The organism is Kocuria carniphila (assembly GCF_004136555.1).
Classification (GTDB): Bacteria; Actinomycetota; Actinomycetes; order Actinomycetales; family Micrococcaceae; genus Kocuria; species Kocuria carniphila.
In genome coordinates this window covers 1-115,343 of the sequence record NZ_NOIT01000010.1, presented here as the reverse complement: position 1 = coordinate 115,343, position 115,343 = coordinate 1, and the positions used below count along the sequence as shown (strand labels likewise).

Annotated in this window: 108 protein-coding genes, 3 tRNA genes, 1 other RNA gene, 1 pseudogene and 1 riboswitch; of the genes and pseudogenes, 73 read left to right on the top strand and 40 right to left on the bottom strand. The window is 63.6% G+C overall.

The features are described from left to right. Positions 1–174 precede the first annotated feature (174 nt). Entirely contained in the window at positions 175–1,197 is a 1,023-nt protein-coding gene (locus EWV37_RS08915; RefSeq protein WP_238663182.1) for an NAD(P)-dependent alcohol dehydrogenase, read from the bottom strand. Between the two features lie 127 nt (positions 1,198–1,324). Between EWV37_RS08915 and EWV37_RS08910 the strand changes: the two genes are divergently transcribed. Next, positions 1,325–1,999, top strand: coding sequence for a TetR/AcrR family transcriptional regulator (locus tag EWV37_RS08910; protein ID WP_129701114.1), 675 nt, complete (start codon positions 1,325–1,327; stop codon positions 1,997–1,999). Positions 2,000–2,055: 56 nt separating this feature from the next. Here EWV37_RS08910 and EWV37_RS08905 read toward each other — a convergent pair whose 3' ends face one another. Then, a complete protein-coding gene (locus EWV37_RS08905; RefSeq protein WP_129701185.1) occupies positions 2,056–4,116 on the bottom strand; it encodes an excinuclease ABC subunit UvrA in 2,061 nt (686 codons plus the stop codon). Between the two features lie 734 nt (positions 4,117–4,850). Here EWV37_RS08905 and EWV37_RS08900 point away from each other — a divergent pair. The 4 genes from EWV37_RS08900 to EWV37_RS08885 all read left to right on the top strand — a co-directional run bounded on the left by EWV37_RS08900 (position 4,851) and on the right by EWV37_RS08885 (position 8,369). Beyond that, entirely contained in the window at positions 4,851–5,342 is a 492-nt protein-coding gene (locus tag EWV37_RS08900; RefSeq protein ID WP_129701112.1) for a GNAT family N-acetyltransferase, read from the top strand. 92 nt (positions 5,343–5,434) lie between these two features. Beyond that, the gene (locus EWV37_RS08895; protein WP_129701110.1) at positions 5,435–6,484 is read left to right on the top strand and encodes an NAD(P)-dependent alcohol dehydrogenase; all 1,050 of its coding nucleotides are present in this window, start codon (positions 5,435–5,437) and stop codon (positions 6,482–6,484) included. A 155-nt stretch (positions 6,485–6,639) separates the two neighbouring features. Next, on the top strand, positions 6,640–7,116 hold the full coding sequence (locus EWV37_RS08890; RefSeq protein ID WP_129701108.1) for a hypothetical protein: 477 nt from the start codon (positions 6,640–6,642) through the stop codon (positions 7,114–7,116). 197 nt (positions 7,117–7,313) lie between these two features. Continuing rightward, positions 7,314–8,369 carry a zinc-dependent alcohol dehydrogenase family protein gene (locus tag EWV37_RS08885; protein WP_129701106.1) on the top strand — a complete coding sequence of 352 codons (1,056 nt, stop codon included), beginning with the start codon at positions 7,314–7,316 and terminating at the stop codon, positions 8,367–8,369. A gap of 74 nt (positions 8,370–8,443) precedes the next feature. Here the strand turns inward: EWV37_RS08885 and EWV37_RS08880 are convergent, their stop codons facing one another. From EWV37_RS08880 to EWV37_RS15490, 7 genes are all read right to left on the bottom strand, one after another. After that, positions 8,444–8,812, bottom strand: coding sequence for a cation:proton antiporter (locus EWV37_RS08880; RefSeq protein ID WP_129701104.1), 369 nt, complete (start codon positions 8,810–8,812; stop codon positions 8,444–8,446). Then, a complete protein-coding gene (locus tag EWV37_RS08875; RefSeq protein WP_129701102.1) occupies positions 8,812–9,069 on the bottom strand; it encodes an MrpF/PhaF family protein in 258 nt (85 codons plus the stop codon). The genes EWV37_RS08880 and EWV37_RS08875 overlap by 1 nt, the downstream gene beginning before the upstream one ends. After that, positions 9,066–9,467: a Na+/H+ antiporter subunit E gene (locus EWV37_RS08870; protein WP_129701100.1), complete on the bottom strand. Its 402-nt coding sequence runs from the start codon at positions 9,465–9,467 to the stop codon at positions 9,066–9,068. Before EWV37_RS08870 ends, EWV37_RS08875 begins: the two co-directional genes overlap by 4 nt. After that, positions 9,464–11,185: a monovalent cation/H+ antiporter subunit D family protein gene (locus EWV37_RS08865; protein WP_129701098.1), complete on the bottom strand. Its 1,722-nt coding sequence runs from the start codon at positions 11,183–11,185 to the stop codon at positions 9,464–9,466. The genes EWV37_RS08870 and EWV37_RS08865 overlap by 4 nt, the downstream gene beginning before the upstream one ends. Then, positions 11,182–11,508: a sodium:proton antiporter gene (locus EWV37_RS08860; RefSeq protein ID WP_129701096.1), complete on the bottom strand. Its 327-nt coding sequence runs from the start codon at positions 11,506–11,508 to the stop codon at positions 11,182–11,184. The genes EWV37_RS08865 and EWV37_RS08860 overlap by 4 nt, the downstream gene beginning before the upstream one ends. Next, positions 11,505–14,459, bottom strand: coding sequence for a DUF4040 family protein (locus EWV37_RS08855; protein WP_129701094.1), 2,955 nt, complete (start codon positions 14,457–14,459; stop codon positions 11,505–11,507). The genes EWV37_RS08860 and EWV37_RS08855 overlap by 4 nt, the downstream gene beginning before the upstream one ends. 77 nt (positions 14,460–14,536) lie before the next feature. After that, positions 14,537–14,689, bottom strand: coding sequence for a hypothetical protein (locus tag EWV37_RS15490; RefSeq protein ID WP_165189337.1), 153 nt, complete (start codon positions 14,687–14,689; stop codon positions 14,537–14,539). Between the two features lie 89 nt (positions 14,690–14,778). Between EWV37_RS15490 and EWV37_RS08850 the strand changes: the two genes are divergently transcribed. Continuing rightward, positions 14,779–15,810, top strand: coding sequence for an LLM class flavin-dependent oxidoreductase (locus tag EWV37_RS08850; RefSeq protein WP_129701092.1), 1,032 nt, complete (start codon positions 14,779–14,781; stop codon positions 15,808–15,810). After that, entirely contained in the window at positions 15,807–16,892 is a 1,086-nt protein-coding gene (locus tag EWV37_RS08845; RefSeq protein ID WP_129701090.1) for an FAD-dependent oxidoreductase, read from the top strand. Before EWV37_RS08850 ends, EWV37_RS08845 begins: the two co-directional genes overlap by 4 nt. A gap of 55 nt (positions 16,893–16,947) precedes the next feature. Here EWV37_RS08845 and EWV37_RS08840 read toward each other — a convergent pair whose 3' ends face one another. Beyond that, positions 16,948–18,408 (bottom strand): anion permease, encoded by a 1,461-nt coding sequence (locus EWV37_RS08840; protein WP_238663181.1) that lies wholly within the window; start codon positions 18,406–18,408, stop codon positions 16,948–16,950. Positions 18,409–19,734: 1,326 nt separating this feature from the next. Between EWV37_RS08840 and EWV37_RS08835 the strand changes: the two genes are divergently transcribed. After that, complete coding sequence (locus EWV37_RS08835; protein ID WP_238663180.1) at positions 19,735–20,778, top strand: CobW family GTP-binding protein; 1,044 nt, start codon at positions 19,735–19,737, stop codon at positions 20,776–20,778. A 12-nt stretch (positions 20,779–20,790) separates the two neighbouring features. Here EWV37_RS08835 and EWV37_RS08830 read toward each other — a convergent pair whose 3' ends face one another. After that, the gene (locus EWV37_RS08830) at positions 20,791–21,480 is read right to left on the bottom strand and encodes a potassium channel family protein (protein ID WP_095798367.1); all 690 of its coding nucleotides are present in this window, start codon (positions 21,478–21,480) and stop codon (positions 20,791–20,793) included. A 26-nt stretch (positions 21,481–21,506) separates the two neighbouring features. Further along, complete coding sequence (locus tag EWV37_RS08825; RefSeq protein ID WP_338032819.1) at positions 21,507–22,868, bottom strand: TrkH family potassium uptake protein; 1,362 nt, start codon at positions 22,866–22,868, stop codon at positions 21,507–21,509. A gap of 39 nt (positions 22,869–22,907) precedes the next feature. On the opposite strand from EWV37_RS08825, the gene gcvH reads away from it, so the two are divergent. From gcvH to EWV37_RS08800, 5 genes are all read left to right on the top strand, one after another. Then, entirely contained in the window at positions 22,908–23,294 is a 387-nt protein-coding gene (gene gcvH, locus EWV37_RS08820) for a glycine cleavage system protein GcvH (RefSeq protein WP_095798369.1), read from the top strand. 31 nt (positions 23,295–23,325) lie between these two features. Next, the gene (locus EWV37_RS08815; protein WP_129701088.1) at positions 23,326–23,769 is read left to right on the top strand and encodes an FHA domain-containing protein; all 444 of its coding nucleotides are present in this window, start codon (positions 23,326–23,328) and stop codon (positions 23,767–23,769) included. 8 nt (positions 23,770–23,777) lie between these two features. Further along, complete coding sequence (ftsR, locus tag EWV37_RS08810) at positions 23,778–24,542, top strand: transcriptional regulator FtsR (protein ID WP_095798371.1); 765 nt, start codon at positions 23,778–23,780, stop codon at positions 24,540–24,542. Beyond that, a complete protein-coding gene (locus EWV37_RS08805; protein ID WP_371514755.1) occupies positions 24,543–25,058 on the top strand; it encodes a bifunctional nuclease family protein in 516 nt (171 codons plus the stop codon). 229 nt (positions 25,059–25,287) lie between these two features. Continuing rightward, positions 25,288–25,830 carry a MerR family transcriptional regulator gene (locus EWV37_RS08800; RefSeq protein WP_238663186.1) on the top strand — a complete coding sequence of 181 codons (543 nt, stop codon included), beginning with the start codon at positions 25,288–25,290 and terminating at the stop codon, positions 25,828–25,830. 131 nt (positions 25,831–25,961) lie between these two features. Here the strand turns inward: EWV37_RS08800 and EWV37_RS08795 are convergent, their stop codons facing one another. Next, positions 25,962–26,693 carry a dienelactone hydrolase family protein gene (locus EWV37_RS08795; RefSeq protein WP_129701084.1) on the bottom strand — a complete coding sequence of 244 codons (732 nt, stop codon included), beginning with the start codon at positions 26,691–26,693 and terminating at the stop codon, positions 25,962–25,964. A gap of 56 nt (positions 26,694–26,749) precedes the next feature. After that, positions 26,750–27,541 carry a ParA family protein gene (locus EWV37_RS08790; RefSeq protein WP_095798374.1) on the bottom strand — a complete coding sequence of 264 codons (792 nt, stop codon included), beginning with the start codon at positions 27,539–27,541 and terminating at the stop codon, positions 26,750–26,752. A gap of 220 nt (positions 27,542–27,761) precedes the next feature. On the opposite strand from EWV37_RS08790, the gene EWV37_RS08785 reads away from it, so the two are divergent. Continuing rightward, positions 27,762–31,211 (top strand): pyruvate carboxylase, encoded by a 3,450-nt coding sequence (locus tag EWV37_RS08785; RefSeq protein WP_129701082.1) that lies wholly within the window; start codon positions 27,762–27,764, stop codon positions 31,209–31,211. A gap of 34 nt (positions 31,212–31,245) precedes the next feature. Beyond that, complete coding sequence (locus tag EWV37_RS08780) at positions 31,246–32,664, top strand: mycothione reductase (protein WP_095798376.1); 1,419 nt, start codon at positions 31,246–31,248, stop codon at positions 32,662–32,664. A gap of 161 nt (positions 32,665–32,825) precedes the next feature. Here the strand turns inward: EWV37_RS08780 and EWV37_RS08775 are convergent, their stop codons facing one another. The 3 genes from EWV37_RS08775 to EWV37_RS08765 all read right to left on the bottom strand — a co-directional run bounded on the left by EWV37_RS08775 (position 32,826) and on the right by EWV37_RS08765 (position 35,960). Beyond that, the gene (locus tag EWV37_RS08775) at positions 32,826–34,634 is read right to left on the bottom strand and encodes an AMP-dependent synthetase/ligase (protein ID WP_129701080.1); all 1,809 of its coding nucleotides are present in this window, start codon (positions 34,632–34,634) and stop codon (positions 32,826–32,828) included. 100 nt (positions 34,635–34,734) lie between these two features. Continuing rightward, on the bottom strand, positions 34,735–35,157 hold the full coding sequence (locus EWV37_RS08770; protein ID WP_129701078.1) for a hypothetical protein: 423 nt from the start codon (positions 35,155–35,157) through the stop codon (positions 34,735–34,737). After that, positions 35,154–35,960: an alpha/beta hydrolase gene (locus tag EWV37_RS08765; protein WP_095798379.1), complete on the bottom strand. Its 807-nt coding sequence runs from the start codon at positions 35,958–35,960 to the stop codon at positions 35,154–35,156. The genes EWV37_RS08770 and EWV37_RS08765 overlap by 4 nt, the downstream gene beginning before the upstream one ends. A gap of 142 nt (positions 35,961–36,102) precedes the next feature. On the opposite strand from EWV37_RS08765, the gene EWV37_RS08760 reads away from it, so the two are divergent. Together EWV37_RS08760 and EWV37_RS08755 are read left to right on the top strand one after the other, a co-directional pair. Further along, a complete protein-coding gene (locus EWV37_RS08760; RefSeq protein WP_095798380.1) occupies positions 36,103–36,957 on the top strand; it encodes a lysophospholipid acyltransferase family protein in 855 nt (284 codons plus the stop codon). A gap of 45 nt (positions 36,958–37,002) precedes the next feature. Continuing rightward, complete coding sequence (locus tag EWV37_RS08755) at positions 37,003–38,361, top strand: class II 3-deoxy-7-phosphoheptulonate synthase (RefSeq protein WP_095798381.1); 1,359 nt, start codon at positions 37,003–37,005, stop codon at positions 38,359–38,361. Between the two features lie 90 nt (positions 38,362–38,451). Here the strand turns inward: EWV37_RS08755 and pknB are convergent, their stop codons facing one another. Together pknB and EWV37_RS08745 are read right to left on the bottom strand one after the other, a co-directional pair. Beyond that, positions 38,452–40,287: a Stk1 family PASTA domain-containing Ser/Thr kinase gene (gene pknB / locus EWV37_RS08750; RefSeq protein ID WP_238663179.1), complete on the bottom strand. Its 1,836-nt coding sequence runs from the start codon at positions 40,285–40,287 to the stop codon at positions 38,452–38,454. Next, positions 40,280–41,419 (bottom strand): LysM peptidoglycan-binding domain-containing protein, encoded by a 1,140-nt coding sequence (locus EWV37_RS08745; RefSeq protein ID WP_129701074.1) that lies wholly within the window; start codon positions 41,417–41,419, stop codon positions 40,280–40,282. The genes pknB and EWV37_RS08745 overlap by 8 nt, the downstream gene beginning before the upstream one ends. Positions 41,420–41,554: 135 nt before the next feature. Here EWV37_RS08745 and EWV37_RS08740 point away from each other — a divergent pair, with 135 nt between their 5' ends. Next, a complete protein-coding gene (locus EWV37_RS08740) occupies positions 41,555–41,947 on the top strand; it encodes an Rv2175c family DNA-binding protein (protein ID WP_129701178.1) in 393 nt (130 codons plus the stop codon). A 2-nt stretch (positions 41,948–41,949) separates the two neighbouring features. On the opposite strand, the gene EWV37_RS08735 is transcribed toward EWV37_RS08740, so the two are convergent. After that, the gene (locus EWV37_RS08735) at positions 41,950–43,062 is read right to left on the bottom strand and encodes a polyprenyl synthetase family protein (RefSeq protein ID WP_129701072.1); all 1,113 of its coding nucleotides are present in this window, start codon (positions 43,060–43,062) and stop codon (positions 41,950–41,952) included. Positions 43,063–43,292: 230 nt separating this feature from the next. Between EWV37_RS08735 and dinB the strand changes: the two genes are divergently transcribed. The 27 genes from dinB to EWV37_RS08600 all read left to right on the top strand — a co-directional run bounded on the left by dinB (position 43,293) and on the right by EWV37_RS08600 (position 74,425). Beyond that, positions 43,293–44,558, top strand: a complete 1,266-nt coding sequence (gene dinB / locus EWV37_RS08730) for a DNA polymerase IV (RefSeq protein WP_238663178.1) — start codon at positions 43,293–43,295, stop codon at positions 44,556–44,558. 50 nt (positions 44,559–44,608) lie between these two features. Continuing rightward, complete coding sequence (locus EWV37_RS08725; protein ID WP_129701068.1) at positions 44,609–44,995, top strand: DUF3040 domain-containing protein; 387 nt, start codon at positions 44,609–44,611, stop codon at positions 44,993–44,995. A gap of 223 nt (positions 44,996–45,218) precedes the next feature. Then, a complete protein-coding gene (gene mraZ / locus EWV37_RS08720; RefSeq protein WP_129701066.1) occupies positions 45,219–45,650 on the top strand; it encodes a division/cell wall cluster transcriptional repressor MraZ in 432 nt (143 codons plus the stop codon). Positions 45,651–45,852: 202 nt separating this feature from the next. Further along, on the top strand, positions 45,853–46,836 hold the full coding sequence (gene rsmH, locus EWV37_RS08715; RefSeq protein WP_129701064.1) for a 16S rRNA (cytosine(1402)-N(4))-methyltransferase RsmH: 984 nt from the start codon (positions 45,853–45,855) through the stop codon (positions 46,834–46,836). After that, a complete protein-coding gene (gene ftsL / locus EWV37_RS08710) occupies positions 46,833–47,459 on the top strand; it encodes a cell division protein FtsL (RefSeq protein ID WP_238663177.1) in 627 nt (208 codons plus the stop codon). The genes rsmH and ftsL overlap by 4 nt, the downstream gene beginning before the upstream one ends. A gap of 89 nt (positions 47,460–47,548) precedes the next feature. After that, positions 47,549–49,402, top strand: coding sequence for a peptidoglycan D,D-transpeptidase FtsI family protein (locus EWV37_RS08705; RefSeq protein WP_095798390.1), 1,854 nt, complete (start codon positions 47,549–47,551; stop codon positions 49,400–49,402). 84 nt (positions 49,403–49,486) lie between these two features. Beyond that, positions 49,487–51,145, top strand: a complete 1,659-nt coding sequence (locus tag EWV37_RS08700) for a UDP-N-acetylmuramoyl-L-alanyl-D-glutamate--2,6-diaminopimelate ligase (RefSeq protein WP_129701062.1) — start codon at positions 49,487–49,489, stop codon at positions 51,143–51,145. Beyond that, a complete protein-coding gene (locus EWV37_RS08695; RefSeq protein ID WP_095798392.1) occupies positions 51,142–52,653 on the top strand; it encodes a UDP-N-acetylmuramoyl-tripeptide--D-alanyl-D-alanine ligase in 1,512 nt (503 codons plus the stop codon). Before EWV37_RS08700 ends, EWV37_RS08695 begins: the two co-directional genes overlap by 4 nt. After that, positions 52,650–53,783, top strand: a complete 1,134-nt coding sequence (mraY, locus tag EWV37_RS08690; RefSeq protein ID WP_095798393.1) for a phospho-N-acetylmuramoyl-pentapeptide-transferase — start codon at positions 52,650–52,652, stop codon at positions 53,781–53,783. Before EWV37_RS08695 ends, mraY begins: the two co-directional genes overlap by 4 nt. Further along, positions 53,780–55,318, top strand: coding sequence for a UDP-N-acetylmuramoyl-L-alanine--D-glutamate ligase (gene murD / locus EWV37_RS08685; RefSeq protein WP_095798394.1), 1,539 nt, complete (start codon positions 53,780–53,782; stop codon positions 55,316–55,318). Before mraY ends, murD begins: the two co-directional genes overlap by 4 nt. Beyond that, complete coding sequence (gene ftsW / locus EWV37_RS08680) at positions 55,318–56,745, top strand: putative lipid II flippase FtsW (protein ID WP_129701060.1); 1,428 nt, start codon at positions 55,318–55,320, stop codon at positions 56,743–56,745. The genes murD and ftsW overlap by 1 nt, the downstream gene beginning before the upstream one ends. Then, entirely contained in the window at positions 56,735–57,859 is a 1,125-nt protein-coding gene (gene murG / locus EWV37_RS08675; protein ID WP_129701174.1) for an undecaprenyldiphospho-muramoylpentapeptide beta-N-acetylglucosaminyltransferase, read from the top strand. The genes ftsW and murG overlap by 11 nt, the downstream gene beginning before the upstream one ends. Before the next feature lie 53 nt (positions 57,860–57,912). Then, positions 57,913–59,322 (top strand): UDP-N-acetylmuramate--L-alanine ligase, encoded by a 1,410-nt coding sequence (murC, locus tag EWV37_RS08670; RefSeq protein ID WP_129701058.1) that lies wholly within the window; start codon positions 57,913–57,915, stop codon positions 59,320–59,322. Beyond that, positions 59,322–60,347, top strand: coding sequence for a cell division protein FtsQ/DivIB (locus tag EWV37_RS08665; RefSeq protein WP_129701056.1), 1,026 nt, complete (start codon positions 59,322–59,324; stop codon positions 60,345–60,347). The genes murC and EWV37_RS08665 overlap by 1 nt, the downstream gene beginning before the upstream one ends. Before the next feature lie 255 nt (positions 60,348–60,602). Continuing rightward, entirely contained in the window at positions 60,603–61,850 is a 1,248-nt protein-coding gene (ftsZ, locus tag EWV37_RS08660) for a cell division protein FtsZ (RefSeq protein WP_016995772.1), read from the top strand. A gap of 108 nt (positions 61,851–61,958) precedes the next feature. Beyond that, on the top strand, positions 61,959–62,735 hold the full coding sequence (locus tag EWV37_RS08655; RefSeq protein WP_129701054.1) for a purine nucleoside phosphorylase YfiH/LACC1 family protein: 777 nt from the start codon (positions 61,959–61,961) through the stop codon (positions 62,733–62,735). Between the two features lie 17 nt (positions 62,736–62,752). Then, complete coding sequence (locus tag EWV37_RS08650; protein ID WP_129701172.1) at positions 62,753–63,559, top strand: YggS family pyridoxal phosphate-dependent enzyme; 807 nt, start codon at positions 62,753–62,755, stop codon at positions 63,557–63,559. A 63-nt stretch (positions 63,560–63,622) separates the two neighbouring features. Further along, entirely contained in the window at positions 63,623–64,147 is a 525-nt protein-coding gene (locus EWV37_RS08645) for a cell division protein SepF (RefSeq protein ID WP_095798400.1), read from the top strand. A gap of 2 nt (positions 64,148–64,149) precedes the next feature. Next, on the top strand, positions 64,150–64,446 hold the full coding sequence (locus EWV37_RS08640) for a YggT family protein (RefSeq protein ID WP_129701052.1): 297 nt from the start codon (positions 64,150–64,152) through the stop codon (positions 64,444–64,446). 120 nt (positions 64,447–64,566) lie between these two features. After that, a complete protein-coding gene (locus tag EWV37_RS08635; RefSeq protein ID WP_129701050.1) occupies positions 64,567–65,265 on the top strand; it encodes a DivIVA domain-containing protein in 699 nt (232 codons plus the stop codon). A gap of 6 nt (positions 65,266–65,271) precedes the next feature. After that, positions 65,272–65,874, top strand: a complete 603-nt coding sequence (gene lspA / locus EWV37_RS08630; RefSeq protein WP_165189334.1) for a signal peptidase II — start codon at positions 65,272–65,274, stop codon at positions 65,872–65,874. Continuing rightward, positions 65,867–66,844, top strand: a complete 978-nt coding sequence (locus tag EWV37_RS08625; RefSeq protein ID WP_129701048.1) for an RluA family pseudouridine synthase — start codon at positions 65,867–65,869, stop codon at positions 66,842–66,844. Before lspA ends, EWV37_RS08625 begins: the two co-directional genes overlap by 8 nt. Positions 66,845–67,049: 205 nt before the next feature. Next, entirely contained in the window at positions 67,050–70,544 is a 3,495-nt protein-coding gene (dnaE, locus tag EWV37_RS08620; protein WP_238663185.1) for a DNA polymerase III subunit alpha, read from the top strand. 96 nt (positions 70,545–70,640) lie between these two features. Beyond that, complete coding sequence (gene hisD, locus EWV37_RS08615; protein ID WP_095798405.1) at positions 70,641–72,020, top strand: histidinol dehydrogenase; 1,380 nt, start codon at positions 70,641–70,643, stop codon at positions 72,018–72,020. A gap of 3 nt (positions 72,021–72,023) precedes the next feature. Then, the gene (gene nrdR, locus EWV37_RS08610) at positions 72,024–72,689 is read left to right on the top strand and encodes a transcriptional regulator NrdR (protein ID WP_095798406.1); all 666 of its coding nucleotides are present in this window, start codon (positions 72,024–72,026) and stop codon (positions 72,687–72,689) included. Between the two features lie 70 nt (positions 72,690–72,759). Beyond that, a complete protein-coding gene (locus EWV37_RS08605; RefSeq protein ID WP_095798407.1) occupies positions 72,760–73,332 on the top strand; it encodes a hypothetical protein in 573 nt (190 codons plus the stop codon). A gap of 70 nt (positions 73,333–73,402) precedes the next feature. After that, a complete protein-coding gene (locus tag EWV37_RS08600; protein WP_095798408.1) occupies positions 73,403–74,425 on the top strand; it encodes a zinc-dependent alcohol dehydrogenase family protein in 1,023 nt (340 codons plus the stop codon). Positions 74,426–74,429: 4 nt separating this feature from the next. Here EWV37_RS08600 and EWV37_RS08595 read toward each other — a convergent pair whose 3' ends face one another. Then, a complete protein-coding gene (locus EWV37_RS08595; protein ID WP_238663176.1) occupies positions 74,430–75,122 on the bottom strand; it encodes a histidine phosphatase family protein in 693 nt (230 codons plus the stop codon). Between the two features lie 208 nt (positions 75,123–75,330). Here EWV37_RS08595 and EWV37_RS08590 point away from each other — a divergent pair, with 208 nt between their 5' ends. Continuing rightward, positions 75,331–75,786 (top strand): ester cyclase, encoded by a 456-nt coding sequence (locus EWV37_RS08590; RefSeq protein ID WP_129701044.1) that lies wholly within the window; start codon positions 75,331–75,333, stop codon positions 75,784–75,786. 144 nt (positions 75,787–75,930) lie between these two features. On the opposite strand, the gene EWV37_RS08585 is transcribed toward EWV37_RS08590, so the two are convergent. Further along, positions 75,931–76,003: transfer RNA gene (locus EWV37_RS08585), tRNA-Val, on the bottom strand. A gap of 125 nt (positions 76,004–76,128) precedes the next feature. After that, positions 76,129–76,338: a hypothetical protein gene (locus EWV37_RS08580; RefSeq protein ID WP_095798410.1), complete on the bottom strand. Its 210-nt coding sequence runs from the start codon at positions 76,336–76,338 to the stop codon at positions 76,129–76,131. 283 nt (positions 76,339–76,621) lie between these two features. Here EWV37_RS08580 and EWV37_RS15485 point away from each other — a divergent pair. Together EWV37_RS15485 and gndA are read left to right on the top strand one after the other, a co-directional pair. Further along, positions 76,622–76,692, top strand: a tRNA-OTHER gene (locus EWV37_RS15485). Positions 76,693–76,800: 108 nt separating this feature from the next. Continuing rightward, positions 76,801–78,258 carry an NADP-dependent phosphogluconate dehydrogenase gene (gene gndA / locus EWV37_RS08575; RefSeq protein ID WP_095798411.1) on the top strand — a complete coding sequence of 486 codons (1,458 nt, stop codon included), beginning with the start codon at positions 76,801–76,803 and terminating at the stop codon, positions 78,256–78,258. Between the two features lie 92 nt (positions 78,259–78,350). Here the strand turns inward: gndA and epsC are convergent, their stop codons facing one another. From epsC to msrA, 3 genes are all read right to left on the bottom strand, one after another. Next, positions 78,351–78,935: a serine O-acetyltransferase EpsC gene (epsC, locus tag EWV37_RS08570; protein ID WP_095798412.1), complete on the bottom strand. Its 585-nt coding sequence runs from the start codon at positions 78,933–78,935 to the stop codon at positions 78,351–78,353. Positions 78,936–79,169: 234 nt separating this feature from the next. Continuing rightward, a complete protein-coding gene (cysK, locus tag EWV37_RS08565; protein ID WP_095798413.1) occupies positions 79,170–80,105 on the bottom strand; it encodes a cysteine synthase A in 936 nt (311 codons plus the stop codon). An 86-nt stretch (positions 80,106–80,191) separates the two neighbouring features. Continuing rightward, complete coding sequence (gene msrA / locus EWV37_RS08560; RefSeq protein WP_129701041.1) at positions 80,192–80,731, bottom strand: peptide-methionine (S)-S-oxide reductase MsrA; 540 nt, start codon at positions 80,729–80,731, stop codon at positions 80,192–80,194. A 70-nt stretch (positions 80,732–80,801) separates the two neighbouring features. Here msrA and EWV37_RS08555 point away from each other — a divergent pair, with 70 nt between their 5' ends. The 4 genes from EWV37_RS08555 to EWV37_RS08540 all read left to right on the top strand — a co-directional run bounded on the left by EWV37_RS08555 (position 80,802) and on the right by EWV37_RS08540 (position 83,680). Continuing rightward, positions 80,802–81,725, top strand: coding sequence for a Nif3-like dinuclear metal center hexameric protein (locus EWV37_RS08555; protein ID WP_193554311.1), 924 nt, complete (start codon positions 80,802–80,804; stop codon positions 81,723–81,725). Continuing rightward, positions 81,722–82,450: a zinc ribbon domain-containing protein gene (locus EWV37_RS08550; RefSeq protein ID WP_129701039.1), complete on the top strand. Its 729-nt coding sequence runs from the start codon at positions 81,722–81,724 to the stop codon at positions 82,448–82,450. The genes EWV37_RS08555 and EWV37_RS08550 overlap by 4 nt, the downstream gene beginning before the upstream one ends. Positions 82,451–82,509: 59 nt before the next feature. Continuing rightward, positions 82,510–82,884, top strand: an RNA gene (gene rnpB / locus EWV37_RS08545) — RNase P RNA component class A. 13 nt (positions 82,885–82,897) lie between these two features. Further along, the gene (locus EWV37_RS08540; RefSeq protein WP_129701037.1) at positions 82,898–83,680 is read left to right on the top strand and encodes a YaaA family protein; all 783 of its coding nucleotides are present in this window, start codon (positions 82,898–82,900) and stop codon (positions 83,678–83,680) included. Positions 83,681–83,761: 81 nt separating this feature from the next. Here EWV37_RS08540 and def read toward each other — a convergent pair whose 3' ends face one another. Next, positions 83,762–84,331, bottom strand: coding sequence for a peptide deformylase (gene def, locus EWV37_RS08535; RefSeq protein ID WP_095798417.1), 570 nt, complete (start codon positions 84,329–84,331; stop codon positions 83,762–83,764). Between the two features lie 206 nt (positions 84,332–84,537). On the opposite strand from def, the gene EWV37_RS08530 reads away from it, so the two are divergent. The 10 genes from EWV37_RS08530 (at position 84,538) to EWV37_RS08485 (ending at position 93,442) form a co-directional block, all read left to right on the top strand. Further along, entirely contained in the window at positions 84,538–85,599 is a 1,062-nt protein-coding gene (locus tag EWV37_RS08530) for a glycosyltransferase (protein WP_095798418.1), read from the top strand. Then, positions 85,596–86,657, top strand: coding sequence for a glycosyltransferase family 4 protein (locus tag EWV37_RS08525; protein ID WP_095798419.1), 1,062 nt, complete (start codon positions 85,596–85,598; stop codon positions 86,655–86,657). The genes EWV37_RS08530 and EWV37_RS08525 overlap by 4 nt, the downstream gene beginning before the upstream one ends. Before the next feature lie 140 nt (positions 86,658–86,797). Continuing rightward, a complete protein-coding gene (locus tag EWV37_RS08520) occupies positions 86,798–87,670 on the top strand; it encodes a glycosyltransferase (RefSeq protein ID WP_238663175.1) in 873 nt (290 codons plus the stop codon). Beyond that, a complete protein-coding gene (locus EWV37_RS08515; RefSeq protein ID WP_095798421.1) occupies positions 87,655–88,488 on the top strand; it encodes a glycosyltransferase family 2 protein in 834 nt (277 codons plus the stop codon). The genes EWV37_RS08520 and EWV37_RS08515 overlap by 16 nt, the downstream gene beginning before the upstream one ends. A gap of 34 nt (positions 88,489–88,522) precedes the next feature. Beyond that, on the top strand, positions 88,523–89,161 hold the full coding sequence (locus EWV37_RS08510; RefSeq protein WP_095798422.1) for a response regulator transcription factor: 639 nt from the start codon (positions 88,523–88,525) through the stop codon (positions 89,159–89,161). 52 nt (positions 89,162–89,213) lie between these two features. Further along, positions 89,214–90,119, top strand: coding sequence for an SDR family oxidoreductase (locus EWV37_RS08505; protein WP_129701033.1), 906 nt, complete (start codon positions 89,214–89,216; stop codon positions 90,117–90,119). 137 nt (positions 90,120–90,256) lie between these two features. Beyond that, positions 90,257–91,249 carry a PQQ-dependent sugar dehydrogenase gene (locus tag EWV37_RS08500; protein WP_238663174.1) on the top strand — a complete coding sequence of 331 codons (993 nt, stop codon included), beginning with the start codon at positions 90,257–90,259 and terminating at the stop codon, positions 91,247–91,249. A gap of 2 nt (positions 91,250–91,251) precedes the next feature. After that, positions 91,252–92,520, top strand: coding sequence for an APC family permease (locus EWV37_RS08495; RefSeq protein WP_129701029.1), 1,269 nt, complete (start codon positions 91,252–91,254; stop codon positions 92,518–92,520). Positions 92,521–92,675: 155 nt separating this feature from the next. Beyond that, positions 92,676–92,742: riboswitch (guanidine-III (ykkC-III) riboswitch) on the top strand. A 12-nt stretch (positions 92,743–92,754) separates the two neighbouring features. Then, positions 92,755–93,069: a DMT family transporter gene (locus EWV37_RS08490; protein ID WP_129701027.1), complete on the top strand. Its 315-nt coding sequence runs from the start codon at positions 92,755–92,757 to the stop codon at positions 93,067–93,069. Position 93,070: 1 nt separating this feature from the next. Further along, positions 93,071–93,442 (top strand): DMT family transporter, encoded by a 372-nt coding sequence (locus EWV37_RS08485; RefSeq protein ID WP_129701025.1) that lies wholly within the window; start codon positions 93,071–93,073, stop codon positions 93,440–93,442. Positions 93,443–93,511: 69 nt separating this feature from the next. Here the strand turns inward: EWV37_RS08485 and EWV37_RS08480 are convergent, their stop codons facing one another. After that, positions 93,512–94,450: an SDR family NAD(P)-dependent oxidoreductase gene (locus EWV37_RS08480; protein WP_129701023.1), complete on the bottom strand. Its 939-nt coding sequence runs from the start codon at positions 94,448–94,450 to the stop codon at positions 93,512–93,514. Positions 94,451–94,553: 103 nt separating this feature from the next. On the opposite strand from EWV37_RS08480, the gene EWV37_RS08475 reads away from it, so the two are divergent. Beyond that, positions 94,554–95,738, top strand: a complete 1,185-nt coding sequence (locus tag EWV37_RS08475) for a zinc-dependent alcohol dehydrogenase (RefSeq protein ID WP_129701021.1) — start codon at positions 94,554–94,556, stop codon at positions 95,736–95,738. Positions 95,739–95,744: 6 nt separating this feature from the next. Here the strand turns inward: EWV37_RS08475 and EWV37_RS08470 are convergent, their stop codons facing one another. Next, the gene (locus EWV37_RS08470; RefSeq protein WP_095798429.1) at positions 95,745–96,173 is read right to left on the bottom strand and encodes a VOC family protein; all 429 of its coding nucleotides are present in this window, start codon (positions 96,171–96,173) and stop codon (positions 95,745–95,747) included. Between the two features lie 117 nt (positions 96,174–96,290). After that, positions 96,291–96,941, bottom strand: coding sequence for a hypothetical protein (locus tag EWV37_RS08465; RefSeq protein ID WP_165189331.1), 651 nt, complete (start codon positions 96,939–96,941; stop codon positions 96,291–96,293). Between EWV37_RS08465 and EWV37_RS15480 the strand changes: the two genes are divergently transcribed. Beyond that, positions 96,940–97,095, top strand: a complete 156-nt coding sequence (locus tag EWV37_RS15480; RefSeq protein WP_165189328.1) for a hypothetical protein — start codon at positions 96,940–96,942, stop codon at positions 97,093–97,095. The two genes, EWV37_RS08465 and EWV37_RS15480, sit on opposite strands and share 2 nt — an antisense overlap. A 137-nt stretch (positions 97,096–97,232) precedes the next feature. Here the strand turns inward: EWV37_RS15480 and EWV37_RS08460 are convergent, their stop codons facing one another. Continuing rightward, positions 97,233–97,598 (bottom strand): DoxX family protein, encoded by a 366-nt coding sequence (locus EWV37_RS08460; protein ID WP_259916490.1) that lies wholly within the window; start codon positions 97,596–97,598, stop codon positions 97,233–97,235. 121 nt (positions 97,599–97,719) lie between these two features. Beyond that, a complete protein-coding gene (locus tag EWV37_RS08455; RefSeq protein ID WP_129701015.1) occupies positions 97,720–98,307 on the bottom strand; it encodes a hypothetical protein in 588 nt (195 codons plus the stop codon). Positions 98,308–98,419: 112 nt separating this feature from the next. Between EWV37_RS08455 and EWV37_RS08450 the strand changes: the two genes are divergently transcribed. The 6 genes and pseudogenes from EWV37_RS08450 (at position 98,420) to EWV37_RS08425 (ending at position 103,289) form a co-directional block, all read left to right on the top strand. Beyond that, positions 98,420–98,998, top strand: coding sequence for a TetR/AcrR family transcriptional regulator (locus tag EWV37_RS08450; RefSeq protein WP_095798435.1), 579 nt, complete (start codon positions 98,420–98,422; stop codon positions 98,996–98,998). Next, positions 98,941–99,648, top strand: a complete 708-nt coding sequence (locus EWV37_RS08445) for a hypothetical protein (RefSeq protein ID WP_129701013.1) — start codon at positions 98,941–98,943, stop codon at positions 99,646–99,648. The genes EWV37_RS08450 and EWV37_RS08445 overlap by 58 nt, the downstream gene beginning before the upstream one ends. Before the next feature lie 11 nt (positions 99,649–99,659). Then, positions 99,660–100,988: pseudogene (locus EWV37_RS08440) on the top strand (ABC1 kinase family protein); the annotation flags it as partial. Positions 100,989–101,060: 72 nt separating this feature from the next. Then, positions 101,061–101,366: a membrane protein insertion efficiency factor YidD gene (gene yidD / locus EWV37_RS08435; RefSeq protein WP_031272760.1), complete on the top strand. Its 306-nt coding sequence runs from the start codon at positions 101,061–101,063 to the stop codon at positions 101,364–101,366. A gap of 262 nt (positions 101,367–101,628) precedes the next feature. Next, the gene (locus EWV37_RS08430; RefSeq protein WP_238663173.1) at positions 101,629–101,976 is read left to right on the top strand and encodes a YciI family protein; all 348 of its coding nucleotides are present in this window, start codon (positions 101,629–101,631) and stop codon (positions 101,974–101,976) included. A gap of 23 nt (positions 101,977–101,999) precedes the next feature. After that, positions 102,000–103,289: an RNA polymerase sigma factor gene (locus tag EWV37_RS08425; protein ID WP_129701010.1), complete on the top strand. Its 1,290-nt coding sequence runs from the start codon at positions 102,000–102,002 to the stop codon at positions 103,287–103,289. 160 nt (positions 103,290–103,449) lie between these two features. Here EWV37_RS08425 and EWV37_RS08420 read toward each other — a convergent pair. Together EWV37_RS08420 and orn are read right to left on the bottom strand one after the other, a co-directional pair. Continuing rightward, positions 103,450–103,522: transfer RNA gene (locus EWV37_RS08420), tRNA-His, on the bottom strand. Positions 103,523–103,627: 105 nt separating this feature from the next. Then, a complete protein-coding gene (gene orn, locus EWV37_RS08415) occupies positions 103,628–104,254 on the bottom strand; it encodes an oligoribonuclease (protein WP_238663165.1) in 627 nt (208 codons plus the stop codon). Positions 104,255–104,416: 162 nt separating this feature from the next. On the opposite strand from orn, the gene mptB reads away from it, so the two are divergent. Next, positions 104,417–105,991: a polyprenol phosphomannose-dependent alpha 1,6 mannosyltransferase MptB gene (mptB, locus tag EWV37_RS08410; protein WP_238663164.1), complete on the top strand. Its 1,575-nt coding sequence runs from the start codon at positions 104,417–104,419 to the stop codon at positions 105,989–105,991. Positions 105,992–106,198: 207 nt separating this feature from the next. On the opposite strand, the gene glnA is transcribed toward mptB, so the two are convergent. Continuing rightward, complete coding sequence (gene glnA, locus EWV37_RS08405) at positions 106,199–107,623, bottom strand: type I glutamate--ammonia ligase (protein ID WP_095798441.1); 1,425 nt, start codon at positions 107,621–107,623, stop codon at positions 106,199–106,201. A gap of 258 nt (positions 107,624–107,881) precedes the next feature. Between glnA and EWV37_RS08400 the strand changes: the two genes are divergently transcribed. Continuing rightward, positions 107,882–108,328 carry an RDD family protein gene (locus EWV37_RS08400; protein WP_095798442.1) on the top strand — a complete coding sequence of 149 codons (447 nt, stop codon included), beginning with the start codon at positions 107,882–107,884 and terminating at the stop codon, positions 108,326–108,328. A 36-nt stretch (positions 108,329–108,364) separates the two neighbouring features. Here the strand turns inward: EWV37_RS08400 and EWV37_RS08395 are convergent, their stop codons facing one another. From EWV37_RS08395 to lipB, 3 genes are all read right to left on the bottom strand, one after another. After that, positions 108,365–109,114: a DUF4191 domain-containing protein gene (locus EWV37_RS08395; protein WP_095798443.1), complete on the bottom strand. Its 750-nt coding sequence runs from the start codon at positions 109,112–109,114 to the stop codon at positions 108,365–108,367. A 141-nt stretch (positions 109,115–109,255) separates the two neighbouring features. Further along, complete coding sequence (gene lipA / locus EWV37_RS08390; RefSeq protein WP_095798444.1) at positions 109,256–110,263, bottom strand: lipoyl synthase; 1,008 nt, start codon at positions 110,261–110,263, stop codon at positions 109,256–109,258. A gap of 69 nt (positions 110,264–110,332) precedes the next feature. Continuing rightward, the gene (gene lipB, locus EWV37_RS08385; protein WP_095798445.1) at positions 110,333–111,034 is read right to left on the bottom strand and encodes a lipoyl(octanoyl) transferase LipB; all 702 of its coding nucleotides are present in this window, start codon (positions 111,032–111,034) and stop codon (positions 110,333–110,335) included. Between the two features lie 75 nt (positions 111,035–111,109). Between lipB and EWV37_RS08380 the strand changes: the two genes are divergently transcribed. Then, a complete protein-coding gene (locus tag EWV37_RS08380) occupies positions 111,110–112,834 on the top strand; it encodes a protein kinase domain-containing protein (RefSeq protein WP_129701008.1) in 1,725 nt (574 codons plus the stop codon). Between the two features lie 148 nt (positions 112,835–112,982). On the opposite strand, the gene EWV37_RS08375 is transcribed toward EWV37_RS08380, so the two are convergent. Further along, a complete protein-coding gene (locus EWV37_RS08375; protein WP_129701006.1) occupies positions 112,983–113,333 on the bottom strand; it encodes a hypothetical protein in 351 nt (116 codons plus the stop codon). 123 nt (positions 113,334–113,456) lie between these two features. Beyond that, positions 113,457–115,343, bottom strand: a 1,887-nt coding sequence (gene sucB / locus EWV37_RS08370; protein WP_274543004.1) for a 2-oxoglutarate dehydrogenase, E2 component, dihydrolipoamide succinyltransferase, incomplete at its 5' end; no start/stop codon positions are given.

Sequence of the window (115,343 nt, the reverse complement as noted above, 5' to 3'; positions counted from 1 at the left end):
GGGTTCGGCTAGTACGAACATCTCGTGTCCACCGTGGTGCAGAGTCGGCGCGCTCCGACCCAAACTGACATGGCCAAGACCAATGTTCTGCAGCAGCGTACCGATCACGGAGGTTTTGGGCGCGTTACTCTGCAATTCGGCCGTCTCGTTGACTGCCATGGCGCGGGGATCAGTTCACAGCGTGGTGACGGTGATGGCGACTTTGCCGAAGACTTTTCCGGACTCTAGGTAGCGCATGGCGGCCGGCACCTGTTCCAGCGTGAAGGTGCGGTCAATGTGGGGAGTGACCGCCCCGTCCTCGAGGAACTGGGTAAGGCGCTGCAGGTCGCTGGCTCGCTCCTTGCTGGCGAGCATGGTCAGCCGCTGAGTGACGAAGCGTGAGACTAGAGGTGCCCGCAGCGAGCGGCCGAAGCCACCAGTGACTTGGCCGCCTTCCTCGCCGCCCACCACAACGAGGGTCCCCGCGGGTGTCAGAGCGCGACGCAGTCGTTTTAGAGGTAGGTTGCCCCCGATGTCCAGGACCAGGTCGTACGTGGTGGTTCCGTCGGTGAACTCGTCCCGGGTGTAGTCGGCGACGTGGTCGGCCCCGAGTGCCCTGAGCCTGTCGAGCTTGCCGGTGCTACATACACCCGTGACCTCGGCACCGAACGCCTTGGCCAACTGCACCGCAAAGCTGCCGACTCCGCCGGAGGCGCCGATGATCAGGACCCGCTGTCCGGACTGCACATTCCCGGCGTCAGTGAGGGCTTGTAAAGCGGTGCCGGCGGAGATCGGGACGACCGCCGCCTGCTCGTACGTCAAGTTCTTCGGCTTGGGCGCAAGCTTGTCCTCACGCGCCGCGGCGTAGTCCGCGAACGAGCCCCGGCTCATCCCGTACACCTCGTCACCCAGCGCAAACCGGGTCACAGCTGAGCCTACGGCGGCCACGGTGCCTGCGACGTCGATGCCTGGAACGGCGTTCTTTGGTTGACTGAACCCGAATCCAATCACCCGCAGCAGATACGGGCGACCGGCCATCATGTGCCAGGTGCCTCGGTCTAGGCCGGCAGCGTGGGCCCGGATCAAAACCTCGTTCTCCGCGATGGTGGGCACGAGCGTTTTCCTGTGTCGAAAGATATCAGCGGTGCCGTAGCCCTCTTGAACGATGGCGTGCATGGTGCCGCGATTGAGGTGGGTGTGCCCGGTTTGAGCCGTCATGGTGTGCCGTTCCGAAGATGGCGTTGCGCTGCGAGAGTTGTCGCGTCGCTTTCGTACTATGTATGTTGACGTTACCATACATAGTACGAAAGCGGAATGGCACCAAGGGACATAGGGGTGTAAAGCGATGACTGAGGTGAAGCGGACGGGTCAGCACGTCCGGTCGCGATTGAGCCGGGCGCGGGTGCTGCAGACCGCGGTTGCCGTGGCCGACCAGGGGGGCATCGGAGCATTGACCATCCGCACACTCGCTCAAGAGCTTGGGGTCAAACCCATGTCGGTCTACTACTACGTCTTGAACAAGGAAGCGATTCTCGACGGGATTGTCGATAACGTGTTCAGCGAAATAGTGTTGCCCAGGGTTGGCGCTGACTGGCGCGCGGAGATGCGCCGCCGTGCACACTCGGTACGCACCGTGCTCGGGCGGCATAGCTGGGCCATTGGCCTGCTGGAGTCCCGTCCTAGACCAGGCCCCGCGACACTTCGCCACCACGACGCCGTTCTCGGCACCCTGCGCTCGGCCGGGTTTTCCCGCGAGATGACCGCCCACGCCTACGCCTTGATCGACAGCTTCAGCTACGGGTTCGCGCTGCAAGAGGCGAGCTTGCCGTTCGAGGCCCAGCACATCGTCGCCGATGGCTCCGAACCGGACGCCACGTTGTTTACCGACGACCAGTACCCGCACATGGCCGCAATGGTTTCCGAGCACTACGTGCAGCCTGGCTACCGTTTCAGTGATGAGTTCGACTTCGGGCTGAACCTCATACTGGATGCCCTCGATGCAACGCTGTCCGTGGACTGACCTGGTGGTATGGGTGTTTCAGCTCGACCATGCTCCACCGAAAGGTCATGAATCCGTCAGCTGCGGATAGACACCTGCGCACGGCGCGCGAGATAAACCCCCGTGCGGCTGTTCTCCCGGGACGCCAGTTCGGCTGGGGTCCCGGAGGCCACCACGGAGCCACCTGCTGAACCGGCACCCGGACCCATATCGACAATCCAGTCGACGACACTGAGTGTACGCAGATCGTGGTCAGCGATGACCACGGTGTTGCCTGCATCGGCGAGCAGCTGGAGTTGAGCGATCAGGAGATCGGCATCGGCAGGATGGAGTCCGGTCGTTGGCTCATCGAGGATGTAGAGGCTGTGACCGCGCCATGAGCGGTGCAGTTCGGAGACGAGCTTGATTCGCTGGGCCTCACCGCCGGACAAAGTCGGTGCGCTCTGACCCAAACTGACATAGCCCAGGCCGATGTTCTGCAGCAAAGTGAGGATGGCAGACGCCTTGGGCACGTCGCTCAAGAAGTCGGCTGCCTCGTCTACGGTCATGGCGAGCACATCCGCAATCGAATGGTCGCGGTAGGTGACTTCGAGGGTCTCGGGGTTGTACCGCTTGCCGTGGCAATCCGGACATGGCGCAGTTTCCGTGGGCATGAACAGCAACTCGATGCTGACCTCGCCATCGCCCAGGCACGTCGGGCACCGCCCCTCCGGCTGATTGAAGGAGAAGCGACCCACGCCGAAGCCACGCTCCTTAGCATCGGGCTGCGCGGCGTAAAGCTTGCGAACGCCGTCGAAAAGCCCGGTGTAGGTTGCGAGGGTCGAGCGGGACGTCCGCCCGATCGGACGTTGGTCGACCTCGATTACGCGGTCGACGGCGTCCAATCCAGTCGTGGACGCGGTCTCCAGTTGCTCGCTGCCCAGGTCCCACACGGGAGCGCCGTTGACGAGCTCTTCGGCGATCTCGACAGAATCAGGATTGCGCTCTTCATCCGCTTTGACGTCGGTGGCATTGAGCTGGGCGCGAGCGGCGTCGGCGAGTGCCGTGAGAACGGTGGTCTTACCCGAACCGGAGACCCCGCTGATCGCGGTGAACGCGTGCAGTGGCAAGCGGATGTCAACGCCGGAGAGGTTGTGCCCCGTGACGCCGTGCAGTTCGATCCAGTCGTTGAGCGCGCGTGGAGCGACCGGCCCCGGGGGCTGCGGAGCGGAGGGACCGAGATAGCGTGCGGTGGCCGATTCCTCGACATCGGCAAGTCCAACTGACGGGCCGTTGTAGAGCACGCGTCCGCCGTAGCGGCCCGCGCCCGGACCGAGGTCCACGATCCAGTCCGCGGTGCGAATAATCTGCGCGTTGTGTTCGACCACGAAAACCGTGTTGCCGTCGTCCTTGAGCCGCTTCAGCGCACCGAGGAGCAGTTCGAGATCGGAGGGATGGAGTCCGGCAGAGGGCTCGTCGAGCACGTAGAGGACCCCGAAGAGTCCGCTGCGCAGCTGGGTGGCCAGGTGCAGTCGCTTGAGCTCACCACTTGAGAGCGTCGACGTCGGTCGCGCGGTTTCGAGGTAACCAAGCCCGATGTCGATCATGGTCGCAATGTGGTCCTGGAGGACGTCGATGAGCGCAAGAGCAGCTTGTCTGCGCTCGACGGAGAGCTCGTCGGTAGCCGGGTGCGTGCGAGCGGCGTCGAGGAACGAGGCGAGGTCGGCGAGGGGGAGGCGAGCGGCGTCGGCGATGTCCATGTCGGCGATCGTGACCGCCAGAGCTTCCGGATTGAGGCGCTTGCCGTGGCAGGTGGGGCAGAGCTGGTCGGTCATGAACGACGCGGCCTTCGCGCGCATTCGGGCCGACGGGGAATCTGCGAAGGTGTGCTCGACCCACCGTTTGGGGCTCATGTACGTGCCGTTGTACCGATCACCAATGCGGACGGTGGGTTGCTCGTCGGTGGTGAGCACCCACTCGCGCGTATCGGCGGGAAGTGACTCGAAGGGGACGTCGATGTCGATGCCGAGGACGCGGAGGATCCGGCGGTTGTTCTTGCCGCCGAAGGCGCCCGGCCAGGCGACGATGGCGCCGTCGTCGATGCTCAGCGAGGGGTCTCCGACGAGTTTGTCGATGTCCACTAGGAGGAGACGCCCCATGCCGGAGCAGGTGCGGCAGGCGCCGACGGCGGTGTTGGGGGAGAAGCTGTCCGAATCCAGGGGAGCGGCGTCGCGCGGGAAGGTGCCCGCGAGATCGGCGGGACGGTAGCCCTCGGGATAGGTACCCGAACGCGAGAAAAGCATGCGAAGGACGTTCGAAATCCGGGACACGGTGCCGACCGACGAGCGGGTGCTCCCGGCATGCTGCTGGCGCAGCGCCACAGCCGGTGGGAGCCCGCTGATGAGCCGGACGTGCGGAGCGGAACCTTGGTCGATGAGCCTGCGCGCGTAGGGCGAGACCGACTCGAGGTAGCGCTGGCGGGAGTGCGAGTAGATGGTGCCGAACGCGAGCGAGGATTTTCCCGATCCGGAGATTCCGGTGAACGCGACCACGGTGTCGCGGGGGATGTCGACATCGAGCGAATCCAGGTTATGTTCGCGGGCACCGCGTACGGCGATATGTCCGGGAACTACATCGCTCGATTCCAACTGTCCTCCTAGGGTTTCGTGTCTTCGGCCAACTCTCCGGGCAGAAGTGACACTAAGGTGTCCCTACTAAACTACGGGCTATGGGCTAAATAACCGAAGCAACCACATCCCCCCAGCAGAACACGGCGAAAGCCGACATCAAAGTACAACCCGCTGCGCTCTCAGACCTGGACCGAGCCGCGAAGGTTCTTGCGGATGCTTTTTCCAAGGATGCTTACGCGACCGGGCTATTGCCTTCCGGCGACGTGACGAGCCAGCTGTACAAGATTTTTAAGGTCCAGCTCAAGCACACCTTTAAGTACGGAGGGCACGTGTGGCTGGCGATCGACTCGTCAAACGGTGAATTGCTGGGCGTCTCCGAGTGGGGAGCACCGGGAACGAACCCGGGGTTCTTTTCGCAGGCTCCGGAATTGCCCGCCTACCTCAGTATCTTCCGCTCACGCATGCTGGACGCTGCCATCACCGATAAAAACGCTGACAAGCACCGCCCGCTCGTGCCCCACTGGTACCTGAAGGCCATTGGCACCACGGAACGTGCCCGAGGCCGCGGCGCTGGATCCGCGCTGATCCGGCACCGGCTGGCGGACGCGGATGCCACCGGGACACCCGCCTATCTCGAGTCCTCTTCCGAGACCAACATGTCGTACTACGAGAAGTTCGGGTTCGTGGAGCGCAGCCGGATTCCTAGCCGCGGCACCGTGGAGACCATCGGCATGTGGCGGCCTGCCCAGCGCTGAAAATCCGCGGCATACCGGCGCACAAGGTGTGTTCATTTACCCGTGCGTAACGAGCTGCCGATAACATTGTTCTTATACCGAAGGGAGCAGTGATGAAGGCAGTTGTCGTCGAATCGTTCAAGAAATTCCCCGTTCTCAAAGAGATGGAGAAGCCCACTCCGGGCCCTGGGGAGGTGCTCCTGAAGATCGCTGGCGCGGGTGCCTGCCACTCCGATGTCGCGATCTTCAACGACTTCGAATCCGATCCCAACGGTGGTCTCATGGAGCCGCCGTTCATCCTCGGTCACGAGAACTCCGGCTGGGTTGAAGAAGTCGGTCCCGGCGTCACCGGATTCAACAAAGGCGACGCGTACCTCTGCTACGGCCCCATCGGCTGTGGCCACTGCCCGCCGTGCACGCGCGGCCAGGACACCTATTGCGAGAACCCGCAGGAGGTCGGCTTCATGGCCAACGGCATCGGCCGCGACGGCGGCATGGCCGAATACATGGTCGCCCCCGCACGCAACTTGGTTCCGCTCGGTGACGACGTCGATCCCGTCGCCGCCGCGCCCCTCGCCGACGCCGGCCTCACCCCGTACCACGCCATCAAGCGCGTCCTCCCATACCTCGACAAGGGCGGCAGCACCGCGCTGGTCATCGGCCTGGGCGGTTTGGGCCTGGTGGGCGTGCAGATCCTCAAGGCACTCACCGGCGCCACGGTCATCGCCACGGACATGAAGCCCGAAGCCATGGCCGAGGCCGAGAAGTTCGGTGCCATCACCGTTCCCGGTGGCGAAGGCCAGGCCGCCAAGATCCGCGAACTCACGGGTGGTCGCGGCGTCGATGCCGTATTCGACTTCGTCGGTGCCGGCCCCACCATCGCACTCGGTGCCGCGACCGTTGCACAGCGAGGTTCACTGACCGTTGTGGGCATCGCAGGCGGCGAGTTCGCGTGGAACTTCTTCGCCGTGCCGTACGAGGTCAATTTCTCCTCCACCTACTGGGGCACCATCGAGGAGCTCCACGAGGTGGTCGCCATGTACCGCGCCGGCCAGATCGTCCCGGCCGTTGAGAAGTACACGCTCGACGAGGCGCTCAAGGCGTACGAAAAGCTGCGTGACGGCACGCTGTCCGCACGCGCCGTCGTCGCCCCGCACGCCTGATAGCACCCCAAGGAAAGCCCGCGATCGCCACCGATCGCGGGCTTTCGTCCTGCCGTAAAATTCGACGACGACGCCGCTCTCACCCTTTCGTAGGGTGGCACCTGACGCGCGGGTTCCGTAACGTGGTGGGAAACGATAGGAAGGTGGCTTATTTCATGACCAGTAAGACGATAGAGACGTACCTGCAGGACCATCATGCGGGTTCCGCTGCTGGACTGGACGCATTCCGACGCGTTGCCGAAGGCCACAGTGACCGCGAGGTCAGAGCGAAGGTCGGGCGGATTGCCTACGACATCGCCGAGGATCAGCGCTCCCTCGAAGGGATTATGACCGCTTTCGGTATTAAGGCCAGCCAGCTCAAAGATATCCCCGCGCGGGTGGCAGAGAAGGTTGCCCGGTTCAAGCCGAACGAGCGAGTGACTCAGCGTTCTCCGCTGTCGGACGTCGAGGAGCTCGAGGCACTCACCGCCGCTGTTCATGCCAAGTCACTCGGCTGGCGGATTCTCCTGGAGGTCAACGACGACCGCCTGGACAAGGCCAAGCTCGAGGAATTGCTCAACCGTGCTCGGGAGCAGGAGAACGAGCTGGAAGAACTGCGTTTGAAGCAGGCGCCGAAGCTCTCCCAGTCCTGATGCTGTCAGGTCTTACGGTCCGTAGCTAGGAAACTTACGCGTCAGGTTCGCAGAAACCGTGCTGCAGTACACGACGCTCAGCTCGCCCAAATCACCGCCGGGGGCCGGAACATCTCGCTCGCCGACAGCTGTGCTCCCGGCGCTTCAGTCCTAGGATTGAAGTGTCAACGAAGACAACTTGAACAAGGGGTTCAGCCATGAAGGCTCTCGTCTACCACGGTCCCGGCCAGAAGTCGTGGGAGGAGGTGCCGGACCCCCAGATTCAGAAGCCCACGGATGTAATCGTCAAAATTGAGACGACCACAATCTGCGGCACCGACCTTCACATCCTCGGCGGAGATGTTCCGGCGGTGGAAGAGGGTCGCATCCTCGGACACGAAGGCGTAGGCGTCATCTCTGAGGTCGGAGATGCGGTCACCACCTTAGAAATCGGAGACCGTGTGATCCTGTCTTGCGTGTCCTCGTGCGGTAAGTGCTCGTACTGCAAAAAGGGTATGTACTCGCATTGCCAAGCGGACGAGGGCGCACCGGGCATCGGATGGATTTTCGGCCACTTGATCGACGGGACCCAGGCGGAATTCGTGCGGGTGCCGTTCGCGGAGACGTCGGTGCAAAAACTTCCCGCCGGCGTGAGCAATGACCGGGCCGTCATGATCAGTGACATCGTGCCCACCGGCCACGAGATCGGTGTGCAATACGGAGGCGTTAAAGCGGGCGACGTCGTCGCGGTGGTAGGTGCCGGACCCGTGGGTCTGTCGGCGATCGCCACGGCCGGGCTCTACGGTCCCTCGCGGATCATCGCGATCGACTTGGATGCCAACCGCGTGGAGAAGGCCAAGGAACTCGGCGCCACGGATGGCGTGCTCTCCTCCGACACCGATTGGAAAGAGCAGGTCATGGCGCTGACAGACGGACTGGGCGTGGACGTAGCCATTGAGGCCGTCGGTTTCCCGGTGACCTGGGACATGGTGATGGACATCGTGCGCCCCGGTGGTCATGTGGCGAACATGGGTGTTCATGGCAAACCCGTGGAGTTCAAGCTCAATGAGGCATGGATCCAGAATCTGACGATCACCACCGGATTGGTCAACACCAACACCGCTCCCATGCTGACTCGCTTGCTCGCCCAGGGCCGCTTGAACGTGGATGGCTTTGTCAGTCACCACTTTGCTCTGGACGACATCGAGAGCGCGTACGACACGTTTGCTCGTGCCGCTGAAACCAAGGCCCTGAAAGTCATTCTCACCGCTTAGTCCTCAGTGAAAAGCGCCGTCCGGTGAATGCATTCATTCACCGGACGGCGCTTTGGCGCAACGGTTACGCTCCGTCAGCTGCGTTCCGAAAGTTCGTCCTCTTCCGCATCCGTCTCCGGGGTGGCCTCCGCCAGTTCGTCGAACTCGAAGTGCTCCAGGGGAGTGCGGGTGATGTACGTGGCGCGGGCGATCGCCATGGTGCCCACCGCGGACGACGCCAAGTGCACGACCACGATCAGGACCACCTTCACCACGTTCGGAATCGACGGTTGCAGCGCCAGCGCACCGGCCACGAGCAGCACGATGCCCACACCTCCCGCCGTACCCACCGCCGAGACGCGCATGTACGCGTCCGGGAACCGCAGAACACCGAGTGCCGCGGTCGCGAACACGAGTGCGCCGATCACGATGGTGATGTTTCCAATGATTGTCAGCAGATCCATCAGCGCTTCCCCCTTGTCAGTGCCCGGGCCAGGGACAGCGCGCTCAGGAAGCCCACGAGCGCGGCGACCAGAACGATGTCGAACGTGTACTCATTAGCCATCCGTACACCGAACAACGCGATGAGTCCCACGAAGCCGAACAGCAACAGGTCACCGGCAACGGCTCGGTCGGCTTGGGTTGGCCCCCGGAGAATGCGGTAGGCCGATCCCAGGCACGCTACGCCGATGATCAGAATTCCTAGATCCACCCCGATCATGAGGGCGCTCCTTCCCTGCGGATCCCGCGCAGCATCCGGGTTTCCATGTCACGCAGTTCCTCACGAGTGGCGTCCGCGCTGCCCGAGTACAGGCCGTGCACGTAGATCGTCAGCGGTCCGGTCTTGGCAGGAGATGATACGGCCACATCTGCCTGCGACACTTTCGAATCCGAGTTCAGCCCCAGCGTGAGCGTGCCCGGGGTCAGCGTGATGAGCGCCGCGAGCAGCGTGATCTCGTAGTCATTGCGGCACTGACTGTCGAACGCGGTGATACCCGGTGTCGAGTCCTGCCCGGGCGTGAGGTTGTCCTTCAGCACCGCAGCGCTCGAGGTCACCATTTCCTTGGCGAACCACAGGAAGAATCCGATGCATCTGAATGGCCACGTCAACCAACTCATGAACCCATCACCGCCTGTACGTATGCCGTGGTGTCGAGTAATCCTTCTGCCGCGGTTGCGGACAGTCCCAGCAGTAACTCAGCGCCCAAGCCCAGCCCCAGCGTGATCGCCGCGGTGAACACGGCAGGCCCGGCCAGCGCCATGCCGATTCGCGGACGCTCGGCCACGGTCGTCGCCGACGACGCCTTGGTTTCCGGATCCGCCCGAGTTGCCGACGCCGTGGGAGCCTCCTTGGTGGCCACCCCACCCGAAGATTGGGCGGCCGATGCGGGCTCCGCCACGGATTGCTTCCTGCCCGAGGTCGATGCCGCAGCCGCAGCCGTGCCGGTAGGCGAGGCCTCCGGAAGGTTCCCGTCGGCGGGGGAAGTCGCGGGAGCGTCGTCGTCGGCGTTGGATGTCGAGACCTTCTCCGAGGACTTGGAATCTCCCCAGAACACGCCGTTCCAGATCTTGAGCATGGACAGCAAGGTGACCAGACTGACCAGGAGCATGACCACGACCGCTGCGATCTGCCCCGCCTTGACCGAGGCCAGGATCAACGTGAACTTGGCGACGAAACCCGAGAACGGCGGCAACCCGGCGAGCGAGAGGGCCGCGATGAAGAACGCGACCGCAATGACCGGCTCGCGTTTGGCTATCCCGGACAGTTTGCCAATCTCGCCCGTGCCGTAGCGGACCTCGACCGCGCCGGTGGACAGGAACAGCGAGGCCTTCACGATCATGTGGTGCAGCAGGTAGAAGATGCCCGCGGTCAGTCCGGCCAGGGTGAACAGAGCGACGCCCAGCAGGATGTATCCGATCTGGCTGATCATGTGGAACGCGAGGATGGAGCGGGTGGTTTTCTCGCCGACCGCGCCGAGCACGCCAATGACCATGGTCAGGCAGAACAGTGTCACGCCGATCCAGAGCCAGCGGGAATCGCCGTCGAAGACCACGGCGTACATGCGGTAGATGCCGTAAATGGCGACCTTGGTGTGCAAGCCCGAAAACAGGGCGGTGATAGCGGGGGAGGTCGCGGGGTAGGCGGCGGCGAGCCAACCGTGCACGGGAACCACGGACGCCTTGATCGCGAGAGCGAACAGGCAGACGGCGCCGGAAATGGCCACCGTGGGGTCGGTTTTCGCAAGCCCGGCCAGCTCACCCATGTTCACGGTGCCCGCGGTGCCGTAGATGAAGCCCACGCCGATCAGGAACACAGTGGAGGTCAGCAGGTTCAGCGTCACGTACAGGCGCGCGCCGGCCACTTGCTGCAGCGTGCCCTTGTGCCGGGCGGCCAGCACGAACAGCCCGTACGAGGGCAACAGCATGACCTCGATGAACACGAACAGGTTGAACAAATCCGCGGTCAGCAGGGCACCGTTCACGCCAGCGGTGAGCACCAGAACGAGCGGGGCGAAGTACACGTTAGCCGCACGCCCGGAGGCGATCGCGAACCACGAGCACACGATGGTGAGCAGCCCGGTCACCACGAGCATGAGCGCGGTGAACATGTCCGCGACGAACGGGATGGCAATGCCGAACGGCCACGAACTGATGCCGTGGGCGATGGCACCACCGGAGCGGAACTCGAGGATCAGCAGTACGGCGGCACCCACCGCGGTGATCATGGTGCCCAGCAGACCCACGGCGTGGACCACCCGACGGTCGCCCACGATGACCAACAGTGCGGCCATCATCAGCGGGACCGCGACGAACAGGGGGAGAAGGGCGGCGCTCACTCTTGCACCTCCTTGGCAGCCGCGGCCGTATCATCGTCATCGTTGCCCGTCACCGCGAGCACCAACATGACGATCGTGATGGAGAAGGCAATCACGATCGCGGTCAGCACGAACGCCTGGGGCAGCGGATCGGCAATGGTTGAGAGGTCCTCGGGGGAGCCGTACGGCAGGTCACGGCGAGATGTCCCGCCGGCGGCCATGAGCACGATGTTGCCCGCGTGACCCAGCAGGATGAATCCCAGGATCACGCGCAGCATTTCGCGCTTCATCATCAAGTACACGGCCCCGAAGACGAGCAGGCCGGCGGTAATGGCAACGGTCATCGTGCGTTCACCTCGTCCGATTCCTCGGGGTTGTTGGCGTGGTCGCGGGAGTGCTCGCTCGAGGTCGAGCCCGACGCCGCCGACTCACCCTCCGCGCGCTTCTCACGGTCGGTGGGGGCGTCCGAAACGTCTGATTCATGCGTGGGCGCTCCGGGATCGGAACCACCCACCAGGGGTTGACCGCCGCGCTTTGGCGGCCGGCCCAGCAGGTTGAAGGACGCCAGGATCACGCCGATCACGGCCAGGTACACGCCCACGTCGAACACGAGGGCGGTGGTGGCCTGGAAGCCGAAAACCTCCGGGTGCAACGGCCGCAGGAACGATCCGTCGAGGTAGCCCAGGAAGCCGGTTCCCACACCCACGGCCACGCCCAGTCCGATGAGCAGCAGGTACGGCATCTGCACACGGGCCGAGCGGTCAGAAGGGGCCGCCAGGTAGGCCAACGCGAAGCCCGCGCCACCCACCAGCGCGGCAATGAAGCCGCCGCCGGGTTCGTAGTGACCGCGCAGCAACAGGATGAGCGAACCGGCCACGATGATCGGCGCCATCAGCTTGGCCGCGGTGCGCACGAACACGGTGTTGTCCCGCGCATCGATCAGCGGGGAATGGTCCTGAATGTTGGCGGAGCGTTCCGGGCTGGGCTTGCGCGCTCGCAGTAGGGCGGCAATCGTAATGCCGGCAACGCCCAGCACCGTGAGTTCGCCCAGGGTATCCAGAGCACGGAAGTCGACCAGGATCGTGTTGACCAGGTTGGTGCCGCCGGTTTCGTTGTAACCCTCGGTCAGGAAGTACTCGGAGGCCGGGGACATCTCTCGTCGCCCGGTCAGCGCCCACACACCCACGGTGGTGGCCAGTCCGGCGCCACCGGCAACCAGCAGCGGAATCACATGCTGGCGCGGCGGAGTCTTCTCGAATGTGGTAGGCAGCCGACGCAGCAGCAGGACCATGACGCACACGGTCAGGATCTCCACGAGCAGCTGGGTAATGGCCACGTCGGTGGCACCAAGTTGCAGGAACCATACGGTCATTCCGAAGCCCACCACACCGGTGACTACAATCGCGGCGATCAGGGTCTTGGCCTGCATCATGGCGACCACGCCGCACGCAATGAGTACGACGAGCACCCAGTCGAGCGGGTCGCTGGGTTCTCCCACCACGGCGGGCAGATCGTCGATGGTCAGCGCGGCAAGAGCTGCGATCACGATCAACGCCACGGCGGGGATACTCAGGTGCCTGCGCGGGGCAATACTTCCGGTCCAACCGCCGACGACACCGCCGAAACGGATCGTCTGCTCCCTCGCGGTGTCCACGACGTCCAGTCCGGAGATCGGGAAGTCGTAGGGTGCCATCGCATGGTGCACCCGGTGGCGGGCGAGCACCAGCATGGTTCCGATGGCGATGACGGTCAAGGAGACGAATAACTCGGGGACCAGGCCGTGCCACAGGGCGAAGTGTGCTTCCACTTCTTCTCCCGCGGACGCCGTTGCACCCACGGTGACGAGTTTGTCCAGCAGGAACGGGGTCACGCCCAGCACCAGTCCGGCCGTGGCGCCCAGCACCGGGGCACCCCAGAACGCGGGGGAGGCTTCGCGGACCACGTCGTCGGAATCCTCCGAGCGGTCCGCACGGCCACCGAACGCGCCCAGCACGAGTCGTGCCGAGTACGCGAACGTGAAGATCGATGCCACCGCGGCGGCAGCCGTCACGACCCACGGGACCCACGCTGGACCGGGTGCGTCGAGGAAGGCCTTGAGCATTGTTTCCTTGCTCACGAACCCGAGCAACAACGGAACGCCAGCCATGGAGGCTGCGGCGAGTCCCATGGCCGTGGCCGTCACGGGCATCCGCAGCTTCATGTGAGCGAGCTCGCGCACGTCCCGGGTGTGGGCGCTGTGGTCGATCACCCCGACGAACATGAACAGTGCCGACTTGAACAGGGCGTGGGCAATCGTGTGAATGACTGCCGCCTTGAGCGCTTCGGGCGTACCGATGCCGATCATCGTGACCAACAGGCCCAGCTGACTCATGGTCGAGTAGGCGAGCAGTTCCTTGAGGTCATAACGGCGCAGGGCCGCGATCGCGCCGAACAACGCGGTGATCAGACCTGCAGTCACGAGCATGACGTTCCACACGGAGACATCCGCGAACACGGGGGAGAAGCGCAACAGCAGGTAGATGCCGGCCTTCACCATGGCCGCGGCGTGCAGATAGGCGGAGACCGGGGTAATGGCGACCATCGAGTCCGGCAACCAGGCCTGGAACGGGAACTGCGCGGACTTGGTGAACGCGGCCATGGCGATCAGCACGGCCACCGCGGTGGTCAGCGCTCCGTTGGCGGACCACACGGGGTCGACCAGGATGTCGCTCAACCGGGTGGTTCCCGTCGCAATGATCATCACGGTCACCGCGGCCAACAGCAGCAGACCACCGGCCACCGTGACCAGCAGGGTGCGGATTGCTGGTTCGCGGGCCCCGGCTCCGGAGCGGGCGATCAGAAAGAAGGAACAGAGCGTGGTGGCTTCCCACGCGACGTAGAGCACGATCAGATCATCGGCGAGCACCAGAGCCAGCATGGCCGCAGCGAAGCCCGTCATGAGTAAGTAGAACGTGCCGTGCTTGCCGACGGGCTCCAGATAGCGGGTCGAATAGACCATGATCAGCGCGCCGATGACCAGCACCAACAGCGTGAACACCAGGGCCAGGCCGTCCATGCGGAGACCCAGTCCCACGTCCACGGTGGGCATCCACGGAACCCATTGCTGGACCACCGGGGAACCGGAGGAGTCCGCGGAACCGGAGCGAGCGGCGTCGGCGAATGCGGATACGGCAAGTACAGCCGCGCCGAGAAGCGGCAGCGCGAGAACCCAGCCTGCATTGCGGCCCAGGAATTTAGTGATCAGGGGCGAGACGAAGCAGGTGAGGAGCGCGATAACCAAACATGTGAGTAGCAAGAAACCACCTTGGTCCGGGCATCAGAATATGGGCGGGCCAGAAGTTTCGCGTCGTCCTCGCAAGGTGGCGGACGAACTCAGGCCAGTGGTGACGCGAGCGCGTATGACGGCGGAGCACCGGCCTGATTGGCGCCCCACGAAGAAACCTGCCCGTTGGTCCCCAGAGAAATGGGGAGCACCCAAAAGATCGGCTCGAAGGCCGCGGGGGTGTGAGGGTGCTGTGAAGACATCCTCTTGATCGTAACAGTCGTGTGGGTCACGCCGGGGAGTGGGTCAGCGCGCACCGGAATACTTGACGTGTCCACAGTGTTCCCTTGGCATGACTGTTGAACTTGGCATTGACACTTTCGGGGACGTCACCTGGGACGCCCAGGAGAACCCACTGTCGCACGCTCAGGTGGTGCGCAATGTGGTTGAGGAAGGCGTGCTCGCCGATCAGGTGGGACTGAACTTCATCGGCCTGGGAGAGCACCACCGCGATGACTTCGCCGTGTCCTCACCGGAAATGGTGCTCGCCGCGATTGCCGCCCGCACCGAGAACATCCACCTGGGTTCTGCCGTGACAGTCCTCAGCTCCGATGATCCCGTGCGCGTGTACGAGCGCTTCGCCACGTTGGATGCGCTGTCCCACGGACGCGCTGAAGTGATCTTAGGTCGCGGCTCCTTCACCGAGTCCTTCCCGCTGTTCGGCTACGAGTTGGAGGACTACGAGGAACTCTTCGAGGAGAAGCTCGCCCTGTTCGTCAAGCTGCGCGCCGAGCAACCCGTGTCGTGGGTCGGTAAGCACACCCAGAACCTGAACGACGTGACCCTCTATCCGCCCGTCGAGCACGGCCTGCTCAAGTCGTGGATCGCCGTGGGTGGCAGCCCCCAGTCTGTGGTGCGCGCGGCCCACTACGACATCCCGCTCATGCTCGCGATCATCGGCGGCCCGGTGGACGGCTTCGCGCCGTTCGCTGACCTCTACCGCCGCGCGCTCGCCGAGTTCGGTCACACCGAGAGCAACCCCGTGGGCTACCACTCCTACGGCTACGTGGCGGAAACCGACGAACAGGCCATGGAAGAGTTCTTCAAGCCGTACGTCATCTCGACCAGCCGCATCGGCGCAGAGCGCGGTTGGCCCGCGCCCACGCGAGATTCCTTCGAGAACGAGGTCAAGCAGGGTTCCATGGCCGTGGGCTCTCCGGAGACCGTGGCGCGCAAGATTGCCGCGGGCATCAAGTCCCTGGGTGCCTCCCGCTTCGATCTCAAGGTCAGCACCGGTCCGCTGTCCCACGAGAACATCACGAAGAGCATCGAGCTTTACGGCACCAAGGTCGCCCCGCTCGTGAAAGACATGCTGTCCGAATGAGCACGCTAGAGGTTGTGGTCATCGGTGCCGGGCAGGCGGGTCTGTCCGCTGCCTATCACCTGGTCAAGGCCGGGTTGCGTCCGCACGAGGACTTCGTGGTGCTCGACGCCAACCCCGGTCCCGGCGGCGCGTGGCGGCACCGATGGCCCTCCCTCACGTTCGGCACCGCCCACGGGATCCATGACCTGCCGGGTCTCCCGTTGGGTACGCCGGACCCGACCGAACCGGCATCGTCCGTGGTCACCCGGTACTACGGGGAGTACGAGGCGCGCTTTTCACTGCCGGTCATTCGCCCGGCCCGGGTTTCTTCCGTGGATTCGGACAGCGATGCCGACGACGCCGCTCTGCTCGTTCACACTTATGCCGGCACCTTCCGCACGCGGTACCTCATCAACGCAACCGGTACGTGGGACAAGCCGTTTTGGCCGTGGTACCCGGGTCGTGCCGAGTTCCGAGGTCGGCAACTGCATACGCGGGATTTCTGGTCCGCGTCAGAATTTGCCGGACAGCACGTGGTGGTTGTCGGTGGCGGTACGTCGGCCGTGCAGTTCTTATTGCAACTCAATGAGGCCGGGGCAACGACTACGTGGGTAACCCGCCGCGAACCCGTGTTCGAGCCGCGTTCCTTCGACTCCGAATGGGGTCGTGATGTGGAGCGGCGGGTGCGCGAACGAACCAGCGCCGGGTTGCCACCCAAGAGCGTGGTGTCAGTAACCGGTCTGCCGTTGACTCCGCAGCATCAGCGGGGGATTGATCAGGGGATCTTGGTGTCGGCTGGCCCCATGACCGCACTGACCCCGGACGGAGTACTGCTGGCTTCGGGGCAAGAGGTACACACCGATGCGGTGTTGTGGGCCACCGGCTTCCGTGCGTCGATCGATCACCTGGGACCGCTGCATCTCCGCGAGCATGGAGGTGGTATCCGCACGGAAGGTGTGCGCGTGGATGCGGATCCACGTGTGTTCCTGGTGGGCTACGGCTCGTCAGCCTCCACGCTGGGAGCGACGCGTGCGGGCAGGACGGCGGCGCGCGGCGTCGTCCGCGCCCTAGAGGCCGAGAAGCAACGAGAACTCGTGCACTGACGAACGTTTTCCGGGAGGCACATACCCCTAAAAATTGGTGTACCAGTGGACAGTTCTAATTCCACATACCGAGAAGGGCCATCCATGCGCCGCCCACCACGGTCCAGATCAGGATCAGGATGATGGACATGATGAAGGCCACGCGTACCCACTCGTGGACCTTCACGTAGCCGGAACCGTAGATCACGCCGGCCGGGCCGGAGGAGTAGTGCATCAGGGTGCCGAACAGGTTGCCGATGAAACCGAAGGCCAGGGCACCGAACAGTGGGGGGGTTCCAGCCGCGACCGCTGCCGCGAGGAACACGGCGTACATGGCCACGATCTGTGCGGTGTTGGAGGCAAACAGGTAGTGCACGTAGAAGTAGACGAGCGCCAGGATGCCGAAGGCCAGACCCCAGGGCATGCCGCCGACCATTCCGGAGACCACGGAGCCGATCCAGTCGATCACGCCCAGGTCGTTGAGGTGGCCGGCCATGCCGACGAGTACGGCGAAGAAGATCAAGGTGTTCCACGCGGATCCGTTGGCCGCCATGTCCTTCCACGTCAAAACGCGGGTGAGGAGCATGATGGCGATGCCCACGAAGGCCGCCGTGGTGGCGTCGATACCGATGCTGGAGCCGAAAATCCACAGCACCAGAAGTAGAACGAAGGTGAAGATCATGGTGATCTCACCGCGCGAGATCTTGCCCATGGTGGTGAGCTCGCGCCGGGCCATGTCGGGAGCCTCGGGGGTTTTCTTGACGGTCGGGCCGTAAATCTTGCTCATCGCCCACGGCACGACCGCGAGGCTCAACAGGCCGGGGACAATGGCGGCCAGAGCCCAGTTACCCCACGTGACTTCGATTCCCATGTCGATGGCCGCCTGCTGAGCCACCGGGTTACCCGCCATAGCGGTGACGAACATGGCGGAGGTGACCACATTGACGTGCGACGCCGTGAACGTCAGATAGGAGCCGAGCTTGCGGCGGGACTCATCGGTTTCGGGTGTGGAGTTCTGCACCTCGGCAATCGACCGGATGATCGGATAGACCACACCACCCGCGCGAGCGGTATTAGAGGGAGTCGCCGGTGCAAGGATTAGATCAGTGGCGGCCATCCCATAGGCGATACCCATGGGCGATTTACCGAGTCTCGATACGAACATGAGCGCCACGCGTCGTCCCAAGCCCGTGAGCAGAAATCCATCCGCGATGAAGAATGCCGCGACAATGAGCAACACGGTGGAGTTGGCGAAACCGGCGAGAGCTTCGCCGTCCGGGACACTCATGGTTCCGGTCACCATGGCCACGGCCAGGCCGATGAGGGTTAGCGACGGTGTCGGTAGCGGCTGCAGGATCAGCCCGATGATAGTGGCCACAAAGATCCCGAGCATGTGCATGCCGCGCGGATCGACCCCCTCGGGTGGGGGAATGAAGAAGATGACCGCACCGACCACCAGCATGAAGCCGAATTTCCAGAGTATGGAGACGGTGTCCGTTGAACGACCTGTTGGGCGGGTGGCACGTGCAGTTCCCATGGCTGGCTCCGAACGCATCGACACGGTGGATACCGCAATTCTACGCTTGGTCTGACCACAGTTTGAAGCGTGTCGTCATAAGTGCGGTATTCGATGCATCACCGCAAGTCACGAGCCGCCGTCCCGCCCTGTCACGTGGGCGACACGTGACTCTTTATGTAGCTACTCTCAGGTCACTTGTTATATGCTTTTTCATCAGTGGGCTGATAGAAATCGAGTCTTGCTGCATGCCGTTCGGAGGGGTCCGAGTCACCGGTGAATCTACGGGGAGAGACATCAGAATGGTGAACGCGTTGCGCGACCGCACAACAGAATCGTCCGAGCCCACGCACGCGGGAATTTCGCGTCGCAAGGTCATGGCGGGTACGGCGTGGGCGGTGCCGACAATCATCTTGGCTTCCGCGGCCCCGGCATTTGCGGCATCCCCGGACTCTTGCACCACAGGCACCTTGGATTGGGATCGTGCACCGCGGTCAGGTGGCAAGGTTGTGAGTGGATCCATGGTTCCCATCACCTTGGCGAACGGTTCAACCGTGTATGCCAGGGTGACATTCCCAACCGATGGAACCGCCACCGGATCTACGGGTACATATCATCGCACCGTGGGCAAGACAGCGTGGGGAACTGCCGTTGGAACGTACGGTATGACCACCACTAGTGGTAGTAACTCGTTAGTGCTCAATCAGATGACCACTTCGACAACCACGGTCAAACTGGACTTCTTTAGCAATTCCAGCGCAACCCAGCCTTTGACTGTCTTCAATGTTCGAGTTCCACTCGACGATTTTTCAACGGCTCGAAGTTGGCGCTTGGGAAGCGTCCGAAATAACTATTCCTATCAAGAGGCATGGTCAGTACAAGGCACCACCTCGAATGGATCGACTGTGACGGCTACCAAGACGTCTCTGACGAGCCCCTATGGGAACAGGAACTCCACGTTGGCCAACATCCGTGGTTCCGGCACACCGTCAGACCCGTGGTATTTCCCGTATTCACTGACGTCGGAGAGTGCGTTCGGGACTACCTCCAACTCTGTGGGCGGAAATTTCCAGACGAGTTTCGGTACCACCGGTCTGAGGTCCATTACGGTCACTTATGGTGGAAATGAGCCCACATTCAGTGGTGGACAAGGTTCCGCTTTGGGCGACATCACCATCTGCGCCTAGGCGGCTGCCCCAGTAAACTTTCGCTTTCGAATACCGCCACCCCATTCACCTTGAAGTACGGTGGCGGTTTCTATCTGCCCACACGGAGCGTACGACCCGCATAATCCAGGTCACGGACTACACTGGCGACCCCACCGTCTCACCAGGAGGTCCCGTCCCATTGCCCGGCTCCGCGCGCATTCCCGTTCTCATCCTCACCGGATACCTGGGCGCCGGGAAGACAACGGTCCTTAATAGATTCCTCGCCGCGAGTGGTGCGCGCATTGGCGTGATCATCAACGACTTCGGTGACGTGAACGTTGACGCGGCCCTGGTCGCGGGTCAGGTGGACGAACCCGTGTCCGTGGCGGGCGGGTGTCTGTGCTGTATCTCCGACCCCGAGCAGCTGGATGATGCCTTCAAGAAGTTGACGCGTCCGGACCTCCGACTGGACGCCATCGTCATTGAGGGCTCCGGCGTCGCAGAGCCGCCAGCCCTGCTGCGGATCGTGATGGATTCGCGCGTGCCGAAGATCCGCTTCGGCGGGCTGATCGAGGTAGTCGATGCCGCGCACGTCCCACAGGCGGAAGCCGCCGGGTGGGATTTGGAGCAGCACGTGCGAGCGGCCGCCGTCGTTCTCTTGACCAAGACGGATTTGGTGACGGATCCGGAGGTCAGGACCGCCCTTGAAACGAGAATCCAACAGGCCAATCCCCACGCCATGAAAATCGAGGCCCCGCACGGGGTCTTCGACCCCGCGTTGTTCGTGGACGCAAGCGAGTCCGACGACCTTGAATTCGGTCAACTGGCCCTGTGGAATCCGGGCGAAACGCTGGGGGAGCCCAAGACCGAGCACGATCACACCCATCACCATCACGTGCACCATCAGTCGGTCACCGTGGAACACGATGGTCCGGTCGATCCCGTGGCGCTCTCCGAGTTCGCGCTGGACCCGCCGGACTCCGTTTATCGGATCAAGGCGATCGTCGACATCGTCACGAGTTCCGGCCCACGCCGTTTCGTGGTCCATTCGGTCGCCGGATACGTCACCGTGGATTCGATGAGCCGCGGCAAGGACGAACCGCTCGCGTCGTCGCTCGTGGCCATCGGCCTGGAGCTGGACGGGGCAGATCTGCAGGCAAGACTTAACGCAGTGTGCCTCCCGCTGACGACGCCGCCCGCCACCGCATCGCAGCTGCGTCGCCTCACGCGGTTCCGCACCTAAAGCAACGAAGACTCACCCCATGCTGGAGAACCGCTCGGCCTGATCGGTCGGCCCGGTGACCAGGATCTGATCGTCGTCGTACAACATGGTGCCCGGCTCGGTGGGCTCCCACGTGCCACCCGGTCGGCAGACCGCGACAATGGCGACCCCGTAGCGCCGTCGGACGTCCAAGAGGTCCATGGGTCGTTGCTGAACGGATGCCGGGGCGGTGCAGCGGACCATTGCGAACCCCTGGTCGATGGGCACGAAATCCAGAATGTGGCCCTGAATAAGGTGTGCGGTGCGCACGCCCATGTCCCGCTCGGGATTGACCACGTGATGAACGCCCAGTTGTTCGAGAATCTCCGCGTGCGGGGCGGTAATGGCCTTGGCCCACACCTCGGGGCATTGAAACTTCAAAAGCCGGGATGTCACCAGGATGCTCGCCTGAATGTCCGATCCGATCCCCACCACTGAGCGTTCGAATTCGTCCACGCCCAATTGCCGCAGCACGTCCTCATCGGTCGCGTCAGCGCGAACGACCGAGGTGAGTTTTCCGTTGAAGGACTGAACGATGGAATCGGAGATGTCGATCCCCATGACATCGGTGCCGCGGGACATCAATTCCATGGCCAGCGAGCCTCCGAAGCGGCCGAGCCCAATCACCACTACGGCGTTGTCGGTGCGGTTAGCAGAGGTACTCGAGCGAAATTTGTCGAACATGACTCAAACCTTTGATCGGGACATCATTAGCCAATGAGCGGACGCTCTTTGGGGAGTTCGTAGGCGCGTGGTTGTCGCCCCACGGCCAGGGCAGTGGCTACCGTGACCGGCCCCAGGCGACCGAGGAACATGAGACAGATGAGGACGACCTGCGCGAACGGTGACAAAGAAGCGGTAATACCAGTCGACAAGCCGACCGTGGCGAACGCGGAGACCACCTCGAACAGTGCGCGGTCCAGTCCCAGCGCGATGTCGGAGAGCATGAGCAACATGGTCCCGGCAATCACGGCGCCCATGGCGAGCACCACCAGCGTGATGGCCTCGCGCTGCACGGATCGGGAGAGCCGCTTGCCCAGAACGGGAACGGCCGCACCGCCGCGGATCTCGGTCCATGCGATGAAGAAGAGCACTCCGAAGGTCGTGACCTTCAGGCCACCCGCGGTGCCTGCCGGTCCACCGCCGATGAACATGAGCACATCCATGCCGAGCCAGGACACCGGATGCATCTGGGCGATGTCCAGGCTGTTGAACCCTGCGGTGCGGGCAATGGTGGATTGGAAGAAAGCATTGAGAATCTTGGAACCCACCGGCTGGGGACCCAAAGTGCCGGAATTGGACCACTCCAGGACCGCGATGAATATGGTGCCGCCAACCAGTAGAACGGGCGTGGCCAGTAGGACCAGACGCGTATTCATCGACCACATCCGCGGCAACCGAAGATGATGGCGCAGTTCATAGAGCACGGGGAACCCCAGCCCACCCAGGATCACGCAGCCGGCCAAGGGCAACAAGATGAACGGGTCCTCGTTGAAGTCCATGACGTTGAGCGTGTAGAGCGCGAACCCTGCGTTGTTGAACGCGGAGACGGAATGGAACACTGCGTGGGCCACGGCTTGACCGGGGGAGTAGTGGTAGTGTAGGAGGAATCTCAGAAACAGCAACACGGCCGCGGCGAACTCGATCACGGCCGTGGTGGCAACGATCCTCAACACCACATGGCGTACGCGGCCGGAACCGAACGACTTGGTCTCCGCTCGTGCCAGGAGCTTGATGGAGAGACCGAACTTTCGGGCCAGGACGATACCCAACATGGTGGTCAGAGTCATCACGCCCAGGCCGCCCACCTGAATGAGGCACAGAATGACGGTCTGCCCGAACGGGGTCCAGTACGTAGCCGTGTCCACGGTGATCAAACCGGTGACGCATAAAGAGGACGTTGCGGTGAACAGAGCAGTCAGCAGGTCGGTTCCGCCGGGGCCGGTGGACGCCACCGGAATCATGAGCAACCCGGTTCCCACCACCAGGGCGATGGCGAAAGCCGAAACAATGAAGCGAGCGGTTCGGGAGGGTGTCATCTCCGGCCGTTGTCGCAAGTAGGTGCGAGGCACGCAGACAAGTTACACCCTCCGTGCCCTAAACTGAGCGGCATGAGCAACATTCCCGCGGAACTCGCGTACACCTCGGAGCACGAATGGGTCAAAGACCTCAAAGACGACAACACCTACCGGGTGGGCATCACGGATCATGCCCAGGACGAACTGGGTGAAGTGGTCTTTGTTGACTTGCCTCAGGTTGGGGATGAAGTATCCGCAGGCTCTGTTGTGGGCGAGATCGAATCCACCAAGTCCGTGAGTGACCTGTTCGCACCGGTTTCCGGTGAGATCACCGAGGTCAACCCCGAGCTCGAGGACAACCCCGGCGCTGTGAACGCTTCCCCCTACGAGGACGGCTGGCTCTTCACGATCCGTGCTGATTCTCCGGAGGCGACCAAGGACCTCTTGGACGCTGACCAGTATCAGCAACAGCTGGACTGACCCGCATACTCCACACCCAGGAGAGATACTTATGTCAAAGCAGGACAACTCCGTACCTAACTCGGGTCCGGAAACCACATCCATTCAGATCGTTGCGGATGTACTTTCCACTGCCGCTCGGCACAGGATGACCGAGAGCGAGCAGAATGCTGTCGCGGCGTTGCCCCCGGGGTCAGCGCTGCTGCTCGAAACCAATGGCGGGCTCACGGGTTCGCGATTCCTGTTGGACCGGGACGAAATAATTGCAGGACGCCATCCGGCGTGCTCCATTTTCCTGGACGACGTCACGGTGTCTCGCCGGCATGCCGGCTTCCTGCGGCGCTCCAACTCGTACGAACTGGTTGACCAGTCTTCGCTCAACGGTACGTACGTCAACGGTGACCGGGTGGACTCCAAGCAGTTGGAGAACGGGGACGAAGTCCAGATCGGCAAGTTCCGCTTCACCTTCTACCACTCCGTACAAAAGGACTCCTGACACTCCTCATGCCTGAATCCGGTCACTCGCATACCTCGCTGGTGGGTATCGGGGTACTTCTGCGGCAATTGCAGCCTGAGTTCCCCGGCCTGTCCGCCTCTAAGATCCGCTTTTTGGAGGACCAAGGGTTGGTGCGTCCGCACCGCACGCCCTCGGGGTATCGCAAGTACTCGGAAGAAGACATCGAACGGTTGGCTACGGTGCTGCGCCTGCAGCAGGAGCGGTACCTCCCGCTCAAGGTCATTCGTGACCGGTTGGATCGAGGGGAGGATCCGGGAGCGGACGCGGAACCGCAGGAGCCGCGCCAAAGTGAGCGAGCGACGTCGTCCGCTCCGGCCAACGAACCGCAAGATCCGCAGCAGGCAATGGCCAGTGCGGTCCGAATGTCGGGGCGGCGCTACACCCTGCGTGAAGTGGCCGCGCGCACAGGCGCCGAAACCACGCTGCTGCGCGAGCTGATGAACAACGGGTGGCTCGTGGAGCGCTCGGGATATTTCGACGACTACTCGCTCACAGTGGCGGCTACGGCCAAGCGACTGAGCGCGTATGGGATTGAACCGCGGCACCTGAGGGCCTTGCGAGGTGCTTCGGAGCGCATGATCGGATTGGTGGAGGGCACCATCGCCCCGCTGATCAGCCGTCGTGACCCGGTGTCCCGCGAGAAAGCCCCGCAACGGGCACGGGAGATCGCGTCACTGTGCCTCACCATGACCACGGCGCTCGTGAACTCCCAGCTCAAAGACACCCTCCGTCCATTCGAACAGGAGCGATAGGTGGCCTCCCCGGACGTACCCATGGAAGTTGCTGGCGTCCGCATGGACGTGCCCACTGGACAACCGGTGGTAGTCCTGCGCGAGCTCAATGGTTCCCGACACCTGCCCATCTGGGTGGGTACCAACGAGGCGACGTCGATCGTCTTCGCAATGCAGGGCATCAAGCCGCCCAGGCCGCTCACCCATGACCTACTGATTTCCGTGGTGGACGCGGTCGGCCGAAACATCAACCGGGTGGTGATCCACACCGTGGAGGACACCGTGTTCCACGCCGCCATTGAATTCGACCAGGGCACCGTGGTGGATGCCCGAGCCTCGGACGCGCTCGCGGTGGCCGTGCGGACCAAGTGCCAGATCGTGTGTGCGCAGTCCGTCCTGGACGATTCCGGACTGGTGCTCAGCGCGGACGGAGAACTGCGCGAACAGACCGCCCCGGACCAGGCCGAAGCCGACGCCCAGGTGCGTGAGTTCCGTGACTTTCTGGACCACGTGGACCCGGACGATTTCCAGACCTGACCAGTGCGTCAGCAAGCAGACTGACTCTGCGACACGTTGAGGACCCGCGCGGATGTCTTTGACCCGCCGCACCCCGAGGTCTACCGTCTAATCAGCACCGAGAACACCATCTGGTCGCTCCGCCATGAACCACCCCAGCCGATCCCGAGGAGGATATGTGAGCCACGGAAACCTGCCGCTGGACGCAGCAGATCCGCTCCAGACCTCCCTCACGGGCGGAACACAGGGGATGCTCTTCGACGAAGATCTGGTCAGTTTTGACGAGACCGTCGGATTCCGCGGGCCTACGGCCTGCAAGGCCGCCGGCATCACCTACCGACAGCTCGACTACTGGGCACGCACCGGTCTGGTCGAGCCCACGGTGCGCGGCGCCAAGGGTTCCGGTTCCCAGCGGCTCTACTCCTTCCGCGACATCTTGGTTCTCAAGGTCGTCAAACGACTCCTGGACACCGGCGTCTCCCTGCAGCAGATTCGTTCCGCGGTGAGTGCTCTGCGCCTGCGCGGGATCGAAGACCTCACGCAATTGACCTTGATGTCCGACGGCGCCAGCGTGTACGAATGCACCTCACCCCACGAGGTCATTGACCTGGTTCAGGGCGGTCAGGGTGTCTTCGGTATTGCGGTGGGCCGCGTCTGGCGCGAGATCGAGGGCGCCTTGGCGTCGATGCCTTCCGAGCACACCGGCGTCACCGCCGACGACGCCGCCGAAGAGTTCCCGGAGGACGAGCTCTCCGCCCGACGGGCCCGCCGCCGTAAGCAGAATGCCGGCTGACGCCGACGATCGAGATTTTGAACGCCGCTATGAACCCATGGGTTCGTGGCGGCGTTCGTCGTGGGCGGCGGTTGTGAGGGTGCCAGCTGGCGGCGGGTTCGACGGCGCGGCATGTGGCGGGCGTAGGAGCCTCAGGTGAGGTGTCGGGCGAAGAATTGAGCGGCGTCGTCGGCGGCGAAAGAAGGCACGCCAGTGTGGCCGCCCATATTGGCCTGAAGGGTCTTCTGGGCGGAGCCCAGGGCGTCGAACAGCTCCAGTGCTTGCTGCCGATCATTGCCTTCATCGTCCCACTGCAGCAGAACATGAACCGGAACGGTGACCCGGCGGGCTTCCTCGAGTGTCGAGGTCGGCACGAAGCTGCCGGCGAACAGGCCGGCGGCCGTGATCCGTGGTTCGACCACGGCGAGCCGAACACCCAGGGCAAGCACGCCACCCGAGTAGCCCACGGGCCCGTCGATCTCCGGCAGCGATAGCAGCGCATCCATCGTCAATTGCCATTCCGGAACGGCCTGCTCGACAAGTGGCAGGATGAGCCGGTCAATAATGTCCTCGGACACCGGTTCCCCGGCTTTCAATGCGTGCACCAGATCGCTGCGGGCGGCCTCGATGGCAAGCTCTTGTGGCCGACCCCCGCCCCCAGGCAGCTCGATGGTGGCCGAAGCAAAGCCATCTGCGGCGCTACGCCGGGCCCTTCCGAGCAGCCGGGGGTACATTCCCGGTAAGCCACCGGGGTGACCGAGCAGGATCAGCGGAACGGGCGCCGAGGAGGAAGCCGGTATCCACAAGATGCCAGGGATCCCGTGATGGTTGAACTCTCGTTCGACGATTCCGCCGTCGAGACGGTGTTGAGACGTGAAGTGCATGATGGCACCTTTCGGAAATGTTCCCGACCGGCGCCGAGTCTGTGGCGAGCCGGTGACTACTTGAGTAGGCCGGTCAGGATGGTGCTGAATCGCTCGGCCAGGACCGCTGCTTGTTCGCCGGGCCACCTGTGCACGGGCCATGCCGCACCTTGAACCTGCTGCATGACGGGAGCATCCGGGAGGGTCGGTTGTACCAAGAGCTCACCGAACAACTCGTGGAGTTCACTGATGCGGTGCGCGTGTTCGGAGAAATCGTCGCGAGCCCGGTTCACGATCACACCTGCGGCGGGTACGGCCCAGAGCTTGGAACCCTCGAACTGGGCCAGTGCGGTCATCGTACGCTTGGTACCGGCCACGGAGAACAGTGACGGCTCGGCTACGGAGAGCACCTTGTGTGAAGCGGCCCAGGCCATGCGCGTCAGCGCGGTGAGGCTCGGCGGGCAGTCGATGAGCACCAACTCGTACTTGTCCACGCCCTGGATCACGGTTTCGAGGCGCTTGAGATCCTTGACCGTGAAGCCGGAGCGGTCCAGGTGGGAGGACGCGGCGGAGCCCGGTGCTACGTCCAGGGTGGTCCGGGGGTAGGACTCGGGCGTGATCGGGTGCTCGGTCCACGAAGACTGCACTGTGATCTTGGACACAGCGCCCTTTTTGGGCTTGCGGAGAAGCGAACCGATGTCTCGGGAGGGTTGGGCGTGCACGCCCAGGGCCGTCGAAGCATCCGCGTGGGGGTCCAGATCGATGACCAGGCTGGGGATGCCCGCTTCCAAGGCCGCCGAAGCCAGGCCCAGAGTTACCGATGATTTACCCACGCCGCCTTTAAGGCTGCTGATGCTGACGATCTGCACTTCGACCTCTCCCGTACGGTGCCCCGGTCACCGGGACACAACCCTGTCCATGCTAACGGCTGGACCCATAGTCTTTTCGTCACAGATTGACCAGTTCCCTTACATGGTGTGGTCAGTCCATAGGTATGATGTAGGTCTCACGTATGCTGAGACAGCTAGTTCGCTTTCTAACGCAGCGCCCTTTGAGGCCCACTGGTCCGGGGGTGCGGAACGGCAGTACATGTTCTCCAAAATCCTGGTGGCTAATCGCGGCGAAATCGCTATCCGTGCATTTCGTGCCGCATATGAACTCGGCGCGAAAACCGTGGCTGTGTTCCCGCATGAAGACCGCAATTCCATCCACCGTCAGAAGTCTGACGAGGCGTACCCCATCGGCCAAGAGGGCCATCCTGTGCGCGCCTACTTGGACGTCGATGAGATCGTTCGAGTTGCCAAAGAATCCGGCGCTGATGCCATTTACCCCGGTTACGGCTTCCTGTCCGAGAACCCCGATCTTGCCCGCGCCGCTGATGCCGCGGGCATTAAATTTGTCGGGCCCAAGGCGGACATCCTGGAACTTGCGGGCAACAAGGTCGAGGCCCTGCGCGCAGCGAAGCGCGCGGGTATCCCCACGTTGCAATCGACGGAACCTTCGGCGGACAGGGAGGCCCTGATCGAAGAGGCCGAGAAGATCGGCTACCCGCTGTTCGTCAAGGCCGTCGCCGGTGGTGGCGGTCGCGGTATGCGCCGTGTGGAGACGTCCAAGGACCTGCCAGGTGCCCTTGACGCGGCCATGCGCGAAGCGGATACCGCGTTCGGAGATCCCACCGTTTTCATTGAGCAGGCCGTGCTGCGCCCCCGGCACATCGAAGTGCAGATCCTCGCGGACAACGAGGGCAATGTGGTGCACCTGTTCGAACGTGACTGCTCACTCCAGCGTCGCCACCAGAAGGTTATCGAGATCGCCCCGGCGCCCAATCTGGACGAGGACATCCGCCAGGCCTTGCACCGCGACGCCGTGAAGTTCGCCAAGGAATTGGGATACGTCAACGCCGGAACCGTGGAGTTCCTCGTGGACACCGCCGGTGAGCGCGCCGGTGAGCACGTGTTCATCGAAATGAACCCGCGCATCCAGGTGGAGCACACCGTGACCGAGGAAGTCACGGACATCGACCTGGTGCAGGCGCAGTTGCGCATCGCCGCAGGCGAGACGCTGGCGGACCTGGGGATCAGCCAGGACAACCTGCGCGTTCGCGGCGCGGCCCTGCAGTGCCGTATCACCACGGAGGATCCGGCCAACGAATTTCGCCCGGACGTCGGCAAGGTGTCGGCCTACCGTTCCGCCGGTGGCGCGGGTGTCCGACTGGACGGCGGTACGCTCTACGCCGGCGCCGAGATCTCGCCGCACTTCGATTCGATGCTCGTGAAGCTCACGTGTCGCGGCATTGATTACACGACCGCCGTTCACCGCGCGCGCCGTGCTCTGGCGGAGTTCCGAATTCGCGGTATCGCGACCAATATTCAGTTCTTGCAGTCCGTGCTGGACGACCCCGATTTCATCGCCGGGGACGTGGCCACGGACTTCATCGAGAATCACCCCGAACTGCTGAAGGGCAAGACCTCCGCGGACCGTGCGACGCGTGCGTTGACCTACCTGGCCGAAGTCACGGTCAACAAGCCCAACGGTGATCGCGTGGACGGGATCGACCCGCGCACCAAGCTCCCGCACTACCCCGGCGACAAGTCGGACGAGCCCTACCGCAGCCCCTTCGACGGCGCGTCGAGCCACGAACCCCCGGCCGGTTGGCGTCAGGTGCTTCAGGAGAAGGGCCCGGAGGGTTTCGCCCAGGAACTGCGCGAGTACAAGCCGCTGGCCGTCACGTCCACCACCTTCCGTGACGCTCACCAGTCACTGTTGGCAACTCGTGTACGTACCCGCGACCTGCTCGCGGCCGCACCCGCCTACGCTCACACGCTGCCGGGCCTCTTCTCGGTCGAGGCCTGGGGCGGTGCCACCTACGACGTCGCTCTGCGCTTCTTGGGTGAGGACCCCTGGGATCGCCTGCGCCGCCTGCGCGAGGCCATGCCCAACATCCCCATCCAAATGCTGCTGCGCGGTCGCAATACCGTGGGCTACACGCCGTATCCGGCCGAAGTGACCAACGCGTTCGTCGCCGAGGCCGCCGAGACTGGCGTGGACATCTTCCGGATCTTCGACGCACTCAACGATGTGGAGCAAATGCGCCCCGCGATCGAGGCCGTCCGGGAGACCGGAACTGCTGTGGCGGAAGTCGCCCTGTGTTACACGGGTAATCTCCTGGATCCCAACGAAGAGGTCTACACCCTCGACTACTACCTGGATCTGGCGCAGAAGTGCGTGGATGCGGGCGCCCACATCCTGGCGATCAAGGACATGGCCGGACTGCTGCGTCCGGAGGCCGCCCGCAAGCTGGTCACCGCACTGCGCGAACGCTTCGACCTCCCGCTGCACCTGCACACCCACGACACCGCGGGCGGCCAGTTGGCCACGTTGATGGCCGCTTCGGAAGCGGGTGTCGACGCCGTGGACGTCGCCTCGGCTTCGATGGCGGGTACGACGTCGCAGGTTTCGGCCTCCGCGTTGGTGGCCGCCCTCGAGAACACCGAGCGCGACACCAACCTGGGCCTGGACGCCGTGAGCGACTTGGAGCCGTACTGGGAAGTCGTGCGTGGGATCTACAAGCCTTTCGAGTCGGGACTCAACAGCCCCACGGGTCGCGTGTACCGTCACGAGATTCCGGGTGGCCAGCTCTCCAACCTGCGTCAGCAGGCGATTGCACTGGGCCTGGGGGAGAAGTTCGAGGCCATCGAGGACATGTACTACGCCGCGGACAAGATGCTGGGCCACCTGGTCAAGGTGACCCCGTCCTCCAAGGTCGTGGGTGACCTGGCGCTGCAGCTCGTGGGTATGGACGTGGACCCGGCCGAGTTCGAGTCCAACCCCAACAAGTTCGACATCCCGGACTCCGTGATCAACTTCCTGGCCGGTGAACTCGGAACCCCGCCCGCGGGCTGGCCCGAGCCGTTCCGTTCCAAGGCACTCAAGGGTCGCAACGTGACCCTGGGCGACAAGGAACTGAGCGATGAGGACCAGGAAGGATTGAACCAGCCGGGTGAGGTCCGCCGGGCCACGCTGAACCGGTTGCTGTTCGCCGCGCCGACCAAGGAGTTCGAGGCCTCACAGGTCAAGTACGGAGACCTGTCCGTGCTGCACACGCGTGACTTCCTCTACGGTCTGCGCCAGGACTTCGAGCACGTGATCTCGTTGGGCAAGGGAGTGCGGCTGCTCGTAACCCTGCAGGCGATTTCGGAGCCGGACGACAAGGGCATGCGCACCGTGATGGTCACACTGAACGGCCAGCTGCGCCTGCTGGAAATCCGGGACAACTCCGTCAAGACGGACTCCGTGGAGCTCGAGAAGGCCGATTCCGCCAATCCGGGTCACGTGGCTGCGCCGTTTGCCGGGGCCGTCACGGTCACGGTTGCCGAGGGCGACACCGTGGAGCCGGGTCAGGCGGTGGCCACCATCGAAGCCATGAAAATGGAAGCCTCCATCACCACGCCCACCGGCGGAACCGTGTCCCGCGTGGCTTTGAGGGACGTGGCGCAGGTGAGCGGCGGCGACTTGGTGCTGGTGATCGACCCCGCCTGATCGCTGATTTGCCAAGCTATTTAGGATGGGATCCATGCGCGAATTCGATCTCATCATTGTTGGCTCTGGCTCCGGTAATTCCATCCTCACGGAGGAGTACCACAATCTGGACGTGGCCATCGTGGAACCGGGTACTTTTGGTGGCACGTGCCTCAACGTGGGGTGCATCCCCACCAAGATGTACGTGTACCCGGCCACGGTGGCCCGTGAGGCTCTGGATGCTTCCCGTCTCGGGGTGCACGCATCCAGGGACTCCGTGGATTGGCAGGCCATGCGGGATCGGATTTTCAGCCGCATCGACGCCATCGCCAACGGGGGTCTGACCTACCGAAAATCCCTGGACAACGTGACCGTGATCCAGGAATACGTGCACTTCGTGGCGCCCAAGGTGTTGGAAACGGAATCGGGGGAGCAGATCACCGCGCCCCAGATTGTCCTGGCGAACGGCTCCAGGGTTCAGCTCCCGGACGTTCCCGGTATTGATCTTCCTGGCGTGCACACCTCGGACACCGTGATGCGCCTGGACGAGTTGCCCGAGTCGATCATCGTGGTGGGCGGTGGCTATATTGCCGCCGAGTTCTGCCACGTGTTCAACGGGCTGGGATCCAAGGTCACCCAACTCAACCGGTCCGAACGACTTTTGCGCCAACACGACCACACGATTGCCGAGCGCTTCAAGCGCGAGGCCGCCCTGCAATGGGACCTGCAACTGAACCGTTCCATCACCGGCATCGAGCAGACCCCGGACGGCAAGCTCACGGTGACCGCGGCGGCGTCGGACGAATCCCTGGAGACCTGGGAAGGTACGGCGGACGTGGTGCTCGTGGCCACCGGCCGCGTGCCCAACTCGGACACACTGAATCCGGAGGCGGCAAACCTGGATGTCTACGATTCCGGTCTGTTGGCCGTGGACGAGTACCAGCGCGTGCTCAGCGATGATCAACCCGTTGAAGGCCTCTGGGCTCTGGGCGATATCTGCTCTCCGTACCAGCTCAAGCACGTGGCCAACGCGGAGGCGCGCACGGTTTCGCACAACGTGGTCCACCCCGATGACCTGCGTGCAACCGATCACCGGTTCGTGCCCTCCGCGGTGTTCACCGAGCCACAGATCGCCACTGTGGGTATGACGGAGGAACAGGCACGCGTCTGGGCCGAGCAGAACGACACGGGCATCACCGTCAAGGAACAGAACTTCGGCGATGTTGCCTACGGCTGGGCCATGGAGGACTCCGTGGGAATCTGCAAACTGATTGCGGACAGGAAGACCGGATTGCTGCTGGGCGCGCACTTGATCGGTAAGGACTCGTCCAACTTGATTCAGCCGCTCATCCAGGCCATGTCCTTCGGTCAGACGGCCCACGAAATGGCTCGCGGTCAGTACTGGATTCACCCGGCACTGGCCGAAGTGGTCGAGAACGCGCTGCTAGGGCTGGACGTGCCGGAGCAACGCTGAGCGTCATCGACCGATAGTTGATTCTCGCCGGCGGTTGGGACAGGTCGCGATGTAAGCAAGCCACTCGGTGTCGCCACGTGGCAGGGCCATGACAGAGCGGGGCCCGGTGGATCACTGATCCGCAGGGCCCCGCTCTGTCATGGTGAGCTATGCGCCAAGACTTACTTGGCGTAGATCGCCTCAATCTCGTCCGAGAAGTCCTCAATGACCTTGGGGCGCTTGAGCTTCATGGAGGGCGTCAGATAACCGTCCTCGATGGTGAAGTCACGATCCAGGATGGTGAACTTACGGATGCTCTCGGCGCGGGACACCTTGGCGTTGGCGTGGTCCACGATCTTCTGTACGTGGTCGATGACTGCCGGCTCCTTGGCCGCCTGAGCGGGTGTGAGCGAGGAGTCCAGGCCCAGGGTCGGCAGGATCTTGGGCAGGGTGTCCGGGTCCAACGTGATGAGCGCGGAAATGAATGACCTGTTGTCGCCCAGCACGATGATCTGACCCACGGTGGCCGAAGCTCGGATGGGATCCTCCAGGGTATTGGGGACCACGTTCTTGCCCGCAGCCGTCACGATGATTTCCTTCTTGCGACCGGTCACGGTGAGGATGCCTTCTTCGTCGAGGACACCCAGGTCACCGGTGGCGAACCAACCGTCGATGAAGCTTTCTGCGGTCTTGTCCGGCATGCCGTGGTACGCGTGGAACACGTTGTTGCCGCGCACCAGGATCTCGCCGTCGTGAGCGATGGCGATCTCATGGCCCGGGATCGGGTGGCCCACGGTACCCAGGCGGTTGATGCTCGGGAAGTTCGCGGAGATGGGTGCGGTGGTCTCGGTCAGACCGTAACCCTCCACCACGTACACGCCGATGCCGTTGAAGAAGTGCCCCAGGCGCGCACCCAGGAGTGCACCTCCGGATACCGCATAGCGCACGTCGCCACCCATGGCGTTGCGCAGCGTGGAGTAGACGAGCTTGTCGTACAGACGATGCTGAGCCTCGAGCAACGGCGAAACCTTGCCCGCCTGCGAAGCCTTGGACCACTCGACCGCCACTGCTACGGCACGGGCGAAGATCAACTTCTTGACCGGGGACGCAGCGGCAGCCTTCAGGCGCGCGCCCACGAAGATCTTCTCGAACACGCGCGGTACGGCAAGGATGAACGTGGGTTTGAAGCGACCCAGGTCCTCCATCAGTCCGGAGACGTCCGGGGTGTGCGCCAGGGTGACACCGGCGTCCACCGCGACGACTTCCACGAAACGTGCGAACACGTGAGCCAGCGGAAGGAACATCAGCGTGCGGGCACCGGGATAGATCACCTCAGACGCAACGGGAATCGTGTTGGCCGAGCACCCAATAAAGTTTCGGTGCGTGAGCTCGCAACCCTTGGGCGGCCCGGTAGTACCCGAGGTGTAAATGATGGTGGCGGTCCGATCCAGAGAATCACCGTCGTGCGGGTCCTCCAAATCGGTCCGGTCGGCACCTTCGGCAATGAAGGTTTCCAAGGACGACTTGGGATCGGCAGTGTCGAAGACACAGATCCGTGAGGACGCTGCGAACGGCGTGATGGCGGCGGCCGCCTCGACGCGCTCCGCGAGCTCATCGGTTTCGACGAAGATCGCCTTGGACTCGGAGTCCGACAGGATCCAGGCGATCTGATCCGGGGAGGACGTGTCGTACACGGGCACGGGAACCGCGCCCACCCACCACAGGGCGAAGTCCACGAGCGACCACTCGTAGCGCGTGCGGCTCAGGATGCCTATGCGGTCCCCGGGCTGAATACCCCGGGCGGCCAGGCCTCGTGCCACGGCAATGACTTCTTCGCGGAACTGACGCGCCGTTACGTCGCGTTCCTTGCCTTCATGGAGGATCGTGTACAGGACAATGTCCGGGTTCTCGCTCGCTTGGCGGGCCAGGATCTCGGCCACGCTGTTGTGCGGAAGCGGGTCAACTACGGGGGGTACGCTCACGCGTCTCATTTAGCACCTTCTTCGTGGAGATATGGAGCCAGCCTACTGTGTGATCCAGGTCATGATGTGGCATTTATGGACGTGTCCACCTTTGAAGCGGCACATTCATTCAGACCACCGCGCCGTCGTCATCGCGGGGATCTTCGGGCAGGGCGCGATACACGAGGTACAGGCCACCGATCACTCCGGCGACACCTGCAGCCCACACCACCGTGGGCAGCGGGCCCGGCAGCGCAGCCAAGCCGATCATGATCACGAGGACCGCCAGGATCACCGTAACGGCCCGCATCATCTTGGCGCTCACGCCGCGGGTGATATCACCGGGATCGGGGTTGTAGGACTCGTCCTCCTCGGATTCGAAGAGTTCGAGCGGCACTTCGGTCGCGGGTTGCTCCGCCGGTTCCCATGGAATCTCGTCCGCCCACGGCTCGGCGTCCTCATCGTCGCGGGGCACGTTCTCCCAGTCGTTGCCCTCGATGATGCGGCGGAAATCGTCGTCCGGCTGGGGATCCTCGGGGTCTCGTTTGCTCACGCCGACGCCGCCGCTCGGCCCGTCTCGACCGTCAGACCAAAGCCCCGCATGAGGTTCTGCACCGCATGGCGGGAGGCCGTCTCCACCAAGCCCTGGTCGTAGTCCATGGTGGCCACGTGAAAACTGTTGGGCAGCGCAATGACCTCCACCGGGCCCGCGCTGCGCTCGCGGATCAGGTCAACAGAGGCGTCGGCCACAATCCGGTCTGTCGTAGAACGGAACACGATGGCCGGCGCTGTAACGGCGGGCAGGGTCTTGATCGCCTGGCGAATCAGGATATTGAGTTGCGCTACGGCGGCCACGGGTGTGCGGTCGTAGGTGGTCTCACCCTTGGAAGGCCGGTTGATGTCGCTACCGATCCCCGGAACGGAAGGCACCACGTGCTTGACAACGTGGCTGTACGCGGCCGCGCGATTCGTCAGAGCCAGTGCGGGGTTCACCTTCAAAAGACCCGCCACCGGATATCGTGCGGCCAGCTGAACCGCCAACGCGCCGCCCATCGACAGGCCGCACACCACCACGTGCTCGTGCCGGGAGCGTAATGCCCAGTACTCCTCATCCACGGCGTCACGCCACGCGTGCCAGCTCTCCTTGGCCAGGTCTTCCCACGTGGTGCCGTGACCGGGCAACAACGGAACGGACACGGACGGGTGGCGGCCGGCGGCGTCGTCGGCTTGGTGAATGGCGCGCGCCCACTCGATGACCGAGGCGGTCGTGGAGGTGAAACCATGCAGTACCAGCACGCCCACGGACGCGGAACCCGGGAAGAATTGATGGCCGTGTGTGGCGGGATCGAAGCTCATGGCGCCATTGTGCCAGTCCGAGCAATTGTCGTGAGAGAATCCAGCGGGGAATCCGATACGCGCACTGCTGATCCGCGCATATCAAACCCGTTCGAAGCCGCGGTCAACAGGGCAACAGAAGCTTTCCGGAAGGATCCGAGTCATGGTGTACATGTTTCTCAAGCGTTACGTGGTGGGCCCCGTAGTGAACACGGTGTACCGCCCCAAGGCCATCGGTCTGGAGAACGTCCCTTCGCAGGGCGCGGCGATCTTGGCGAGCAACCACCTGTCGATCTCCGATTCCGTGTTCATGCCGGTGGCCGTGCCCCGCCAGGTGTACTTCCTGGCCAAGTCCGAGTACTTCACGGGGCCGGGCGTCAAGGGCAAGATCGTGGGCGCCTTCTTCCGTGCCATCAATCAGATCCCCATGGACCGTAACGGCGGTAAGGCCAGTGCCAAGGCCCTGAGCGCCGGCGGTCAGGCCCTGCAGGACGGCAAACTGCTGGGCATCTACCCCGAGGGCACGCGCTCGCCGGACGGTCGTCTGTACCGCGGCAAGATCGGTGTGGCGCGCTTGGCCCTGGAAACCGGTGCTCCCGTGGTCCCGATCGCCATGGTGGGTACGGACAAGATCCAGCCCCTCGGTTCCAAGTTTCCTGACCCTCGCAAAGCCAAGGTCACCACCATCTTCGGTAAGCCCCTGGACTTCTCCCACCTCAAGGGTCAGCACGGTGATCACGCAGTAATGCGTGAGGTTACCGACAAGATCATGGCCGCGATCCAGGAACTCTCCGGTCAGGAAACCGCGGATGTGTACGCGGCCAACTACAAGAAGGAACTGGCGGAGCAGAAGCGCGAACAGTTCCGGACCCAGGTCAAGGACGCTGCCGAATCGGCACGGGAAAAGGGTCGATCCGTGTCCGCATCCGTCACGCAGCAGGCGGAGCAGCTCGGTTCCAAATTCCCGGGGCGTTCACATGATGGAAACGATGACCAGTCCTCGGACCGAAACGCCTAGACTGGGGTAATGACCTCTGTAACTCAGTCTGAACAATCACGCGCCATGACCACCCCTTCGCCCAGTGCCGCCAACTATCCCGGCCTGGACGAATGGCGCAATCGGACCATTGGTCAGCACCCGCAGTGGGCGGAGCACCCGGACTTCGCCTCCACCATCGAAGAGCTCAACGCCGTTCCGCCGCTGGTCTTCGCGGGCGAGGTGGACCTGCTGCGTGAGCGCCTGGCCTCCGTGGCCGCGGGCGAGGCCTTCTTCCTACAGGGTGGTGACTGCGCCGAGACGTTCGCGGGCGCTACCGCTGACAAGATCTCCGGTCGTGTCCAGACCCTCCTGCAGATGGCCGTCGTCCTGACCTACGGCGCCTCGTTGCCCGTGGTCAAGATGGGCCGTATGGCGGGACAGTTCTCCAAACCGCGTTCGTCCAACCTCGAGACCCGCGGTGATCAGACCCTGCCCACCTTCCGCGGTGAGATGGTCAACGGGTTCGACTTCAACGAGTCCTCCCGCGTCCACGATCCCAACCGCATGCTGCGCGGCTACCACACGTCCGCGTCCACGCTGAACCTGATCCGCGCCTTCACCACCGGTGGTTTCGCGGACCTGCGCCGCGTGCACGCATGGAACATGGGCTTCGCGGCCAACCCCGCCTACGCCCGGTACGAGTCCATGGCTCGAGAAATCGATCACGCCGTGAAGTTCATGGCGGCCTGCGGCGCTGACTTCGATGCGCTCAAGACCACCGAGTTCTTCGCCGGTCACGAGGCGCTGCTGCTCGATTACGAGCGCGCTCTGACCCGCATCGATTCCCGCACGCACCTGCCCTACGGCACGTCCGGCCACTTCCTGTGGATCGGTGAGCGCACCCGCGAGCTCGACGGCGCTCACGTGGACTTGCTCTCGCGCTTGCGCAACCCGATCGGCGTGAAGCTCGGCCCGTCCACCACGGGCGAGGACGCACTGCGCTTGATCGACGCCCTGGATCCGAATCGCGAACCGGGCCGTCTCACGTTCATCATTCGCATGGGTGCCAAGAACATCCGCGAGAAGCTCCCGGCCATCATCCAGGCGGTCGAGGGTTCCGGGGCCAAGCCCGTGTGGGTCACTGACCCCATGCACGGCAACACGGTCTCCCTGCCCTCCGGCTACAAGACCCGCAACTTCGACGACGTGGTGGACGAGGTCCGCGGCTTCTTCGAGGTGCATCAGGCCCTGGGTACCTTCCCCGGCGGCATTCACGTGGAAATGACCGGCGACGACGTCGCGGAGTGCCTGGGCGGTTCGGACCCGGTCAACGAGTCCTCCTTCGCGGAGCGCTACGAGACCCTGTGTGATCCGCGCCTGAACCACATGCAGTCCCTTGAGATCGCGTTCCTCGTAGCGGAGTACCTCTCCAAGCAGAACTGATCCCTTAGAACCACGAATGCGGCACCGCTGAATGATTCCTGTCATGGACGTCATCCAGCGGTGCCGCCGTCCTACGTGATGGGTACAGACTCACAACACCGTGAGGATCACCGTGTCGCCGTCCTCGCGCTGATGAACCACGCGGTCCAGTGTCGAGCCCACGGGACGGTTCACCTCAACCGTGAAACCGAGTTCTTCGAGCGATTCCCTGGCTGAATCGACGTTCTGGCCCACCACGTTCGGGACCTGGTCCGGCGGGCTGTCCGTGGCCACGGTAAGGTCCACCGCTGTCCCTTCCTCGGCCTTGGAACCCTGCGATGGTTGTTGCTGCAACACCGTTCCGTCCGGCTGATCCGAGTACTGGGTCTGCACACCGCCCACGGTGAAGCCGGCCTGGCTGATCGCATTGCGGGCCTCGTCCAGGGTCATCCCCTCGAACATCGGCACGTCCAGCTGTGCGGGGCCCTCGGAGACCAACAACACCACTTGTTCGATACCGTGAACACGTGCGGACTCATCGGGGTCCGTGCCGATTACCGAACCCGCTGGAATCTGGGCATTGGTCATCGTGTGCACACCCACATTGCTGATCCCCGCCGCGCTGAGCGTGCGTTCGGCGTTGGCCACGGGGACACCGGATACATCCGGCACGGTACTGGCCGCCATTCCCGGGCCGGAGGCGAGCCACCACCCCAGGAAACCGGCCAAAGCCAACAGGAGTACGAATACCACGGAACCGATCGCCAGCTGCAGCGGCGAGGGCTGCGGGTTGAGTGTGACGCGCGGCTGCTCCGGGGTCCGGTGTGCGGTGGATCCGGCGGCGGTGATGGCCACGGTCTGGGTGGCGTCCAGATCGTAGGTCGGCAGAATTCCGGAAGCGGGAATCGCGCGCGTGGCCGCATTCCGAACCCCAGAACTAGAGATCGGCTCGGTCGACCGTGAATCCTGCGGCTGAGCCGACAGCACCGTGGTTTCTGCATCTCCCGAAAAATGCGCCTGACCGGACTGCGGCAATGATTGCGTCTCATCGGAAGCCGGAATCACATGGGTTGCCTGATTCAGCGACACCGGATCATTCACGGCCGGCAACGACCGATGAATGGCGAGGGCCAGATCCAGGAGGGCGGCGGCGTCGGCGGGACGGGCGTCCGGATTGCGGGCGGTGCAGCGCAGCACGAACTCGTCCAAACTGCCCGGGATGCCGGAGGAGATGCGACTCGGCGCGGGGACGTCGCGGCTGACGTGAGCGTTGGCGACTTGAAGGGCAGTGCCCGTATAGGGGCGTGACCCGGTGAGCATTTCGTAAGCCATGATGCCCAGCGCGTAGACATCGCAGCGTTGATCCACGGGTTCGTGGCCCACGAGCTCCGGGGCGGCGTACGCGACCGTGCCCAGGATGGTGCTCGTGGAGGTGTGTTCGTCCACGGCGCGCATCAGGCCGAAGTCTGCGACCTTGACGTCACCGCCGGTGGTCAGCAGGACGTTCTCGGGTTTGATGTCCCGGTGGACCATGCCCGAGCGGTGAGCCTGCGCCAGGCCGCGCAGTACCGGGACGAGCAGGTCCAGGGTGCGGCGGGCCGTCATGGGGGACTCGCGGGCGATCACGTGACGCAGGGTGGGGCCGTCCACGTATTCGAGTACCAGATAGACCACGCCGTCAGCGGTCTGGCCCTGGTCGAGCACGGCGACCACGTTTGGATGATGCAATCGTGCGGCGGACTTCGCCTCGCGCTGGGCGCGCTCCACGAACTTGGGATCGTCGGCGAAGTGCGGGTGAATGATCTTGAGCGCCACATTGCGGTCGAGTCGTTCGTCCAAGCCAACGTACACGGAGGCCGTTCCGCCCGTGGCCAATCGCCGCTGGATCCGGTATCGGTGGTCCAGCAGCGTGCCGGTCAGGCGATCGTGGGGGGAATGATCAGGCAAATCGCTTTTCCTGAGCGGTAACCGCTCGTACGTAGTCCTTGGTGTCCGAGAACAAACCATAGGTCTTCACGCCGTGCAGACCCTGATAGTAAGCCCCGATGCCCATGTGCTTGGACGGCGCCTTGTCCTGGAGTTCCTTGATGATGGCCACACCAGCGGTGATGTTGTCCTGCGTGTCCAGCAGGTCCAGATCGCGTCCGACCAGACTGGAAGCCCACTCGCCGGCGGACGGGATGACCTGCATGGTTCCCACGGCATCGGCGGGGGAGACCACGCCCTGCTGGAAACCCGACTCCTGGGCCGCATGGGCCAGCGCGAGCTTGGGGTCCACACCCATGGATTCCGCGGTCTCGCGGATCATCGACTGCACTGCCTGCTGGCTCGGGAGGTCGCGCCGCTGCAGTTCGGCGTGGTGCTTGTTCGCGGAATCCACCACGTGCTGGGGGTAGGTCCGACCGGCGAATGTATCGCCCACGGCGGGCTTCGAGGTCGCCTTCGGCGCCGCCGGCGCCTTGGTCTTGGGTGCGGGTTCGGGTGCCGACGCCGCCGCGGGCGCGTGAGCGGCGTCGTCGGCCTTGGGTGCGGCCTGAGAACCGGGAATCTTGAGGGCCTGTCCCGGACGGAGCAGCGAGGACGCGGTGAGGCCGTTGGCCTGCTGGAGTTCGAGCACGCTGACCCCGTGCTTGGCCGCGAGGTCCCAGATGGTGTCACCGGAGGCGATGGTGTGGCGAGCGGTCGGTGCCTTGGGCTCCGGGTTCTCGGCGGGCTCGGTCTGGGCGGGCTTGGTCTCCGAGGCCTTGTCCTGTTGACCCGGAATCGCGAGGCGGTCGCCCGGGCGCACCATGGCGTGGGCGGGAATCTTGTTCGCCTTCATCAACTCGGTGACCGTGACGCCGTGCTTGGTGGCCAGCGACCAGACCGAATCGCCGGCGGCCACGGTGATCTCACCCGGTGCCTGGGCGTGCTGGGAGGTGCCGGTGTTCTGGGGTGTCACGGGCGACTGCGCGTGTGCCGTGCCCAGGGTTCCGAGTGCTGACAGGGCGGCAAGTGCGGTGACTGCCGAACCTTTGGTGGCTCGACGGGCCCACGTGGAACGAGCGGACGGGCGATCTTCTGGCGGCTCAACCGGCATGTTCGTGCTTCCTGCCTAAGTACGAGAGTGAGGGGAAGGCCACCGACTCACGCGAGCCGTGACAGCGTGACCAGAGTACCCGACCCGATTGAGCGAGTTGAAGAACTGACCGCAACGGCCAACCGTGGCAAAGTATTGTCCGTGAATCCTTCATCCGATATCAGCGCCGAAACCTTTGCCGAACTCGACTCCCTGGTGGGGGAGTGGACCTACCTGCCGGACATCGCGGAAGCCTTGGACATCCAGATCACCAAGGTGCACCGCATGATGGATCAGGGTGAGTTCCTGGAAGTCCGCCGCCCCTCCGACGGCATTCGCGTGGTCCCTGCGGAGTTCATGGCCGAAGGTCAGCCGCTCAACGCTCTCAAGGGCACCATCGCCGTGCTGCGGGACGCCCGCTACACGGACGCCGAGGCCATCCGCTGGTTGTTCACCGCGGACGAGTCACTGCCGGGTCGGCCGGTGGACGCACTGCGCGAAGGTCGCAAGACCGAAGTACGACGCCGCGCCCAAGCCCTGGGCTGGTAGCCCTACCGGCTGCGCCGCACCGCGGCATCCGCGAGTGCGCGCAGCCCGGCGCGGGCCACCTCGTTCGTCGGGAGTGTCGCGAGCTGATGGTCCGCGGTGGTGACGAGTTCGCCGATCAGGCCCTCGGTGTGTCCCAGCGCCCCACTGGTCTCCATGAGCGTGCGCGCGCGCTGGATCTCGTCCTCCGTGAGGTCACTGCGGCCCAGGGTGGAGTCCAACCATTCAATGTCTTCTGCTGACCCGCCTTTGGCACACAATGCGACGAGTGCGGTGCGCTTGCCTTCGCGGATGTCGTCGCCGGCGGGTTTGCCGGTCGTTTCTGGGTTGCCGAACACTCCCAGAACGTCATCCCGCAACTGGAACGCCTCACCCACCGGCAACGCGAACGCCGAACAATGGGCCAAGAACTCCTCATCCGCACCGGCCAGGGCGGCACCTATCCGCACGGGGTGTTCCACCGAGTACTTGGCCGATTTGTAACGCAACACCGCCATTGCGCGAGTCAGTTGTTCTTCGGGATCTTCGGGCGTGGGGGCGACCTCCGCGTGCACGTCCAGGTACTGACCCACCATGACCTCGGTGCGCATCGTGTCGAAGATCGCGCGGCCGGCACGTTCGTAGTCCCGGGGGAGCAATGTGGAGGCCTGGGCGAACAGCTGCTCGGCAAAGGACAGGCTCATGTCACCGGTCAGGACGGCCGCGCTGATCCCGAAGTGGGCGGCGTCGTCGCGCCAGCCTTGTTGTGTGTGAACCCATTCGAAGTCCCGATGCACGCTGGGTTGCCCACGGCGGGTGTCCGAACGGTCCAAGATGTCGTCATGAATGAGGGCAGCGGACTGGAACAGTTCGAGCGACGCCGCCGCCCGCACCATGGCGGGCGCGAGTGTTTCGCCACCCGCGGCGCGCCAACCCCAGTAACTCAGCCTGGCTCGTAACCGCTTGCCGCCGGACGTGAGCCGCTGGATGGAATCCACCAACTGAGGGGCGTCCTGGGAAATCTGTGAGACGCGCTCGCGTTCCGCCGCGAAGAATTCAGCCAATAGCTCGTTGAGCGCCCGCGAGAACTGTGCGTCCTCGGCACCTGCTGCGGCTGCGGGGTCTGGCGTCTCGGTCATACGGCGGGCACCTCGTTGTCCTGGTGATGTGGTTGATGCTGCTCCCACCAGTGGCCAGGAGCACCGCTCCAGCCTAACGGGATGACAACCGCTCTGAACGTGTCGGTGCCCGTGCCTAGGCTGGGGACAACGGAAGAAGAATTGCTGGCCGCGCAGAGCGCTTTCACGGAATGAGGCCCCTGTGTGGCCGTTGAATGACCAGCACGAGTCACGGGGAGGGACGGTTTTCGGTGAACGACAGTCCGGTAACCCGGCCCACCCGCGGGCCCTCTCCTGAACAACTCGAGAAGTACCGCCGCTGCGCCATCCTGCACGTGGACATGGACATGTTCTACGTGGGTGTCGAATTGCTGCGGACACCCCAGCACCGAGGGAAACCGGTGATCGTGGCCGGATTGGGCCCGCGGTCCGTGGTGTTGTCGGCCTCGTACGAAGCGCGGAAGTTCGGTGTGAACTCCGCCATGCCGCTCGTACAAGCGCGCGCGGCGTGCCCGCACGCCGTGGTGCTGGAACCACACCGGGAGGACTACACCTATTATTCGGGTCTGGTCATGGGCATGTTCCGGGACATCACCGACCGTGTGGAGCAGCTCAGTGTGGACGAGGCCTTTTTGGATGTCTCGAGCGCCATTCGCCGGTTGGGGCCGCCCGCAGTGATTGCTCGGCGCATCCGTGCCGAGATCGAGAACAGCACCGGCCTGACCGCTTCGGTGGGGGTGGCCGAAACCAAGACCGTGGCCAAGATTGCCTCCGCCTACTGCAAGCCCAACGGGCTTCTCATCGTGGAGCCGCAGCACACCCTGGCTTTTCTGGGCCAATTGCCCGTCACCAAGCTGTGGGGAGTGGGTAAACGCACCGCGGCCATCCTTGAGGGTGCCGGGCTGAGCACGGTGGGAGACATCGCTCGGACACCCGTCACCAGGCTGCGATCGCTCGTGGGTGACGCCGCCGGCCACCACTTGCACCAGCTGGCCAACGGCCACGATCCACGTCCCGTCACCCCCGTGCGCGAGGAAAAGAGCCTGGGCGCAGAGCGGACCTTCGACAAGGACATCTCGGACACCGCCCAACTCAAGCGGGTTCTGCTGGGCCTGTCCCACGACACGGCCGCCCGATTGCGCCGACACGGATTGCGCGCGGAACGGGTGGGTCTCAAGCTGCGGTACTCGGACTTCTCGACCATTTCGCGCTCGCGGACTCTGAATCACCCGATCACGTCCGCCCATGACCTGTACACGGAGTCGGCAGCGCTCCTGGACCACCTCGGACCCAGAAAGCAATCGGTAAGGTTGCTGGGAGTTCGCGCTGAAAAACTGGCGGCCGCGGACCACGCTTTGCAGCTCAGTCTGGACGGCCGCGAGGAAGAATGGGGGGCCGCTGAGCAGGCCATGGACAGAGTTCACAGTCGCTTCGGTCCGGGAGTGGTCAGGCCCGCCAAGCTCCTTGATCCCACCGTGCCAAACCGGTCCGCAGGGGATATCCTTGATAACACGTGATGATCATTTGGGTTTCGCGGTCATCTTCATCTCTACACGCAGGAGGAATCGTGCCCCTTTCCGAGCACGAACAGCAACTTCTGGCGCAGCTTGAAAAGCAACTGCACCAAGAAGATCCGCGCTTCGCTTCCACCATGCAGCCGGAACCCACTCGTGGGCGTGGTTCCAAGCGCAACGTGGTGCTGGGCGTGGTGATTGCCGTGGTCGGTTTGGGTATTGTCCTCGCCGGTGTCGCCACCAACCTGATTCTCCTGGGTGTGCTGGGCTTCATCGTCATGGGGGTCGGCGTGTACGTCGCCATCATTCCGGCCAAGGGGGAGCGCGCAGGCTCCAGCTCCGCAGGACCCAAGAAGGGCGGCAGCCCCAAGTCCTCCTCCGGCTTCTTGCAGAACCTCGAACAGAAGTGGGACCAGCGCAATCAGGGTGGCGGAAACTAGTCCCTCCACTTTTCCCCCACTTTCCTCCCCACAACTTCATTTCTGGCTCCTCGGTCGCTGACCGGGGAGTTTTTCTTTTCCTCAAACCTGTCAGGAGCGGGACAGGTTCCCTGGAAACACGGGGAAGTGGAGTAGCTGCGTTGACGGTGGAGGTAAGTGGAGTAAAGTGGAGCGCGGTAGAGGAACGAGGGTGCAGTAGGACCCCCAAATCAAGGTGGTGGAGATGTTTCTCGGAACATACTCGCCGCGCCTTGATGAAAAGGCCCGGCTGATCCTCCCGGCCAAGTTTCGGGCTGAACTGGCGGACGGACTCGTACTGACTCGTGGGCAAGAGCGTTGCCTGTATGTGTTCAGTGAAGAGGAATTCGCACGTGTGCACGAACAAATGCGAGCGGCACCGCTGTCGTCCAAGCAGGCTCGGGATTACATCCGCGTTTTTCTGTCCGGTGCCTCGGACGAGGTTCCGGACAAGCAAGGTCGCGTGACCATTCCCGCGTCACTGCGCAGTTACGCCGGGCTCGGTAAAGAGCTCGCCGTGATCGGTGCGGGAAGTCGCGCGGAGATCTGGGACGCACAGGCATGGCAGCAGTACCTGGAGGAGAAGGAGGCAGCGTTCTCGGACACCGAAGAAGAGGTGATCCCCGGACTGTTCTGATTTCACCGCAGCTCACGCGCACCGGATACGAGATCTCCAGCCGCCCACGTCACCGTCCTGACTCGACTTCCCCCGAGTCAGGCCGGATTCGAGAGGCGAGTGGCGGAGGGGGATCTGGTAGCCGGACCGCGGAGGACCTTTGACCGTCAACCACGCGGGTGACAGCAACCAGGGCTGAACCCGGAACAGATCAGGAGCCCGAATGCAGGACACACCAGCAGAGCAGCGCCACGTACCGGTGCTGCTCGAGCGCTGTTTGGACCTTCTTGCACCCGGTTTCGAAACTGACTCACCAGTGGTTCTGGATGCCACCCTGGGAATGGGTGGGCACAGTGAGGCCATGCTCAAACGCTTCCCGAATCTCACGGTCGTGGGGATTGATCGGGATCCGCAGGCACTTGAACTCGCGGGGCGCCGATTGGCACCCTTCGGCGATCGGTTCCGGAGCATTCACACCACATACGAGAACATCGCCGATGCCGCAGCGGTGGCCGGTGTGGACGCGGTGGACGGTGTCCTCTTCGATCTGGGTGTTTCCTCGTTGCAGTTGGACGAACGCGAGCGTGGTTTCGCGTATTCGTTCGACGCACCACTCGACATGCGCATGGACTCCCAAGCGGAGTTCACCGCAGAAACGGTCGTCAACGAGTACAGCGAGGATGAATTGCGCACCATTTTGCGCAATTGGGGAGAGGAACGCTTTGCCCCGCGCATTGCGCGAGCCATAGTCGCCGCGCGCGCCGTGAAACCCCTCAAGACCACGGGTGAACTCGTGGACGTGGTCAAGTCCGCCGTGCCCATGAGTGCGCAACATAAAAAGGGGCATCCTGCCAAGCAAACTTTTCAAGCGTTACGCATTGAAGTTAATGAAGAGCTTGATGTTTTAACCCGGGCAATTCCTGCCGCGTTGAAAACTATTAGGGTCGGCGGGCGTGTCGTCGCTATGAGTTACCACTCGCTTGAGGACAAAATTGTGAAGCAGGAATTTGCGCGTGGAGCGCGGTCCACGGCACCCAAGGGATTCCCTGTGGAATTGCCGGAACATCAACCCACGCTCAAGGTTCTAACTCGCGGAGCTGAGAGGCCCAGCGACGAGGAAACCGCAACCAACCCCCGAGCGGCCTCGGCTCGGTTGCGGGCTGTAGAGAAGATTCGCACCACCATGAAGTCAGGGAGTACACGATGAGCAGCGCGGCTATGTCACATCCGGCGCCGTCATCGACCCCTCAGGAAGAGCTCCGCTCCGAACAATCGCGCACGCCGCTGTCGGTCGTCCCGCAGCGTCAGGTCCGTCGCAGCCGAGTCTCCACCGTAGTGATGTGCGCCATTGCCCTCGCGGCCGCGCTGATGGGCATCCTGTTCCTCAACATCCAGATCTCCTCGGGTCAGTACCGGCTCACCGAACTCACCATTCAGGAACGAGCTCTCTCCCAGGAGAACGAGGCGCTCACGCAGGACATCGAAGCCAACGCCGCTCCCCAGAACCTCGCCGCACGCGCCAACGACCTGGGCATGGTCCAGGCCAAGGACGTGGGAACCGTGGAATTGAGCACCGGTGCCGTTGCGGCGGCGTCGGGCGTGGCAGAAAAGGGGAACGCCCAGGACATCCTGGTGCCCCCGGCCAAGATGAAGGGCTCCGAAGCAGCGGAGAACGCCCGCGTGGCTGCCGAGGAACGCGCGGAAAAGCGCGCCAAGGAAGAGGCCGAGAAGAAGGCAGCCGACCGCAAGGCGCAGCAGAAGGCCCAGGAGAAGGAGAACCTCAACGGCGGTTCCATCCCGGCGCCTGCACAGCGCGAGCCCGGCCAGTAAACTATGCACTTCCGGCAACGGTGCCGGAACCACAGCCGCACCTTCGGAGGTAGCCCGCTACGCTGACTGCTAGGAATTGAGGATTCATCGTGTCATCACCCGCAACCGGAAACGCGTCCTGGCGACCCCGCTGGACGCGAGCGCAGGTGGGTATCGCCCTCTTGCTGGCGTTGCTGTTGGTGGTCGCGGGAAAGCTCTTCTGGGTGCAGGGGCTGGATCCCACCGGTCGCGCGGAAGCCGCGGCGGAGAGCCGCACCCAAACAGAGGTGATTCCGGCTGTACGCGGTGACATCAAGGACACGAACGGTGAAGTCCTGGCCCGCACCCTGCAGCGTTACGACATCACGGTGGATCAGACTGCAGTGGCGGCCTATACCCGCGTGAAGGAAGACCAATCCACCGAAGAGGTGACTCCCACCCAGGCGGTGTACGAGATCGCCGATGCACTCAGCCTCCCGGACACCGAGGTCAAGAACGCCCTGGACGGCGACAAGACCTTCAACTACGTGGCCCGTGGTGTGACCCCGGAGCAGTACGGCAAGATTCAGGACCTCAATCTCCCGTACGTGTTCGGTCAACCGACCTTCCAACGCAGCTACCCCAATGGCGCGGTGGGCGGGTCCATCGTGGGATTCCTGGGCGGCGACAACGAGGCCCTTGGCGGTATTGAGCAGACCCAGGACGACAAGCTGCGCGGCGTGAACGGCGAGCGTCGTTACGAAATTTCCGGTGACGGGGTGCGCATTCCCGTTGCCCCGCAAGAGTTGCAGTCACCGCAGGACGGCGCTGATGTTCAACTCTCGATGGACAGCGACGTCCAGTACTTCGCGCAACAGGCAGTGTCCGAACGCGCCGAGGAACTCAATGCTGAATGGGGCAGCGCCGTGGTGATGGACATCAAGTCCGGCAAGGTCCTGGCGATGGCGGACTCGTCCACGGTTGACCCCAACGTGCCCGGCGAGGCCGAAGGGGAGGACCTGGGCGTCCGCTCCGTGACACACGCGGTGGAGCCCGGTTCGACCCAGAAGATCCTGACCACCGCCGCCGTCATGGACCAGGGCATTGCCAATCCTGATACCGAGATCACGGTGCCTCCGCACCTGCAGATCGACTCGGAAAAGATCACGGACGCCTTTGATCACGGTACCCAGAACCGCACGGTGGCCGGGATCATCGCGGATTCCATGAACACGGGAACTGTGATCATGGGCTCCAAGATGGACAAGCAGACCCGCCACGATTACATGGCGGATTTCGGGGTTGGCCAGTCCACGGGCATCGAGCTCCCCGGTGAGACCTCCGGCATCCTGGCTCCCGCTGACGATTGGGATTTCCGCCAGCAATTCACCGTGCTGTTCGGCCAGGGCGTTTCACAGAGCCCGCTGCGCACGGCATCGATCTTCCAGGCGGTTGCCAACGACGGCGTGCTGATCGAACCTCGCCTCGTGGAGTCCACGGAGGAAGCCGACGGCTCGGTCACCACTCCCGAACAGCCGGAAGGCAAGCGAGTGGTCTCGCCCGAAGCAGCGCAGCAGACCATGGACGTCATGGAGACCGTGGTGACCGAGGGTGGCGCCAAGGAGGCAGCGGTTCCCGGTTACCGCGTGGGCGGCAAGACCGGTACCGCGGAGGCGCCCAGCGACCAGGGTGGCTACGACGGCTACACCACGTCGTTCGTGGGCGTGGCACCGATGGAAGATCCGCAGTACCTGGTGGCCGTGACACTCCAGCGCCCCGAGGGGGACGTCCACACTATTGGCGTCACGGAAACCTTCTCCACGATCATGGAACAGGTCCTGCACCACTACAACGTGCCTCCTTCTACGACGGATCCCGTGGAGATCCCCAAGGAAGTTCCGGACAATCTCGACCGCTCCGTGACTCCCACGAACGCGCTGGACCAAACGTGGCCTTCACCGGCTCGGGAAGAATCACAGGGATAAACTCGCAGCACCACCATATTTACCGGTACGTACCGGCCCCGGTGAGCGGGGTTCGCTCGCTACAGCTTTTTGAAGAGGACTTCCATGGTTGCATCTGCCGAACAGGGACGCGACGCGCAGTCGGTGCGTCCGTCCCGACCCGTGGCTCACACCGTTGAGCAGTTAGCTCATCTCACGGGCGCGCAGATCGTCACTTCACAGGGTGCCTCGGACGTCCCCGTCACGGGCGTGGTCCTGAATTCTCGGGAGATCCAGCCGGGGGACCTGTACTCGGCCCTTCCGGGTGCGCGGATGCACGGGGCACAATTTGCCGCCGACGCCGCCGCGTCCGGTGCCGTGGCCATTCTCACCGACGCCGCGGGCGCGGACCTTGTCGCGCAGGCAGCCGTGGACCTCCCCGTACTGGTGAGTGACGATCCGCGAGCGTGGACGGGTCGGATCGCCGCCGAGATCTACAACTCCCAGCCGGAGGACGGCAGCGCGCAGAAGTTGTTCGCGGTCACTGGAACCAACGGCAAAACCACCACCACGTACTTTCTGACCTCCATTCTGCGGGCCCTGGGGCACAGGACCGGGCTGATCGGGACCATCGAGATCCTGGCCGGAGACACCCCCATCCCCTCCAAGCTCACCACGCCCGAGGCGCCGCACGTCCACTCGTTGTTGTCGCTCATGCGCGAGCGCGGCATCGGCGCCACCGCCATGGAGGTCTCGTCCCACGCCCTGGAGTTCCACCGCGTGGACGGCGTCCGTTACAACGTGGCAGGGTTCACCAACCTCACCCAGGACCATTTGGATCTGCACGGTTCCATGGAGGCCTACTTCGAGGTCAAGGCCCAGTTGTTCACCGCCGAGCGGGCGGAGCGCGCCGTCGTTCTGTTGACCGAAGGTGATCAATGGGGAGAAGCAATGGCCCGCCGAGCCCGCGAGAACCTGGGCTCGGAACACGTCACCTCGGTTGCGCTGCGCGGCAATATCGGGGACGACGCCCACGCGGGCCCCGAACGCTCCGGAGCCGACTGGACCCTGAACTCCCTGACCCGCCGAGGAATCGGTCACGCGTTCACCCTGCAGCACCGCGACGGCCGCCAGCTGTCGGTCTCCACGGCGCTGCCGGGCGACTTCAACGTGGCCAACGCGGCCCTGGCCGTCCTCATGGTGTTGGACTCCGGGGTGGACCTGGACACCCTGCAGAAGGCGCTCGATGAACACGATCCTTTGACCACGGACGTCCCCGGTCGCATGCAGCTGATGGGCACTCGCCCCACATCGGTCGTGGATTTCGCACACAACCCGGATGCCATGGTCCGAGCTCTGCAGTCCGTGGAACCCACCGAAGAAGGTGGCCGCACGATCATCGTGTTCGGTGCCACCGGACGCCGCGACACCACCAAGCGACCCATCATGGGGCGGATCGCCGCGGAGGGTGCGGACATCGTGATCGTGACCGATGACGACCCCCACGACGAAGATCCCGCACCCATTCGCGAACAGGTGGCCCAGGGCGCACGCGAGGCCCAAGAGCGCGGAGCACGTGCCGCTGAGGTGCACGTGATCGCCCCGCGCGAGGTAGCCATTCACACGGCGGTCCGCATGGCCCGACCGGAGGATTCCATCATTCTGGCAGGGCGCGGCCACGAAGTTTTCCAAGATCTCAACGGCGTGGCACATCCGCTGGATGACCGCGTGGAGCTCAGGGCGGCGCTGGATGCGCTGCACTCGGGCCGTAAGGAGCAGAAATGATTTCCCTGTCCGCCACTCAGGTGGCGCAAGCCACCGGAGGCCGCCTGGTCGGTGTCCAGAACGCTGAGTCCGTGGTGATCTCGTCCGTCACCACGGACTCCCGCGAGGTCACTCACGGGACGCTGTTCGTGGCTAAACCCGGTGAGGCCACGGACGGGCACAAGTTCGTACCCCAGGCGGCCCAGGCCGGTGCCGTGCTCAACCTGCTCGAGCGCGAGGTGACCAACGACGCGGGGGAGCCTTACCCCGGTGTGGTCGTGCCCGACGTCGTCGAGGCCATGGGCGCTCTCGCGAGCAACGTGATCGACCGGCTGCGAGAGAAGCACCCGGTGACCGTGGTCGCAGTGACGGGCTCGGTGGGGAAGACCACCACCAAGGACCTGCTGGCCGGAATCTTCGGATCCCAGGGTCCGACCGTGGCGCCGCGCAATTCCTACAACGGTGAGGTGGGCGTCCCGCTCACCGTGTTCACCGCGCACGAGGACACCCGGTACTTCGTGATTGAAATGGGCGCAAATCACCTGGGCAATATTGAATACCTGTGCAACATGGTGCACCCGGATGTCGGCGCCGTGCTGTGCGTGGGAACCGCGCACGCCGGTGAGTTCGGCGGCGTCGAGAACATTGCGCGCACCAAGGGCGAAATGGTCGAGGGTCTCGCCCCGAACGGCACCGCTGTGCTCAACGACGACGATCCCCGTGTACGGGAGATGCGCACCCGCACCCAGGCCAACATCGTGTCCTTCGGCCTCGGGTCTGAGCCGAACGCGCCCGAGCACGGCGACGACCGGGTCTGGGCTGAGGACGTGACGGTGGGCGCGGACGGGTGCCCGCGTTTCACCCTGCATCTGCCCGATGGTTCCGCGCATGAGATCGAGTCCAAACTCATCGGCGCGCATCACGTGTCAAACATTCTGGCGGCCGCGTCCGTCGCCTTCGCTGCAGGGATCGAGCCGCAGGCCATCGTGGCCGGTCTCAACGGCCAGGGTGCGCAGTCGCGCTGGCGCATGGAACGCACCGAGCGCCCGGACGGCGTGACCGTGATCAACGACGCTTACAACGCCAACCCGCAGTCCATGCGCGCTGCACTGCAGACCCTCGCGCAAATGGGGCGTGGCGACGGACAGACCGCACCGCGTCGAACCGTGGCCGTTCTGGGCGGGATGTACGAACTCGGAGACGAGTCCGTGGCGGCCCACGACGCACTGGGCCAGCTGCTGGTCCGCATGAACATTTCACACGTGGTGGCCGTGGGCGACCTGGCACGCCCCATTTTCACCGCGGCTACCCTTGAAGGTTCCTGGGGGGACGAAGCCCAGTGGGTGGCCACCGCGGAGGAAGCGGAGGATCATCTGAAGGGCGCATTGCAACCCGGTGACATCGTGCTTTTCAAATCCTCCAACGCCGCAGGACTCAACCATCTGGGGGATCGCGTGGCAGCCGAGGGGTCCGACCAAACGGCCTCCACCCATGAAACGACCAACGGCAAGGGGAACGAGCCCGCATGATTCAGTTGCTCATGGCTTCGGGGCTGGGCCTCGTCTTTTCGATCTTCGGCACCCCCGCGCTCATCAAGATGTTGGCCCGCCGCGGGTACGGTCAATACATCCGCGACGACGGGCCCACTAGCCACCAGACCAAACGCGGCACGCCCACCATGGGTGGTGTGGCCATTCTGCTGTCCGTGGTGGCCGCTTATCTGGTGACCCATGTGGTCAGCATGTTGGCCTGGCCAGAAAACGGCGGCGTCACGCTGTCCGGAGTCCTTGCCCTCGGGCTCATGCTCGGCATGGGTCTGGTGGGGTTCCTGGACGATTACAAGAAGATCGCCAAGAAGCAGAACTTGGGTCTCACGGCCGCCGGGAAGATGATCCTGCAGGGAACCATCGGCGTGGCCTTTGCCGTGCTCGTGCTGTTCTTCCCGGACGAGGCGGGCAACACCCCCGCATCCACCGCCATCTCGTGGACCCGCGACACCAATGTCGATCTCGCCTTTGCCGGGCCGATCATCGGGGCCATCCTGTTCGTGATCTGGGTGAACCTCATCGCGACCGGTACCACCAACGCGGTGAACCTCACCGACGGCCTGGACGGACTGGCGACCGGCGCCTCCATCCTGGTGTTCAGCGGCTACATGCTCATTGCCCTGTGGCAGTCCGGCCACCTGTGCGAGAACGTGAACCAGGCGGCCTGCTACGAGGTGCGCGACCCCATGGACCTCGCCATCGTTGCCGCGGCCCTGGTGGGCGCGCTGATCGGTTTCCTGTGGTGGAACACCTCACCCGCCAAGATCTTCATGGGCGATACCGGTTCGCTGGGACTCGGTGGCGCGTTGGCCGCGTTCGCCGTGCTGTCCCGGACCGAACTGTTGCTCATCCTGATCGCCGGTCTGTTCGTGGTCATCACGTTGTCCGTGATCATGCAGGTGGGCTACTTCAAACTGTCCGGCGGAAAGCGCATCTTCAAGATGGCCCCGCTGCAGCACCACTTCGAACTCAAGGGCTGGCAGGAAGTCACCATCGTGGTTCGGTTCTGGATCATTGCCGGATTGTTCGTGGCCGCGGCACTGGGTGTGTTCTACGGTGACTGGTTGATTCACAACGGAGGGGCTTTCCCCGGAGCTGAGGCACTTCGATGATTCACGCGAGTAATGACAACCCAGTGCTCGATAACCCGCGGCTAGCCGGGCTGACCAGCTGGGACGCCGACTGGCGCGGCCTTCGAGTGGTCGTGGCCGGCATCGGCGTCTCGGGATTCGCGGCCGCGGACACCCTCATCGAACTCGGCGCGCGCGTCGTCGTACTGGACGGCAACGACACCGCACGCAACCGACAGCGCGCCGACACACTGCGCATCGTGGGGGCCCTGGACGTCAACCTCGGCCAGGACGCCATGACATTCGTTCCCGACGTCGCGGGGGACCGCCCCGACGTGATCGTCACCTCTCCGGGTTTCCCGCCCACCCATCCGTTGCTCGTCGCCGCTCGTGAAGAGGGCATCCAAATCTGGGGTGACGTGGAACTGGCATGGCGGGTGCGGGAACGCGAAGGCCGCAAGACCGCCGAATGGGTGTGCATCACCGGCACCAACGGCAAGACCACCACGGTGGGAATGACCGCATCCATCCTCCAGGCCGCGGGCCTCAAGGCGATCGCGGTAGGAAACGTGGGAACGCCCATTCTGGATGCATTGCGCGATCCGGTCGAATACGACGTCCTGGCCGTGGAGCTCTCGAGTTTCCAGCTGCACTGGACCCACTCGATGGCGCCTTTGGCGTCCGTGGTGCTCAACCTGGCCCAGGATCATGTGGACTGGCACGAGGGATACGAGAACTACGTGGCGGACAAGTCCCGCGTCTACGAGAACACCCGGGTCGCGTGCGTGTTCAACGTGGAGCAAGAGGGCTCCGTCGGGCTCGTGGAGGAAGCGGATGTGCAGGAAGGTTGCCGCGCCATCGGCTTCACGACCGGCACCCCGGATCTGTCGATGGTGGGTGTGGTGGACGACCTGCTGGTGGACCGGGCCTTCGTGGCGGATCGGAAGAACACCGCCGCCGAGCTGGGCACCGTTGCCGACACGGGAGCGCTGCCCACCCGGCACGTGGTCGCCAACGCTCTGGCCGCCGCAGCCCTGGCACGCGCGGCCGGTGTCGCTCCGGAGGCTGTCCGAGAGGGGCTGCTCGCCTTCCAGCCCGGTGACCACCGAATCCAGTTGGTGGCCGAGTCCGACGGCGTTCGCTGGGTCAACGATTCCAAGGCCACCAATCCGCACGCCGCCCAGGCGTCACTGTCCGCCTTCGACTCGGTCATCTGGATCGCCGGTGGGCTGTCCAAGGGCGTGAGCTACGACCAGCTCATCGAACGCAATGCCTCTCGTCTGCACACGGTGATCCTGATCGGCACCGACAACCAGGCGCTGCTGGACGCGCTGGAACGCCACGCGCCCGAGGTGGCCGTCGTGGCGACGTCGGGCCCCGACGCGCTCGATCCTGCCGCCGATCCCACGGACGGCCACGCCGCCATGCACGCCGCCGTGCAACAGGCGCGGAAGCTCGCGAATCCGAAAGACACCGTGCTCATGGCACCGGCGGCCGCGTCGATGGACCAATTTCAGGACTACGCGGACCGCGGAGATGCCTTTGTGAACGGCGTACGCGAGGAACTGGGACTCTGATGGCGACATCCCCTGGCCGAGGCTCCAACACGACCCGCAACGGCGCGGTAGCCGATCACCCGAAGGGAACTTACTCAACGGTGACCCGCCCGGGCCCCGGCGTACGTGACGAGGATCTGGGTGTGGTGCGGGCCAGCGGCGGGGGAGGGCGTCCCCTGACCAGCAAACTGCGCCACCTATGGCACCAGCTGGTGGACGGGCCCTTGTTCCACTCCTACTGGGCTCTCGCGGGCACCGTGATCATGCTGACCGCGATCGGCATGATGATGGTGTTGTCCGCCTCTGCGGTCGAGGCCATTGCCGAGGACAGTTCCGCCTATTTCCTCTTCCAACGCCAAGCCATGTTCGGCGTGGTCGGACTGATCGTGATGATTGGTTTGTCGTTCGTTCCCGCGTGGCTCTTCAGAAAGTTCGCGTGGGGGCTGTGGGGGCTGGGTGTCGGGCTGCTGCTCCTGGTTTTCACTCCGTTGGGTGAGGAGGTCAACGGCAACCGCAACTGGCTGAGCCTGGGCGGTCTGACCCTGCAGCCTTCCGAAGCCGCGAAATTAGCCCTGTGCGTGTGGTTGGCCGCGCAGTTCGCGAAACAGGGTGACGAGGTTAAGGACTGGAGGAAGGCCCTGTGGCCCTCGGCCATCGGCTTCCTGGTACCCACCGGCCTGGTTGCGGCCGGCGGTGACATGGGCACCGCCATCGTGTTCGTGCTGATCTATGCGGCGGGGCTCTTCTTTGCCGGTGCGCCGCTCAAAATTTTTGCCGGGGCAGCCGCCGTGGGCGTTGTGCTCGGCGTGGGCGCCATCATCACCGCCCCGCACCGCGTGGACCGCATCACGGGCTGGCTGTTCGGTGAATGCGGTGCCACCGATGCGTGCTGGCAGGCCGAGCAGGGACTGAACGCGCTGGCCACCGGTGGCTGGTGGGGCGTGGGCCTGGGCCAGTCGCGACTCAAGTACAACTACGTTCCCGAGGCTCACAACGACTACATCTTCTCGATCATCGGAGAAGAACTCGGCCTGCTCGGTACCGCGATCATCCTGTTGCTCTTCGCGATCATCGTGGTTGCCATGGCCCGCATCATCCTGCGCACCCGCAGCATTTTCGTCCGAATCACCACGGCGTGTGTTGCCACCTGGATCGTCGGTCAAGCCTTTGTGAATCTCGGCATGGTCACCGGGTTGCTCCCCGTGATCGGTATTCCGTTGCCTTTCATCAGCTACGGTGGTTCGGCCTTGCTGATCAGCTTGGCCGCGGTGGGCGTGGTCATGTCCTTCGCCCGCGTGCCACGGTCGGTCGAGGTGGGAGACAAGTCCGCGATCCTGGATCGGCAGGAGGCCCACGAGGTCTCCGGTGACGGGGACCCGCGGCGTCGGGGGCCACAATGGTTGCGACGTATGACTTCGCAGGGTGGAAAGGCACATGATGACCAGTGAACCGCTGAACAACGCCGAGGCCACGGTGAACGTGATGCTCGCCGGTGGTGGCACCGCGGGCCACGTGAGCCCTTTGCTCGCCATCGCGCACGCCATTCGGGACGCCGACCCTACGGCCTCCGTGTGCGCTGTGGGAACGGCGTCGGGTATGGAAACCCGGCTGGTTCCGGCCGCAGGCGTGCCCCTTGAACTCATTGAGCGGGTACCGCTGCCGCGCCGCCCCTCAGCAGATCTGCTGCGGCTACCGGCACGGCTTAACCGGGCGGTTCAGCAGGCCGGTCGGATTCTCGACTCCCAGCAAGCGGACGTGGTGGTGGGCGTCGGCGGCTACGTGTGCACGCCCGTGTACCTAGCCGCTGCGCGGCGTCGAATTCCCGTGATCATCCACGAGGCCAACGCGCGGCCCGGACTCGCCAATCGAGTGGGAGCCCGCTTCGCGTCCGTGGTGGCCACGGCCTTCGCCGACACCCCCCTCAAAGGGGCTGTTGCCGTGGGGATGCCCATGCGCCAGGAGATCGCCCAGCTCGACCGGGGCGCCCTGCGTGCCCGGGCGCGTGAAGACCTCGGACTGGATCCGGACCTGCCCACCGTGGTGGTGACCGGAGGTTCCTCCGGAGCGCAATCCATGAACCGTACCGTGGCCAAGATCGCGCATGAAGTGGCCGAACAGGGCTATCAACTCTTGCACGTGACCGGGCGCACCAAGGAGGTCCGCACCGACAAGGGTGAACTGCTGCGGGCACCGGGTTATGTGCAGACCGAATACGTGGACGGCATGGAGAAGGTGTACGCCGCGGCGGACCTGTTGGTCGCCCGAGCCGGAGCGGCCACGGTGTGTGAAGTTGCCGCCGTGGGGCTCCCGGCAGTGTTCGTCCCCTTGCCGATCGGTAACGGTGAACAGGCTCTCAACGCCCGGTCGCTGGTAGCGGCCGGGGGAGCGGAACTCGTCAAGGATTCCGATTTCACCCCGCAGTACTACCGGGACACGGTCGCCGCGCTCGTGACCGACGCGCCCCGTCTAGCGAACATGGCTCAGGCCTCAGCGGCCCACGGCATCCGCAATGCGGCCCAGACGATGGCGCGGTTGGTCCTGGAGCACGCAGCACGCCGTTAAGGTTAGTCACCGACCACTCATCACTTCCCACTTCCCGTTCGGAGGAGACCACCGTGAACTCCCAGGTCCAGCTCGACCCCCACGCGCTGGGGCGCGTCCACTTCATCGGCATGGGCGGTGCGGGCATGTCCGCCGTGGCTCGCCTCCTGTTGGCACGCGGTGTGGACGTGAGCGGGTCGGACGCCAAGGACTCCAAGGGCCTACGTGAGCTCGAGGAACTGGGCGCCACCGTTTTCGTGGGCCAGCGGGCCCAGAACGTTGACGGTGCCGGGACAGTGGTGATCTCCACGGCGATCAAGCCCAGCAATCCCGAACTTGTCGCCGCACGGGAGCGCGGCCTGCGCGTTGTACACCGTTCAGAGGCTCTGGCCTCCGCCATGCACGGTCGCCGCGTGGTGGCTGTTGCGGGAACCCACGGCAAGACCACCACGAGCTCGATGACCACCGTGGCCTTCCGAACGGCGGACCTGGATCCGTCGTGGGCCATCGGAGCCTTCGTGGCGGACCTGGGAGCCAACGCGGGCTTCGCCGACGGCGCCTGGTTCGTCGCTGAGGCGGACGAGTCCGACGGTTCCTTCCTGGCCTACCTGCCCGAAATCGCCGTGATCACCAACGTCGAACCCGACCACCTGGATCACTACGGATCCCCGGACGAGTTCTTCGCGTCCTTCGATCGTTTCGTGGAGACCATTCGCCCCGGCGGCACGCTGGTCGCGTGCCTGGACGACGCAGGCTCGCGCGATTTGGCCGAGCGGCGTCGAGGGACCGGCGAAGCCGTCCTCACCTACGGAGTGGACCCTGCGGCGGACGTGGTCGTCTCGGGCATCGAGGCGCGCGGCGTGGGTTCGCACTGCACCCTGACCTTCTCCTTGGCAGGCGGTGAGCCCCGGTCACTCGAGTTGGACCTGTTGGTGCCCGGTGCGCACAACATCGCCGACGCCGCCGCGGCGTTCACCGCTGGCCTCGCAGCCGGTGCGGAGCCCGAAGCCCTGGTCGATGGGTTGGGTCAGTTCCACGGTTCGGCGCGACGCTTCGACCTGAAGGGCACGGCCCGTGGGGTGCGGGTCTTCGATGATTACGCGCATCACCCTACCGAGGTCCAGGCTGCGCTCAAGGCAGCTCGCGAGGTCGCGGGCGAGCACAAGGTGCACGCCATCTTCCAGCCCCACTTGTACTCGCGGACCCGTGAGTTCGCCGCCGAATTCGCCGCCGCGCTCGAGCTGGCGGATCACGCGTACGTCCTGGACGTCTACGGCGCTCGTGAAGAGCCGCTACCGGGCATCACGGGTCGCAGCATTTCGGATCTGGCACCGTCCGGTCGAGTGGTGTCGACACCCGAGGCGGAAGAGGCGATCGGAGCAGTCCTGCAATCCGCGGCCGAGGGCGACCTGATCCTGACCGTTGGTGCCGGTGACGTCACCGCACTCGGTCCCAAGATTGTGGACGGGTTGGCGCTCAACTGATGGTCAGGCCCACACCACCACATCAACCGCGCCTGGGCCGCGACCGCGACGCCGAGGACCCTCAGCTGACCGGGCAGAGCGAGGACAGCCCGTTCGACGGCGCCGCCCACGACGAGTTCGACGACGCGGGTGAGAACGAGCCCGTGCGGGTCAGCGTCAACGACGAGTCCAAGGTCTCGCGCGTGGACACCGGCCAGTTGGAGGAGACACCGCTACCGGGTGGTCGGTTCTCGACCTGGCGACAGCGCCGCAAGTCCGCCAAAGCGGAAGCGGCCGCCGACGACGCCGATGCGGATTCCACTGATCCGGACACCGTGGTCGCGTTTCCCCGTAGTTCCCATCGCCGACGCCGCCGCAAGCGCTGGCTCGCACTGCTCGCCGCATTGCTGGTTGCGGCCTTATTCGTGGGCATCGTGTTCTTCTCACCGCTGTTCGCGACCCGTTCCATCGATGTCGAGGGAGCCCGCCTGACGGATCCCCAGAACGTCGAGGAAGCACTGCAGCGATTCGAAGGCGTTCCGCTGACCCGGATTTCGAAGGAAGACGTACGGTCCGCCGTGGGTGACGTGCCCCAGGTGAAATCCGTGGACGTGGTACTGGAACCGCCGCACACCATCACCGTGCAGTTGCACGAGCGCGTGGGAGTGGCCGCGGTGAAGGACGGGCAGGACCTCATCCTCGTGGATTCTCAAGGGCAGCAGTTGGCAACCTACGGCGAGGGCGATCGTCCCGACGTCCCCATGATCGAGGGCGGTCGAGACGTGCTGAGCACCAATAAGTTTGCGGCGATCTCCAATGTGTTGGCGTCCTTGCCCTCGAACGTACTGACCCAACTCGAGACCGCCTCCGCGCCCTCCGAATCGTCGGTCGAGCTCACCTTCGCAGACGGCCGGAAGGCGATCTGGGGTGATTCCTCCGACAGCGAGTTGAAGGCCCAGGTGCTCGCGGCTCTTGTGGGCGACCAGGCCACGGCGGACGGCACCGTGTACGACGTTTCCGCGCCGCTTCATCCCACGATCGAATAATCCCCATTCACTCGCATATCTCAGCTTCAAGCTCACCTTGAATCTGCCCACTTCCGCTGTGACTAGGGGGAGTGGCGACTTATCAGGAAACACAAACGGTCGTGATATGGAGAACGCGCAGGTGATTGGTACTCTAAGGTCGACATGAAATGCGACATACCCGTTTGCGCATAAATCGCTCAAGTCTCAAGTAATTCTTGAACTTATTGGATGAGCGGAACGGTTGTCGGTAAGCCCCACGCGAGTTAGGTGCATATGGACTCCTCAACCCCCCAGAACTACTTGGCTGTCATCAAGGTGGTCGGCATCGGCGGCGGCGGTGTCAACGCTGTCAACCGCATGATCGAGGAAGGTCTGCGCGGCGTTGAGTTCATCGCCATCAACACCGATGCACAAGCACTGCTGATGTCGGACGCAGACGTCAAGCTCGACGTCGGTCGTGAACTGACCCGGGGCCTCGGCGCCGGAGCCAACCCGGATGTCGGACGCCAGGCTGCCGAGGACCACGAAGAAGAAATCCAGGAAGTGCTCAAGGGAGCTGACATGGTCTTCGTGACCGCCGGTGAAGGCGGCGGCACCGGCACCGGTGGCGCGCCGGTCGTCGCTCGCATCGCTCGCTCGCTGGGTGCCTTGACCATCGGTGTGGTCACCCGCCCGTTCACCTTCGAGGGACGTCGCCGTTCCAACCAGGCTGAGAACGGCATCGAGACCCTGCGCGACGAAGTGGACACGCTCATCGTGATCCCCAACGATCGTCTGCTCTCCATCTCGGACCGCAACGTATCCATGCTGGATGCCTTCAAGTCCGCGGACCAGGTTCTGCTGTCCGGTGTCTCCGGCATCACCGATTTGATCACCACCCCGGGCCTGATCAACCTGGACTTCGCGGACGTCAAATCCGTCATGCAGGGGGCCGGTTCGGCACTCATGGGCATCGGCTCGGCGCAGGGTGAAGATCGCGCCGTCAAGGCTGCCGAACTCGCCATTGCGTCCCCGCTGCTCGAGGCATCCATTGACGGAGCTCACGGCGTGTTGCTGTCCATCCAGGGTGGCTCCGACCTTGGTTTGTTCGAGATCAACGAGGCCGCTCGCCTCGTCCAGGAAGTGGCTCACCCCGAGGCCAACATCATCTTCGGCGCCGTGATTGACGACGCCCTGGGTGATCAGGCCCGCGTCACCGTGATCGCCGCCGGTTTCGATTCCGTCTCGCAGGAGACCAACGCCAACAACTCCTCCCCGGCGGAGCGTCAGGCGGCCAACACCCGTGCTGCCTTCGGCGGCGACGCGTCGCGTCCCTCGGGCGTGGGTCGTTCCCCGCAGCGCGGTGGCTCTTCCTACGGCAACAACAACTCGCAGTCCTTCGGCTCCCGCCAGTCGCAGGAAGACGACATCCCGGATGACGCCGGCTTCGACGTCGATCTGCCCGCCGAGGGCGAGTCCTCGAACTCGTCATCCAACTCGTCCCGCAAGGATTCCCTGGATTTCCCGGACTTCCTGAAGTGAGTTGAGCGGGTTCTGCCCGCCGGGTTGACCCCCGAAAGATTGGATCACGGGGTGGGTATCGCCAAGCGGTACCCACCCCGTTGTCATGTGGTGAGGAGATGATGGGTCGTGTGGTTCACCGACCGGCACGCGGGTGCGGCCATTGCGTTCACGGACGCGGACGAGGGAAATGTTGCGGCGCACACCGGGGAGGACCCCTCGGAGGTAGCGGCCCATCGGGCCGCGCTCGAAGTGACGCTAGGACTGCCCGCGGGGTCCTTGAGATTCATGCGTCAGGTTCACGGGACCACCGTGGTGTCCTTCTCGACCGGTACCACCGACCACTCGAATGGCCAGGAGATGTCGAACGCCCCTGAAGCTCCCGAAGCGGACGCGGCGATCAGCGATGATGGCACACCCCTGGCCGTACTCACCGCGGACTGTCTTCCGGTCGTTTTCGTCGCCGAACGGGCCGAGATGACCGTCCCTCTCACGGCCGTGGCGCACGCCGGCCGGCGGGGCCTGCTGGACGGTGTACTTCAGAACACTGTTCGAGAACTGCGCGAGCGCGGTGCTGAATCCATCACGGCGTGGGTGGGGCCCGCGATTTGCGGCTCGTGCTACGAAGTCCCCGATGACATGCGTACCGAGTCGGCTGACCTGCTGCCCGGGATCGAGACCGTAACCTCGTGGCAGACCCCCGGGCTCGATCTGCCTGGAGCCGCCCGCACGCTGCTCGACGGTCTAGACGTCAGGGTGAGCGAGAGCAGTGCCGATCGTTCCGAATGGTGCACCCTGGAACACGATGTGCTCTATTCGTACCGGCGCGACAAGACGACCTCTCGCCTTGCGGGTGTTGTTTGGGTACCTTCGGCAACCACCTCCGCGGGAAAGGACACTCCGTGACGCATTCCGAAGACCAGATGCAGAGCACCGATGACGGTGCGCGCACCGCCGAACTGGCCCAGCGCCTGTCCGCGGTGAGACAGCGCATTCTCGAGGCGGCAGAGCAACGGACGGAGGACCGCGCCCACGGTGGTGAACTGCCCTCACTGATCGTGGTGACAAAATTCTTCCCCGCCCAAGATGTGGTGAGGCTGCGGGATCTGGGGGTGCGCGCCGTCGGCGAGAACAAGGACCAAGAAGCCCTGCCCAAGTCGCAGGAGGTGTCCGAGTCTTTGACCGAGCGGGAAGCGGACACGAGCGAGCCCGTGTGGCATTTCATCGGGCAACTCCAGTCCAATAAGGCCAAGCGGGTGGTGCGCTACGCAAGCTGGGTGCACTCTGTGGATCGAGAGTCACTGGTCGTTGCCCTGGGTAAGGCCGTGGGTAACCATCGCGCCGCCGTGGACCAGAACGACGTCGCCCCGGGCCCCGCAGCGACCGCCGACCTGAAGTGTTGCATCCAGGTGAACCTGGACCCGGAGGCGGAGGAAGATTCCCAGCGAGGTGGAGCGCACCCGGCTCGGGTGGCCGAGCTCGCACGGCTGATCGTCGACACCGACGGGCTGGAACTTGCGGGAGTGATGGCTGTGGCCCCCAAGGAGGGCGACCCCCGTGAGTCTTTCGAACGACTGTGGGAGATCTCCCAGCAATTGCAGAGAGAGCATCCCGGGGCCACCGCCGTCTCGGCGGGCATGAGCCGGGACCTGGAGGCCGCCGTGGCAGCGGGAGCCACTCACGTGCGCATCGGCTCGGATGTCCTCGGGCCGCGTCCCGCCGTGCGGTAGCGTAATGAGAGATAATTTCGCGGGTGACATTTCTGTCACCCGTCCAGTGATTGAGGAGAGACTATGGCCGGAGCGCTGCGTCGTACCATGATTTATCTCGGCCTCGCCGAGACCGACGACGACTACACCTCCGAAGAGACCAGCCGTCCCCGGGAAGTCACGCAGGCACCGGCAAGCGGTTCCACCGCAGTGGTCGGTGACAGCGGAAACGGTGCCGTGGCGCGCCGTTCCGCGGAGTATCGAGCCCCCGTGACGCCCATTAGAAGGGCTCCCAGTTCCCGAGAGGACGACAGCGAATTGCGCACCATCACCACTGTGCACCCCCGCTCCTACAACGACGCCAAGTCGATCGGTGAAGCGTTCCGTGACGGCACCCCCGTGATCATGAATGTGTCGGACATGGGCGAGGCCGAGGCCAAGCGCCTGGTGGACTTCGCCGCCGGTTTGGTGTTCGCCCTGCACGGTTCCATCGAACGTGTCACTGCCAAGGTGTTCTTGCTAACCCCCTCGTACGTCGAGGTGCGCGATCAGGGCCACACGAGTGACATTGACGAGGACACGGAGTCCTACGGACAGGCTGAGGGCTGATCGTGGATCTTCTCATCTCCGTTCTGTACCTGGTGGTCCACCTAGTCTATGTGGCGTTGCTGGGCCGTCTCGTGCTGGACTGGGTGCAGATGTTCGCCCGGAACTGGCGACCTCAGGGCATCGTGCTGATTGCGGCGTCGTTGATCTACTCGGTCACGGACCCGCCCATGAATTTGTTGCGACGGGTGGTGCCACCGTTGCGATTCGGTGGTGTCGCGCTGGACCTGGGTTTCCTGATCTTGGTCTTCGCCGTGAGCATCATTCAATCGATCCTTTGGGGAATGCTCTTGCGGGGTTAAGTTGCGGTGATACCCCGATCACCGCGCGTTGGTTACGCCGTAGTTGTATCCTTAGCGTTAGATATCTTGACCGAGGCCTGGCATTCGCGGCTTGATTAGAAGTAGGAGTGAAGCACTCACATGACTTTGACACCAGAAGACGTCATTAATAAGCGGTTCCAGCCCACCAAGTTCCGCGAGGGATACGACCAGGACGAGGTCGATGACTTCCTGGACGAGATCGTGGTTGAACTGCGTCGTCTGAACCAGGAGAACGAGGACCTGCGCAAGGAGGTCGAAACCTCCGGTGGCCAGGCGGCGACTGAGGGTCGCAGCGACTCCGCTGTTTCCGCTCCGGTTGCACCCAAGGAAACCGTGGAGGTCTCCGAGACCAGCGAGGTTCGCGAGACCACTACTCCTGCTTCCGCTGCGGCTCCCACCGCGACGGCAACTGCGGGTACCACCACGGATGCAGGCCAGCCCGGCACCGAATCTGCCCAGTCCGCCGCGGGCGTGCTCGCCATGGCCCAGAAGCTCCACGACGAGTACGTGGCGCAGGGTCGTTCCGAGCGCGAACGTCTCATCTCCGAAGGCCGCACCCAGGCCGACAAGCTCGTTTCCGATGGCAAGCGCACCAAGGAAGAGACTCTCTCCACGCTGGAGAAGGAAAAGTCCCGTCTGGAAGCTTCCGTCAGCGAACTGCGTACTTTCGAACGCGATTACCGCAGCAACCTCAAGAACTTCATTAACGGTCAGCTGCGTGACATCGACTCCACCGGTTCATTGGCTCCCAGCAACGCGCCGTCCGGTAACGCTTCGAACCGCACCGTGGTCAAGTAACACTCGGTGTCGCATCAAGCTCGCGAGACAGCGGCGGCTCCCACACCTTCGGGTCGGGGCCGCCGCTGCCTCATTCTGTCCTTGCTCGTCGCCGCGCTGATCTATGGTGCCGATCAGCTCACCAAGCTATGGGTCGTGGCCGAACTGCCCCTGGGCCAGCAGTTCCCGGTGATTCCGGGACTGCTGTGGTGGCAGCACATCCGCAACGGTGGCGCGGCCTTCTCACTGGGGTCGGATTTCACATGGATCTTCACGGTGGTGATGGCCGTGGTGGTCATGTTCATCGCCTTCACCCTGCGCAAGGTTCGGCACTCTTTCTGGGCCGTGGGCCTGGGTCTAGTGCTAGGCGGCGCCGCGGGTAATCTCACCGACCGCTTGTTCCGCGAGCCGAGTTTCGGTCAGGGGCACGTGGTCGATTTCATCGCCGTGCCGAACTTCGCGATCTTCAACCTTGCCGATTGCGGCGTGGTCGTGGGTATTGCGGTGATCATGGTCCTGATCCTGGGCGACCGGGACCTGACGCAGCCCGCTGGGCATCGCGGCGTCAAGGCCGACCAATCCGCCACGCAGGAACCAGAGACCGAAGGACCCACCCCCAAGAATGACTGACTCCCGCACCCGTCCCACAGGTTCCGAACCCGAGTTCGTCGCCGAGCGCTTCACCGTGTCCGACGCACTCGACGGTGCCCGCGCCGACGCCGCCGTCGCGGCTTGGACGGGCCTGTCACGGTCCGCGGCGGCCCAGTTGTGCGCCGACGACCGTGTGCTGTTCAAGGGGCGGCCGGTGGCCAAGTCCCACCGCGTGGAGACGTCGGAGACCTACGCGGTGGAGGTCCCGGTACCTGAGGATCCCACGCGCATCGCACCCCAGCATGTGGCCGATCTGCAGCTGGTTCACGTGACGCCCAGCTACGTGGTGGTCGACAAGCCGGCGGGTGTCGCAGCCCACCCGTCACCCGGGTGGAAGGGACCCACAGTGGTTGGGGCGTTGGCCGGAGCGGGAGTGTCCATTTCCACGTCGGGCGCACCCGAGCGGCAGGGGATCGTGCACCGCCTGGACGTGGGAACCTCCGGGCTGATGGTCGTGGCTCGCAACGAGAACGCGTACTCCGTGCTCAAAAGGGCCTTCAAGGAACGCACGGTGACCAAGGTGTACCACACGGTGGTGCAGGGAATTCCTGATCCGCTCAAGGGCACCATAGATGCACCCATTGGTCGTCACCCCGGACACGAATGGCGTTTCGCCGTGCTCGAAGACGGCCGTGATTCCATCACCCACTACGAGGTGCTGGAAGCCTTCGGACGCGCATCGTTGGTGGAGGTGCACCTGGAAACCGGACGCACCCACCAGATTCGCGTTCACTTCTCCGCCCTCAAGCACGCGTGTGCGGGGGACCTGACGTACGGAGCAGATCCAGCGCTCTCGGCAGGGCTCGGGCTCACCCGGCAGTGGTTGCACGCCAAGAAGCTCGGTTTTGCCCACCCGGAAACGGGGGAGTACGTGGAATACGAAAGCGCGTATCCCGCGGACCTCGCGTTTGCCGTAGAAACACTCAGGGATGGCGGACCGCAACTCTGAACGCGCCGGGACCGTGGTCGGAACGATCCGTGACCGAGGGCAACTGGGCGGGTGAGCGGCGTCGTCGGCGGGGGTTGCGGGGATGAGGCATAGATCGCGCCCGCCGGAACGTGAGGTTGTCGGTGACCCGCCCTAGACTGGTCCGGTGACCACGGCGACCGGCAAAAAAGGCTTTACCCACCTCCACGTACACACCGAGTACTCGATGCTCGACGGTGCAGCGCGCCTGGACGATTTGTTCGAGGAATGCCACCGGCAGGGCATGGACTCGCTGGCGACAACGGACCACGGGTTCGTGTTCGGTGCGTTCGATTTCTGGAACCGCGCCCGTAGCGCCGGGATCAAACCGATCATCGGCGTGGAAGCGTACCTGACCCCGGGCACCGCCCGTCAGGATCGAACACGCGTGAAATTTGCGGACGGTGGCCGTGACGACGTTTCCGGTGGCGGCGCGTACACCCACATGACGCTGCTGGCCGAAACGAGCCAGGGTATGCAGAACCTCTTCCGCGCCTCGACCAAGGCATCCTTGGAAGGTCAGCTCTACAAACCGCGTATGGACCGGGAGCTGCTGAACCAATACGGCAAGGGCCTGATTGCGACCACCGGTTGCCCGTCCGGTGAGGTGCAGACCCGCCTGCGCCTGGGACAGTACGACCAGGCCGTGCAGGCGGCCGCCGAGTACCGCGATATCTTCGGCGCCGAGAACTTCTACTGCGAGCTCATGGACCACGGTCTGGGCATCGAGAAGCGTGTCACGCAGGACCTGTTGAAGCTCGCCAAGGAACTCAACCTGCCGCTCGTGGCCACCAACGATTTGCACTACACCCACGCGGAGGATGCCAAGTCCCACGCCGCGCTGCTGTGCGTGCAGTCGGGTTCCACACTGCAGGATCCCAAGCGTTTCAAATTCGACGCGGACGAGTTCTACCTCAAATCCCCGGAGCAGATGCGCGAGCTGTTCCGCGATTTCCCTGAGGCCTGCGACAACACGCTGGAAATCGCCGAGCGCTGCAACGTGGAGTTCGACACCACCGCCAACTACATGCCCCGATTCCCCGTTCCCGAGGGCGAGAACGAAGAGTCCTGGTTCGTCAAAGAAGTCGAAAAGGGGCTGCACTACCGGTTCCCGAGTGGCATCCCGGATGATGTCCGCGAGCAAGCGGAGTACGAGAAGGGCATCATCATCCAGATGGGCTTCCCGGGGTACTTCCTGGTCGTGGCCGACTTCATCAACTGGGCCAAGGACAACGGTATCCGCGTGGGGCCCGGGCGTGGTTCCGGCGCCGGTTCCATGGTCGCGTACGCCATGCGTATCACGGAGCTCAACCCGCTCCAGCACGGACTGATCTTCGAGCGCTTCCTCAACCCGGACCGCGTGTCCATGCCTGACTTCGACGTGGACTTCGATGATCGGCGCCGTTCCGAGGTCATCCACTACGTGACCGAGAAGTACGGCGACGAGCGCGTGGCCATGATCGTCACCTACGGCACCATTAAGGCCAAGCAGGCGCTCAAGGACTCATCCCGCGTGCTCGGTTACCCGTTCTCGATGGGTGAGAAGCTCACCAAGGCCATGCCGCCGGACGTCATGGGCAAGGGCATTTCGCTCAAGGACGTCTACGACCAGGACGCCAAGCGCTACGACGAGGCCGGCGAGCTCCGGGACACCCTGGCCGATGATCCGGAGTCCATGAAGGTCTTCGAAACCGCGCAGGGCCTGGAAGGGCTCAAGCGTCAGTGGGGTGTGCACGCGGCGGGTGTGATCATGTCCTCGGACCCGCTCATCGACATCATCCCGCTCATGCGCCGCGAGCAGGACGGCCAGGTGATCACCCAGTTCGATTACCCCACATGTGAGGGCTTGGGCCTGATCAAGATGGACTTTCTGGGGCTGCGAAACCTCACGATCATCTCGGACGCCATCGAGAACATCACCCTTAACAGGGACGGTTTCGTGCTCGATCTGGAGCAGCTGGACGTGGACGACAAGGAGTCCTACGACCTGCTGGCCCGCGGTGAGACGCTGGGCGTGTTCCAGCTGGACGGCGGGCCCATGCGCCAGTTGCTCAAGCTGATGCGCCCGGACAACTTCGAGGACATTTCCGCGACCATCGCCCTGTACCGTCCGGGTCCCATGGGCGCGAACTCGCACACCAATTACGCGCTTCGTAAGAACGGTGCGCAGGAGATCACGCCCATCCACCCTGAGCTGGAAGAACCGCTCGCGGAGATTCTTGATACGACCTACGGCCTGATCGTGTATCAGGAGCAGGTGATGGCGATCGCTCAGAAGGTGGCCGGCTACTCGTTGGGCCAGGCGGACATTCTGCGCCGCGCCATGGGTAAGAAGAAGAAGTCGGAGCTGGACAAGCAGTACAAGGGCTTCCACCAGGGCATGATCGACCGCGGGTACTCCGAGGCGGCCATCAAGTCGCTGTGGGACATCCTGCTCCCGTTCTCCGACTACGCGTTCAACAAAGCGCACTCCGCTGCTTACGGTCTGGTGTCCTACTGGACCGCCTACCTCAAGGCGCACTACCCGGCCGAATACATGGCGGCACTGCTCACCTCTGTGGGCGACGACAAGGACAAGCTGGCCCTCTACCTCACCGAGTGCCGCCACATGGGCATCACGGTGCTCCCGCCGGACGTCAACGAGTCCGAGCTGAACTTCACTCCTGTGGGCACGGACATCCGGTTCGGCATGGGAGCCGTGCGCAACGTGGGTGCCAACGTGGTCCAGGCGATGGTCAACGCCCGCAACGAGAAGGAACGCTTCACGTCGTTCAACGACTTCCTGGCCAAGGTGCCCGCGGTGGTCTGCAATAAGCGCACCATCGAGTCCATGATCAAGGCTGGCGCGTTCGATCAACTCGGACACACCCGACGCGGCCTGGTCATGTGTCACGAGCAGGCCGTGGAAGACGTGGTCGCCCAGAAGAAGAAGGAAGACAACGGCGAATTCACCTTCGATCTCTTCGCGATGGGCGGTTCCGACGATCCCGAGAGCGACACGTTCTCGGTCGAGGTTCCCGACGTCCCCGAGTGGGAGCGCAAGGACATGCTCGCCTTCGAGCGCGAGATGCTGGGCTTGTACGTCTCGGACCACCCATTGCGCGGGCTCGACGACGCCCTGAGCCAGTACACGGACACGGCCATCCAGCCGCTGTTGTCCGATGACAACAACCGGCCCGACGGTGCCATTGTCACCGTGGGTGGCATGATCACCTCTCTCTCGCGACGCATTGCCAAGACCTCGGGTAACGCGTACGCCCGGATCGAGCTCGAGGACCGCTCGGGTTCCATCGAGATCATGTTCTTCGGCAAGGCCTACGCTCCGATTGCCGGGGTGCTCGCGGAGGACCTGATCTGTGTGATCAAGGGCCGTATGCAGCGCCGCGACGACGGGTCCACCTCGATCTCCGCGCAGGAACTCACGGTTCCGGAACTCAGTATGGATGGCTCGGCCGGCCCGGTGTGCGTGGCATTGCCGGAGCACCGCGCCACGGAAGCCACCATCCGCCAGATCGGGGAGGTGCTGCGCAATCACCGCGGCGAGTCTGAAGTGCGCATTCACCTGGACACCCACCGGTCACTGCAAGTGCTTCGGCTGGGCCCTGATTATCGGGTGAATCCCACTCCGGCGTTGTTCGGGGATCTCAAGGTGCTGTTGGGACCGGCCTGCCTGGAGGCGTAACCGGGCATCTGGAGGTCAGGCGCGTGCGATTGGTGCCTCGAGTATCCAGGGCCGGGGATACCCGGGGCTGTGGCCGCGCGCTTGTAGAATGGAAGGGTGACTGAACAAACCCTGGATTCTGCAACCGCAACCACTCCCTCCGGCTTCCTGCGGGTCATTGACCTGCGCGGACAGCACCTGAGCTGGAACGAGCTGCGTCATGCGGTACCCCGGCAGACGGCGTCGTCCGTGGCGGAGGCCGAAGCCAGCGTGCGATCGATCATTGAGAACGTTCAGACCAACGGCGCTGCCGCGATCCGCGAGTACGCCCAGAAGTTCGACGGCGTGGACCAGGGCCGGATCAAGGTTGATCCGGCAGAGATCCAGAAGGCCGTTGCCGAGCTGGATCCCGCCGTGCGCAAGGGCCTGGAAACCGCCATCGACCGGACACGTCGCTTCGCCAAGGCCCAACGCCCGGCGGACGTCGAGGTGGAGATCGCGCCCGGTGCCGTCCTGAACCACCGTTGGACCCCGGTCAAGCGTGCGGGCCTCTACATTCCCGGCGGGCTGGCCGTGTACCCCTCGTCCGTGATCATGAACGTCGTGCCCGCGCAGGCGGCCGGCGTGGAGTCCGTGGTGCTGTGCACCCCGCCGCAAAAGGACTTCGGTGGCCTCCCGCACCCCGTCATTCTCGCCGCAGCTGGTCTACTCGGAGTGGATGAGGTCTGGGCCATCGGTGGTGCGCAGTCGCTGGCCGCCATGGCCTACGGCCTGACTGACGGCCAGGATGAGCTGGAACCCGTGAACACGGTGACCGGTCCGGGCAATATCTTCGTGGCGATGGCCAAGCGTCAGCTGCGCTCCATCGTGGGCGTGGACGCTGAGGCAGGCACCACCGAGATCGCGATCATTGCCGATGACAGCGCCGACGCTCGTTTTGTCGCGGCAGACCTGATTTCCCAGGCCGAACATGATCCGGATGCGGGTTCGGTACTGATCACCGATTCTTTCGAGTTCGCCCAAGCCGTCGAAGCCGAGTTGGCCCCTCAAGTCGCCGAGGCGAAGCACCACGAACGCATCGGGATTGCCCTGCGCGGCCCCCAGTCCGGTGTGGTGCTCACGGACAACCTGGACCGCTCCATCGAAGTGGCCGATGCCTACGCCGCCGAGCACCTCGAAATCCACACCGAGAACGCTCGCGAGGTAGCGGGTCGAGTGCGCAACGCCGGGGCCATCTTCATCGGCTCCTACAGCCCCGTCCCGCTGGGCGACTACGCGGCCGGCTCCAACCACGTGCTGCCCACAGGCGGTACCGCGGTGTTCAATTCGGGTCTGCACGCGGCGTCGTTCATGAAGGCCGTGCAGGTCATCGAGTACAGCCGGGACGCCTTGGCCGAGCTCGAGGACGACATCGTGGCACTGGCCACGAGCGAAGATCTGCCCGCCCACGGCCGGGCCGTGACCATCCGCTCCGAAGCATCCGGCCGGGAAGGCTGATCCGTGCACTGCCCGTTCTGCCGACACAATGACTCCAAGGTGGTCGATTCCCGCACCACCGATGACGGCACCGCCATTCGACGGCGCCGTCAGTGCACGGAGTGCGGGCGACGATTCTCCACGTTGGAAACCACCTCGATCTCGGTGATCAAACGCTCCGGCGTCACCGAGCCGTTCGACCGCCAGAACATCGTGAACGGCGTGCGCAAGGCGTGCCAGGGTCGTCCGGTGAGCGAGGACGACCTGGCGATGCTCGCTCAAGAGGTCGAAGAATCGGTGCGCGCCTCCGGTTCAGCCGAGATCGACGCCCACGATGTGGGCCTGGCGATCCTCACCCCGCTGCGGCGCCTGGACGTGGTGGCCTACTTGCGGTTCGCCTCGGTGTACCAGGCCTTCGAGGGTCTCGAGGACTTCGAGCGCGCCATCGACGTGCTGCGCGAGCAGCAAGCGGAACTGGCCGGCCAGCAGACCCTGGTGCCGGACACGTCCCGTCGGACCACCGCACCGGCCGCCGCACGACGCCGCCCGGCGCGCAAGCCATCGCAAGGAACCGCAGCGGCGTCGTCGCCGGCAACGGCGAATGAGGCGGGGGAGAGCGAACCCAAGCCGCGTCGAAAGCGCGCCGCCAAGAAGCAACAGGAGGCGGCAACGCAGCCGCGTTTGCTCTAGCCTCGTCAACCTTCGCCTAGTCTGGGCAACAGAAGTCCCAGTTGAACCCCCGGTGCCGAAGGGAACGTGCGTGGCCAAGAATCCGGAACACCTTCCGCCATACAAGAAGTGGGACTGGCTCTGGCGGTCGACCTTCGAGCTGGAGTACCGGGGCTCATTACTGGTTGCGGACGTGGACTTCTTCGATTTCTCGGAGAAGATCCGGTTGTACCGGGACGGCAAGTTTGTGGCAGTAGACAGCTCGCCCGCCCGATTGCGCGTGGACGATTACGCGACCGTGGAAGCGGCTTTGTCCCTGTACGGGATGCAATACGTGCGGCTGGTTTATCTGGACGGCCGTCGCGCCGAATCATTCCGGCCAAGCGCGGGGACGGGCGAGGACCGGCGTGCGAAATTCTCGGCCAATCACCCGACGGCTGACAGGATCATTTCCGCTTGTTCCTGGATTGTGTTGGTCCTGGCTCTGGTGACCCAGATTCCGGAACTCCTGAATTTTCTGGGACGGCTGCTCGACTTCACCGTTCCCACGTTCGACCTGCCGGGCTGGCTGAACACTGCCCTGCAGATCGGCGGCATCCTGGCCGGGTTGGACCGCGCGCTACGCATGAAATTCAATCGCTGGATCGACGACACACACCTCTAGGCGCCGTTCGGGGAATTCGCAGCCTGACCGGTAAGAATACGGCGCACACTAATTCAAGGAGAGTCTCGTTATGCGCGGTGTCATGATTCACGCCCCCGGTGATATCCGAGTCGAAGATCGCCCGGACCCGGTCATCGAAGAACCCACGGATGCCATCATTCGAATGGCGGCCACCTGCATTTGTGGTTCCGATCTGTGGCCCTACCGCGGCTACGGCGATATCTCCGAACCCGCACCCATGGGGCATGAGTACGTGGGCGTGGTCGAGCACATCGGTGCCGACGTCAAGAACCTGAAGGTCGGGGATTTCGTGATCGGCTCTTTCTTCGCCTCGGACAACACGTGCGAAATCTGCCAGGACGGTTACCAGAGCCGCTGCGTCAACAACGTGGGCATGGGCGGAATCGGCACGCAGTCCGAATACGCACGCATTCCCCTGGCCGACGGCACTTTGGTCGCCACCCCGTCCCAGCCGACCGACGAGCAGATTCCGCACTTGCTGGCTGCATCCGACGTCCTGGGCACGGGCTGGTTCGCCGCCGTGGCCGCCGAGGTTGGGCCGGGCAAGACGGTAGCGGTGGTCGGCGACGGCGCCGTGGGCCTTTCCGGGGTTCTCGCCGCCAAGCAGCTGGGCGCCGAGCGCATCATTGCCATGAGCCGACACAAGAATCGCCAAGCCCTGGCCACCAAGTTTGGCGCCACCGACATCGTCGAGGAACGCGGCGACGACGGCGTCGAGAAAATCAAAGAACTGATCGGGGGACTGGGCGCGCACTGCGTCATCGAGGCTGTGGGAACGCAAGAAGCCATGCAACAGGCCATCAAGTCCACGCGTCCGGGTGGGCACGTGGGATTCGTGGGCGTCTCACACGGTGTGTCCATCGACGGTGGACAGTTGTTCATGTCCGAGGTGCACCTGCACGGAGGCCCCGCTCCGGTGCGACGGTTCCTGCCAGAACTGATCGACCTGATCATGAAGGGTCAGATCACCCCGGGTGACGTCTTCGACCTGACACTGCCGTTGGAACTGGCCGCGGAGGGCTACACGGCCATGGACGAACGCCGAGCCACCAAGGTGTTGCTAACCGTTTGAGCGGTCAGCGGACGGGATCCGCTGCCGCACCGTCGGTCGCGGGGTCCTCGAACGGCGCCCCGCCCAGGGCCTGCTCCTGCCAGTGCGTCACCAGCCAGTGCGTCACCAGCCAGCGGTCTTCGGAGCCCTCGATCACCACGGCACCGGTGTTGGACAGTGCGTTGTGCGCCACGAAATCCACGCCGATGTTCTCGCACCGGGCCGCAGTCCAGGCACGGATGATGGCACCGTGGGACACGAGGATGGGGACGTCTCCGTCTGCTGCGCTGTCGATGGCTTCCGACACGACGGCGTCGAATCGCCGGATCACGTCGTGGCCGTCCTCTTCGGAGCCCGGGATGCGAGCGTTCCAGTTACCCGCGGACCAGCCCACGGCGGTGCGGACGTACGTCTGAATCGATTCCTCGTCGTTGGCCATTTCCAGGTCACCCGCCGAGATCTCTCGGAGACCTTCACGGACGATCGGCTCGAGCCTGAAATGTCGTGCCAGGGGAGCGGCGGTCTGCTGCGTTCTCACGAGGTTGGACACGAACATCGCTCGGACTGGTTCGCTCCCTAATGTGTCCACGAGCGCTTCGGCCTGTTCTCGTCCGAGCTCCGTCAGATCTGCACCGGGTTCCGCGGTGTCCAAGCAATGACCGACATTGGAGCTGGTCTGACCGTGTCGAACGAGAATGAGCCGCAAGAGTGAAATCACCTTTCGATGGTGGGAGCGTGAACCGAGACTGCGCGGCCCAACGCGTATTCCACCATTCTGACCGGTGTTGTGTGCCAGGCGAAACCGAGGTCAAGTTCACCCGGCGAGGGAATCTCTGGTGGCGCCGTCACCGCAGGTCTACTGTCAAAGGCATCAACCATCGGTTGCCTTGCCGTGCGTGGGACAGCCCACTTGAACGGAGAACGCCATGAATGAGAATGGCACCAACGATCCGGTCCGGGTCATGCAACGAATGTTCGAGGAAGGTTTCGCCACCGGTGACGGGGCAGTGGCGGATGAGTTATGTTCCCCGGACATGATCGATCACCAATTCGGCTTGGCGGGCACCGGCGCGGAAGCTATTGAGCATGTGAAAGCCGCCATGGTGGATGTGCACGGAGCCTTTCCGGACATCAAGTTCACCATTGAAGATTCAACAACGACTCCTGGCCCACAAGGTGACACAGTCTGGGTCCGTGCTCATGGGCACGGCACTAATACAGGTCCATTTTTCGGACCACCCACCGGTTGTGAAGTGGACTTCACCGTGATCGACGTAGCCCGCGTCATGGACGGGCAGATCGTCGAGCACTGGGGAGTGCCGGACCGATTCGCTCTGCTGGCCCAAACGGGTGTCCTGGGCCGACTGACATCCCAGTCCTGATCAAAGCACCAAGGGAGCGCCCATGAGTAAGAGCCAGCGCTGAGGGAGCTATGCCGATTACCCGTCGTTAAGGTCAGATAACGGCATACGACCCGGAAATGCAGAAGAGACCACCCCTCGGTGGTCTCTTCTGCATTCATTCGGTGGGCCCTACCGGGATCGAACCGATGACATCTACGGTGTAAACGTAGCGCTCTACCAGCTGAGCTAAAGGCCCTTTTATAATCGGGTGGACATAACTGATACAGCTGCCAGCACCCGATTGGGGTATAGCTTACCTGCACGTAGGTAACTTCTGACAACTGCAACCGAACGTTCGGTTATGTGTCGTTGATCACGCATTTACTCACTGCTGATCTGCTGCGACAACGGTTTCCAGACGAGTTTCCGGTGAGCGATGGACTCGGTGCCCGAGAGCTTCGAATGAGTCAGCGTGACCAGCGTTCGACCGTCGGGTTTGCGCGTGATTTCCACTGCCGCGCGGGAACCGTCGGAGAGATCCCTGCGCCAGCGCCACCACTTCTCCGTCACGGACGTTCGGGGCTCGCCCACCAGCCGGGGTTCGTAACAGCCTCGGGCATGTTCTGGAGTGACACCTCTGCCAGTTGCGCGTGAGATAGGGATGCCCCTCCGGCGCCGGTCAACAATGAGGCCCAGTCCGCCCATTGGAGTGACGTTGCGCGGGCAATAGCTTCGGCTTTCGCTGGAATTCTCACGGGCGGCAGCTTATCCGCGTGCACTTTGTGAGTCGGTTAACACCCCTTGGAGTGGCACAAAAGGGCAACCATGCGTTAACGTTGTAGTCACGAACGCGCCGAGAGGTGCTTTCGAACCAGGGGACGCTGGTGCGCTAGATCGCCTTCGGGCGTGACAGATACGGCGGTTCGATTCCGTCGGTCTCCACCACTGAAACCCCGGACCCAAACGGTCCGGGGTTTTCTCATGCCCAATTGTGAGCGTGGGAACAAAGGGCAATCCCTGCTCAGACCCCCGCACGGTGCGTAGGCTTGTGCCATGGCTGAAGATAAGAAAGCTCAGATTGGTGTCACCGGCCTCGCGGTGATGGGCGCGAACCTTGCCCGCAATTTTGCTCGCCACGGCTACACCGTGGCCCTCCACAACCGTTCCGTGGGTAAGACGGACGCTCTCATCAAGGAACATGGTTCCGAGGGCGATTTCATCCGTACGGAAACCATGCAGGAACTCGTGGATTCCCTGGAGCGACCCCGTCGCATCCTGGTGATGGTCAAGGCCGGCGAGCCCGTGGATTCCGTGATCGAACAGCTCACCCCGCTGCTCGACGAAGGCGACATCATCATTGATGGCGGCAACTCCTACTTCCAGGACACGCGCCGTCGTGAGCGTGAATGCGCGGAGAACGGCCTGCACTTCGTGGGGATTGGCGTCTCCGGCGGTGAAGAGGGTGCCCTGAACGGCCCGTCCATCATGCCCGGTGGTTCCGAGGAGTCCTACAAGACCCTGGGCCCCATGCTCGAGGACATTTCCGCCAAGGCCAACGATGGCAAGCCGTGCTGCGCGTGGATCGACACGGACGGTGCCGGACACTTCGTCAAGATGGTCCACAACGGCATCGAGTACGCGGATATGCAGGTCATCGGCGAGGCCCACGAGTTGTTGCGTTCGGTGGCCGGCCTGGAACCCGCTGAGCAGGCGGTCGTGTTCGATGAATGGAACAAGACCGAGCTTTCCTCCTACCTCATCGAGATCACCGCTCACGTGCTGCGCCAGGTGGATTCCAAGACGGGCAAACCGTTCATCGACATCATTGCGGACGCCGCCGGCCAGAAAGGCACCGGTCGCTGGACCGTGCAAGAGGCTCTCGAGTTGGGCTCCCCGGTCACGGCCATTGCCGAGTCAGTGTTCGCCCGCGCGCTCTCATCCTCCGAGCCGGAGATGCGCCGCGAAGCTCAGGAAACCCTGCCCGCAGGAATCGGTGACACCACCGAGGACGTGGTCAAGGATCCCGAGTTCGTGGAAGACGTCCGCAAGGCGCTCTACGCATCCAAGCTGGTCTCCTACGCCCAGGGCCTGGACATGCTGACCATGGCCGGCCGCGAGTACGGCTGGGACCTGAACCTCGCGACCATCGCGAGTCTGTGGCGCGAAGGCTGCATCATTCGCGCCGAGTTGCTCAACGTGATCATGGAGGCCTACGCGGGGGACAAGGATCCGCTGAACCTGCTGTTCGCTCCCGAGTTCGTCGCAGCCATGGAAGACTGCCTGCCCGCATGGCGCCGCGTGGTCGCTCGCGCGGTCGAGCGCGGCATCCCGGCCCCGGTCTTCTCCTCGGCGCTGGCCTATTACGACGCGCTGCGCCGCCCGCGCCTCAACGCCGCCCTCACCCAGGGCCTGCGCGATTACTTCGGCGCGCACACCTACAAGCGCGTGGACGATCCCGAGAGCTCGTTCCACGTCCTGTGGAGCGGCGATCGTTCAGAGGTCGTCTCCTGATTCGTACGCAGTAGAACCAACGACGACGCCGCGGGCCACCTTTCGTACGAAAGGTGGCCCGCGGCGTCGGAATACCGGGAAAAACTAGTGCATCAGATCCACATTGCGGGATCGATGTAGCTGGAAGGGTCCACCAGGGGCTCCTGCTTCTCGGGAGTCCGCTGGCGAATCTTGCCCGGGATGCCCGTGACGATCGAATCCTCGGGAACGTCCTTGACGACCACGGCGTTCGCTCCCACGGCCGAATCCGCGCCCACGACCAGGGGGCCGAGAATCTTGGCACCCGCGCCGATGGTCACGCGGTCGCCAATGGTGGGGTGGCGCTTGACCGGTTCCAGGGAGCGGCCACCCAGGGTGACACCGTGGTAAATCATGACGTCTTCACCGATCTCGGCGGTCTCACCGATCACCACACCCATGCCGTGGTCGATGAAGAAGCGCCGTCCGATCGTGGCACCCGGGTGGATCTCCACACCCGTAGCCCACCGGGCTGCCTGGGACACCGTGCGAGCCAGCAGACGCTTATTGGGGTCCTGCCACAGCATGTGTGAGAGCCGGTGCGCCCAGATGGCGTGCAGCCCCGAATAGTTCAGCGCGACCTCCACATTGGAACGCGCCGCGGGATCGTGGCTGCGGGCAGTTTCGAGATCTTCCTTGAGTCTGCGCCAAAAGCTCACGTGTCCGTACCTCTTCTGCTCCGCCCCGTGTCAGGGCCCAATGATCTCGTGATGTAGCTGACGCCGGGGCGTCCTTCGTGCCAACGCTACAGAACCTTCATGCTATTCCCGCCCGACCCTGGGCACGAGTTTGCACAGGTCATGACGGGGAGGATGCGAAAACACACGCGCGGCAGCGACCTTGTGGGCCGCCCGCCGCGCGTGTGTTTTCAAATCATGCGAAGTGGGGTCGAATCAGCCGCGGATGTCTTCGTAGAGGATGGTGGAGATGTAGCGCTCACCGAAGTCGCACACGACCGCCACGATCAACTTGTCGCGGTTCTCTTCCTTTGCGGCTTCCTCAAGGGCGGCCCACACGATGGCTCCGGACGAGATGCCGCCCAGGATGCCTTCTCGGGAACCCAGATCACGAGCGGTGGACACGGAGTCTTCCACGGTGACGTCGTAGACGTCGTCGTAGATGTCGCGGTCGAGGATGTCGGGAATGAAGTTTGCGCCGAGACCCTGGATCTTGTGGGGACCGGCCTTGCCCTCGGTCAGTAGCGGGGAATCGGCGGGCTCAACCGCTACCAGACGGATGTCAGGCTTCTGCTCGCGCAAGTATTTACCTGCTCCGGAAATGGTCCCGCCGGTTCCGATGCCAGCCACGAACACGTCCACCTGGCCTGAGGTATCTTCCCAGATTTCCGGGCCGGTGGTGCCGTAGTGGACATCCACGTTCGCGGGATTGGCGAACTGACGGGCCAGCACAGCGTTGTCCGAGGCATCGACAATCTCCTGGGCCTTGTCCACAGCACCGCGCATACCTTCGGCACCCGGGGTCAGCACGATCTCCGCACCGTAAGCGCGCAGCATGACGCGACGCTCGGTGGACATGGTCTCGGGCATGGTCAGGATGACCTTGTAACCGCGGGCCGCGCCCACCATGGCCAGGGCGATACCGGTGTTACCGGAAGTGCCTTCCACCACGGTGCCGCCGGGCTTGAGTTCACCGGAGGCCTCGGCGGCGTCGATGATGGCCTTACCGATCCGGTCCTTGACCGAGTTGGCGGGGTTGTAGAACTCGAGCTTGACGGCAACGTTGCCGGGAAGGTCCTTGTCCAGCTGGTTCAAGCGGACCAGGGGAGTGCCGCCGACGATCTCGGTGACGTTGTCATAAATCTTGCCCATGGATGTTCTCTCCTGTCGTAGATTCGTGCTCGGAGGTGTGTCAGCACAGAACTGATTTTCAGCCTAGCGCCGGTGTTGGGTGGATCTCAGTGAGTTAGCCATACAGCGTAATCTTTGCGGACCTTGGCCAGCTTGGGGTTGATGATCACCTGGCAGTAGCCGTTGAACGGCTGGTTGCCGTAGAAGTCCTGGTGGAAATCCTCGGCCTCCCACAGCTTCTGCGGTTCCTCGATGGTCGTGACGATCGGGTCCTGGAACAGCGGCTGTGCCTTGTTGATGGCCTGTTCGAACAGTGTGCGCTGCTGCTCGTTGGCGGGGAACATTGCGGAGCGGTACTGCGTGCCAACGTCGTAACCTTGCCGATTCAACGTGGTCGGATCGTGACCGGTGAAGAACAGGTCCAGGATCACGTCAGCCGGAACGATCATGGGGTCGAAGGTGACCACCACGGCTTCAGCGTGACCTGTGGTGCCGGAGCACACGGATTCGTAATCGGGGTGTTCGGTCTGGCCTCCGGTGTACACACTGCGGACATCCAGCACACCGCGAACACGGCGGTAGACGGCATCCAGGCACCAGAAGCAACCGCCGGCGAGCACAAAGGTTTCGGTTGAGGAAGAACTCATAGTCCATATAACGCGCAAACCGCCGCACAATTCCCGCGCCGGAAGTTGCCGTCGCTCCTAGGATGGTTCCATGACGTCTGAGGCTCAATCGCAGGACCGTACGATTCCCACGCTTGCCCAGGTGGTGGCCGCTGCGGATTCACTGTGGCCGTTCCGGCTCCAGGAGGACTGGGACGCGTCCGGCTTGGTCACGGGCCGTCCTGATCAGCCCGTGCGACGCATCCAATTTGCGGTGGATCCGGTCGCCGCGGTGGCCGAAGAGGCCATCGCCCTCGACGCCGATCTGCTGATCACCCATCACCCCCTGCTCATCCGCGGGGTCACCTCCGTTGCGGCCGAGGGTTTCAAGGGCAAGGTCATCCACGACCTGATCGAGAACCGCTGTGCACTCCTGGCCTGCCACACCAACGCGGATTCCGCCCGTCGAGGCGTATCAGACGCCTTGATCGCTGCGGCGGGGGTCAATCCCGACGACGCCGCACCGCTCGTCCCGGACGCCACGGACCCGAACGCGGGGCTGGGTCGAGTGGGCACCCTGACTCGTAGCGTCACGCTACGAGAATTGGCCCAACGCCTGGCGACGAACATCCCCGGTACTGCCCAGGGGCTGCGCATCGCCGGTGATCCGGACCGAATGGTCACCACCATCGCAGTGTGTGGTGGCTCCGGCGACTCGCTCTTCCACACGGTGCGATCCTCCGGTGCGGACGTGTACGTCACCGCCGACCTGCGTCATCACCCCGCATCCGAGGCTCGCGAACAGGCCCTGGGACCGGGGGAGAAGGGCACACCGGCACTGATCGACGCCGCCCACTCCGCGAGCGAGGCTCTGTGGCTTCCGTGGGGAGCCGAAGACCTGCAGCGAGCGCTCGCCGCCCAGGGACTTGACGTAGAGGTGTACGTCAGCGACCTGCGCACCGACCCGTGGGATTTCCGCGTAGCCTCACCCGACTCCGATTCAACGCCGAATCTCACTTCAGGAGAGACCTCATGACCGAGCAACATCCTGCCTTGACCGCGCTCTTGGGCCTGCAAACGGTGGACTCCGAACTGCACGGAATCATGGTCAAAGCAAAGTCCCTGCAAGAATCCGAGCATGTGAAAGCGCTATTGGCACGCCGCACCCAGGCTATTGAGGCGGCCAAGCAATTGGACGCCCGAGGCAAGGAGGCTGCGAGCGGCGTCGACACCGCGGAGGCCAAGGTGCGGGAGATCCAGGTCAAGATCGACCGGGACACCGAGCGACTGAATCACGGTGGCACCGCCAAGGACCTGATGGGGATTCAGCACGAGATCGACACGCTCACCAAGCAGCGCGGCGAGGCCGAGAACGCCCAGTACCAAGCAATGGAGCACGCAGAGGCCGTCGCTGCGGACCGGGAACAGAAACTGCCCCTGCTGCGGGCCGCGGATGCGCAGGCCAAGGAGGCCGTCGCGCAGCGGGACCAAGACCTCGCCGCGTTGAAGGAACGCCACCAGGAGCTCACCGCGCAACGACCCGGACGGGTGAGCGCGGTGGGCGATGACGCCCTGGTCAAGCGATATGACTCGCTGCGCAACGCGCGGGGCGGTGGTCGAATCGCCGTCGCGCGCTTCGAACGTGACACCTGCGGAGCGTGTGGTACGCACATGAGCCCGGGGGATGCAGAAACCATCGCCCATACTCCGGCGGGCAGCATTCCCACCTGTATTGAGTGTTCCGCGCTGTTGGTCCGGTGAGGCCGTTCGATCCGGCGTGAATCGGGGGACGCGCACGGCGCGGTAGGATCGACGCTGGACAGGCGGGCCGGGTGACCGCGCGGCGCATCGAAAGGCGCGTCTCGAGGAAAGTCCGGGCTCCGCAGAGCTGGATGGTGGGTAACGCCCACTCGGGGAAACCCGCAGGACAGTGCCACAGAAAATAGACCGCCCGCCTCGAGCGGGTCAGGGTGAAAAGGTGGTGTAAGAGACCACCAGCGTGCCGGGTGACCGGTGCGGCTTGGTAAACCCCATCCGGAGCAAGGCCATGCAGGGTGCGTTCGAGGGCTGCTCGCCCGAGCGCCCGGGTAGGCTGCTTGAGCCGTGCGGCAACGCACGGCCTAGATGGATGGTCACCACCGCGGCTCGGGTAACCGGCCGCGGCACAGAACCCGGCTCATAGGCCCGCCTGTCCCCTAGACTTCTGGGGTGCTGATTCTGCTACCCCCATCCGAGTCCAAGACCGCTCCCGTCAGCGGCGATCCCGTGTCATTGGACACACTGAGCTTTCCCGAACTGACAAAAGACCGCGACCACTTGGCAACCACGCTGGCTCGCGTCAGCGGGCAGAAGAACGCGCTGTCCGTCCTGGGCGTGGGGGAGTCCTTGGCTACCGACGTCGCTCGCAACCGTGAGCTTCCCACCGCACCAACCGCGCCGGCACTGTCCGTGTACTCCGGGGTGCTTTATGACGCCCTCGACGCTGATTCTCTCTCCGCGGCCGCACACGAGGTTGCGGAACGGTCGCTGATGGTGATTTCCGCCTTGTGGGGTGCGGTACGGCCGAGCGATCACATTCCCGCGTACCGCCTGTCGATGGGCACGGATCTGCCCCGGCACGGGAAACTCAATACGTGGTGGAAACCGCGGCTGTCCCCGGTGTTGGATCGAGTGGCAACCGATCAGGTCATTGTGGATTGCCGGTCTGCCGCCTACGCCGCGGCGTGGAAGGCGCCCGCGGCGGAGACCATTGCGGTGCGCGTCGAACAGCTCAACGAGGCGGGCAAACGCTCCGTGGTCTCCCACAACGCGAAGTACACACGGGGTCTGGTGGCCCGGTTCCTGTGTGAGTACGAGGCCGAGCACGGCGCGTTCGAAACCGTGCATGCCGTTCGGGATGCCCTGAGTAAGCGCTGGAGGGTCGAACTGACCGAGCCCACCGCGCGCAAGGCCGGAACGCTCACCGTGGTACTGGATCCCCCGACCGTGTAACGGCCATGGGCCGCGCAATCCAGGACTGCGTTGACCCGGGACCCGATGAACGGGTGCCCGATTCGAGTCAGTTCCCTGTGATCAGTGACCGAACGGGTCCTCGTCCTCACCGGGTAGCCAGGTGGAATCGGTGGACCAAGCTTCGTTCTTGATGGCCTTCTTGGCTTTTTTGCCCCATCTGGTGTTGAGACGGTCCACGTAGAGCTTGCCGTCCAGGTGGTCGTACTCGTGTTGCATCACGCGAGCGAACCAGCCGTTGGCCTCGAATCCGACGGGGTCGCCGTTCTCGTCCTGGCCCGCAATGCGAACCCAGTCCGCGCGCTTCAAGGGCCATGAATAACCGGGCACGGACAGACAACCCTCGGCTTCTTCATCCGGGTCCGGGGCGAGCTCGGAGATCTTTCCCGTGGTGAGCACCGGGTTCACGAGCACGCCGCGAGGTGCCACGCCGTCCTCGTTGTCGAAGACGTAGGTGAAGATGCGTAGCCCCACGCCGATCTGGGGAGCAGCAAGGCCTACTCCGTGAGCCGCGTCCATGGTCTCGTACATGTCCGCTATCAGCTCGCGCAGTTCGTCATTGAACTCGGTGACCTTCGCCGCTGGGCGGTGAAGCACCGGATTCCCGGTCATGACGATGGGGCGAATGGCCATACTGATGTTCCTCACGCGGTGCAATCGGGGGCGGGTGATCCGCACGTCAATATATCGCGAGACCGGGCATGTCACGGGATGCTCCTTCGTCCGGCTAACATTAAGCCCGCTGAATATCTCCCCCACAGGGGTGTGGTGTCGTGCGCGCTCTACGGGCTGAACTGGCCGGTGGGCCAAATTGTCTGAACCTAAGGAGGAACGTCCGAGTGAGGGTTGCGTCAGCACCGCACGGACACGTGTACATCCAACACCTGGCCGACCCCGACACCTCGGACGGCGTCTATCGACTTCCCGACCCCACACCGGAGCGCTCCGTTCCCGGTGCGCCCTGGTGGCCCCTGGTCATGTTGGACGTGGAATGGATCAACGAACACGCCCACCAGTTCGATGTCTTTCATTTGCATTTCGGCTTTGATGCCGTGGCCCCAGCGGAGCTCGAACGCATTGTGTCCGCGTTGCACGCCCACGCCAAGCCGTTCGTCTACACGGTCCATGATCTGCGCAATCCTCACCAGGTGGATCCCGCAATTCAGGATGCGGCCCTCGACGTCCTGATTCCCCAAGCGGACCAGCTCATCACCCTCACCCGGGGTGCGGCGGACGAGATCGAGCGGCGCTGGGGTCGAACGGCCACGGTGATCCCGCATCCGCACATCGTGCCCCTCGACCTGCTGGATCGACCGCGGCCCGAACACCGCTGCGTGACCGTGGGTTTGCACCTCAAAAGCATGCGCACCAACATGAATCCGATGCCGGTGCTTCGAACCCTGTTGGACGAGATTCGCGACCGGGACATGAACCTGCTCATTGACGTTCACACGGATGTGGTGCGCTCCGAGGGGACCCACTACAACGCCGAGGTCGCGCAGCTCTTACGGACCGTGCAGGAACGTGAAGATGTCCGAGTACACGTTCACGACTTCTACACCGATGACGATCTGTGGGACTACATTGCCGGACTGGATCTATCCGTATTGGCGTATCGGTTCGGGACTCATTCGGGCTGGCTCGAAGCTTGCTACGACCTGGGTACCCGCGTGCTGGCACCGTCGGTGGGGTTCTACCACCAGCAGCATCCGGGTGTCTTGAGCTTCGACTGGACTGACGAAGGTCAGCCGGAGGCGGGTCAGATAGCCGCGGCATTGGACGAGGTCGAGAAACTGGGGCCGTGGCGGGCAACCCGCGAGGAACGCATGGCGCAGCGACGAGAGATCGCTCGCGCACACGACGAGATTTATCGAACAGCAGTGGCGGGGAGACCTTCATGAAAATTGCTTTGCTCGCACACGACCGATTCCCGATCGCAGCCCCCTTTGCCGGTGGGCTGGAATCTTTCACGTGGTACCTGGCCAAGGGACTGCGCGAACGAGGGATCGACGTGGTGGTCTTTGCCGCGCCCGGCAGCGATCCGGCCCTGGAAGCCGAAGAATTGGCCGTGGAACCGGTCTCGCTCAGTGAACAGGCTCGCAACGACGTGTCGATGCCACCCGAGGGGCAAGTGCGGGAGACCATTTCCTACCTGCAGGTGATGACCGCACTGGCACAGCGCGATGACATTGACGTGGTCCACAACAACTCGCTCCACTACCTGCCCATCGCCATGGCCCAATCACTCAGGCAGCCCTTCCTCACGACACTCCACACGCCCAACACCCCGTGGATGGAACCGGCCCTGCGGTTGAGCCCGGGTGTCACGACTGCCGCCGTGAGTTCATCGATCGCCCACATGTGGCGCGATGTCACCGCCGCGCGCGTGATTCCCAACGGTGTGGACCTGGATCATTGGTCCCTGGGACCGGGCGGGGATTCGCTGGTCTGGTCCGGGCGTATCGTTCCGGAGAAGGCCCCCCACCTTGCCGCGATGATCGCCCGGGAAGCCGGATGGAAACTGCGCATCGCGGGACCACTCTCCAACCAGGAGTACTACGAATCACAGTTGAAGCCGCTGCTGTCGGAGGACATCACCTACGCGGGGCACCTGGAACCGGATGAACTACATCACCTGGTCTCCCACAGTGCGGCGTGCTTGGTGACTCCGCAGTGGGAAGAACCCTACGGGCTGGTCGCCGCGGAAAGCATGGCATGCGGTACTCCGGTGCTGGCGATTGCTCGCGGTGGCCTCGCTGAAGTGGTGCAGGCACCGGGTGGTCGGTCCGTGCTCCCCGAGGCCACCGAGGAGCAGACCGTCACCGCGGCCGCCCGCGCCCTCGACGGCGTGGTGGCCATGGATCGCGCCACGGTACGCGAGCACGCTCGCGCTCGGTGTTCCTTGGACGCCACCGTGGATCAGTACGTGGACCTGTACCGGGAGCTGGTTGCCCGATGATCGGGTACTACATTCACCATCAGGGACTGGGCCACCGGACTCGCGCGACGGGAATCGCTCGTCAACTTGAGGTCCCCGTAATCGGATTCAGTTCCTTGACGGCCCCGGAGAATTGGCCCGGTCAATGGTGCACCCTGCCCATGGACGTTCCCCGTAGGCCGGTGGATCCCACGGCGAACGGCGTCATGCACTGGGCGCCGTTGGACCACGCCGGTTACCGCGAACGTATGCGATTGATGGCCGAGTACCTCGGGTCCGAGCTCTCGGTCATGGTCACGGACACCTCCGCCGAGGTGACACTCCTCGCCCGGCTTTTCGGCGTTCGCACGGTGGTCATGGCCATGCGCGGCAATCGTACGGACCGTACGCACCGTGACGCCTACGACGCCGCGTCCATGATCGTGGCCCCGTGGACGGCGGAGTCGGCCGAGGACTATTGGCCGCGCGAGTGGACCGAGAAAACCGTGTTCGCGGGCGCTATCTCGCGGTTCGATCACCTCGCGGTCACGCCGGTAGCAACCACTGACGACGTCGCCCGGTCCGATTCCCGGCGCAAGGTCCTGGTGGTCTGGGGCGGCGGCGGCACCGACGTCACCGATAGCGACATCGACCGGGCGCGGCTGGCCACGCCGGACTGGGACTGGACCGTGCGCAGCCCTGCCAACCCGTCACCGGACCTGTGGGCCGACCTGCAAGCGGCAGATGTGGTGGTCAGCCACGCCGGGAACAACGCCGTGGCAGAGCTCTCCGCGGCGGCCCGGCCCGCAGTGGTCATCGCACAGCCGCGGCCCTTCGACGAACAGCACGCAACCGCTCGCGCGCTCGAGAAGGCCGGGGTGTGCACCGCGCTGGATCACTGGCCGGAGCCGGATGAGTGGCACAGCCTCCTGGAGAACGCGCGGGAACGCGGAGGTTCCGGCTGGGCACGCTGGCGCTATGACTGCGGAGCGCGCCGCGCGGCCCAGGCTATTGAACGACTCGACGATGTGGCGTTGACGTGCGAACCGCGCTGATCACGATCGTCCGCGGTCGCCACGAGCACCTCCGACGACAGTTGAGATGGGTGTCACGGTTGGCGCCCCAGCCGGAGTTCCACGTGGTGGTGAGCATGGGCGATCCCAAGATCTCTGGCCTGGTGGCCGAGAACAAGAACGGCCGCGGCGTCGTCGTCGCGATGGAGCCCACCGAAGAACTTCACCTCGCGGTGGCGCGGAACGCGGGCGTGGCCAAGGCAGCGGAACTCGGTGCGGACGCCGTAGTGCTGCTGGACGTGGATTGTTTACCGGATCGCGACCTGATCGGCGACTACGCGGGCGCGTTGGCAGAGACCGGGACACGCACCGCCGTGATCAGCGGCCGGGTCAAGTACCTACCTGAAGGCATGACCGAGGCCGACTACACCGCCAGCGGCGTAGCGGAATTGGGCCGGGACCACCCGGCGCGGCGGATCCCACCAGGCGACTCCTTGGAACCTGCCGATCCCCGAATGCTGTGGTCGCTCAATATCGCCTCCACGGTCGAGAGCTGGAACCGGATCGGCGGGTTCGATGAGGCCTATGTGGGGTACGGGGGAGAGGACACGGACTTCGGCCAGCGCTTGGCCGCGGCCGGAGGGACCATGTGGTGGAGTGGCCGGGCCTGCGCCTACCACCAGTACCACCCCACGGTGACTCCGCCGGTCCAGCACGCGGCGTCCATTGCCCGCAACGCCAACATCTTCCGCGAGAAGTGGGGATTCGACCCTATGGAGGGCTGGCTGAATGACATGCTCGACACGGGGCACCTAACGCATGAAGCCGGTCATTGGCGGGCTGCGGATCAACCGCGATAGCACTTAAGGAGCACTTGCCACTAAGGTCGTTCACGTGGAAGATCAGTCTGCTGCAATTACCCTCGCGCTCGTGAACGACTACCCGGTGGTCATTCAGGGTGTGGCGCGAATGCTCCAAAACCATGACCGACTCGTGGTGAACGAGTTGGACTCCGGCGAAATCCCAGGTCACGCTGTGGACCTCGTGCTGTTCGATGCGTTCGCCGCTCGTGACCGCGGCGAGTACGACGTGTCACGGTTGCTTGAGGACGTGCAGAACCGGAAATTGGTCATCTACACCTGGAACGTAGCCGAGGATCAGGTGCACAAAGCTCTGGCCCTGGGGGTCCACGGGTATTTGTCGAAAGAACTTACGGCCGATCAGTTGGCAGAAGCGCTGGTCAGAATCCACGAAGGCGAACGCGTGGTCATGCCGGAACCGACGAACGAAGACATCGAGATCGCCGACTGGCCGGGACGACACGCCGGACTGTCACCCCGCGAAGCAGAGGTCGTAGCTCTGATCACACAGGGTGCCACCAACGATGAAATCGCCCGCACGTGTTATTTGAGCATCAACTCCGTCAAGTCCTACATCCGGTCCGCGTATCGCAAGATGGGCGTCGAGCGGCGCAGCCAAGCGGTGCTCTGGGGCGTGCAGAACGGCATGCAGCCCAAGGTCGCGCGTTCCTGATTTCACCCTTGAGGTGGTGGAAGCACTCAGATTGACCGGGCAGAATAGTCATATGACTGATCAATTTGCTGCAGACAAAGCCGCCCGTGAACTCGCCGGAGAAGAAGGCGGATTCCCAACGCAGGAACAAGCCCCTCCCGGTCTGACCACCGATATGACCCCGCTGCCCGACCACGGTGAAGAAAGCTGGGTCGGCCGCGGTCGGCTCGAAGGTATGAAGGCGCTGATCACCGGAGGCGATTCCGGTATCGGTCGCGCCGTCGCCATTGCCTACGCGCGAGAGGGCGCGGATGTTGCCATCAACTACCTCGCCGAGGAACAGTCCGACGCCGAGGACACCAAGCAGTGGATCGAGAAGGCTGGCCGCAAGGCCGTGTTGTTGCCCGCAGATCTGCGTGATGAGCAGGCAGCGCGCGGTGTCGTTGACGATGCAGCATCCCAGCTGGGTGGCCTGGACATCGTAGTCAACAACGCCGGTTTCCAGTGGGCTCGCCGCGACGGTGGTCTGCAGGGTCTGAAGACCGAAGAAATGGACCGTGTGTTCAAGACCAACCTGTACGCCCTGTTCTGGGTGTCTCAGCAGGCGTTGAAGTACCTGAAGGACGGCTCGAGCATCATCAACGTGAGCTCCATCCAGGCCTACGATCCCTCGGAGAACCTGATCGACTACGCCTCGACCAAGGCCGCGATCAACAACTTCACTGTCAACCTGGCCAACGAGATCGGTGAAAAGGGTATCCGCGTCAACGCCGTGGCACCGGGCCCCATTTGGACTCCGCTCCAGCCCGCGACCAAGGCCGGCGAGTCGATGCCCGCTTTCGGCGGAGACACCGCTCTGGGGCGTGCGGGTCAGCCGTCCGAACTGGCCGGCGCGTTCGTGTTCCTGGCCAGCCCGGCTGAGGCCTCCTACGTGTCCGGCACCGTGATCGGTGTCACCGGAGGCAAGCCGGTCTTCTAAACTGACCGGACACGTTCTCAGCTCCCTGACCAAGGACTGAACTGATGATCAAGAAGCCGGTGGTATCCCTTCTCGTGGCTGCGCTCGTTCTGAGCGGCTGCGGCCCACTCACGGGAGGGGAGCCACCGGCTTCTCCCATGCCCCATGATGGAACGGATGACACGGGGTACCGCCCGCTCGGCGACGCGAACACCGTCGTCAACGACCTGGAAGCGCCGTGGTCCGTGACGTTCCTCGAGGACGCCCCGCTGATCAGCGAACGGGACAGCGGCCGCATTCTGGAAATCTTGCCGGACGGCGGAAGCCGGACCGTGGGGGAACAGCCTGAAGTAATGGCCGGGGGAGAATGCGGACTCTTGGGGCTGACGGCCGGCCCCAACGGTGACCTGTATTCCTACGCCACCACGGGCAACGGCAACAGAGTGACTCGGTGGACGGTCACGGGCGAGCGAGGGTCGCTGATTCTCGGCGAGAGTGAGGTCATCCTGGACGACCTCCCGTCGGCGGGCGTCCACAACGGCGGGCGCATCAAGTTCGGACCGGACGACATGCTCTTCGTCGCGGTCGGGGACGCAGGGGAGCGCGGCGAAGCCCAGGACCCGAACTCGATGGCCGGCAAGATCCTGCGCCTGATGCCGGACGGTACCGTTCCCGACGACAACCCCCACGAAAGTTCGCCCGTGTACAGCCTGGGTCACCGCAACGTGCAGGGCATCGACTGGGCAGAGGACGGCACCATGTTCGCCAGCGAGTTCGGAGCGAACACGTGGGACGAACTGAATGTGATCGAGCCCGGCGCCAACTATGGGTGGCCAGAGGTAGAAGGCATCGCGGAGCGGGACGAGTTCGTGGACCCCGTGCAGCAATGGGAGACCAGCGAGGCGAGCCCGAGCGGTATGTCACGGGTGGGGGACACGCTGTACATCGCCAACCTGCGCGGACGGGTGCTGCGCGCCGTGCCCGTTAACTCCCCGGACACCTCGACCGACTACTTTCAGGACGCGTACGGCCGCCTGCGCGATGCCGTGCCCGGACCGAACGGCACCTTGTGGCTGCTGACCAACAACACGGATGGGCGCGGTCAACCGCAGGACGGTGATGACCGACTCCTAGAAGTGGACCTGCCCTGACTATGACCAACTCCGGCGCCCTGCAACGACGACTCGGTCTGGGCGACGCGGTCGCTATCGGTCTGGGATCAATGATCGGCGCCGGCGTGTTCGCCGCCTTTGCGCCGGCTGCCGCGGCGGCCGGTTCGGGACTGCTCATCGGCCTGGCCCTTGCGGCAGTAGTTGCCTACTGCAACGCGACCTCCTCCGCGCAACTCGCCGCGCAGTATCCAACGTCCGGCGGCACCTACGTCTACGGGCGCGAGCAACTCGGGTCGTGGGCCGGCTTCATGGCCGGTTGGTGTTTCGTGATCGGCAAGACCGCCAGCTGCGCGGCCATGGCGCTCACCTTCGCCGCGTACGCGGCGCCGGCAGGGTGGGAACGGCCCGTGGCGGCGCTCGCGGTGGCCGCATTGGTTGCGGTCAACTACTTCGGGGTCACGCGCACCGCGGGACTCACCAAGATCATCGTCTCGATCGTGCTCGTGGTCCTGGCTCTCGTGGTGGTCGCCGGATTGGTTTCCGGCGAGGCGGATGCATCCCGACTGACCGGCGACGGCGCCCCCTCCGGGTTCTACGGCATCCTGCAGTCCGCGGGGCTGCTGTTCTTCGCATTCGCCGGTTACGCGCGCATCGCCACCATGGGTGAAGAAGTCCGCGACCCGTCCCGCACCATTCCCCGTGCAATCCTCGTTGCCCTGTTCGGCGCGCTCGCGGTCTACGCGGTCATCGCGGTGGTCGCCCTCTCGACCCTGGGCGCCTCACACCTCGCAACCACGACGACGCCGCTCGCGGACGTCGCCGCGGCCGGCGGCTGGGAGTGGACGAGCGTCGTCGTCCGTATTGGTGCGGCGGCCGCGGCCCTGGGTGCGTTGCTGGCGTTGATCGCCGGAATTGGCCGCACGAGTCTGGCCATGGCCCGCAACCGTGACCTACCGGCGTGGCTGTCCGCGGTGCACCCCGTGCACAGCGTTCCGTATCGTGCGGAACTGGTTCTGGGCGCGGTGGTGATCGTCTTGGTGCTGACGATGGACCTGCGCGGGGCGATTGGTTTCTCGTCCTTCGGGGTGTTGCTGTATTACTTCGTGGCCAACGTCTCCGCCTACACCCAGGGTCGTGAGGCGCGGATGTATCCCACGATCGTGCAGATCATCGGCGCGCTGTTGTGTCTGGTGTTGGTGGCGACCTTGCCGATCGCATCCATCATCGGAGGAGTCATTCTGGTCGCCGCTGGGATCTTGTACCGGGTGGTGTTGGTGCGCCGTCGTGGATCGGAACAGAACGGGTCGTGACCACCCGCTTGAGGAGGGAACACCGCGCTTCGCGGAAGGTGACCGGAGCGGCGTCGAAAGCTGCTGTGCCGCTCGTACTCTTGCGGCGGCCGACGGAGAGGTACGTCATGCCCAATCTGGGTAGAAAACCGTAGGAGCATTTGCTAATTTTTGGATTGGAGCCCGGCAGCAGGGCTCGCGGACGAGGGAGCAGTACCCGCACCACGACAAGACTGACTCAGAAAGACGCATGTCATGGCGTGGATCATTCTTGTTCTGTCTGGAATGCTCGAAGCGGTCTGGGCGGCCGCTCTTGGAGCATCGCACGGATTCAAACGTAAAATCCCGACCCTCTTTTTTGCCGTCAGCATGGCCCTCAGCATGGCCGGTCTCGCGTGGGCGATGACGTCTCTGCCGACCGGTACGGCTTACGCAGTCTGGGTAGGAATTGGCGCAACTCTCACCGTGATCTGGGGCTTCGTGAAGGGCTATGAAAGTCCAACGACCGCACGGGTGCTACTGCTCGTGCTGTTGGTCAGCTCCGTGATCGGCCTGAAGGTGGTGAGCTGACATGCCATGGATCGTGCTTCTGATCAGCGCCGTCTTTGAAGCCGTGTGGGCCACCGCGCTCGGTGAATCCAACGGCCTGAGTGAGCTCGCACCCAGCATCGTGTTCTTCGCAGCACTCGCCGTGAGCATGGCGGGACTCGGCTGGGCTGCCAAACACATTCCCATCGGAACCGCGTATGCCGTGTGGACCGGCATCGGCGCCGCGTTGACGGTGGTCTACGCGATGGCGACCGGCACCGAGAGCGTTTCGCTCGGGAAGATCATCTTCATTTCCGGCATTATCGCCGCGGTGGTCGGTCTCAAGCTCGTGCCGAGCAAGCCCGGTAAGGCAGCGACCCCCGCACCGGGTACGGCCTCGTCGACCACTCACTGACCAACAAAAGAACCCGGTGTCACGCAGACTAGGCGTGACACCGGGTTCTTTGCTGACCTCGCGCGGGCCTTATCCGCGTTCGTTGTTCTTGCGAGCCGCCTTGGAACCCAAGGTGGTGAGTACTTTCACGACCTTCGAGTTAAGGCCCGACGCCGCCTCGCGGCCTTCCCGGAGATCCGACTGTTCCGGACGTGCTCCCGGAAGCAGCCGGTTGGCAATGCCCATTGCTCGCGTGGTCAGCCCCGGTGCGAGACCGTGGACCCGATGCGCGACCTTGGGCAGCCAGCCGACCAGAACTGTGGGTTTGCCGGCCAGTACGCCGTCAACGATGATTCGGGCTGCACGTTCCGCGTTCATGGACAGCACTGGCAAAGACGCAGCGGGGCCGAACCACGCGTACTCCTTCTCCGACTGACCCGTGAAAAAGGCCCGTTCATGGGACCCGGTGCGCATGAGGCCGGGTGCGATCGTGGTGGCCGTTACCCCGGAACCAGCCAACGCCACGGCGAGGCCTTCGCTGAATCCCACGGCACCGAACTTGGCGGTCGCGTAGGGGAGCAGATGAGGCGGGGACACCAGCCCGCCGACGGAGGCCACGGTTCCGATCCGTCCGGAGCGCCTACCCCTCATGCTCGGTAGCACTGCCAGAGCGCAGTGAATCGGGCCGTACGTCATGGTGTCGATGGCGTCCCGGAAATGTTCGAGGGTGACGGCTTCGAGCGGGCCGGTCTGGATGATCCCGGCCACGGTGATGAGAACGTCAATGGGGCCCAGATCTCGTTCGACGTCGTGCACCAGGCCTTGGACCGCCTCGGTATCGCGAACGTCGCAGACGTAGTCCTTGACTGTGCCGTGTTCGGACAGCTGGTCACGAGCGCGAGCGAGCTCGGCGTCGTCTCTCGCTGCGATGGCCACGGCAAAACCACGGTCCAGGAGTTCGCGGCTGACGAGCAGACCGAGTCCTCGCGATCCGCCGGGCACGAGTGCAGTCTTCAGTGTGCTTACCATGGGGCCAGTCTATGGGAGACGACCGATCATGTAAGGACTTCGCTCACAGGGAACTTTCGCTGAGGTGTTGCAAAGGCGACTGATGATCAGTTAACTGGCCGTCATGCGTGCACTTACTTGGCAAGGCCTCGGCGACGTCCGAGTCGAATTCGTTCCCGACCCCGTCATCCAGCACCCCAAGGATGCAATCGTCCGGGTCACCTCCACTGCGATCTGCGGTTCGGACCTGCATCTCTACGGAGTGCTGGGCCCGTATCTCTCGCCCGGCGATGTGCTCGGTCACGAGTTCATGGGCATCGTGGAAGAAGTAGGGGAGCAGGTCACCAACCTCAAACCGGGGGACCGCGTGGTGGTCCCCTTCACCATTGGGTGCGGCGAATGCTGGATGTGCGACCGTGGGCTTTACGCACAGTGCGAGACCACTCAGGTGAAGTCCAAGAACAAGGGAGCCATGCTGTTCGGCTTCTCGTCCCTCTACGGCTCCGTACCCGGTGGCCAGGCAGAAATGGTGCGTGTTCCCCACGCAGACTTCGGGCCGGTCAAGCTTCCCGAGACGTACTCCGATGAGCGGTTCCTCTACCTCAGCGACATCCTGCCCACCGCGTGGCAGGGCGTGAAGTGGGCCAATGTGGGCCCCGGTGACACCTTGGCCGTCATTGGTCTGGGGCCTGTGGGACAGATGGCCGTTCGTTCCGCCAAGCACATGGGCGTGGATCGGATCATTGGCGTGGATCTCGTGGACGAGCGCCTCGAACTGGCCCAGTCATGGGGCGTTGAAACCGTGGACCGGCGTACAGTCAAGGACATTGCCGCAACACTTCAAGAAATGACGGACGGCAGGGGGCCGGACGGCGTCGTCGATGCCGTGGGCATGGAAGCGCACGGTAACCCCATCTCCGAAAAAATCATCGCCGGGGCTGCAAGACTCCCCAAGCCACTGGGTCGTGCGGCAATCGAGAATGTTGGCATCGACCGGCTCGAGGTGTTGCACACCGCGATCAATGCGGTGCGGCGCGGCGGTACCGTGTCGCTGTCGGGCGTGTACGGGGGCATGGCTGATCCCATGCCTCTGATGACCATGTTCGACAAGGGCATCACCATGCGCATGGGGCAATGTCACGTGAAGCAGTGGACCGATGACCTCTTAGCCATTGCCTCCGAACCCGATGACACTTTGGGCCTGGATCACTTCGCAACTCACAGGGTGTCCCTGGAGGATGCCCCCGAGGCCTACAAGATGTTCCAGGAGAAGAGCGACGGGTGCATCAAGGTGGTGCTCAAGCCGTAAACGGGATCAGTTCCGCTGTGCTGTCGGTGCGGGCTGGATGTTGAACATCCAGTCCGTGCCGAAGCGGTCCACCACCATGCCGAAGGCCCCGCCCCACGGTGCGTCGACCAGCGGCTGTGTCACAGTCCCGTCCGAGGATAGGCCGTCCCAAAAACTGCGGAGGGCTGCCTCATCGGTTCCGGTGAGCGCCAGCGAGACATTGGACTCGGTGTGTGCCGGTTCTGCATCCTCGAAACCGTCCGAGGCCATCAGGGTGAGGTGGTCCGTGTCGAGCTGCGCGTGCATGATCCTTTCGGCGTCCGGACCGAGCAGGTCAGACTGCATCTCACCCATTGTGGTCATCGTCAGCTGCCCGCCGAAGACACCGTGGTAGAACTCCATGGCCTCCTTGGCTTTGCCGTGGAAACGGAGATACGGGTTGAGCTTGAAAGACATGGGAACTCCTGACTGCTGGAGGTAGCTACGGGGATCGGCGATGCTCGCGGCCCCCACCGCCATGTGTGCCTTGAGTCTAACCGGCACAATTTCAGCCGCGCAGAATGCATTTCAGAATCAGCAGGGTCCGTAGAACTGGATGTTCCTCAACTGAATGAATTGCACGCCGTAGTAGGAGCCGCGCTGTCCATAAGTGACCGTGGTGGGGAACTTCGTGAAAGAGAAGTTATCGGTGACCTTGGTGGATGCAGACACCTGGTTATTACCGGTCACGTAAAAAGTCGTGCCGCTCGTCGCGTTCAAGCCGGTGTTCGTGCCCCCGGTCCGCGTGGCGGAACTGGAGAACGTCACCTGGTCCCAGTACTGCCGCCAGTTCGCGGGTGTGACACCGGTGGCTTGAGAGCTGATATCGACCACGGTCATTGAACCTCCGCCAATACTCTCACTGGGAATGGTCTGGCCGGTCCTCTGGTCGGTGATGGTGAAGTTGACGGTTTGAGAGGAACTCGCCCTCGTGGCCGAGCAAGTGTTTGCTCCCGTTGCGTACTGTGCCAGCATGAGGCCGTTTTGCTGGAAACTAGAGTTGATCGTGCTGTAGGAACCGCAACTTGACGACGCACCTCGAGCGAACATGTCGTTGGTCATGTTGACGGGCGTGCCTGTGGTGCCATTCATGGTGCTTGAAGCCGTAAAGGTGAGGACACGACCTGTCCTCTGATTTCTGGCTACGTAAGTTTGCGTGCCCGACGTCGTGTTCACAGAGGACATGTCAACCGTGTACAAACAATCGGGCGGAGACGCCGCGAACGCCGGGGCCGCACTCGCGGCAATGATAGTGGGCGTGGCCCACGCGACACCCTTGGCAATCGATCTGCGTGAGATCTGCGGTTCAGTCTGCGTGTTCATGCTCTCCCTCATGTAAGCGCTTTAGGGGACAAATGTCCCCAACTACATATTCAACACGCTAGAAGCGGGATTTGGCCACTCCCAAGACGCCAGTGACCACATGGCCTGGGTGGCCGCGTTTATAACGTTCGAGTGAGCACGAGCGACGTCGGTTCAGGCGACGATCAGACAGGCAACCACGAAGACCATTTGGACCAGAACTCGTAAGGACAGCTTCATGCTGGATAGACCCGTGTTGTTCTGAGCGGCCCGAATGTTGGCCGGGAACATCGCCACGAAGAGCAGAGCCAGACAGATGGCCGCGACAGTTCGAGTCACGGGTACATGGAGTCCGATGGCGCCAAGTATCTCCAGGACGCCGGTAAACGTTACCCACACTCTCGGGCGCCCCAGTGCCCACGGAACCATCTCGATCAGAGCATTCCGGCGAGGCTGAAAAAAGTGCGCGCTCGCGGTGAAAAGCAGCATGACGGATAGCCCGACAGCCAGGGCGTTAGGCCATGCGAAGAGGTATTCCACGTCGAAGAGAATGCCGAACTGACGCGCGCCGATAGTTGTGAGGACGAGCACGATTAATGGGAACAACGGACTTGTTCCTTTCTCGGCGAGACGCGCGAGTGCGAGTCTCGAGGCGCCGTCGTCAGCTGGATAGCAGACCTGCCATACGGAGCAGAGCGGGGAGAAACACCAGGATGCTCCCGAGCATCAGGGGCGCGCCGAGAATGCCCAGCACGACCGCGAAAGTCCTCAGGCTGGTTCGTCGTTTGTAGGAGACGGCGAGAATCCCGAATCCGGTGCCTGCCGCACTGAATGCGAGCACATAGCCCACTGAGCCGAGAGTGAGCTTGGACGGGTCTCCCATTATTCCGACCAGCATGGTGATGATTTGAACGAGGCTGCCCACAACGTAAATACCGATGGTGGCGAAGGCCGCCCAGAGCGTCATGCCGACAAGCGTGGCCGTGCGGGCTGAACGGGGCTGCCGTATGGCGAGTAGTGCAACGGCGATGCCCAGAACTTTGACGGCCACGACGTACCAGTTCACAACGGACAGGGCGGCGGCGTCGGCTGCATGGGGGCCTTGGGCGAAGTAGTCACTGGATTCGAACCAAATGGTGATGACTGCGAACGCTGCGCACCAGAGGGCGATGAGAATACCAATGACTTTGATGAACGGTGTTGCGGGTGGTGCCAAGGGCTTGAGAGCGGCTATCGAGACAGGTCCCATGACGGGTCCTTCCGCAAGGCAGTAATGAGTGAGCGTAAGAGCCGCTTACTGGAATGAATAATCTAGAGCATAGATTCTAGATGTTTGGTTCGTCAAGGGGTACGCTTGCGCCATGGCCTTGGCAAAATTCACTACTGACGGCATTTTGGACGCCGCTGCGGAGGAAGTTCGCAATCACGGGTCAGCAGTGCGAATCGCCAGCATCGCCGCCAGAGTGGGCGCGCCGACCGGGTCGATCTATCACCGCTTCGGTTCCCGAGAAGAGTTGTTGGTCCATTTGTGGCTCCGAAGTGTGCGCCGCTTTCACGAGGTATATCTGGCGGCCGGGCGCAGCGAGGACCCGGAGAAGGCCCTCCTGGGAATGGCTGAGAGCGTGGTGACTTTCACTCGCGATCATCCGCAGGATGCGGCATCGATGGCGCTGTTCCGGCAAAAACGGTTGGTTGAGAACACCCCGGACTCTTGCAGGGAGGCGGTTGCTCACATCAACGACGAGATCCATGAACGATTGAGTGAACTCGCTCAGCTTCGATACGGACGAGTCACGGAAAAACGCAGGCAACTCGTCAGGATCGCCGCCGCAGACGGGCCCTATGGTTTCGTGCGTCCTTACTTGTGGGACACCGTTCCCGAATGGCTACCCGCCGTGGTCGTTGCCAGTTCTACCGCGGTATTGGCACTCGGGGACTGAGCCTGATGGCCGCCGTGATCGTCCTTTTGGCAACCATCTTCAATACGGTGGTGATCACGGTCATCGCCCGGAGATTGCTGGGAGTTGCGGTGGGATGGCCTCGAACCCTGTTCCTCTCAGCGATAGCCACCCTCGCGGCTTTCTCACCTTTGGGGCAAATCCTGGAATGGATCGGCATCCAAACCGTGGAGAACGGCGTGACCCACCCGCTCGCCGCGACCATGGTGGCCTTACTCTACGGGGCCTGGGTGTTGGTGTTCCTGATCAGCATCCTGGCAGTTGCCGAGGCAGTGTTCCCAACCGGGTCGGTAGCAGGGCCCGTTGAATTGATCCGGGGGTTGCCCGGTTGGTTACGCCGTGTTCGGCGGTATCTGAGCATCCTCAGCATTGCGGCTCGCCACGGCTTGATCCGTTTCCTTTCACGCTCTGCTCCGGCCGTGGCGGGAGGCTCGAGGACCCGGCGTGACACCGCCACCTCACTGAGGGAGGCACTGACCGAGGGTGGCGTGACCTTCATCAAGCTCGGTCAGTCGTTGGCGTCCAGACCGGACCTGCTGCCTCGGCGGTATATCGAAGAACTTTCGCGCTTGCACAGCCAGGTCCCCCAGAACCATGGCCGGCGGTTCACCGCACTCTCCGCGAGGAGTTAGGCAGAGAACCGGGCGAGGTATTCGCAGACGTCGATCCGCTGCCCCTGGCGGCGGCCTCCGTGGGACAAGTGCACACCGCAACTCTTGTGAGCGGGGAACCGGTGGTCGTCAAGATTCAACGGACGGGAGCCCATGGCCTGGTTCGCAGTGACCTGGACATCATCAACCATCTGGCCGCACTGACTGAGCGCCGCGCCGCGTGGGCACGCAGGTTGGGAACAAAAGACCTGGCCGCTGGTTTCCACCGCTCCCTCGACGAAGAACTTGACTACCGAGTCGAACTCCACAATCCGACGACGCTGCGCGGGAGTGACATGGTGGTCATTCCCAGGGCTTTTCCGGACCAGTCAACCCATCGCGTCCTGACCATGGAACAACTCCATGGCGTTCCCCTCACGAGTGCGGCACAGGAGATCGCCGACCTGAGCCCCGAAATCAGAGTCGAGTTGGCGGAGTCGCTCGTCGACGTGGTGATGCAACAGATTTTCGTGGATGGCATCTTTCACGCGGACCTCCATGGCGGCAACGTCCTGCTCTTGACAGATGGGCGTCTCGGGCTCCTCGATTTCGGGTCTGTGGGCCGCATGGACCGAGGACTGCGGACTGCTTTGGTGTCGCTACTGCTGTCCATCAACCGGCAGGACGGCGCCGCGGCGGCAAAACGACTCACAGCGCTGCTGGAAGCACCCGAAGACATGAACATGGCATTGTTGAAACGCCAGATGGCCGACCTGGTCATGAGAGTCGGGGGTATCCCCGTTGATGAATTGCTGGGGCAACTTTTCACCATCGCTCTCGACCATCGACTGCGTGTTCCACCGCCGCTTGCCGCGGCGTTTCGTGCGATCAGTTCGTTGGAAGGCACTCTGCGGCTCCTCAGCCCCTCTATCGATGTGGTCGGCTTGGTACGTGATCGTGCTGGAATTGTGGTGCGCGCTGGATTCAATCGGGAGAATCTGGTCGAACAAGCACACGAGCAACTCGTCACCGTGGCCAGCTTGGCGCAAGGGTTGCCCGAACACGTACGGTCCATCATTGATCGTGTCGATCGATCGAACCTCGGGGTGCGGATGAGCCTGGTTTCGGACACGCACGGCGAGCGGTTTCTCAGTGGGCTGGTCCAGCAACTCGTGCTGGCCGTACTCACGGCGACATTCGCAGCATGTGGCACGGCTCTGGTGCTCAGCGACATGGGGCCATTGTTAGCACCGCGGCTACAACTCGTGACCTATGCGGGTCTCGTCCTGCTCCTCTTCGCTTTCACGCTCGGCAGCAGACTCATCGCGTTGGCATTCCGCGGTCGCTACGAAACGGCAGAGGCACTGATCCATGACCGCTAACACACCGGGCGTCCGTGGTTCAGGGGAGCCGTGATCTCCCAAGAACTCGAGCGTGAGGGCTAGGGTTGCACCATGACGACACTAAGTTTGGTTACTTCCGCTCCTCGCAAGGGCGTTGACCTCGCTATCCGCGGGTACCAGCGGTATCTGTCTCCGCGTAAGGGATTCAGCTGCGCCTACCTCGTGGCTCGAGGCCAAGACTCCTGCTCAGGGGTGATCCGAAACATCATTGCCGAGCGCGGGGTGATGCGCGGTGTTGTCCCGACCATGATCCAGTTCGCCGCGTGCTATCAAGCCGCGATGATGCTCGGGAGGGAGCGCCCCCGAGTAAACGGCGTCTGCTGCTGCGGAGGCATCCCCATTCCGATCCGGTTCTAAATACGTAGCGTCGTAGACAACAATCCGGCCGCGATCCTGGACTATGGGCGTATTGGATTCAAGGCCACTGGACAGCGTGATCCCGTCCGCGACAATCAATACGAGATCCGGATGACCAAATCGCTGTGAAGAAAAGATGGTCGAAAAATCTTCTGAGGAGGATGTCGAAAACCGTATTGGTCATTCGACATAGGTGTGCACAGCATCTCACCAACAATCAACAGGAGTGATCACGATGCCGCGATTCATGGGATTCGTCAGGATGGAAGAGAACATTGGAACACCTCCGCAGGCGTTGTTCGACGCAATGGATGAACACATCGGCGAACGGGTGGCCAACGGCGTGTTTCTCGACGGGGGTGGGCTGTACGGCACGGAGGATGCGGTGAACTTCGTCGTGCGGAACGGCGAGATCAGCCGGGTCGACGGGCCGTACGCGGAAGTCAAAGAGGTTGTCGGTGGTTGGTCCATCCTGCAATACGACTCGCTTGAGGAAGCAGTGGCCGATCAGGAGAAGTTCGCTGAGCTGCACGCGAAGTACTGGCCCGAGGTCACCGTCATCACTACCATGCGCCAGATCTCCACAGGCCCGGAGGAATCCGGCGACTGACTCGCCTTCATTACACTGGCCTCATGGCGGAGAAAGCCGTCCCCGACAACCCCATTGAGGCCGTCCATACCGCGTGGCGGGCTGATTCGGCCCGCCTCGTCGGCGCTCTCACCAGGATGACCCGCGACGTGGAGCTTGCAGCCGACTTCGTACAGGACGCCTTGGTGGCTGCACTGGAACAGTGGCCTGCAATGGGTGTCCCGGACAACCCCACAGCCTGGTTGATGACCACGGCAAAGCGGCGACGCATCGATCACTTCAGGCGAGCAGAGACACTCAACCGCAAGGTCAGCGAACTCGAACACGCCCCGCCTGGGGAGGACGATATGACCGACCTCGAAAGTGCCGTGGATTTCATCGAGGACGATGTCCTGAGGCTGATGTTCTTGTGCTGCCATCCCAAGCTCAGCCCCGCTTCTAGGGCGGCATTGACACTGCGCTTGGTCGGCGGCCTCACGACAAGCGAAATCGCCCGGGGCTTCCTGACCACGGAAACCGCCATGGGCCAGCGCATCTCTCGTGCGAAGAAGTCACTGTCCAACGCCGGCGCAGACTTCGAGTTGCCAACAGGTGAGGCACGCGCACAACGACTTGGTGACGTCATGGCCGTGATCTATCTGGTCTTCAATGAGGGATATTCGGCAACTGCCGGTGAGGACTGGATGCGACCAGCACTGGCCACGGAAGCCCTGAGGCTGGCGCGCTTATTGAGCTCGGTTGCTCGTGACGAGCCCGAAGTCCTCGGACTGCAAGCGCTCCTCGAGCTTCAGGCCTCCCGGTTCGCGGCCCGTCTCGACGACCACGGGGAGCCCGTGCTCCTGGAATCTCAGGATCGAACACGATGGGACCAGTCGATGATCCAGCGAGGTTTAGTAGCTCTGCAGCAGGCCGAACACCTTGCGGCCACGGGACAACCCGTGGGGCAGTATTTCCTCCAGGCTGCGATCGCAGCGCAGCACGCCAGGTCAGAACACGCCGAGAACACGAATTGGCGCCGAATCGCCATGCTGTACGATCTCTTGGCCGGCGCCGCTCCGGGGCCGACCATCGAGGTCAACCGGGCCGTCGCCTATGGACGGGCGTTCGGTCCGGAGGCCGGCATGGCCGTGCTCGACGCACTTGATTCTGCAGCGCTCCGTGATTCGCCACTCGTCCCGAGCGTGCGCGCAGATCTCTTCGAACGGTCTGGGCAGCACAGGATGGCCAGTGAGACGTTCGCGGAGGTAGCAAAGTTGTCCAGGAATGCGAGCGAACGAGCCGTCCTGCGCCGTCGGGCGGCAGAGAATCTGGCGCAGTCCCGGCATTCCCACTAACACCGTCCATGATGTAGCGCGGGCTGAGGATGTGGAACGTGCCCGGCAAGTGCCCACATGGTCGCCACCTCGAGTAGAGAGCCGCACCGGACAACGAGAACGAGGTCCGAACTCATCGTCATGACACTATCCTGACGAAAGTTCGGACCTCGTTATACGGGGTGAACGACGGGGGTTGAACCCGCGACCTCCTGGACCACAACCAGGCGCTCTGCCAACTGAGCTACGCCCACCATGTAACCCGTCACGAGGTGTAACACCTGCGCGGGCAACGACGACCACTATAGCGCAAAGTTTGCGTTAACTCCGCATCGGGCACGCGACGCGGAGGGGAGTGGTCAGGAGTTTCCGGAACGCGTCCGGGAAGCATTGATCAACGCCGCAACTTTACGAGCGTCGTCGGAACTGGGACCGGGTTCCGCGGCGAACAGGATCTGCCGGTAGTAGCGCAACTCGTCAATGGAATCTTCGATGTCACCCAGGGCGCGGTGGTTGCCGGTCTTCTCCGGTGCCTGGAAATAGGCGCGCGGGTACCAGCGGCGTGCAAGTTCTTTGATGGTGGAGACATCGATCACGCGGTAGTGCAGGTGATCTACAAGGTTGGGCATGTCTCGCGTGAGGAACGTCTTGTCGGTGCCCACGGAGTTACCGCCCAGAGGCGCCTTGCGGGGTTCGGGGACCCATTCCTTGATGTAATCGAGAACCTCGGCCTCGGCCTCTTCCATTCCGAGGCCTTGGGGCAGCTCGGGCAGCAGGCCGGAGGTCACGTGCATGTTCCGCACAAAGTCGTTCATCTGCTCCAGCGCGGCGTCGCTCGGCTTGATGACCACGTCCACGCCGTTGCCCAGGACGTTCAGTTCATCGTCCGTCACGAGCGCGGCCACCTCGATCAAGGCGTCGTCGGACAGGGACAGGCCCGTCATCTCGCAGTCGATCCACACGATTCTCTGATTAGAAATAGACACGTCCTCTAACTTACCGCGCCGGAGCCCCCGGCGCGTGCGCCCCCCGCATCGCGATAGGATTCAGGCCGACGCCGTTCCGGGGCCTTTCGCAGGTCTGCCCGCGCGGCGGCGTCGGTAGGGTGAGACACAAGACTGAGCGACGGGCAATCTGGAGGCAATGCGGTGGAGAGCAACCCCGAGGCTGCTGGCCGTCCCGAATCTGGCCCGCACCCGGGCACGGTTCTGGCCACCCGCCAGGGATCCGCCTACACCTCCCAGTCCCCGCTGCGCACCGTGATCATGGGAACTCTGGGCTCCCTCATGGTGCTGGCCGGTTCCCTGGGCGTGGGCTGGCTCGCGAGTGTTTCCCCACTGCGGCAGAACCCGCTGATCATCTGGATGCGCTATGAAACCGGCGGGGTAGTCCTCTCCATCCTGTTGCTGGCCATTGGCAGCATGATCATGGTGCGCGAGTGGCTGCGCCTGGGTCAGAAACTCAATAAATGGGGAGACGGCACCGGTCGTTGGGTCCTCACGGCCATCACAGCGTGGTCGGTGCCCCTGTTGTTCGCGGTTCCGCTCTTCAGTCGTGACGTGTATTCGTACATCGGTCAGGGCCGCGTGATGCAGAGCGGGCTGAACCCCTACGAATACGGTGTGTCGACCATCGAGAACTTTTTCCAGCTGGGCGCCGACCAGCTGTGGGCAGAGTCTCCACCACCGTATGGACCCGTGTTCCTGTGGCTCGAACAGCTCGTGGTGATGATCACCAACGCGAGCCCGGATACGTCGGTGATGCTCTTCCGCTCGATGTGCGTGGTATCGGTGATCGCCTGTATGTGGGTGATCCCTCGACTGGCCCGGCTGCACGGCGTCAACCCCGCTCGCGCCCTGTGGCTGTCCGTGGCTAACCCGCTGTTTCTCACCAACTTCATTGCGGCCGTTCACAACGACGCCATCATGGTCGCTCTCGCCCTGTTCGGCATCTACGCGGCCGCCATCCAACGCAACTGGAAGGGCGGGCTGATCGGTGCCACGCTCGTGACGCTGTCGATCGGCATCAAACCCATCACGCTCGTGTTCCTGCCCTTCATCGGGCTGCTCTGGGCCGGCCGCAGCGCGTCGTGGCCGCGCCGGTTCTATATCTGGGCGCTCACGCTGGCCTATTCGCTGGCGTTGTTAGGCCTTATGGGTCTGATCAACGGGTTCGGGTTCGGCTGGGTGGCGGCCATGTCCACGCCGGGCACGGTGTTCATCTGGTACGCGCCCATCGGGTTGATCGGGTTCCTCGCGATGATCGTCGGTGATTCACTGACATCCAACGGGCGCGTTTGGATGGATGTCGTCCACACCATCGGCACCGTCCTGTCCGCATTGGTCGTCCTGATCCTGATGTTCGTGGGCCGGGATGCCAAGATCTTCCGCCGCCTGGCCTGGGCCTTCGCCGCACTCGTCCTGCTGGCCCCCATGATCCAGGCCTGGTACGTCGTGTGGCTGATCCCGTTGTTCGCCATCACGGGCATCCGCAGCGACTGGCAGCTGGACACGCTCTTCTTCCTGACGGCCTTCTTCACCATCTACGCCGTGGCCGATCAGCTGGACGTGTTCCCGTACCTTGATCTGAGCTTGATCTCCGCCCGTGTCATTTCCGCCATTGTGGCGCTGACCTTCGGCGTGTACCTCTGGTTCTTCGACCCGGCCACCAAACGCCTGTTCCGTTCCCGCTATCGCACGGACATGCGCTCCACGATCATCTAGCGAGTTCGGCACGGAGCACGGAGCGACACACGACGACGTCGCTGCGTCACCACCCACGGCGCGTGCCTGGCCGCGCGTTCGGCCGGCCGAGCGGCGTCGTCGAACCGGGCGTCATCTAGCCGGGACATGAATCCTGGCCGGAAGCGAAAAGGCCCCGACCAACGTGTGTTGGTCGGGGCCGAATTCGGTCAGCGCTGGATCAGTGGATCACACGCCGTAGTAGAGCTCGAACTCGAGCGGGTGCGGCACCAGCGAGAGCGGCTTGAGCTCGTTCTCACGCTTGTATTCGATCCAGGTCTCGATGAGGTCCTCGGTGAACACGTCACCGGCGAGCAAGAACTCGTGATCCTCCTCGAGTGCCACCAGGGCCTCCTCAAGAGTGGCCGGGGCCTTCTTGATGTCCTTGGCCTCCTCCGGGGGAAGCTCGTAGAGGTCCTTGTCGATCGGATCCGCGGGCTCGATGCGGTTACGGATACCGTCCAGACCGGCCATCAGCTGAGCAGCGAAGGCCAGGTACGGGTTGCAGGAGGGGTCCGGTGCGCGGAACTCCAGGCGCTTGGCCTTGGGGTTGGTGCCCGTGATGGGGATACGGATACCGGCGGAGCGGTTGCCCTGCGAGTACACCATGTTGACCGGTGCCTCGTAGCCCTTGACCAGGCGGCGGTAGGAGTTGACCGTGGGGTTCGTGAACGCCAGCACTGCGGAGGAGTGCTCCAGCAGACCGCCGATGTACCAACGTGCCACGTCAGAGAGGCCCGCGTAGCCCTTCTCGTCGTAGAACAGGGGCTCGCCGCCCTTCCACAGGGACTGGTGGCAGTGCATGCCGGAGCCGTTGTCGTTGTAGACGGGCTTGGGCATGAACGTCACGGTCTTGCCGAACATGTCCGCGGTGTTCTTGATGACGTACTTGAACTTCAGCAGGTCGTCAGCGGCGGCAGTCAGGGTGGAGAAACGGTAGTTGATCTCCGCCTGGCCCGGTGCGCCCACCTCGTGGTGGGAACGCTCCACGAACAAACCGACCTCGTCCAGAGCAACACACATGGCGTCACGCAGGTCGGCCTGCTTGTCCACGGGGGAGACCGGGAAGTAGCCGCCCTTGGTGTGGGTCTTGTTGGCCAGGTTGCCGCCCTCTTCCTTGCGGCCGGAATTCCAGGGAGCCTCTTCCGAATCGATCTTGTAGAAGGTGCTCTCCGGGGAAACCTGGAACCGAGCGTCGTCGAAGACGAAGAACTCGGCCTCGGAGGCGAAGTTCGCGGTGTCCGCGATGCCGGTGGAGTTCAGGTAGGCCTCGGCACGCTCTGCCACGCCGCGGGGATCGCGGTGGTAGGGCTCGCCGGTGCGGGGGTTCACGATGGAGCAGGTGACCACCAAGGTCTTCTCCACGCGGTAGGGATCCACGAAAGCGGACGTGGGATCCGGAATCAGCTGCATGTCCGATTCAGCAATTCCCTGGAAGCCTCGGATGGAGGAACCGTCGAACAACTGTCCGTCGGTGAAGAAATCGTTGTCCACCGACTTGGCGGGCAGGTTGAAGTGCTGCTGCACACCCGGCATATCGGTGAATCGGAGGTCGACGAAAACGACTTCCTCATCCTTGATGTAGGCGAGGACTTCCTCGGCTGACTGGAACATGGACCTGTTCTCCTTCTGTATGGGCGTCCCGATCAGCGACAGTGTCACCCTGGGGTGATCACCGCGCTCGGTTCTGATGTCCATCCTAAGAACCTGGCATTGCCCGTCCGTGACACCAATGTTTCGACCATGTAACACGTTCAAGGGCACACGCGCACATGGCCGACCTGGAATCCCGGACAACACCGACCGGTCGGTACATCCTCAGTCTACTGGGCTTGGCACGTCCAACACCGGAAGGGCAGATAGGCTGAGAGCATGATTTCACGGCAGGATCTGGGTTCTTGGCTCGAAGGTGGCCCCTCGCGCACCAATGAATATCCGGGGGAGCGGCTGGGCAGGCCCATTGACGGCCCCGCGTCGGTGGCACGCTTCGTGCCGCGGTTCTTCGCGCTGTGCCTCGACTGGCTCCTGGCCATGGTCATTGCCAACCTGTTCCTGACCCAGTGGAACCAGAACGGGCTCATGAACCTCGCCGTGCTGTTCGTCCTCAATGTGCTGTTGGTCGGTGCCTTCGGCCGCACCATTGGTCATTGGCTCATGGGGCTGCAGGTACAGACGATGAATGGCCGCCCCGCCGGTTTCGGCAAAGCGGCCATTCGGTCGTTGTTGCTGTGTCTGGTGATCCCCCCGGTCATTTACGACCAGGATCAGCGCGGGCTCCACGATCGGGCCGTGGGCACCATTCTGGTGAAGGTTCGCTGACCGTCGCCAGCTGACGGCGCATCACCCCGGGGCGGTTTAGCGCCCGCGCATGGCCTTGCGGTCCGGGCGGGCCTTCATGGGGTCAATGCCCTTGGGAATCGGCAAGCGGTTCTGCAGCGTGTTCAGACGCTTGTAGACCACGTGCACTTCCTGCTTGGTCAGGGTCTTGTCGAGCTTCTTCAGGTGCTTGGCGAGTTTGCTCAGCGGAACCTGGCTCTCACCGTTACCCGACTTCACCACGTGAATCGGTACGTTCTGGATCACGGGACCAATGCGGCGACGTTCCTTTTTGACCAGCTTGTCCACGCGGTTCACGGGACCCTCGGTCACGAACACCACGCCGGGGCGACCCACCACGCGGAACAGCAGATCCTTGGACTTGGGATCCATGGCGGCGGGTTCTTCCTCAATGATCCAGCCGCGCTTGAGAGTGGACAGGGCAGCGCCGGCTGCACCGGGCTGGCCGTCGATCCGGGAGAAGGCAGCACGTTCGGCTCGCCTCGACAGCAGGATCACCGCGGCCAGAATGCCGAACGGAATACCGATCAACAGCCACGTGAGCCAGTTGTTGAGCAGCACACCGATGAGCAGGAACACCAGCAGCACACCGAGACCCAGCAGGATCATCCAGAGCAGGATGTTGGGTTCCCGCTCCTTGGTCATCTGGAAGACTTGCTTCATCTGGGCGAAAATGCCCGGACCCTTCGCCGCTTTGCGCTTGCGCCTATCCTCGCGCTTGCGTTCGCGCTCGGCAGCACGGGCTGTGGATGAGGTGCTAGGTGACACTTTTGTTCCTCGCGATTGCTGGTAGGGGATTGCGGCCATTCTAACCGCTGGCAGGTGCCCGTGACGCGTTCTCGGGCAGCGCCGGACACAGGACGACGACGCCGCCCGGCCGGGCGGCGTCGTCGTACCGGGAGAGCGGGCTCAGCTCAGGCGGGCGACCAGGGAGGAAGCCTCCTGGCTGGCCGAACCCGAATCGTCGATGTGGGACAGGTGCTCGGGGATCTCGCGGCCCATCTTCTTCATGGCGCGAGCCCACAGCTTGCCGGCGCGGTAGGACGAACGCACCATGGGACCGGCCATCACACCCAGGAAACCGATCTCCTCGGCCTGCTTGGAGAAGTCGACGAACTGCTGCGGGGTCACCCAGCGCTCGATGGGGTGGAAAGTGGGGCCTGGACGCAGGTACTGGGTGAGGGTGATGATGTCGCAACCGGCGTCGTGCAGATCGCACAGGGCTTCGTAGACTTCCTCGTCCGTCTCGCCCATACCCAGGATCAGGTTGGACTTCACGATCATCCCGTTCTCCTTGCCCTGCGTGAGGACATCCAGGGAACGCTCGTAGGAGAACGCGGGGCGGATCTGCTTGAAGATCCGCGGCACAGTTTCCAGGTTGTGCGCGAAAACCTCGGGCTGGGCGTCGATGACCTGCTGAACGGCGTCCGGCTGACCCTTGAAATCAGGAATCAGGATCTCGACGCCGGTGGAGGGATTGAGCTCGTGGATCTGACGAATGGTTTCCGCGTTCAGCCATGCGCCGCCGTCCAGGAGATCGTCGCGGGCCACCGAGGTCACGGTTGCGTAGCGCAGGTTCAGATCAAGGACGGACTCGGCAACCTTACGGGGCTCGGAAGCGTCGAGCATGCCGGGCTTGCCGGTAGCGATATCGCAGAAGTCGCAACGACGGGTGCAGGTGTCGCCGCCGATCAGGAACGTGGCCTCGCGATCTTCCCAGCATTCGTAGATGTTGGGACAACCGGCTTCTTCGCACACCGTGTGCAGCCCGCGGCCGCGCGCCATGGACTTCAGTTCCTGGAACTGCGGGCCCATCTTGGCGGTGTTCTTGAGCCAATTGGGCTTCTTCTCGATCGGAACAGACGCGTTGCGCTGTTCAACACGCAGCAGCTTGCGGCCTTCGGGCGCGATGGTCATACGTACTCCTCGCTTGTGGCGCTCGGTTGTGCCTGACGCGGTGGTGCAGGCAAGTCACTGTCCTCCAGCTTAGGAGACCAGAGAGTCCAGGGTTAGGGGTGTTGCGGGTGAGTCGGGCTCGAACGGGGCGCAGAGGTCCAATTCGCGGGCCGCCAGCTCCTGCTCCATGCGTTCAACAACGTCAGCGGGGTTGATCTGATTCCCCGTTTCCTTGCTGATGGAGGTCACGCCGGCATCGGTGATGCCGCACGGAATGAAGTTGCCGAAGGGCAACAGGTCGTTGGAACAGTTGAGCGCGAACCCGTGCATGGTCACACGCTTGGAGACCTGCAGGCCGATGGCGGAGATTTTGCGGTCCGGTCCTCGATCATCGGCGGGCACCCACGCCCCGGATCTGCCCTCCACAGTGGTGGCTTCGACCCCGAAATCCTTGACCACGGCGATGATGATTTCTTCCAGGACGCGTACTACCTTGACCACGTCCAGGGGGATGGGCAGTCGCATGATGGGGTAGCCGATGAGCATTCCGGGACCGTGATAGGTGAGTTTCCCACCTCGGCCGATGGGGACCACTTCGGTACCGTCCCGGGGGTATTCGTGCTGCTCAGTGCGGCGACCGGCCGTATAGACGGGGTTGTGTTCGAGCAACATCACGGTGTTACCGCGTTCACCGCCCACGATCTGGTCGTGGACCTCTTGCTGCAGTTGCAGGCAGGAACGGTAGTCCACGAAGTTCGGGTCGAACCCCATGCGTTCGAAGTGCAAAGCCATTCGGTTAGTTTATCCCTTGTACCAGCCTGTGGATAACGTGAGCGGGCCCGGGCGGTTTGGGTGCACAGTGGGCTCATGAGCGCACCAGAGAAACGGACCCGAGCCCAGGAACGGCTCTTGGCCGCCCAACGGCCGCCTGCTGAACGAGCACGGTCGCACGTCCCGGATTCACAGGGTTCATCATCCGAGACAACGACCGGCGGCGACAGCTTGGCAGATTCACCGGGCGCGGACGGACCGGAGGCTTTCTTGGAATCTCACGACCGTGCAGCCGCTCACTCCGAGGGGTTGGAACTGGTCGGCCACTTGGGAACGGGGAGGGGGACCCGTACGTGGCTCGCGAAAGAAGAATTCAGCCGCGAGAAGTTCACGGTCACGTTCGCCACGGGTACCGCGAGGGAAGAGCGTGAGGCGCAACAGCGCTCCATGTCCCGAGTGGCCGAGTTCTGGGCCGGTAATTCCCATCCTCACTTGGTGCCGGTGCGTGGAATCATAGGCGACTCTGACTGTGCAGAGGCGTTGGTGTCCGGCCACGTGACCGGTATCTCCCTGGCCCGCAGAATCGCCCAGGACGGACGGGTGCCTCCAGCCGAGATCTCTCCGATCCTCACCGCGGCGGCCAAAGGGTTGGCCGCCCTGCACGATCAGGGGTGGGTGCACGGCACCTTGAGTCAACACAACATCCTGCTTGGTCCGGACCGGGAGGTGTGGTTGGACGGTTACGGGGTGCCTGCGATCACTGATGTGCGCTCTGATCCTGATCTGCCAGCTGTGGTGTCGTGGGGCCACGATGACCGGCCCGAGATGCTGGACCGCGGTGTTGCGCGAATCCCGGCGGATGACGTCAAAGCATTGGCCACCCTCGCATGGGTGGCTTTGACGGGTAGGGTGCCGGGTTCGGATTCTCACCGGGTGCCGTTGACCCTCGTGTGTCCCGCCGCGCCCAGGGGCCTGGTGCTCATGCTGGAGGCCGCACTCAATGATGACCCCGAACCTAGACCCACCGCCCATGAATTCGCCACGGGCATCGCGGCCATTCCGGCTGCCAGAACCGCGCCCAGGACAGCCCGCCCGTCAACCCCGCAGATCATTCGAGCGGACGGCACCGAAGTGAGGCTGGGACGGGCCTGGCGACCGAGATCACGCCGTGGATCGAGTTCCAGTACGGCTTCCGCGGTTGAAGGGCGCTCCTGGCGGCGACCACTGGTTCTGGCACTGGCTGCCACCGCCGTGGTCGGATGCGCGTGGTTCGGGGTCGCCGAACTTACAGGGGGAGAGACATCCCCCGTGGCGACCGAGCGGGAGGTTTCGGGGGCTGACGCCGGTGCCGGTGCTGAATCGCCGGGGGCCGCGGAGGAAGCGGCGCGCCGCCTTGTTTCCTCGCGTGCCCATGCATTGGCTGCGGGGGATGAGCAGGCGCTCACGGCGGTGTACGTGAAAGGCTCCGCGCTGGCAGAATCTGACAGGTCGACCATCGCCCATGCCGCTGACCGGGACGGTGGCGCCAGTGACTACTCGGTCCTCTCCGGACTGAGTATGGAAGTGGATCGCCTTGAGCCGGCGAGTGTTTCCGATGCCTCGGCGAGATCCAACGACGAACGGGATGACGAGCGGGGCAGCGAAGACGCGCAGACGTTCTACGCCGAGATCCTCACACGTGGCTGGCACGGGGAGCTTCCCTCGGACTCGCACGTGGACCGCGAGGACGCCACGGTGCGCCAGAACGTGCACATCACCGTGGCCCACACGAACCAGGGGTGGCGAATCGTGGATGTCACTCCGGTTGAACGCCAGGGATAAAACGTGCACATTCAGCCCGTTGCGGGTGCGGTAACTGTTGCAGTCGACCCACCGCGGACGATACGGCGGCGGCACCCCGGCCATGAGAGGAGCCCCGCTGCGCACCAGGCGCGGCGAGGCTCCGAAAGGAAGGTTCAGGGCTGCAGGATCACCAGAAGACGGCGACGGCGGCGTTGATCAAGGCCATGCCGCCCACAGCGTGAGCGAGGCCGGTCGAGACGGGCTCGCCGCGCTTGGTCTTGCGCATTCCGATGAATGCGGCCACGGCAACCACCAGCAGAATGACCAGCTTGATGCCGATCTTCATGTGGTTGACCTCGAAGCCCTCCTGCATTTCGCGCATGGCCACCATGGCCAGACCGGTCAGGAGCATGACGATCGCGGACCAGAACTGGCCCACGGTCACGGTGGGGCGCTTCATCGTGAAGATCCAGGTACCGATGATCACGGCCAGGCCGACGAAGTGCAAGAACAACATGAGGCTGAAGAGGAAGTCCATGCTTCGACCCTATCCGAGTCCCCCTCAACAAAACCGCCGGGATGCGCTCTGAGTGATCCAGAACACATCCCGGCGGTGATAAATCAACCGAATGGTTGACCGCTACGAGTCAGTCAGTGGCGATCAGAGACCGACCTCGGACTCGAAGTGACCCTCTTCCAGTCGCTTCTTCATCGTGGAGAGGAAGCGACCGGCGTCCGCGCCGTCGACCAAGCGGTGATCGTAGGTCAGCGACAGGTAGCACATGTGACGGATGGAAATGGTGTCATTACCGTCCGCATCAGTGATGACCATGGGGCGCTTCACGATGGTGCCCGTACCCAGGATCGCAACCTGCGGCTGGTTGATGATCGGGGTGTCGAACAGCGCACCGAAGGAACCGATGTTCGTGATGGTGAACGTGCCACCGGTCAGCTGATCGGGGGAGATGGAGCCGTCCTTGGCGGCGGCACCCAACTCTGCGATCTGCTTGGACAAACCACCCAGGTTCAGATCACCGGCGTTCTTGATGACCGGAACGAGCAGTCCACGCGGGGTGTCAACGGCGATCGCGATGTCCTCGGAGCCGTTGTACACGATCTCCTTGTCGGACTCCTTGAACGTGGCGTTGAGGACAGGGTGAGTCTGCAGCGCCTCAGCGACAGCCTTGGCGAAGAACGGCAGGAAGGTCAGCTTGGCACCTTCGCGCTTCTGGAACTGGTCCTTGGCCTTGGTGCGCAGCTGAGCCACGCGGGTCATGTCCACCTCGGTGACCTGAGTCAGCTGAGCGGACACGTCCAGGGACTCGCGCATGCGCTTGGCGATGGTCATGCGGATGCGAGGAGCCTTCTCGGTGGTGCCGCGCTTGGCGTCCGCTGCCGGAGCAGCCGACTTCTCCTCGGTACCGCCGGCCACTGCCGGGGCCATGTCGACGGACTGATCCTTGGACTCGGAAGCCTTGGAGGACTCTTCGGCCGCAGCCAACACGTCCTGCTTGCGGATGCGACCACCCACACCGGTGCCGGACAGGGTCGCGAGATCCACGCCCTTCTCGCGAGCGAGCTTGCGCACCAGGGGAGTCACGTAACCGGCGGCCTCGGAGGGCCCGGAGGTGGACTTGGGCTTCTCGGAAGAGGAGTCGTCCTGCTTGGGAGCGGGCTTGGACTCTTCCTTCTTCGGCTCGGCCTTGTTGGGCTCTTTTTTCTTGGCGGGAGCCTTGTCCTCGGCGGCCTCTTCGGTGTTCTCACCGGAGTCCGCCTCGGTTGCGGCGTCCTCGACCTGCTCATCGGAGGGGCCCTCGGAGCTGGAGTCGTCCGAGCTGTCGGAGCCGGAGTCGTCGGAGGATGCGTCGGATTCGTCGCCGACGATGGCCAGGACCTGGCCGACCTCTGCGTCTTCGTCTTCCTGGACCTTGATCTCCAGCAGGGTGCCGGCCACGGGGGAGGGAACCTCGGTGTCGACCTTGTCGGTGGAGACCTCCAGCAGGGGCTCGTCGACCTCGATCTGCTCGCCGACTTCCTTGAGCCAGCGGGTCACGGTGCCTTCGGTGACGGATTCGCCCAGTGCGGGGAGGGTGACCTCTACGGAATTGCCCGAGGACTTCTTGGTATCGGCCTTGGGTGCTTCCTTGGGCTCTTCCTTCTCCTCGGCGGCCTCTTCGGTGTTCTCACCGGAGTCCGCCTCGGTTGCGGCGTCCTCGACCTGCTCATCGGAGGGGCCCTCGGAGCTGGAGTCGTCCGAGCTGTCGGAGCCGGAGTCGTCGGAGGATGCGTCGGATTCGTCGCCGACGATGGCCAGGACCTGGCCGACCTCTGCGTCTTCGTCTTCCTGGACCTTGATCTCCAGCAGGGTGCCGGCCACGGGGGAGGGAACCTCGGTGTCGACCTTGTCGGTGGAGACCTCCAGCAGGGGCTCGTCGACCTCGATCTGCTCGCCGACTTCCTTGAGCCAGCGGGTCACGGTGCCTTCGGTGACGGATTCGCCCAGTGCGGGGAGGGTGACCTCTACGGAATTGCCCGAGGACTTCTTGGT

Excerpts from the sequence above, each read along its gene's own strand:
- EWV37_RS08485 (WP_129701025.1), top strand. The coding sequence starts at position 93,071 with ATGCCATGGATCGTGCTTCTGATCAGCGCCGTCTTTGAAGCCGTGTGG.
- EWV37_RS08745 (WP_129701074.1), bottom strand. The coding sequence starts at position 41,419 with ATGCCGGTTGAGCCGCCAGAAGATCGCCCGTCCGCTCGTTCCACGTGG.
- EWV37_RS08895 (WP_129701110.1), top strand. The coding sequence starts at position 5,435 with ATGAAGGCAGTTGTCGTCGAATCGTTCAAGAAATTCCCCGTTCTCAAA.
- EWV37_RS08915 (WP_238663182.1), bottom strand. The coding sequence starts at position 1,197 with ATGACGGCTCAAACCGGGCACACCCACCTCAATCGCGGCACCATGCAC.
- EWV37_RS08445 (WP_129701013.1), top strand. The coding sequence starts at position 98,941 with ATGGCTACCCGCCGTGGTCGTTGCCAGTTCTACCGCGGTATTGGCACT.
- def (WP_095798417.1), bottom strand. The coding sequence starts at position 84,331 with ATGGCCATTCGCCCCATCGTCATGACCGGGAATCCGGTGCTTCACCGC.
- EWV37_RS08455 (WP_129701015.1), bottom strand. The coding sequence starts at position 98,307 with ATGGGACCTGTCTCGATAGCCGCTCTCAAGCCCTTGGCACCACCCGCA.
- EWV37_RS08800 (WP_238663186.1), top strand. The coding sequence starts at position 25,288 with ATGCTCTTCGACGAAGATCTGGTCAGTTTTGACGAGACCGTCGGATTC.
- EWV37_RS08645 (WP_095798400.1), top strand. The coding sequence starts at position 63,623 with ATGGCCGGAGCGCTGCGTCGTACCATGATTTATCTCGGCCTCGCCGAG.
- gcvH (WP_095798369.1), top strand. The coding sequence starts at position 22,908 with ATGAGCAACATTCCCGCGGAACTCGCGTACACCTCGGAGCACGAATGG.
- EWV37_RS08760 (WP_095798380.1), top strand. The coding sequence starts at position 36,103 with ATGGTGTACATGTTTCTCAAGCGTTACGTGGTGGGCCCCGTAGTGAAC.
- EWV37_RS08490 (WP_129701027.1), top strand. The coding sequence starts at position 92,755 with ATGGCGTGGATCATTCTTGTTCTGTCTGGAATGCTCGAAGCGGTCTGG.
- yidD (WP_031272760.1), top strand. The coding sequence starts at position 101,061 with ATGACGACACTAAGTTTGGTTACTTCCGCTCCTCGCAAGGGCGTTGAC.
- EWV37_RS08860 (WP_129701096.1), bottom strand. The coding sequence starts at position 11,508 with ATGACCGTTGCCATTACCGCCGGCCTGCTCGTCTTCGGGGCCGTGTAC.
- EWV37_RS08830 (WP_095798367.1), bottom strand. The coding sequence starts at position 21,480 with ATGTTCGACAAATTTCGCTCGAGTACCTCTGCTAACCGCACCGACAAC.
- glnA (WP_095798441.1), bottom strand. The coding sequence starts at position 107,623 with ATGTTCCAGTCAGCCGAGGAAGTCCTCGCCTACATCAAGGATGAGGAA.
- EWV37_RS08890 (WP_129701108.1), top strand. The coding sequence starts at position 6,640 with ATGACCAGTAAGACGATAGAGACGTACCTGCAGGACCATCATGCGGGT.
- EWV37_RS08400 (WP_095798442.1), top strand. The coding sequence starts at position 107,882 with ATGATTTCACGGCAGGATCTGGGTTCTTGGCTCGAAGGTGGCCCCTCG.
- EWV37_RS08475 (WP_129701021.1), top strand. The coding sequence starts at position 94,554 with ATGCGTGCACTTACTTGGCAAGGCCTCGGCGACGTCCGAGTCGAATTC.
- gndA (WP_095798411.1), top strand. The coding sequence starts at position 76,801 with ATGGCTGAAGATAAGAAAGCTCAGATTGGTGTCACCGGCCTCGCGGTG.
- EWV37_RS08905 (WP_129701185.1), bottom strand. The coding sequence starts at position 4,116 with ATGGGGCGTCTCCTCCTAGTGGACATCGACAAACTCGTCGGAGACCCC.
- EWV37_RS08470 (WP_095798429.1), bottom strand. The coding sequence starts at position 96,173 with ATGTCTTTCAAGCTCAACCCGTATCTCCGTTTCCACGGCAAAGCCAAG.
- EWV37_RS08795 (WP_129701084.1), bottom strand. The coding sequence starts at position 26,693 with ATGCACTTCACGTCTCAACACCGTCTCGACGGCGGAATCGTCGAACGA.
- ftsZ (WP_016995772.1), top strand. The coding sequence starts at position 60,603 with ATGGACTCCTCAACCCCCCAGAACTACTTGGCTGTCATCAAGGTGGTC.
- EWV37_RS08550 (WP_129701039.1), top strand. The coding sequence starts at position 81,722 with ATGACCGAGCAACATCCTGCCTTGACCGCGCTCTTGGGCCTGCAAACG.
- EWV37_RS08500 (WP_238663174.1), top strand. The coding sequence starts at position 90,257 with ATGCCCCATGATGGAACGGATGACACGGGGTACCGCCCGCTCGGCGAC.
- EWV37_RS08425 (WP_129701010.1), top strand. The coding sequence starts at position 102,000 with ATGGCGGAGAAAGCCGTCCCCGACAACCCCATTGAGGCCGTCCATACC.
- EWV37_RS08380 (WP_129701008.1), top strand. The coding sequence starts at position 111,110 with ATGAGCGCACCAGAGAAACGGACCCGAGCCCAGGAACGGCTCTTGGCC.
- EWV37_RS08665 (WP_129701056.1), top strand. The coding sequence starts at position 59,322 with ATGGTCAGGCCCACACCACCACATCAACCGCGCCTGGGCCGCGACCGC.
- EWV37_RS15480 (WP_165189328.1), top strand. The coding sequence starts at position 96,940 with ATGTCAACCGTGTACAAACAATCGGGCGGAGACGCCGCGAACGCCGGG.
- EWV37_RS08875 (WP_129701102.1), bottom strand. The coding sequence starts at position 9,069 with ATGATCGGGGTGGATCTAGGAATTCTGATCATCGGCGTAGCGTGCCTG.
- EWV37_RS08480 (WP_129701023.1), bottom strand. The coding sequence starts at position 94,450 with ATGGTAAGCACACTGAAGACTGCACTCGTGCCCGGCGGATCGCGAGGA.
- EWV37_RS08785 (WP_129701082.1), top strand. The coding sequence starts at position 27,762 with ATGTTCTCCAAAATCCTGGTGGCTAATCGCGGCGAAATCGCTATCCGT.
- EWV37_RS08780 (WP_095798376.1), top strand. The coding sequence starts at position 31,246 with ATGCGCGAATTCGATCTCATCATTGTTGGCTCTGGCTCCGGTAATTCC.
- EWV37_RS15490 (WP_165189337.1), bottom strand. The coding sequence starts at position 14,689 with ATGTCTTCACAGCACCCTCACACCCCCGCGGCCTTCGAGCCGATCTTT.
- ftsW (WP_129701060.1), top strand. The coding sequence starts at position 55,318 with ATGGCGACATCCCCTGGCCGAGGCTCCAACACGACCCGCAACGGCGCG.
- EWV37_RS08635 (WP_129701050.1), top strand. The coding sequence starts at position 64,567 with ATGACTTTGACACCAGAAGACGTCATTAATAAGCGGTTCCAGCCCACC.
- EWV37_RS08555 (WP_193554311.1), top strand. The coding sequence starts at position 80,802 with ATGACGTCTGAGGCTCAATCGCAGGACCGTACGATTCCCACGCTTGCC.
- EWV37_RS08525 (WP_095798419.1), top strand. The coding sequence starts at position 85,596 with ATGAAAATTGCTTTGCTCGCACACGACCGATTCCCGATCGCAGCCCCC.
- rsmH (WP_129701064.1), top strand. The coding sequence starts at position 45,853 with ATGCAGGACACACCAGCAGAGCAGCGCCACGTACCGGTGCTGCTCGAG.
- EWV37_RS08600 (WP_095798408.1), top strand. The coding sequence starts at position 73,403 with ATGCGCGGTGTCATGATTCACGCCCCCGGTGATATCCGAGTCGAAGAT.
- EWV37_RS08765 (WP_095798379.1), bottom strand. The coding sequence starts at position 35,960 with ATGAGCTTCGATCCCGCCACACACGGCCATCAATTCTTCCCGGGTTCC.
- EWV37_RS08870 (WP_129701100.1), bottom strand. The coding sequence starts at position 9,467 with ATGAGTTGGTTGACGTGGCCATTCAGATGCATCGGATTCTTCCTGTGG.
- mraZ (WP_129701066.1), top strand. The coding sequence starts at position 45,219 with ATGTTTCTCGGAACATACTCGCCGCGCCTTGATGAAAAGGCCCGGCTG.
- EWV37_RS08650 (WP_129701172.1), top strand. The coding sequence starts at position 62,753 with ATGCAGAGCACCGATGACGGTGCGCGCACCGCCGAACTGGCCCAGCGC.
- EWV37_RS08775 (WP_129701080.1), bottom strand. The coding sequence starts at position 34,634 with ATGAGACGCGTGAGCGTACCCCCCGTAGTTGACCCGCTTCCGCACAAC.
- EWV37_RS08495 (WP_129701029.1), top strand. The coding sequence starts at position 91,252 with ATGACCAACTCCGGCGCCCTGCAACGACGACTCGGTCTGGGCGACGCG.
- EWV37_RS08845 (WP_129701090.1), top strand. The coding sequence starts at position 15,807 with ATGAGCACGCTAGAGGTTGTGGTCATCGGTGCCGGGCAGGCGGGTCTG.
- EWV37_RS08520 (WP_238663175.1), top strand. The coding sequence starts at position 86,798 with ATGGACGTTCCCCGTAGGCCGGTGGATCCCACGGCGAACGGCGTCATG.
- EWV37_RS08815 (WP_129701088.1), top strand. The coding sequence starts at position 23,326 with ATGTCAAAGCAGGACAACTCCGTACCTAACTCGGGTCCGGAAACCACA.
- ftsL (WP_238663177.1), top strand. The coding sequence starts at position 46,833 with ATGAGCAGCGCGGCTATGTCACATCCGGCGCCGTCATCGACCCCTCAG.
- cysK (WP_095798413.1), bottom strand. The coding sequence starts at position 80,105 with ATGGGCAAGATTTATGACAACGTCACCGAGATCGTCGGCGGCACTCCC.
- mraY (WP_095798393.1), top strand. The coding sequence starts at position 52,650 with ATGATTCAGTTGCTCATGGCTTCGGGGCTGGGCCTCGTCTTTTCGATC.
- EWV37_RS08840 (WP_238663181.1), bottom strand. The coding sequence starts at position 18,408 with ATGGGAACTGCACGTGCCACCCGCCCAACAGGTCGTTCAACGGACACC.
- EWV37_RS08735 (WP_129701072.1), bottom strand. The coding sequence starts at position 43,062 with ATGACCGAGACGCCAGACCCCGCAGCCGCAGCAGGTGCCGAGGACGCA.
- EWV37_RS08465 (WP_165189331.1), bottom strand. The coding sequence starts at position 96,941 with ATGTCCTCTGTGAACACGACGTCGGGCACGCAAACTTACGTAGCCAGA.
- EWV37_RS08430 (WP_238663173.1), top strand. The coding sequence starts at position 101,629 with ATGGAAGAGAACATTGGAACACCTCCGCAGGCGTTGTTCGACGCAATG.
- EWV37_RS08450 (WP_095798435.1), top strand. The coding sequence starts at position 98,420 with ATGGCCTTGGCAAAATTCACTACTGACGGCATTTTGGACGCCGCTGCG.
- EWV37_RS08625 (WP_129701048.1), top strand. The coding sequence starts at position 65,867 with ATGACTGACTCCCGCACCCGTCCCACAGGTTCCGAACCCGAGTTCGTC.
- EWV37_RS08885 (WP_129701106.1), top strand. The coding sequence starts at position 7,314 with ATGAAGGCTCTCGTCTACCACGGTCCCGGCCAGAAGTCGTGGGAGGAG.
- murD (WP_095798394.1), top strand. The coding sequence starts at position 53,780 with ATGATTCACGCGAGTAATGACAACCCAGTGCTCGATAACCCGCGGCTA.
- lipA (WP_095798444.1), bottom strand. The coding sequence starts at position 110,263 with ATGACCATCGCGCCCGAAGGCCGCAAGCTGCTGCGTGTTGAACAGCGC.
- EWV37_RS08700 (WP_129701062.1), top strand. The coding sequence starts at position 49,487 with ATGGTTGCATCTGCCGAACAGGGACGCGACGCGCAGTCGGTGCGTCCG.
- ftsR (WP_095798371.1), top strand. The coding sequence starts at position 23,778 with ATGCCTGAATCCGGTCACTCGCATACCTCGCTGGTGGGTATCGGGGTA.
- msrA (WP_129701041.1), bottom strand. The coding sequence starts at position 80,731 with ATGAGTTCTTCCTCAACCGAAACCTTTGTGCTCGCCGGCGGTTGCTTC.
- lipB (WP_095798445.1), bottom strand. The coding sequence starts at position 111,034 with ATGGCTTTGCACTTCGAACGCATGGGGTTCGACCCGAACTTCGTGGAC.
- EWV37_RS08880 (WP_129701104.1), bottom strand. The coding sequence starts at position 8,812 with ATGGATCTGCTGACAATCATTGGAAACATCACCATCGTGATCGGCGCA.
- dnaE (WP_238663185.1), top strand. The coding sequence starts at position 67,050 with ATGCTCGACGGTGCAGCGCGCCTGGACGATTTGTTCGAGGAATGCCAC.
- EWV37_RS08755 (WP_095798381.1), top strand. The coding sequence starts at position 37,003 with ATGACCACCCCTTCGCCCAGTGCCGCCAACTATCCCGGCCTGGACGAA.
- EWV37_RS08505 (WP_129701033.1), top strand. The coding sequence starts at position 89,214 with ATGACTGATCAATTTGCTGCAGACAAAGCCGCCCGTGAACTCGCCGGA.
- EWV37_RS08375 (WP_129701006.1), bottom strand. The coding sequence starts at position 113,333 with ATGGACTTCCTCTTCAGCCTCATGTTGTTCTTGCACTTCGTCGGCCTG.
- EWV37_RS08590 (WP_129701044.1), top strand. The coding sequence starts at position 75,331 with ATGAATGAGAATGGCACCAACGATCCGGTCCGGGTCATGCAACGAATG.
- EWV37_RS08695 (WP_095798392.1), top strand. The coding sequence starts at position 51,142 with ATGATTTCCCTGTCCGCCACTCAGGTGGCGCAAGCCACCGGAGGCCGC.
- murG (WP_129701174.1), top strand. The coding sequence starts at position 56,735 with ATGACCAGTGAACCGCTGAACAACGCCGAGGCCACGGTGAACGTGATG.
- EWV37_RS08910 (WP_129701114.1), top strand. The coding sequence starts at position 1,325 with ATGACTGAGGTGAAGCGGACGGGTCAGCACGTCCGGTCGCGATTGAGC.
- EWV37_RS08850 (WP_129701092.1), top strand. The coding sequence starts at position 14,779 with ATGACTGTTGAACTTGGCATTGACACTTTCGGGGACGTCACCTGGGAC.